Raw genomic sequence first — 115,343 nt, forward strand, 5'->3', positions numbered from 1 at the left:
CGGAGCGGTGGGATTCGAACTCACGACCCTCTGCTCCCAAAGCAGATGCGCTACCAGGCTGCGCTACGCTCCGACTAAGCATCTATTGTAACCCGATTTTTGAGCGCGTTTGGAGAAATCAGAACTGATCTTCTCGTCGCGCTGCACAAGCTGGGTGTCAGGCCGTGCGATTTGCGCCACAGGCCCCAGCCGCGCTGCGGCAACGCAGCCCGGCTGCTGGCCGGTGGCGACAGCCGCTTAGCCTGCTGCCTTGGCGCTGGCCGCGCCGTTCGCAGCCAGTGGCGCGCTGTCCCAGCTGCCGCCCAGTGCGCGAATCAGCGCAATGGTGGCCGTGTACTGGGCGGTGCGCACCTGCAGCGCCTGGCGGCGGTTGCGCAGCTCGTTGCGGCGGGCGTCGAGCAGCTCCAGCTGGCTGACCAGGCCGTTGCGGTAGCGCACATCGGAGAGGTGGGTGGCACGCTCGGCCGATTGCACGGCCTGGCCCAGCACGCTGGCCTGGCCTTGCAGCAGGCGCAGGCTGCTCAACTGGTCTTCCACCTCGCGAAAGGCGCCCAGCACCTGGCCGCGTTGGGCGGCCACTGCGGCCTCCAGCCTGGCTTTAGCGCCCTCTTCCTGCGCCTCGCGCTGGCCGCCGTCAAACAGCGGCAGCGACAGCAGTGCGCCCAGGCCCCAGGAGCGGGCCGACCATTTGAACAGGTCGCCCAGGTCGGGCGAGGCAAAGCCGCCATTGCCCGTCAAGGTGATCGCCGGAAACCAGGCCGCTTGCGCCACGCCCACGCGGGCCTGGGCTGCCAGCACACTGGCTTGCGCGGCCGACACATCTGGCCGGCGGGCCAGCACGGTGCCGGGCACACCCGCCGGGATCACCGGCAAGCGCACCTCGCCCTGGGCGGCGGGCAGCGTAAAGCCAGTCGCAACTTCGCCGACCAGCACCGCCAGCGCATTGCTCAAGGTCGCCTGCTGGCGTTGCAAGGCCAGCGCCTCCGATTCGGTCGCCGACACCTCGCTTTGCATGCGCACCACGTCCAGCTCGGCGGCATCGCCCGCGTCAAAGCGGCGCTGGATCAAGCGCAAGGTGTCGCGGTAGGCGGACAGGCTTTGCTGAACCAGCTGCTGCTCGGTTTGCAGCGCGCGCAGCTGCAGATAGGTCTGCGCCACATCGGACTGCACCATCAGCCGCGTGCTTTGCAGCAAGGCAGCGCGCGCTTCGGCATCGAGCTGCGCGGCCTGGCTGGCCTGCGACAGACGGCCAAACAGATCGACCTCGTAGGACAGGTTGAGCCCGGCCGTCACCAGGGTTGCCGGCTGCAGGCCGTTGCTGGTGTTGGCACCGGCCTGGCGCGCCGCGCCGCCGCCTACGCCTACTTGTGGCATGCGCTGGGCATCGGCCGAGCGCAGCAGCGCCCGGGCCTCTGCCAAGCGGGCTGCGGCCGTTTGCACATCGGTGTTGGCGTCCGCTGCGCGCTCGACCAGCTGGGTGAGTTCGGCATCGCCAAAGGCCAGCCACCAGGCGCCCCGGGGCTGGGCCTCGGCCGGGGCGGCCGTGGTCCAGGAGGCCTGGTCCTGCGGCGTGCTGAAGGCGGCGGGCACCGGCACGCCAGCGTTTTGCACAGCAGGCGGCAGCGCGGTGGCGCAACCGGCCAGCAGCAGGGCCGCTGCCAGCGGCGTGAGCAGTTTCAAGCGCAGCGGGGCCAGCGCGCGGCGCAGGCTTTGGCCCACCGGGCCACGCCCGGCGTTGGCATGGGTAAACATGGTCATTTTTTGCATGTTGTTCTTCTCTTATTCGTCATGTCCGCGCGCCGCGGCCAAGATGGGTTGGCCCGAGCCTGCGCCATGCACGGGGGCTGGCACGGGCGCCGTGATCGGGGCCACATGGGCGCCGTGTTGCTTGAGCGGGCGGTTGCCTGCCAGCTTGCGCAGCAGCACATAGAACACGGGGGTCAGGAAGAGACCAAAGGCGGTCACACCAATCATCCCGGCAAACACCGCCACACCCATGGCGCTGCGCATCTCGGCGCCGGCACCCTTGGACAGCACCAGGGGCAGCACACCCATGATGAAGGCCATCGAGGTCATCAGGATGGGACGCAGACGCAGGCGGCTGGCCTCGATCGCGGCCTGGATGGGAGAGCGTCCGGCAAATTCGAGTTCACGGGCAAACTCCACAATCAAGATCGCGTTCTTCGCCGATAGCCCCACCAGCACCACTAAGCCGATCTGGGTGAACACGTTGTTGTCGCCATGCGAGAGCCAGACACCCGTCATCGCAGCGAGCAGGCCCATCGGCACGATCAGCACAATCGCCAAAGGCAGGGTCAGGCTTTCATACTGCGCGGCCAGCACCAGGAAGACCAGCAGTATCGCCAGCGGGAAGACCAGCGCCGCCGAGTTGCCCGCCAGGATTTCCTGGTAGGTCAGCTCTGTCCATTCAAAGCCAATGCCCTGCGGCAAGGTCTCGCGAGCAATGCGCTCCACCGCTTCGCGCGCCTGGCCCGACGAGAAACCGGGGGCTGGGCCGCCATTGACGTCGGCCGACAGGAAGCCGTTGTAGCGCATCGCACGCTCGGGGCCAAAGCTGGGTTCGAGCTTCATCAGCGCGGACAGCGGCACCATCTCGCCGGTGGTCGAGCGCACCTTCAACGCGCCCACATCTTCGGCACGGGCACGGAAGCCCGCATCCGCCTGCACCCGCACACTGTAGGTGCGGCCGAACTTGTTGAAGTCATTGGCGTACAGGCTACCCAGGTAGATCTGCAGCGTCTCGAAAATATCGGTCACCGGCACACCCAGCTGGCGCGCCTTGGTGCGGTCGATATCAGCATAGAGCTGCGGCACATTGACCTGCCAGCTCGAGAAGATGCCGGTCAGTTCCGGCGTCTGGTAGGCCTTGGCCATGAAGGCCTTGACCGCGCCGTCCATCGCTTCGTAGCCGAGCGAGGCCCGGTCTTCGATCTGCAGCTTGAAGCCGCCCGTGGTGCCCAGGCCCGACACCGGTGGTGGCGGGAACATGGCGATAAAGGCGTCCTGGATCTGGCCAAAGGCCTGGTTCAGCTGGCCCGCCACGGCGCCACCGCTTTGGTCGGCGCGGGTGCGCTCGGCAAAGGGCTTGAGCGAGACAAACACGATGCCGGAGTTCGAGCTGTTGGTGAAACCATTGATCGACAGACCGGGGAAGGCGATGGCATCCTGCACATTGGGGTTTTCTTTGACGATATCGCCCATGCGCTTGATCACGTCTTCGGTGCGGTCCAGGGTTGCGCCATCGGGCAGCTGGGCAAAACCGACCAGGTACTGCTTGTCCTGCGCCGGCACAAAGCCGCCGGGAACCATATGGAACAGGCCCCAGGTGGCACCGACCAGCGCCAGGTAGACCACAAACATGCCAGCCTTGTGGCCGATCACGCGGCGCACGCCGCCACTGTAGGCTTCCGAGCCCCGGTGGAACACGGCATTGAAGCGGCGGAAGAAGCCACCGAGCACCCGGTCCATGCCACGGGTGAGCGCATCCTTGGGCTCGTCATGGCCCTTGAGCAGCAAGGCAGCCAGCGCGGGCGACAGGGTCAGCGAGTTGATGGCCGAGATCACCGTGGAGATGGCAATCGTCACCGCAAACTGCTTGTAGAACTGGCCGGTGAGGCCACTGATAAAGGCCAGTGGCACAAACACCGCGACCAGCACCAGCGCAATCGCAATGATGGGGCCCGAGACTTCGCGCATCGCCTGGTAGGTGGCTTCGCGCGGGCTTAGCCCCGCTTCAATGTTGCGCTCCACGTTCTCGACCACGACGATCGCATCATCGACGACGATACCGATGGCCAGCACCAATCCAAACAGGCTGAGCGCATTGATCGAGAAGCCCAGCAGGTGCAACACCGCAAACGTACCCACCACCGACACCGGCACGGCCAGCAGCGGAATGATGGACGCGCGCCAGGTCTGCAGGAACACAATCACGACGACCACGACCAGCGCGATGGCTTCGAGCAGGGTGTGGATCACCGAGTCGATGGAGGCGCGCACAAACTGGGTCGGGTCATAGGCAATGCGGAATTCCACGCCTTCAGGCATGTTCTTTTGCAGCTCGGCCATGGTGTTGCGCACGTTTTCCGAGATCTCCAGCGCATTGGAGCCCGGGGCCTGGAAAACGCCCATACCGACGGCCGGTTCGTTGTTCAGCAGCGAGCGCAGCGAATAATCTGCCGCGCCCAACTCCAGGCGGGCAATGTCGCGCAGGCGCGTCACCGCACCGTCCGAGCCGGTCTTGACGATGATGTCGCCAAACTCTTCAGTGCTGGACAGGCGCCCCTGGGCATTGATCGACAGCTGGGTGTCCACGCCAGGCAGACCGGGCGATGCACCGACGACGCCGGCAGCGGCTTGCACGTTCTGGCCGCGGATGGCAGCCACCACATCACTGGCCGACAGGCCACGTTGGGCCACCTTTTGCGGGTCCAGCCAGGCGCGCATCGAGTAATCGCCGCCGCCAAAGATCTGCACCTGGCCGACGCCCTGGATGCGCGCGAGGCGGTCCTTGACGTTGAGCACGGCGTAGTTGCGCAGGTAGTCGATGTCATAGCGACCATTGGGCGAGACCATGTGCACGACCATGGTGATGTCGGGCGAACTCTTGACTGTCGTCACGCCCAGGCGCCGCACTTCTTCGGGCAGGCGCGGCTCGGCTTGCGAGACGCGGTTCTGCACCAGCTGCTGGGCCTTGTCCGGGTCGGTGCCCAGCTTGAAGGTCACGGTCAGGGTCATCACACCATCGGTGGTGGCCTGGCTGCCCATGTAGAGCATGCCTTCGACACCGTTGATGGATTCTTCGAGGGGCGTGGCCACGGTTTCGGCGATCACCTTGGGGTTGGCGCCGGGGTACTGGGCGCGCACCACCACCGAGGGCGGCACCACCTCGGGGTACTCCGAGATGGGCAAGGCCCGCATGGCAATCAGCCCTGCCAGAAAGATCAGCAGCGACAGCACACCCGCAAAGATCGGGCGGTCGATGAAAAATCGGGATAAATTCATACGCTTGGCTTTTTTGTTATCGGTTTAGGCGGCGGGCTTGGAGCCATCGTTGGCTGCCTGCTGCGCATCGCCCTTGAGCTCGGGTTTGAGCTCGGACTTGCTGGACATGGGCACATCCTGCGGCGCCACCACGGCGCCGGGCCGCACGCGCTGCAGGCCGTTGACCACAATGCGCTCGCCGGCCTTGAGGCCCGAGGTCACCAGGCGCAGGCCTTCAAACGGCGCGCCCAGCTGCACTTCGCGGTACTCGGCCTTGTTGCCCTCGCCCACCACCAGTACAAACTTCTTGCTCTGGTCCGTGCCCACGGCGCGCTCATTGATCAGCAGCGCCTGCTGGCTGTGGGGCTGGCCCATGCGCACGCGGGCAAACTGGCCGGCCATCAGCGCGCCATCGGCGTTGTCAAACACCGCACGTACCCGCACGGTGCCGCTGCGCGCATCGACCTGGTTGTCAATCAGTTGCAGGTGGCCGTTGTAGGGCGTAGCGCCGCTGGTGCCCACCCCCATCTGCACGGGAATGCTCTCGATCAGCGCACGCGCGCTCTTGCCCTGGCGCAGGCCTTGCAGCGCATTGGTCACGATCTGCTCGTCGGCATCAAAGCTGGCGTACATGGGGTTGACGGAGACCAAGGTCGTCAGCACTGGCGCGCCGGCACCGGCGCTGACCAGGTTGCCCACGGTCACATCGATGCGGCCCACCTTGCCGGCCACGGGCGCGCGCACCTGGGTGTAGCCCAGGTTGAGCTTGGCCGTCTGCAGTGCGGCCTGGGCGGCGCGCAGGTTGGCGTCTGCTTCGCGGCGGGCGTTGGTGCGCTCGTCCAGTTCCTTTTGCGCAATGGCGCGCTCTTCCCACAGACGGGCAGCACGCTCGGCTTCGCTTTGCGAATAGCCCATGCGCGCCTTGGCGGCCACCACCTGGGCTTCGGCACGGTCAACTTCGGCGGCATAAGGGGCCGGGTCCACCGTGAAAAGCAGATCACCCGCCTTGACCAGGGCGCCTTCCTTGAAGTGCACCGCCTGCAGCGCGCCGGCCACACGGGGGCGCACATCGACGCGCTGCACGGCTTCGAGCCGGCCGGAGAATTCGTCCCACAGCTGCACGTCCTGCTGCAGCACCTGGGCGACGGATACGGGCATGGCGGGCGGCGCTGCGGCCTCGGCCGGTGCGCTGGCGTGCGAGCTTTGCAGGCCCAGCGCGGTGCCGCCTGCTGCCACCACGGCAGCTGCCAGACCGATGGCCGTCCACCAGCGGCGTTGAGGAGAAGTCGAAGTTTTGTTGTTGCTCATGGCCAAGTCCTGATGTGTGCGTGAATCGTTTTTGAGGTTTCTTGCGGCAACGGCATGCCCCTGCGGCTACAAAAGCCGACAGAAAATCCTTGCCCATCCGGCAATGCGTTGCGAGAAAGCGTTTTTAAAGGGTGGTGAAGGCGCAGCCGCCCGCCGCCGCTCCCCGGGCTTTACCGGAGAGTGGCGCAGCTCTTGCCTTGCGCTTCGTTCAGGGGATCAGGCTTGCGCCCGACATCGGGATGTCTCGAAGAAAAGTGCCAGTTGTTCCAGCACTGCCCCGGCACAGGGACAGGGCTCGGGAGCACGGGGCTCGAGCAATGCATCGGGCCACTGTTGCGCGACCTTGAATACATGCTGCTGCACCAGATGACCGGCTGCCTGCAGGCGGCTGGCATAAGCCAGTGCCTCGTCATGCATCGGGTCTTCATCGCCCACCATGATGAGCGTTGCCGGCAGCCCAGCCAGGCGCTGTGCCATCGCAGGCACGGCGTAGGGATGGATGCCGTCATAGGTGCAGCCCAGGAACTTGCTCCAGCCCTCAGCCCATTTGCATTCCGTCGCATCGCCATTGGCAGCGCGAAGCGATGCCGTGCCGGCGCAGGGATTGAGCATGGGTGAGAGCAGGATCTGCCCTGCCAGCGGCGGATGGCGTTGATCACGCGCCATCAGACACACGCCGGCAGCCAGGTTGGCGCCCGCCTCCTCACCAGCCACATACATCGGCGCACCTTTGCCGGCAAGGCGTGTGCGATGTTTGTAGCTCCACTGGAGCATTTCATATCCGATCTCCAATGGACGCGGAAATGGATGCTCAGGTGAGAGCGGGTACGCCACCGACACCACACGGGCACCTGCTGAGGCCAGCAGACCCGCTACGGTGCAGCCACTGTCGAGATCGCCTTCAACAAAAGCGCCGCCATGAAAATGCAGCACCAAGGGCGAAGGCTCGCCCGACTTGCCTTTGCTACCGTACAGGCGCACGGCCACGGACTCGCCCGACGCCGTCGGAGCGACGGTGTCGATGAAGTCAGGAGCCGGTGAACGGGTTTTTACGGTGGTGTCAGACATAAGCTAGCCCGGTGGAAAGTAGGCATGGGGTAAATGTAGTTGCGTTGCTGCAACCGATCAATCCGCAAATTATGGCCGCACTATTTCCAAATCAGGAACAATGGCATGATCTTTGGCGTGTGAGAATCCACCTACTTTGGCGCGCGCGTGCGCGACAGTGCAAGCACAGTGCAAGGAGAGGCAGATGGATCAGATACAGGCAATGCGGGTGTTCGCGCGGGTCGTGGAGTCGGGCACATTCACGCTCGCAGCCACCTCGCTGCAGCTGCCCAAGGCCAGTGTGACCAAGCATGTGCAGGCGCTGGAAGACCGGCTGCGGGTGAAACTGCTCAACCGCACCACCCGCCGCGTGACTGTCACCACCGACGGCGCTGCCTACTACGACCGTGCGGTGCGGCTGCTGAGCGATTTCGATGAGCTCGAAGCCAGCATGAGCCAGGTGCGCGCCACGCCGCGCGGCCGCCTGCGTGTCGATGTCGGCACCTCCATCGCCCGGATGCTGATCATTCCGCAGTTGGCGTCCTTCCAGGCGCGCTACCCCGATATCCAGATCGACCTGGGCGTGACCGACCGCACCGTGGACCTGATTGCCGACAATGTGGACTGCGTGATCCGGGGCGGCGAGCTGAGCGACCAGTCGCTGGTGGCGCGCCGCGTGGGCAACCTGGAGTTCTTGACCATGGCCTCGCCCGCCTACCTGCAGCGCCACGGCACGCCCCAGCATCCGCGCGATCTGGAAAACGGCCACAACAGTGTGATCTTCTTCTCGCCAGTGGCCCAGCGCCGCTACCCGCTGGAGTTCCAGCACAATGGCGAGATCATCGAGATCGCCAATCCCTCGACCCTGGCCGTCAACGAGGCCAATGCCTATACCACCAGCTTGCTCACCGGCCAGGGCGTGGGCCAGATCACCAGCTACCAAGCGCGCGAGTTCCTGAAGAACGGTGAGCTGGTGCAGATCCTGCCGGAATGGACCCAGCCCCTGCTGCCGGTCTATGTGGTCTACCCGCCCAACTCCCATTTGAGTGCCAAGGTGCGGGCCTTTGTCGATTGGGTGGTGGAGATTTTTGCGGCCGATCCGCTGCTGCAGTGCAAATAGCGCACTGCGCTCAATGGTCTGGATCGCTGCCGGGTGGAGGCACCCGGAGCGTATGCACCCGGTGCGCCGCACAGGCTTCGCTGCCTTCGATATGGCTTTTGAGCACCGGCACCAGGCTGTCTTCATCCAGATGGCCGTACCAGACGCCTTCGGGATAGACAATCATCAGCGGCCCCTGGTTGCAGGGGTACTGGCAGCTGGTCTGCAGCAGCTGCAGCTGCTGCTTGAGGTGCGCACTGGCCTGCACCGCCTGGCTGAGCCGGGGCCACAGCGCTGCAGCCCCTTTGGCCACGCAGCGCGGCCCCATGCACCACAGCACATGGCGCTGGTGGGCGGGCACCGTGCTCCAGGCCACGGGGTCGGTTTGCCAGCCCTCTTCGCCCTCCTCGGCCACCACATCAGGCTGTGCCGTGGCCAGCGCCAGGTGGTTCAGCAAGGCGGGCACCAGGCCATCCCACTGCAGCAGCGGCTGCGCAAATACCAGCAGGGGCCGGGCATGCTCAGGCTGGCTGGCCAGCCAGCGCCTGGCGACCTTTTGCAGCCAGCGCCGCAGCGCGGGCTCATCGGGCACCATAGTCGGCTGGATGACGATGGTCTGCTGCGCCAGATCGGCGGGCGCAAGCGCGGCGCGCAGGCTGTTCAGCGCCTCGGGCAAGGCTGGCTGGTTGCGGTCCACAAAGGCCAGCTGCATGGGCAGGCCCGGGTCTGCCTGCTGGCAGGCCTGCAGCAAGGCCTGCAATTCGTTCTTGGCGGCAGACCCCAGGCCGCCCCGGCCCAGCAGCAACAAGGCATCGGGTTTTTTAGCCATGGGGTCTGTCCATCCAGTAGCTTACGCGCGGCTTGTCCAGGCGCGGATGGCGGTCCACCAGGGAATCGACCTGGAACACGCGCGCAATGGTCTGCGGCGTCAGCACCTGCTCGGGCCTGCCTTCTGCCTCGATCGCGCCGGCTTGCATCACATAGAGGCGGTCGCAGAACTGCGCGGCCAGGTTCAGGTCATGCACCACGATCAGCACGGTGCAGCCCGAGGCACGCACCAGGCTGAGCAGCTCCAGCTGGAACTGGATATCCAGGTGGTTGGTGGGCTCGTCCAGAAACAAAAGCTGGGGCTGCTGGGCCAGCGCACGGGCCAGCAGCACCCTTTGGCGCTCGCCGCCCGAGAGCGATGACAGCGGATGGTCAGCCAGGTTGCTGGCCCGCACCTGCGCCAGGCAGGCGCTGACGATGGCCTTGTCCTCGGCGCTGTCGCGCGCCCAGCGCGACTGGTGCGGAAAGCGGCCCATCATCACCAGCTCCTGCACCGTGCAGTCAAAGCCCAGGCCAGACTCCTGGCCCAGCACGGCCGCCTGCTGCGCAAACTGCCGGGCGCTCATCTGCCAGATGTCGCGGCCTTGCAGCTGTATGTGGCCACCAGCCTGGGGCTGCAGCACGCGGTAGAGCATGCGCATCAAGGTCGATTTGCCGCAGCCATTGGGGCCCACCAGGCCGACACATTCGCCCTGCGCTACCTGCAGGCTGGCCTGGCGCACGATCTGCGTGGCCTGGGCGCCGTGGCCGGCGGTCCAGGACAGGTTGCTGGCCGTCAGCATCATGCGCTGCCTCCCGGCATCGCACTGGTGCGGCGCCACAGCATCCAGATAAAGAAGGGCCCGCCTATCAGCGAGGTGATGACGCCCACCGGCAGCTCGCTGGGCGAAAACCAGGTGCGCGCGGTCAGATCGACCAGCACCAGAAAGCTCGCCCCCATCAAGGCGCTGACGGGCAGCACGCGGCGGTGGTCACTGCCCACCAGCATGCGCGTGATATGGGGAATGACCAAGCCGACAAAGCCGATGGCACCGCTCACCGCCACCATGGTGCCCGTCAGCAAGGACACCACCACGAACAATTGCAGGCGCAGGCTGGCGGTGTTTAGCCCCAAGGTGGCAGCGCCCTCGTCGCCGATCAGCAAGGCGTTGAGCTGGCGGGCGCAGAGCAGCAACCACAGCAGGCCCAGGCCCAGCACGGCAGCGGGCAGGCCCAGGGCGCTCCACTGGGTGGCGGCCAGGCTGCCCAAAGTCCAGGTCAGCAAGGCATTGGCCAGCTCGCGCTGGCCTGCCGTCAAGGTGATCAGGCTGGTGACCCCCATCAGCATGTAGCCAATGGCCACGCCGCTCAGGATCAGCCGGGTCGCATGCAGGCGCCCTTGCTGCTGGGCCAGCGCATAGACCAGGGCCGTGGCCAGCAGTGCGCCGATAAAGGCGCCTGCGGTGATCGCGTAGATGCCGGCCATCGCCAGACTGCCATAGGCCAGCACCGAGACGGCGCCCACTGATGCGCCAGAGGACACACCCAACATATAAGGATCGGCCAGCGGGTTGCGCACCATCGCCTGCATCACCACGCCGACTACGGCCAAGCCGGCGCCCACCAGCGCTGCCAGCAGCACCCGGGGCATGCGAACCATCCAGACAATCTGGTAGTGCTGCAGGCTGATGCCACCCTGCCCTGCATCGGCCTGCCAGCCGCCGCCCAGCAATTGCTGGCTGACGACGGACCACACCGTTGACGCGTGCAGCGATGCCGAGCCCCAGGTGACGGCAGCCAGGCCGCTGGCCAGCAGCAAAACCATCAGCAGCAACAGGCACAGCGCCAAAGACCAGGGCTTGCGCCGCTGGCGTTCATGCTGGCCGTCGCAGCCGGGCGCATGGCTCACTGTTTGGACTCCGCCGCAGGCAGCCAGGGAACCGGATCTACGGTGATGTGGCGATCCGGGTGCAAGGCAGCAGCCAGGCGCTGCGCCACATTCACGTTGCGCGGCCCTGGCGTGGCCTCGGCATAGCTGATAACGAAAAAGCGCTGCTCGCGGATGGCCGACACCCCTGCCAGCTCCGGCTTGGCGCGCAGAAAATCGATCTTGCCCTGGGCGCTGGGCCGGCCGTAGTCGATGATGATGATCCACTCGGGGTCGCGGGTGATCACATCCTCCCAGTTGCCCTTGGGCCAGTTGCTGGCGATGTCGGCAAAGATATTGCTGCCGCCGGCCGCATCGATCATGGCCTGGGGCATGCCAAAGCCGCCCACGGTCGTGGGGATCTTCTCGCCACTGTCAAAAACAAAGACGCGTGGTTGCTGGGTGTTGCCTTGCATCTGTGCGGCCAGCTGGTCGATCGAGGCCTGCAGCTTGGCGATCTGCGGCTGCGCCTGGGGCTCGATGTCAAAGATACGCGCCACATTGCGCAGGTCCTCCAAGGTATCGCCCAGCGCCACACGCTCGCGCTTTTGCACGTGGATGCAGGACTCGGACAGCACATAGCTGGCTACGCCATGCTGGGCCAGCAGCTCGGGCGTGACCCCGCCGGGGCGAAAGCCATAGCTCCAGCCGCCAAACACAAAGTCGGCGCGGGCCTCCAGCATGTTTTCCAGGTTCATGTCCTGCGACGACAGCTTGGGCACCTGGGCCAGCTGGGCCATCAGCTCGGGGCTGATTTCCTTGCGCGACGGTATGCCCGAGTAGCCGACCAGCCGGGGCCCCAGGCCCAGAAACAGGAACATCTCGGTGATGTTCACATCGTGCGTGATGGCGCGCTGCGGCACGCGGTCATAGCGCTGGGGCTGGCCGCAGACATCAATCACGAGCGGCACAGCCCGCAGGCCGGCGGCTTGGGCATCGCCTGCTGGCACTGCTGCCGCCGCGCCGGCCATCGGTAAGGCCGCTGCCTGACTCGGGCGGCTGGGCGGCTGCTGGCCTGACGGCTGGTCACAGCCGGCCAGCACCAGGGCGGCGGCCGCCGCCAGGGCACGCAGGGTGTGCCGGAAAGCGCTAGCGCTCATGCCTCTCCCTTGCTTAGAAACGCAGATGGGCCATCAGCTCAAAGCTGCGGGCGTTGCCCATCAGCCATTGCGAGCCGTAGGACGATGCAGCATAGCGCTTGTTGGTCAGGTTACGGCCAATGAGGTTCAAGGTGGTGCTGCGGTTGAGGTTCCAGCCCAGCACCGCATCGGCCACCGTGTAGGCGGGCAGCTGCGCGGTATTGGCATTGCTCGTGTAGCGGCTGGCAACATGGCGCAGGCCCAGCGATGCACGCCAGTCACCCGTTTGGTAATGGGCCCAGGCATTGGCCGTGTAGCGCGGTACATTGGCCGGCTGGTTGCCGGCGCGGTCAATGGCAGTGGCGCCTTCGAGCAGCTCGTCGAACTGGGCATCCGCATAGCCCAGGTTACCCTCAAAGCGCCAGGCCTTGGTGGCCCGCCAGCTGCCTGCCAGCTCGATCCCCTTGGAGGACTGCTTGCCGCCCTGGATCGACAGCGCTGGGCGGTCCGGATCGCGGGTGATGATGTCTTTCTTGCGGATATCAAAGACCGCCAGGGTCCATTCGCCCTGGCCATTGGGCAGCTGCTGCTTGATGCCCACTTCCACCTGGCGGCCTTTGCTCAATGTAAAGCCGGTTTGCGACTGGGTCAGCGACAGCAGGCTGTTGACGGGGTCATGGCCGGTGCTGACCTGGGCATAGAGGCTGGTGTTCTGGTCCAGCTTGTGCGTGAGGCCCAGGCGCCAGGAGGTGCCGCCCAAGGTCTTGTCAAAGCGGGCCTGGCTCAGCAGGTCCATGCGGTCAAAGTCATACAGGTCACGGCGCAGGCCGGCCATCAGCAGCCACTGCTCGCCCAGCTTCCAGGCGTCTTCCAGGTAAAAGGCGTTTTGGCGGATGCGCGAGGTCATGCGCGGCTTGTAAGGGTCCGGGCTGTCCCAGTAGCCACTGGTGCCACCAGTCAGCGGCACATCGGATTCACCGGTATAGGGTGAGCTGTTGAGCGCAGTGAACTTGGCCTGCGACACATCCCAGCCCATCGCAATCTCATGCTGGCCGGGCTTGAAAACGGCGCCCAGGCGGTTGCCGCTTTGCTCCAAATCGTGGCCGATCTCCAGGTAGTCGTAGCGGTGGACCATGCGCGTGCTGGCATCGTAGTCATAGCCTTCGATGTTCTTCCAGTGGCGGTCGGCCTTCATATGGTAGGTCTCGTTGCGCAGCACCAGTGCCTCGCTCACATTCCACTCGGCCTTCAATTTGTAGCGCTGGTCCTTGTAGTGGATGTCGCTGTCAAGAAAGTTGAAATTGCGGTCGCGCAGCGCCGCCACCGGCTTGCCATCGACCACCGGGGTGCCAAAGTAGCGCTCGGGCCTTTGGTCGCTGACATCGGCCGTCAGGTCCAGGCGCAGATCGCTGCTCGCCTGCCAGCGGATGGCGCTCATGATCTTCTTGCTGTCGCTGTTGCCCAGTTGGCGCTCGCCATCGCTGCGGTCACCATAAACATCCAGGCGGTAGCTCAGGCTGTCGCTCAGCGCGCCGGTGCTGCCCAGGCCTGCACGGGCCGTGCCGTGGGAGCCGGCGCCCAGCAAGACTTCGGACGAGCTAGTGCGGCTGGGTTCCTTGCGCACCGCGTTTACCGTGGCGCCCATCGTGCCGCTGCCGTACATCAGCGATGCGGGGCCACGCAGCACATCAAAGCGCTCATAGCCCCAGCTGGAATTGGGATAGGCCACGGTGCCGGCTGCAACCCCCAGGCTCAGCCCGTCTTCGGCCACGCCGACCGAGTTCACACCGGTAAAGCCCCGGCTGGAGAACGACAGCCCGCCATTGCCAGGGGTGCCATTGGCGCTCAGGCCCACGCTGCGGCCCACGGCATCGACCACCTCGTAGTCGGCACGCTCTTGCACCTGCACGGCCGAGACCGAGCTGACACTGGCGGGCAGGTCCTGCAGCGGCACGGCCAGCTTGCTGGCCGAGGTCGAAGGCAGCTGGAGCGCATTGGGCTCGCTGCGCTGGTCGCTCACCAGCACTTCGGGCAGTGAGGCTTCTTGGGCATGGGCCACTGCGATGCCCAAGGCGGGCAGGCACAGAACACAGGAGCTGCCAACGAGGCGCAGGGAGGAAGAGAGCCGCTGGGCAGCCAGGAGCCGGTTTTTCGGAAAAGGAACTGCAGTCATTTGAACAAAAGGCGCTAACTGCCTGATGCGGGGGCTGCACTGCACGCGGTCACCCCCAGGACGGGGTCGCGCGAAGAACCGCCGTCCACACCCCGCAGACAGTTGAGAGAGCACATGCTGGCCAAAGGCACAGCGCGCACTGCGACTAGGAACAGGCCGGTCTCCGGGCTTACAGGCGGTGCAGCGCAGGCGCTGACCCGGTAGCCGGTCTTCCCAGGGTGCGGGCGTCTTGTTGCCTGGCAGGCGTGGACACTCTTTCAACCCCAGTGACTGGGCCCGCGTGGGAGCGGGCCGCATCGGCTACGTTTCCTGTCTACCGTTGCGGGGGCAGCCAAGGCTTGGGGGAGCGCACTCCCGACCTTGTTCCCGTTTCACTTGTGCAATACAAGCACCTGTAGATAGGCTTTTTTCAAAGCGCAGCCAGTGTACCAGCCGCGGGCCCTGGCAGCGCCTTTTCGTCCAGACCGGTGTCAGCTGGGCGATACAGCGCATGCCCCAGTGGCTGTATCAGCCCTGCGGCAGCCGCGTCGCATAGCCGATAAAGTCAGTGCTGCGCAGCTGGCCCAGCAGCCACTGCCGAAAGCTCGCCTGGATCGGGCGCTCTCCCCCGCCCCGGCGGGTGTAGAGGTGGAACTTGGGCGTTCTGTCCATCGGCAGCTGGCGCAGCAGCTCGGCCCCAAAGGGAGCCAGCAGCTTGCCGCTGTGGATATAGCTGAGCGCATCGACATAGGACAGCAGGCCCACGCCCTGCCCGCTGAGCACCGCTTGCAGCATCGCATCGTGCGTGTGCAGCAGCATGGGGCTGACATGCTTGCCGCCAGGATCCAGGCCCAGCATCGCATAAATGTCCTGCCACAGGCTGTTGTGCGTCAGCGGCGATATCAGCCGGTGGTGCGGCAAATCCTGCGCGCTCTCCACCGGGTGCTGGGCCAGCAGCTGGGGTGTGGCGACGATGACCTTGAGGTCTTCGAGCAGCGGCGTTTCATCGAGATGGTCCACACCGCCGTAGCCCCAGACAATGGCTGCGTCCAGATCACTGCTATCGAAGGACGGCAGCTCCACACCGATGGAGATGCGCAGGTCGAGCTCCGGGTAATCCTTGGTGAACGAGGGCAGCGAGCGGATCAGGTACTGGGTTGCAAAATACGGGCTGACCTGGATATGGAACTGCGCATCCTTGTGGTGGGAACGCACTGCTTCCAGCCCCTGGCTCAGTGCATCAAGCCCCTGCTCCACATAGTGGTGCAAGGTCTGCGCCTCGGCGCTGGCCGCCAGGCCCCGCGCGCCGCGCTCGAACAGCTGCACATCCAGCGCACTTTCCAGCTGCTTGAGTTGCTGGCTGGCGGCCTGCGGCGTCAGGCACAGCTCATCGGCCGCCTTGCGGATGGAGCCATGGCGGTAGACGGACTCGAACACGCGCAGTGGCTGCAGGGGCGGTAGCTTGTATTTCATGGAGGGGCGCCGGGCAGGAGGGAGGAACGCCCGGGCTGCCGATGATTATAGGTCGCAGCCCGGCGCCCAGCGGGTCTGCATGCCAGCGCTCTTGCCCGCTGCGCCCTGCTCCGCTGGTGCATAAAAAAACGCATCCAGAAGGGATGCGTTCGGGCTGGCGCAGCGCTCAGCAGCGCATGGCCTTACTGCACCGGATCACCATGCATCGGCAGACCGGTGCGGTCCCGGCTGCTGACCAGCGCCACGAGGCCGATGATTGCCGCGCCGATCAGGTAGTAGGCGGGCACGACCGGGTTGCCGGTCTGGGCAATCAGCCAGGAGTTGATCATCGGCGCGGTGCCGGCAAACATCGCCACGGCCACGTTGTAGCTCAGCGCCATGCCCTTGAAGCGCACGCTGGTGTGGAACATCGAAGGAATGATCGAGTAGATGCTGCCCAGCAGCATGGCCAGACAGAAGTTCAGCACCATCAAGGACGAGATCTTGGCGGCGGTGCTGCCTTCGAGCAGCAGGTGAAAGCAAGGCACGGCCAGTACCGCAATCGCCAGGCTCGCAGCGATCATCATCGTCTTGCGGCTGAATTTGTCGGCCAGCAGGCCCATGATGGGGATCATCACCACCAAAAAGAGCTGCGGGCCCAGCGAGAGCTTGAGGCCGGTGGCCACATCGACATGCAGGGCGCTGACAAAGTAGGTCGGAATATAGGTGACGACGGTGAACAAGGTGACATTGGTCACGATGATGATGCCGGCCGACTGGAACAGCTCCTTCTTGTGGGTGGCGAACAGCACCTTCCAGCTCGCCTGGGCCAGTGCGTCATGCTGCTGCTTCATGGCCATGAAGGTGGGGGTCTCTTCCAGGTACTTGCGGATGTAGAGGCCAATAGCGCCCAGCGGCAGCGCAATCAGAAACGGAATGCGCCAGGCCCAGTCCAGGATCTGGTCGGCGCTGAAAAACACCGTCAGGATGGCCGAGACCGAGGCGCCGAAGAAAAAGCCCGCCATGCAGCCCACCTCCACCCAGCTGGTGAGCAAGGTACGGTTGCGGTCGCGGCAGTACTCGGCCACAAAGATGGCCGCGCCACTGGCCTCGCCCCCGGCCGACAGCCCCTGCATCAGGCGCAGCACGATCAGCAGCAGCGGCGCGGCAATGCCGATGCTCGCATAGCCGGGCAGCACGCCGATCAAAAAGGTGGAGATCGCCATCATGATGATGGTGATGGTCAGCACCCGCTTTCTGCCGTACTTGTCGCCCAGCGAGCCAAAGAAGATGCCGCCAATGGGGCGGGCAAAAAAGGCAATCGCAAAGGCCGCCCAGGAGGCGGTGATCTGCATGGTGGGCGAGCTGGTGGCAAAGAACACCTTGCCCAGCACTGCTGCCAGGTAGCCGTAGACCGAGAACTCGAACCACTCGACAAAGCTGCCCACCACCGAGGCCAGCACCACGCGGTTGAGCTCCTTGGACTGCACCGCGCGCGGCGCCACCGCCGCTTGGGGGGACGACCAGTCCGAAAGGCTTGCACTTGGGGCGGCAAAGCCATCTGCCATGGGATTGTGTGTGCGCATCGAGCTACCTTGAAGTCCTGCAGTGAGAGAAAAAGTGGGGAACGGGCCAGCGGCTGGGCCGCTGGCCATCGTCATGCGATCAGACCGGCGTCAGCCGCTTGGCATGGGCGTAGTCCGCCTCTGCCTGCTCGGCGCTGATGTAACCGTAGTCCACATCGCGCTGCACCAAGGCTGGCGGGCGCTGGGCCGCATCGCCGTTGCCGCCGCCGCCGGGCAAGTCCAGAATCAAACGGCGCCCGGCCGGGATCTGCTGCTTGCCCTTGCCGCGCAAGGCGGTGCCGTCGTCCAGCGACACCTTGCCCAGCGCGCCGCTTTGGCCGCCGTTGTGGCCGCGCGCTGCAAAATGCACGCGGTCGAACATGGCGTTCAGGTCAAACTCAAAGCCTTCTGCCGAGCCCACCTCGATGCGCTGGCCCAGGCCGCCCCGCCAGCGGCCGGCACCCCCCGAGTTGGGGCGCAGCTCCTTGCGCCAGATGATGATGGGGCCGATGCTCTCGGTCACCTCGACCGACATGGCCTGCACGCCGCTGGGGAAGGCGGTGGCGCTCAGGCCATCGCTCGAGGGGCGCGCGCCGGTGCCGCCGGTGTTGAACATCAGGATCTCGTGCTGCTGGTTGCGCGTCGCCTGGGTGATGCCCTTGAAGCGCATCTGCAGGTTCCACAGCGAGCTGGCCCCTTCGGCCGGAATCTCACCCTGGCATATGGGCTGCAACGCGCCCAGCACCACATCGGGGATCAGATGGCCGATGACATGGCGCACCGAGACCGGGCGCGGGCGGTGGGCATTGAGGATGCAGTCCTCCGGCGCGCTGATCTCAAAGGGCTCCAGCGAGCCCCAGTTGTTGGGGATCTCCGGCGCAATCGCGCATTTGAGCGCGTAGGAGGCATAGGCCTTGGTGTAGGTCAGCGGCACATTGATGCCGTAGCGGCTGGGGTCCGAGGTGCCGGCAAAGTCGGCGCGCAGCTTGTCGGCCGCAATCGCCACCGCCACCACCAGCTCGATGGGCTTTTCATAGCCATCGACGGTCATCGCATAGCGCTGGGTGCCATCGGGCAAGGCGGCGATGCGCTCGCGGGTGGCGCGCTGGCTGTTGGCAAAGATAAAGCCGGCCAGGTCTTCCAGGTCATGGAGCTCGAACTCGTCGAGCATGCCCTTCAAGCGGCGCATGCCGGTGGCATTGCAGACGGCCAGCGAATGGAAGTCGCCAATCACCTGGTCGCGCTCACGCACGTTGTTGCGCAGGATCTCGATCAGGTCCTCATTGAGTGCGCCGGCGCGAAAGAACTTCATCGGCGGAATGCACAGGCCCTCCTCGTAGACATCGCTGCCATCGGGGCCAAAGCCGCGCCCGCCGATGTCCACCACATGGGCGGTGGCGGCAAAGTAGCCGATATGGTCGCTGTAGCCATCGCGGCCATAGAAGACGGGGGTGACGACGGTGATGTCGTGCAGGTGGCCGGTGCCCAGCCAGGGGTCGTTGGTCACCAGCACATCGCCATCTTGCAAGGTGCTGCGCTCAAAGCGCTTGGCGAAATGCGCGACCGACTCGGCCATCGAGTTCACATGGCCGGGGGTGCCGGTCACGGCCTGGGCCATCATGCGGCCCTGCTTGTCGAACACGCCGGCCGACAAATCGCCCGCCTCCCGCACGCTGGTACAAAAGGCGGTGCGGATCAAGGTGACCGCCTGCTCTTCGACCACCGAGATAAGGCGGTTCCACATGATTTGGTAATGAACGTCTGTATTGTTTGCCATGATCACACTCCGCTGTCCATGCGCTCGACCAGCATGCAGTCATCTGCCTGCAGCACCACCTTGAAGCCCGGGCTCACATAGGTCGAGGTTTCCTTCTCCACAATCACCACCGGGCCGGGCACGGCCTGGCCCCGGGGCAGGCCCAGGCGCTCATAGATATCGCAGGCATAGAACTGGCCCTGTTTGCCGTCAAACACCTCGCGGCGGTCCAGCACCGTGCCGGCACCCTTTTGGGGCGTGCCGCCCTGCTGCAGTTCGGCCTTGGCCGGCGGCAAGGTCTTGGAACGCAAGGACAGTGCCCAACTCACCACCTCGATATCGAGCCCGTCGATCGCGTGGCCAAACAAGGCCACATAGTTCTGCACAAAGGCCGCGTTGAGCGCGGGCACGCTGTCCGGCCCAAAGTGCTGCACAGGCACCGACACAGGGATCTCCCAGCCCTGGCCGCAGTAGCGCATAAAGGCACGCAGCTCCTTGACGGTCTCGCCGTCGTAGCCGGTGTCTTGCAAAAAGGCGCTCACCTCGACCTCCATCTCGCGCAGCATGGCATTGACGGCTTCGCCATCGAACTGGCTCATGCGCATCACCGAGCTGCGCAGCGACTCATAGGCAAAGGGGGCGCGCAAAAAGCCGATGGCCGAGCCCACGCCGGCGCCCGTCGGGATCAGCAGGCGATGGATGCCCAGCTTTTCACAGAGCCGCACCGCATGCAACGGCGCTGCGCCACCGTAGGCGATCATCGTGTAGGCCTCCAGGTCCTGGCCGGACTCCACGGCATGCATGCGCGCGGCATTGGCCATGTTCTCGTCCACCACTTCGGCCACGGCGTAGGCCGCACGCACCGCGTCCAGGCCTTGCGCCTGGCCGACATGGGTGGCCATGGCGTCTTGCGCGGCAGGCATGTTCAGCCGCATGCTGCCGCCGGCAAAGCGTGCCGGGTCCAGCTTGTGCAGCAGCAAGTCGGCATCGGTCACCGTGGGGCGCGTGCCGCCCCGGCCGTAGCTGGCCGGGCCGGGCTCGGAGCCCGCGCTCTCCGGCCCCACACGCACCTGGCGCATGTCGTCCACATGGGCGATGGAGCCACCACCCGCGCCGATCTCGATCATCTCGATGACGGGGATGGAGATCGGCATGCCGCTACCCTTTTTGAAGCGGTAGCTGCGCGCCACTTCAAACACGCGCGCCGTCTTGGGCACATGCTGGTCGATGAGGCAGATCTTGGCGGTGGTGCCGCCCATGTCAAAAGACACCACCTTGTCCTGGTCGTACTTGGCCGCAAAATCGCTGGCGTAGATGGCGCCACCGGCCGGGCCGGATTCGAGCAGGCGCACCGGGAACTCGGCCGCATTGGCCAGCGACATCAGCCCACCGCCCGAGTGGATCAGGTAGAGCGGGCAGTGCATGCCCTCTTCCACCAAGGCCTGGGCCAGGCGCTGCAGGTAGGAGGACATCAGCGGCTTCACATAGGCATTGGCGCAGACGGTGTTGAAGCGCTCGAACTCGCGGATCTGCGGCGAGACCTCGCTGGAGATGGACACCGACAGCTGGGGCAGCGCCTCTACAATCAGCGCGCGCACCCGCTTTTCATGGACCGGGTTCTTGTAGCTGTGCATCAGGCCCACGGCCACGCTGTCGTACGCACCCTCGCGCAGCTGGGCAATCACGTCCTGCACCTCTGCCTCATCGAGCGGCTGCAGCTCCTGGCCCTTGGCATCGAGCCGGCCTTGCACGGTATAGCGGTGGTTGCGGGCAATCAGCGGCGCGGGCAGCTGGATGGCCAGGTCGTACTGCTCAAAACGGCCCTCGTTGCGCATCTCGATCACATCGCGAAAACCTTCGCTGGTGATGAAGGCGGTCCTGGCGCCGCGCCGCTCAATCAGCGAGTTGGTGGCCAGGGTCGTGCCGTGGATCACCGTGCCGATCTGCGCTGGCGCAATGCCTGCCTGGGCTGCCGCCTGTTTGAGGCCGGTGACGATGGCGCGCTCGGGTTTTTCATAGTCCGTCAGGACCTTCTCGCTGAACAGGACGCCGTCGACCTCGAGCGCGATATCTGTGAAAGTGCCGCCGATGTCTGCCCCGGCGCGTATGACTTGGCTTGTTGCCATCTGGTATCTCCGAATCATGCAAGCTGTGTGGATCAGAAGCTCTGACCTGGCAGCGATGATCAAGTGATCGCCCAGTCGGCGCAAACAAGAAATTCGAGGGCGGGCACAAGCTGTGCTTCGCGGGTAAAAACCATTACGCGCTAACCCGGTGGCGCTGCGCGGCGACAGTGCAAAAATTCGTTGATTTTGGTGGCCCATGCACCAGCACTGCCCAGTGCTGCACCATGCGGCGGCGGCTTGCACCCATCAGGGCGGACAGGTGCTGTAAAACCGCCAAGAGATGCTTGTGTAAAGCTTGGAAGGACAGCAAAAAATGCGAGGCTAAAGGCGCGATGGATCGCCTTCAGGCACCGGATTCAGCCACAAAAAAAGCCCCAAGCAAAGCTTGGGGCCTGTGCACAGAGCGGCAGCAAATTACAAATCCAGGGCCAGCTGGCTCTTGTCATCGGCGCTGGTTTCCACTTGCCGCAGGCTGCATTCCACCTTGATGGGGGTCTTGACCACGCAGCAGCAGGGAACCACCTCATTGGGCCCGACAAAGGCCAGCGGCTCCTGGGTGTAGACGACTTCGCCTTCCACCAAGGTGAGGCGGCAGCTGCCGCAATAGCCACCACGGCACTGGTACTCCACATCGTGGCCCGTGCGCTCCAGCGCTTCGAGCAGGGTCTCCCCTGGCAGCACGCGTATGAGGGTGTCCGTGGTGCTGACGGTGGTCACAACTCGATTCCGCTCAGGTCATCGAGCGAGACTTCGGCGTTGATCTGGCCCACCAGGTAGGAGCTCAGCTCCACCTCTTGCGGGGCCACCTGCACGGTGTCGGACGACAGCCAGGTGTTGATCCAGGGGATCGGGTTGCTCTTGGCGTTGTCAAACGCGGGCTTGAGCCCGATCGCGGCCATGCGGATATTGGTGATGTACTCCACATACTGGCTCAGGATGTCCTTGTTGAGGCCAATCATCGAGCCGTCGCGGAACAGGTACTCGGCCCACTGCTTTTCCTGCATCGCCGCCGTCTTGAACATCTCAAAGCATTCCTGCTCGGTCTCCTTGGCGATCTTGGCAAAGTCCTGATCGTCCTGGCCCGAGCGCATGATGTTGAGCAAGTGCTGGGTACCGGTCAGGTGCAGCGCTTCATCACGGGCAATCAGGCGGATGATCTTGGCATTGCCCTCCATCAGCTTGCGCTCGGCAAACGCGAAGGAGCAGGCAAAGCTCACATAAAAGCGGATGGCCTCCAGAATGTTCACATTCATCAGGCACAGGTACATCTTCTTCTTGAGCTGGTACACATCGATCTGGTGCACCACGCCATTGATCGTGTGGCTGCCTGCGCCCAGCTGGGCGTGCAGCATCGCATCACGGATCAGGTCATCATAGTAGGACGAGATATCGCCCGCACGCAGCTTGATGCTCTCGTTGCGCATGATGTCGTCAAAGATCACCGAAGGATCGTTGACGATGTTGCGCAGGATGTGCGTGTAGGAGCGCGAGTGGATGGTCTCGGAGAACGCCCAGGTCTCGATCCAGGTCTCCAGCTCGGGCAGCGACACCAATGGCAGGAAGGCCATGTTGGGGCTGCGGCCCTGGATGGAGTCCAAGAGCGTCTGGTACTTCAGGTTGCTGATGAAGATGTGTTTTTCATGGTCGGGCAGGTTCTGGTAGTCAATCCGGTCCTGCGTGATGTCCACTTCCTCAGGGCGCCAGAAAAACGAGAGCTGCTTTTCGATCAGCTTCTCGAAGATCGGGTACTTCTGCTGGTCGTAGCGGGCGACATTGACCGAATTGCCAAAGAACATCGGTTCCTTGAGCTGGTCATTGTCGACCTTGGAGAAGGTGCTGTATGCCATCGCCTTCTCTCCGCTTAGATCTTGCAGGCGCCGCTGGCGCAGTCGTCTTCTGCCGCTGCGCCCTGCATGTCTTCGGCACCGTCACGGGTGTTGTGGTAGTACAGGGTCTTGACACCAAACTTGTAGGCCTGCAGCAGGTCCTTGAGCAGTTGCTGCATCGGCACCTTGCCATCGGCAAAGCGCTGGGGGTCGTAGTTGGTGTTGGCCGAGATGGACTGGTCGACGAACTTCTGCATCAGGCCTACGAGCTTCAAGTAGCCATCGTTGTTGGGCATTTGCCAGAGCAGCTCGTACTGGCCCTTCAGGCGATCGATCTCCGGCACCACCTGGCGCAGGATGCCGTCCTTGGACTGCTTGACCGAGACAAAGCCGCGTGGAGGCTCGATGCCATTGGTCGCGTTGGCGATCTGGCTGGAGGTCTCGGATGGCATCAGCGCCGTCAAGGTCGAGTTGCGCAGGCCGTGGGTCTTGATCTCGGCGCGCAGGGTTTCCCAGTCGAGGTGCAGGGGCTCATCGGTCAGCGCGTCGATGTCCTTCTTGTAGGTGTCGATCGGCAGGATGCCCGCTGCGTAGTTGGTCTCGGCAAAAGCGGTGCAAGGGCCGAACTCGCGCGACAGCTGCACCGAGGCCTTGAGCAGGTAGTACTGGATGGCTTCGAAGGTGCGGTGGGTCAGGCCATTGGCCGAACCGTCGGAGTAGCGCACGCCGTTCTTGGCCAGGTAGTAGGCGTAGTTGATCACGCCCACGCCCAGCGAGCGGCGCTTTTCGGTCGCAATGCGGGCAGCGGCAACCGGGTAGTCCTGGTAGTCCAGCAGCGCATCGAGTGCGCGCACGATCAGGTCGGCCAGCTCTTCGAGCTCGTCGGTCGATTCGAGCGCGCCCAGGTTGAAGGCGGACAAGGTGCACAGCGCAATTTCGCCGTTCTCGTCCTTGATGTCTTCGAGCGGGCTGGTGGGCAGCAGGATTTCCATGCACAGGTTCGACTGGCGCACGGGAGCCACGGCCGGGTTGAACGGGCTGTGGGTGTTGCAATGGTCCACGTTCTGGATGTAGATACGGCCGGTGCTGGCGCGCTCTTGCATCATCAGCGAGAACAGCTCCACCGCTGGCAGGGTGCGCTTGCGGATGGATTCGTCGGCCTCGTACTTGACGTACAGCTCTTCGAACTTGTTCTGGTCGGCAAAGAAGGCCTCGTACAGACCGGGCACATCATGGGGCGAGAACAGGCTGATGCTCTGGCCCTTGATCAGGCGCTGGTAGAGCATGCGGTTGATCTGGATACCGTAGTCCAGATGGCGGATGCGGTTTTCCTCGACGCCACGGTTGTTCTTGAGCACCAGCAGCGACTCGGCTTCCAGGTGCCACAGCGGGTAGAACAAGGTGGCGGCACCACCGCGCACGCCACCTTGTGAACAAGACTTGACGGCCGACTGGAACATCTTGAAGAAAGGCAGGCAGCCGGTGTGCTGCGCCTCGCCGCCACGGATCTCGCTGCCCAGCGCGCGGATGCGGCCACCGTTGATACCGATACCGGCGCGCTGCGAGACGTACTTCACAATCGCGCTGGTGGTGGCGTTGATGCTGTCGAGGCTGTCATCACACTCGATCAGCACGCAGGAGCTGAACTGGCGCAGCGGTGTGCGCACGCCCGACATGATGGGCGTGGGTAGCGAAATCTTGAAGCGCGAGACGGCGTCATAGAAGCGCTTGATGTACTGCAGACGGCGGTCGGCCGGGTACTTGGCAAACAGGCTCATCGCCACCAGCACGTAGAGGATCTGCGGGCTTTCGTAGATGCGCTTGGTCACCCGGTTTTGCACCAGGTACTTGCCTTCGAGCTGCTTGACGGCTGCGTAGGAGAAGTCCATATCGCGCCAGTGGTCGATGAAAGCATTGATCTCGTCGTACTCTTCGCGGCTGTAGTCGGCCAGCAGGTGCGGGTCGTACTTCTTGAGCTCGGTGAGCTTTTGCACATGGTCGTACAGGTGCGGCGGCTCGAACTGGCCAAAGGCGATCTTGCGCAGGTGGAAGATCGCCAGGCGCGCTGCCACGTACTGGTAGTCGGGTGCGTCTTCGGAGATCAGGTCGGCCGCAGACTTGATGATGGTTTCATGGATCGCATCGGTGCGGATGCCGTCATAAAACTGGATATGCGACTGCAGCTCGATCTGTGAGACCGACACATTGCTCAGGCCTTTGGCCGCCCAGTCAATCACCCGGTGGATTTTGTCGAGGTCGATAGGCTCAACGCGACCGTCACGCTTGGTGACTCTCATAGTGCTTGTCTGGTTCATTTGCGATGTTTCTAATGGGATAAAAAACGCAGGACCACGGGCGCAAGACGCGGCAGTCCCGCGCCAAAACGCGCCAGGCATGGCTGGCGCGTTTTGGCTGGCGCGAGACCAGCATCAATAAACCTGTGGGGGAAGCGGTGGACACTACATATGGTGTCTATGGGCTTGAGTGTACGCTACCTGTAGCGTTCTTGGCAGCAGAAAATCAGGCCCGATTTCTGCTAGGCACTGGCTGTTTCAGCGAAGAATGCAGCAAAATCAACGCGCAGGGAGCTGGTAAATATATGTATCCGGGTGGGCACATTCCCGGTGATGAAGAGGGGCATCATTCCCCCATGTTGATGGCGATCACCATCTGGTTGATTGCCTGGCCCATCAAGCCATGGACCAAGCTGAATGGCGGGCGGTACTTCGCCCTTTTGCAGCACCGCCCAAACGAAAAACCTGCTGCACTTGCGTGCAACAGGTTTCGATAAGGATGGTCGGAGCGGTGGGATTCGAACTCACGACCCTCTGCTCCCAAAGCAGATGCGCTACCAGGCTGCGCTACGCTCCGACTAAGCCGCTATTGTATATCGAGCCGGAACCACTTCCGGCGAAAAATGATTACTTTGACAACTTTTCATCTGCCGGGGCGGTTGGCGAGACCGCCGCCCTGCCCGCTGCGCAGCAAAAACGGGAGGGCCGCGCCAAGCGCCGTGCATGAAGCAGAATGTGAAAGATGGTTGCCGGCACTCCATCAGAATAAACCGCGCCATATCGCAAATTGCCAAGCATTGCCAAAACAAAAAACCTGCTGCATTTGCATGCAACAGGTTTTTAAATGGAATGGTCGGAGCGGCGGGATTCGAACTCGCGACCCTCTGCTCCCAAAGCAGATGCGCTACCAGGCTGCGCTACGCTCCGACTAAGCCGTTATTGTAACCAGGGTTTGGGCAGCTGCATTTCGTATTTGACGATTTTTTTACAGCGGCCTCCACCCATGCGGTTAGCGTTGTTGGGTCGGTGCCGGGCCGCGGCCAGGCAGGTGACGGAAAGTGATGCGGCCCTTGCTCAGATCGTAGGGCGACATCTCCAGCGACACCTTGTCACCGGCCAGAATGCGAATGTGGTGCTTGCGCATTTTGCCGCCTGTGTAAGCGATCAGCTCGTGGCCGTTGTCCAGCTTCACGCGAAAGCGCGAATCGGGCAGCACTTCGGTCACGGAGCCTTGCATCTCAATCAGTTCTTCTTTAGCCATATAAGTCGACGAATCCTTGTCTAGTGGTGCATGTGCGAAACCGGTTCGCCATGCTGTTCTCAGTGCCACCAACAAGCGGTGGCTCTCTCCATGGTTCGGGAGGGCCTTGCCAACTCTCGCCACCCAAGGGGCAAGGGCCTGCAAGGCAACCAAGCGGATATCTGCCAGCCCGACAACGGGGCGCAACAGCCAGCATCCCACACAATATTGACGGCGCAGCTGCCAGGGCAGCCAGCGCCTCCAAGCTATAAAAGCTTGCAAAGCTCTCTATTGTACTATGTTGCTGCCAATTCCGCTGTAGCTTGTCTCGTATAAACGCCGCCGGTGATCCGCAGGCCCGCATGGCTGTGCTGGCAGCAGCAGCGCCGGCGCATCGTTTAGCATGGCGCATGCATGCGCGGCTGGCTCCAGGCCGTGCCACCCGATGGCTCCCCCCCTTCACCGACAAACACCATGAACGCTGCATCCCCCCGCTACTGGCTGATGAAAAACGAGCCGGACGAATATGCGATCGACCATGCGCTCAGCGCCCCTGATGCCACCATTGCCTGGGATGGAGTGCGCAATTACCAGGCGCGCAACTTCATGCGCGATGACATGCAGGTGGGTGACGGTGTGCTGTACTGGCATTCGAGCTGCGCCGAGCCCGGTATTTACGGCATCGCCCGCATTGCAGGCCGGCTGCGGCCCGATACCAGCCAGTTTGACCCGCAGTCCAAATACTATGACCCCAAGTCCAAGCCGGAGGCCCCGCGCTGGTTGATGCTGGATGTGCAAGCCCTGCGCAAGATCAAGCCCATCTCGGTGGCTGCACTGCGCCAGTACCCCGAGCTGCAAGACATGCGCGTGCTGCAAAAAGGCAATCGCTTGTCGATCACGCCGGTGGATGAGGTGCATTGGCGCTTTATCATGGACCTGGTCAAGGCACAGGGCTAACGACGGCTGAAGGCGGCAGGACGGCCGCCCTGCCCCCGTTGGCGGCAAGCGCTGTTGCATAATACAAAACCCGTGAGCTGCCCATGCAATAAGCACCGGCAGCTATTTTTTTGATATCACTTCTGCGCCCAGGAATCCCCATGGCTTTTGCTGACAACCTCCAGTCCCTGCCCTCCATCGACCATATCGCCGAGCTGCAACTGATCGCTGCCGATGGCCAGGTGGCGGCCACCATTCCCAATGCACCGGGCAAAGCCGGTTCGGTCAAGGTCTACAACGCGCTGGCAGCCAAGCATGGCGGCATCAATGTGGCAGCGGCCGAAGAAGGCCTCACGATCTTTGCCGAGCACACGGACGACGCCAAGGCCCGCCCCGGCGCGCACCCCAATATCGACCGCCTGCTGGAGGTGATCACCTCCGGCAAGGGCTATACCGTCAAGATCGTCTCGGCCTGAGGCACCTGGGCCGCTTGCAGCGCCGGCGCAGCTGCTGACTGGGCGGCATAGGCGGCCACAAAGCGCTGCAGCATCTGCTCGGGCACGGGCGTGTCGCTCAGCTGCTCCAGCATCGCCGCCGGGTCAAAACCCTCAGATTGCAGCACTTGCGCGCGCAGCTCGATGCAGGCGGCAGCCACCGCCGGACTGAACTCCGGATGGAACTGGGTGGACACCGCATGGGGCCCATAGCGCACGATCTGGTGCGGATCATGGGCCGAGCGGGCCAGCACCCGGGCGCCGGGCGGCAGCTCCAGCACCGTCTGCATATGGGTCAGGTTGGCTTTGAAGTGCGGGCCAGAGCCGGCGAGCAAGGCCTCGTGCTCTGCGCCGGGCAGCAGCGCAATATCCAGGCAACCCATCTCGCGGCCTTGCGGGTGGTAATCCACCCGGCCACCCAGCGCATGGGCCATCAGCTGGTGGCCGTAACAAATGCCAAAGAGCGGCATCTCCCACGCCATCGCCTCCCGTATCCATTGGGCGGTCGCCTCGCTCCAGGGCAGCAGGTCCGTCACCATCGCCCAGGAGCCGGTGATGATCGCAGCACTGTGTGCATCATGCGGCGGCAAGGGTTCGCCCTCGAACACCCGCACCACCTTGAAGGCAGGTCCGGCAGCGAGAACGGCGGAGAACCACAGCGGCAAATCGCCGACCTGGGCACGGATGTCGTCGGGCGGTGTGCCGACCTGGATGAGCAGCAGAGTTTTTTCAGACACGGGTGAAGGCAAAAAGAATGGCTGGCCCATGCACTGTAATGCAGGCCAGCCCCGGATGGCCTTCAAGCCGGTGGATTGAATGGGCGGTTTTGCTTCAGTATCGGAAGCGCAAGGTCGACTGGCGCACCACCTCAGGGAGCTGCTGGGCCTGCGCATAGGCTTCGCGCAGGCGGCTCGCATCGTTGACGCCTTCGTTGACGGTCTTGCGCAACTGCTGCAAGGCCTCCTTGCTGTTCTCCGGCACATAGGACTGGATGCGCTGCAAGGTGAGTAAGATATGCTCGCGCAGCCCAAAGGATTCGCTGGTCGCCGGGTCCACATAGGCGCCTTCGAGGCCAAAACGGCAGGCCTGGAAGCGGTTGTAGGTGTAGACCAGGTAATCGTCCTCGCTGGGCTCGAACGGCTCGTCGGCCAGAAACCAGGCCCCCAGCGCCTGCACATAGGCGGCCAGTGCCACGGCCCGCTCGATGGACAGCGGCGTGTCAAACACCCGCACCTCCACCGTGCCGAACTCCGGCTTGGGCCGGATATCCCAGTAGAAGTCCTTCATGCTGTGGATCACGCCGGTGGCGGTCATCTTGTCGTAGTAGCGCTCAAAGTCCTCCCAGTGCAGCGCAAACGGCGCCCGGCCCGAGAGCGGAAACGCAAACACCGAATTGAGGCGCGCCGAATCAAAGGCCGTGTCCTGCCCCTGCACAAAGGGGCTGGAGGCCGACAGCGCAATAAAGTGCGGGATATAGCGCGAGAGCCGGTGCAGCATCATCAAGGCCGCATCGGCCCCGGGGCAGCCCACATGCACATGCTGGCCAAAGATGGTGAACTGCTTGGTGAGGTAGCCGTAGAGCGCGGTGATCTCCTTGAAGCGCGGCTTGTTGTAGATGCGCTGCTGGTGCCACTGCTGAAACGGGTGCGTGCCGCCGCCGGCCAGCGCAATATTGAGTTTGTCTGCGGCCTTGACCAGCGCGTCGCGCGTGACGCTCAGCTGCTGGTACGCATCCTGGGCGTCGGTGCAGATGCCGGTCGATATCTCGATCATGCTGGTAGTGACCTCGGGCACGATGGAGCCGGGCACCTGCGCGTTTTTCAGCAGGGCCAGCATATCGGGGGCATAGGGCGTCAGGTCATAGTGGTTGGTGTTGACCAGCTGCAGCTCCAGCTCGACACCGAGCGTCAAGGCCTCGGACTGGTGGAAGGCTTCAAGCGTCATGGCGTTTCTCCTTGCTGGTGAGGGCAGACAGGCCGATGCCGCGGTGCGCCTCGCCACTGCGCCACAAAGCGAGCGAGGCCAGCAGCACGCCGATCACCTCGCACAGCACAATCATTGGCAGCGCGATGGACGACACGCTCACTGCCACTTCGGGGTTGATGGATGCCCATTGCGCCACCTGGGCCGAGGCCAGCAGCAAGGCGAGACCTGAGCTGGGCGACTGCGCGCAGGCCACCGGCCACTGGCGCAACCAGCCAATGCCGGTGCCCGCACCCAAGAGCAGCACGCCGCCCATCTTGCCCACCAGTCGCGCCAGGCTGACGGCAGCGACCAGGCTGATCAGCGCCGCGCTGGGTGCAATCTGGCCGGCCATGCTGGCGACCAGCACAAACATCAGCAAGTTGAGCATGGTGTTGCCGGCCATAAAGGCCGAGGGCCAGACCATGGGCTTGGGGCTCAGGTTGCGCAGCATCACCCCGGCCAGCACAAAGCCCAGCGCGGCCGACCCGCCCAGGCGCTCGGCCATCAGGCTGGCTGCCACCAAGACCGCAATCATGTAAAGCGCGGTGGAATCGCTGCGCGAGGATTGCCAGCGCAGCACCGGCCACAGCGCGGCGGTGGTCAGCAGTGCCCACAGCAGGGTCAAACCCAGGCTCCACAGCAGATGGCCCATGCCGGCTGCCGTCAGCACCAGGCCCGATTGGGCATCGGTGCCGGCGACGGGCGACCAGGCCACGGTGACCACGAGGCCCAGCACCAGCGCATACATGCAGCCCAAGGTGGCCATCAGCAAGCTGCGGTCGGTCACGGCGCCGCTGGAGCGCAGATCGGCCGAGATGCGCAGCAGCACCGATGGCGAGGCGGCCATGGCCACCACGCCCACCCCTAGCGACACGGCCCAGCCCATGCCCAGCAGTTGCAAGGTGGCGGTGACCAGCACCAGCGCAGCCAGCGATTCGACCAGGCTTTGCAGCAGCAAAAATGGCTGTCGCACCAGCCATTTGAGCGAGATTTGCGAGGCCGCAATCAGCATGCTGGTGCCCACTGCGGTGTGCAGCAGCACCTGGGTGTTGCCCTGCAGCGGCCAGGGCAGATCGCCAAAGCCCAGCCAGCCAGCGAGCAGGCCCACCACCGTATAGCCCAGCATGCGCGGAAAACCACTGAGTCTGAAAACCATGTGCCCGGCCAGCGCTGCCGCCGCGACCAGCACGCACCAACTCATCAAGGGGCCCACACTGTGTTCAAGCCAGCCGCCAATCTGCGGCAGCGGCATGGAAGATGCTGCTTGGGGTGGCATATCTGCACCCTCCTCCAAAAAAGTGTGTCCAGCGCGCAGGCCGCCTGGCACAAAGCTATAGATGGTCTGGCAGTGCCGCTCTGTGGGGGACCAGCTTTGACAGCCAGTTCAGGACGCGCATTGCGAGACGGGGGATGCAGCCGCACGGTGCCCAGGCACCTTGTTGCAGTTATGCATCAGATCGTTAACCAATCTCAACAACTCTACTGGATGATCTGCCGATTGCCACCACAGCATGCCTGCGCTGGGCACAAAAAGCCTGCAGTCCTACAATGCAGGCCGCCTGAGCTGCTCTTTTTACCAGGCTGGTGCGCCAAGCACCCAGCCCCGCATTGGCGCCCAAGCGTGCTATTTGGAACGTAGCATGCGGTGGGTACAAAAGATGCCAGCATTCCATCGGTCAGCTGCACTGGCAAGCCCGGTGCCTGCACCTGCCCCAGCACCGCCAGGCCGTGCGCACCTATATCCGACTGCGCCGTGATGCCACCGGCCGCTCGCCCCAACCAGTTGCAGCCGTAACCGTATGATCGCGGCTCTGATGCGGCCAGCCACAAGCTCCCAGCGCCTGCCCGCTACCCACCGGTAGCGCCGCGTTCACCGCCCTTTTGCTGCCCCGGACCGCTATCCCCTGCCCGGCCAGCACCGCCGCGGCCACGCATCAACCACTCCCTGCTTTTTGGCCCCTGTGCAACCGGCTTTGTCCCTCTGCGCAGTCTGGGGCCCGTTTTTGGTCTGGATATTTCCGTGCTTGCCTTGTTGACCCGTCTTTTCCCCGTCTGGGCGGCTGTGATGGCGTTGATCGCCTACAGCGCGCCTTCGGCTTTCCTGGGCTTCAAGCCCCACATCGCCCAGCTGCTGATGCTGATCATGTTTGCGATGGGCGTGACCCTGCGCGTGGCCGATTTCAGCCGCGTGCTGCAGCGCCCTGCCCCGATTGCAGCCGGCCTCTTCTTGCACTACCTCATCATGCCCCTGGCCGCCTGGTTGATTGCCAAGGCGCTGAACATGCCGCCCGAGCTGACGGCGGGCATGGTGCTGGTGGGCAGCGTCGCCAGCGGTACCTCGTCGAATGTGATGATTTTTCTGTCCAAGGGCGATGTGGCGCTGTCGGTCACGATCAGTGCGCTGTCGACCCTGGTGGGGATTGTGGCCACGCCGCTGCTCGCGCGCCTCTACATCTCGGCGTCGATCGATGTGCCGGTCAGCGCCCTCCTGATGGAGATTGCGCAGATCGTGCTGCTGCCCATTGGCCTGGGCCTGCTGCTGAACCATTTCTGGCATGTGCAGATCAAGCGCGTCGAGCGCCTGCTGCCGTTGGTGTCGATGGTGGCGATCTTATTGGTGCTGTCCACCGTGGTGGCCTTGAGCCGTGACCGCATTGCCACCGTCGGCGGCGTCGTGGTGGCGGGCGTCATTGCGCACAACCTGATCGGCTACCTGGGTGGCTACTGGGGTGGTCGCCTGCTGGGCTTTGACAAATCGGTCTGCCGCACCCTGGCGATTGAGGTGGGCATGCAGAACTCGGGCCTGGCAGCTAGCCTGGGCGCCAAGTTCTTCAGCCCCATGGCCGCGCTGCCGGGTGCCATTTTCTCGGTCTGGCACAACATATCGGGCTCGCTGCTGGCCGGTTACTGGTCCAGCCGCCCCACGGGCACGGCCAATGACCATGTGCGCCGAGAAGACGTCTCGCTGCACTGATCTTGCAGATCCGCAGGCCTGATCAGGCGCGCTCAGCGGCTGGCTGCGCCGCCAGCATCAGCCCGGTGCGGCTGCGCGCACCTGTGACCAGGCCGCTGATCAGCTGCGTCTCGGGCAGGTTCTTCCAGTAGCGGCGCGGCATCTCGCGCAGCATGGCCTGCTCCTTGAGGCGCGCCGGGTTGAAGGTCGATTGGTAATAGGCCAACCACAGCGCTTCGCCCGCATCGGGGCCCGGTGCCTGGGCTTGCGTGGCGCCAGGCCCCCATTGCAGGCATTCCTGGTCCCAGAGCACGCTGCAGTCCGGCGTCAGAATCGCCCAGCGCATATTGCTAAAGCGCTCCCTGAAAAAGCCCGAGGCGGCGCGCACGATGTGGTGCTCGGGCTCGAACCAGGCCACATGCAGCGGCGCGCCCTTCTCGTCCTGCGCGGGCCGAAAGCGAACAAAGGCATGCATCTTGTGGATCTCGCGCCCCACCGCACGGGCCAGGCGCTCAATCTCGCGCCAATCGGCATCCAGCGCATCGCCCGCCAGGCTGGGCATGGCCTGCAGCCGCCACAGCCAGCGGTAGCACAGCATAAAGCGTCCCGGGTTGCGGTGGCAGCAGGCATGGCGCAGCACGGCCAGCTGGGGTTTGCGGATATGCACCGGCTGGCCGGGTGCGATGGCCAAACGGTCCAGCGCATCGGGGGTGATAACGCGGGCTGGGGCATCGGTACTAGCATCGGCAGCAGTATGGGCTGCCCCAGCATCGGCTGCCGCAGCATCGGCTGCCGCAGCATGGGCTGCCCCAGCATCCGCAAACAAATCACCATCCTCGGCCTGGGTGGCCAACGTATCCGACCAGCGCCAGTGCACCAGCTCGGGCGCTGCGCCCAGGGCCAGCAATACCCGCGCCGCTTGGCGGAAGCCGGCAAAGTCATCCGGTGCGTCCAACATCACCGTCAAGCTGTCGTTCTCTGCCTGCATGCCTGGCCTCCTCAAAACAGGGCTATCTGCGCCGCAGCCGCCAACTGCATGCCGCTGTGCCTGCGCTGCACGGCGCCCTGCCCCATCTGGGCCAGCAGCTGTTGGCGCAAGCTCGGGCTGTCGAGCATGGCCAGCGGCGGGTGGTAGTCGTCGAGCTCGACAAAAGGCAGCACCTTGCTGGTGGCCACACGCAGCTGCTGCAGATCGGCCAGCCGCAGCCGGCGCACCCGGCGGGCGGCCAGCAGACGTTCGACACTGCCGACGCCCAAGCCCGGCACCCGCAGCAGCCAGGACTTGGCCGCACGGTTCAAATCCACGGGGAAATGCTGGCGCTGCGACAGCGCCCAGGCGAGCTTGGGGTCTAGCTCCAGATCGAGCATGCCGCCGGCCGCTGGTGCGGTAATTTCTGCCGGGCTAAAGCCGTAGAAGCGCATCAGCCAATCGGCCTGGTAGAGCCGGTGCTCGCGGATCAGTGGCGGTGCCTGCAGTGGCAGATCGGACGAGGCATCGGGGATGGGGCTGAAGGCCGAGTAGTAGACCCGGCGCAGGCGCTGGCCGGTGTAGAGCGCGCTGCTGGTGAGCAAGATGGTCGCATCATTGGCGCTGTCGGCGCCGACAATCATCTGCGTGCTTTGGCCCGCCGGCGCATAGCTGGGCGCAGCCGCGCGGGCCGCCTGGCGCTGGCGGGGCAGCGATACCAGCTTGCTGCCCTGCTGGTCTTGCGTCTGCTGCCGAGCGACCTCGATATGTTCTGCCACCTGGTGCATGGCCGAGGCAATGCCAACGGCATCCTTCTCGGGCGCCAATTGCTGCAGGCCCTGCTGCGTGGGCAGCTCGATATTGATGCTGAGCCGGTCCGCATAGCGGCCCGCCATGGCCAGCAACTCAGGGGCAGCATCCGGAATCGTCTTGAGGTGGATATAGCCGCGAAAATCATGGTCCTCGCGCAGGCTGCGGGCCACCTCCACCAGCTGCTCCATCGTGTAGTCCGACGACTGGATGATGCCGCTCGACAAAAACAGGCCCTCTATACAGTTGCGGCGGTAAAAGTCCAGGGTTAGCGCCACCACCTCGGCCGCGCTAAAGCGGGCGCGTTGCACATTGGAGCTTTTGCGGTTGATGCAGTAGCGGCAGTCGTAGATGCAGAAGTTCGTCAGCAGAATCTTGAGCAGCGAGACGCAGCGGCCATCGGGCGTATAGCTGTGGCAGATGCCCATGCCCTCAGTCGAGCCCATCCCCTTGCCGCCCAGGGAGTTGCGGGGCTTGCTGCCGCTCGATGCGCAGCTGGCATCGTATTTGGCGGCATCGGCCAGGATCTGAAGTTTGGCGAGGGTTTGCATAGATACTGTGTATATATACAGTATTCTAGCAAAACCCCCACAGCTTCGCCAGTGCGGGCGCGATCCCGCTTGGGGAAGCGCCCCTCTGGGACGTCTGGAGGCGTGGGCCGGTTAAAGGTAGATTCTTGCAAATACTGTATATAAATACAGTTATCTCCAAAACCAATACCGTCTCAGCGCCATTTGGCCATCAACGCTGGATCAAGCCTGCGGCCCCAGCTTGGCCAGCACGGCCTTTTCCTTGACGGTGGACTCGGCGGCAAACTTCTTGTAATCGGCGCTGTTCATGTAGATCGGCAGCATCTCAAAGCGCTGCAGCATGGCCTGGTAGCTTTCCATCTCCATCGCTTGCTTGAAGGCTTTGTGCAAGGCGGCTTGCACATCAGCCGGCATGCCCTTGGGGCCCACCAGGCCAAAGGGCGAGTACTGCGTGGTTGGCAGGCCCAGCTCGATCAAGGTGGGGGTGTTGGGCAAGGTGGGCAGGCGCTTTTCGGTCCAGACGTTCAAGGCGACCATGCGACCCTGGTCCACATAGGGGATGACGGCGCTGGTGTCTGCCGCGACCATCACCTCGCCCGCCATCGTGGCGCGCATCAGCTCGGACGAGCCCTTGTAGGGCACATGCACAACATCCAGGCCCAGCTGCTGCGCAATGATGGCCGAGGTGACATGGGGGGAGGTGTAGGTGCCGGTATTGCCCAAGGTCAGCTTGCCCGGGTTGGCCTTGGCCCAGGCCACCACATCCTGCCAGCTCTTGAGGCCGGACTGGGTGCTGGCCACCATGCAGAACGCATAGCCGGTGACATTGATGATGTAGCTCAGGTCTTCGACCGGGTTCCATTTGAGGCCGGTGGTAAAGGGCAGGCGCATCACGCTCATCGGCAGCTGGGCGATGGTGTAGCCATCCGCTGCCGTGTTCTGCAGCTGGGTTGCGGGCAGCGAGCCAGCAGCGCCAGGGCGGTTCTCCACCACAATCGGCTGGCCCAGCACCTTGGCGGCGTTCTCGGCCAGTTGGCGCATCGTCAGATCGGTCGGCCCACCGGCCGGAAAAGCCACTACCAGCTTGATCGCCCGGGTGGGAAAGGTCTTGCTGGCATGGGCCAGCGATGCGCCCGCCCCCATCCATGCACCGGCTGCCGTGGCAGCCCCCGCTTGCAGCATGCTTCTGCGCGTCAACACCATATCTTTGTCTCCATTTCGGTCTATAGGCGACAAAGAGTGTAGAAAAGCGCCGCCAGGCGCCGCGACGCCTGGGCGACATGGTCGGTGGCGCGTAAGGACTCTGGCTGCGATCCCCGTTGGTGGCCCTATTCCACCGTCGCGCCCGACTGCTTGACCGCCTTGCCCCATTCGACAATTTCGCTGGCCACAAAGCGGTCCATCTCCGGGCCGCTGGTCGGTGCAGGCTCGGAGCCCCGGTCGCGGATGAACTTCTGCATCTCGGGGCTGCTGAGGATGGCCACCGTCTCTTGGTTCAGCTTGTCGACAATGGCTTTGGGCGTGCCCTTGGGAGCCATCAGGCCCAGCCAGCCCACGGCCTCAAAGCCCTTGAACTCCGGCAGGCCCGATTCAGCAATCGTGGGCACCTGGGGCAGCTGGCTGGAGCGTGTGGCAGACGTCACGCCCAGCGGCACGGCCTTGCCGGCCTGGATATTGGCCAATGCGGCGGTGACCGAATCGACCATCAGCGGCACCTGGTTGCCCAGAAAATCCGCCTGGGCCGGGCCGCTGCCTTTGTAGGGAATATGTTCGATCTGCAGCGCCGCGCGGGCCTTGACCATCTCCGCGCTCAAATGCTGGGTGCCGCCAATGCCGGCGCTGGCATAGCTCAGCTTGCCCGGCTCTGCGCGGGCCTTGGCGACCAGGTCGTTCATGCTTTTGATGCCACTGGCCGGGTTGGCCAGAAAGACCAGGGGCACCTTGGCGATCAAGCTGATGCCGACCAGGTCCACTCGGGGATCGAAGTTCACCTTTTTGTACAGGGTCTGGTTCACCGCCATCGCGCTGCCCGCGACCAGCAAGGTGTAGCCGTCGGCCGCGCTGCGCGCCACCTGCTCGGAGCCGATATTGCTGCCCGCGCCGGCTTTGTTCTCTACCACCAGCGGCTGGCCGAGCTTCTGCCCCAGCTTGTCGGCCAGCGCTCGGGCAAAGATATCGGTGGCCTGGCCGGGCGGAAACGGCACGATCAGCTTGATGGGCTTGTCCGGATAGGCGGCAAGGGCCGGGCTGGCTGCAACGGCCAAACTAGCGGCCATCGCCAATGCGGCAGCAGAAGTGAGCGCGTGGGGGGTCATGGGGTGGGTCTCCTGATGGGCTGCAGCGGCATTGGCGAGAAGTGCCGACGCGCTGCGCGAGCTTTGTTTAGCCGGGATCTTCGCCCATCCAGAGGCGAATGGGCAGCCTGGACTGTCTCCAAGACAACTGCCAGTGGCTCTGCCAGAAGTGACATCATTGATCAGTTCTGATCAAAGCACTGCCCGGGCGGCTATCATCGGCGCTGCTATTTTTACCCCCGCATGCCATGTTTTTCGGAATCAGCCACCTTGTCCTTCCCTGCAGCGATCTGGAAAAGGCCACGCATCTCTGGCGCGATGTGATCGGCTTTGCCGCTGCGCGCAGCGGCGAGGGCTATGTGGATATCGACACCGGCAGCGCCCTGCTGCGGCTGCTGCAGGTGCCCAAGGTGGAGTCGCAGACAAGCCTGCGCCTGCAGGTGGCCGATGTGGCCCAGGCCTACCAAGCCCTGTTGGCGGCAGGCAGCAGCTCTCGCTATGCGCCGATGCGCACCCCCGAGCTGGAAGAAATGGCCTGTGTGAGCGATGCCGATGGCCATGCCATCGTGCTCTGGCGCGCCTTGACCGAAGACGAATGGGGCTTTGTGCCCGAGCTGCCCAAGCAAGGCGAATGGACCGCCGATGCCGAGGACCTGCTGCAACGCCTGCTCGCCCATGTGCCGGCGTTCTTTCGCATGCTGGCCCGGCGCAAGACCACCCGCGTCATCGAGCAACTGGCGCAAGAGGCGCGCAGCCCCGTCACCCGCGATTGGGTCATCAAAGGCTATATCACCGCATCGGCCAAGGTCACACGCTTTCGCCTGGTGGAGCCGCTGCGCGCTGAAGGTATCGACCTGGATGACTACCGGGCGGAGTTTGACTACGAATGAGGGCTAGGCTGCGCCTTGCTTGCGATACGCATGGGCGCCTGGCACTCAGTTCAAGCTGCACTCAGTCGTTGGACGGTCTCAGCGCAGCGCTGCTCGATCAAACTGCACACCAGCTCGACAACTGCATGCCGGGAAAAACCATGCTGTGGGGCGCTCTGTAGTTGCCGCGCCGCAGCAGGCAGGCTTTGCGCAAGCGCGAGGATGCGCTTTTTGGTCGCAGCCTTGGCCAAGCCCGCGTCCTCTGCGAATTGCTCCCAATGGCGGCTGCGCAGCTCACCAAATCGGTACTTGCCACCCAACTTCATGGCCATCTTGTCCGTCAGCGCGGGGTAAACCGCTGTCGACAACAGATCGTACAAAGGTGCGAGCACGGTGGCATTGCGCCCCGCCTGTTGGCCATAGAGCAGCGAAAAGTTCTTGGCATGCGCATCATGGTTGCCGATCAGCGCATTGAAAATGACAGCGTCCAGCATGCGCAGCACCTGTGGGGCATTCGGTCGCGTCACCCCACGCAACAGCCCAAAGCACTGGGCCAGATCCGGGCCGCCTTCGTTTTGGTACTTCAACTCAGGCACGACGCCCAGTGCCTGGCAAAAGTCTTCCTGGTGCAGACGAACACGCTGCCCACTTTCCTCGGTTTTGCGGTCATAACGTTCTACAAGCAGAAAGCGATGTCCCAAAACGCTATGGATGCGTGTCTGCGCTGGCCGCAGCCCCATCGCCTGAGCCAGCAGCATGCAAAAGCCTTCATTGGCGACGCTGTTCTCAACCGCATGGATGGCAGGTTTCAAGATATGGCTGCTCGGCGTGCCGTTACGTGGCAGACCGATGCGTGGTTGCGCTTGGTGCATATCATCCACCACCACCGGAAGCTTGTCCTGCGCCCCTGCCAGTGACAGCCGCAGCCCATCCGCACCCGCCAACATGGGACGGCGTGGCAACTCTTCCAAGATGGCCGCAAGCTGGTTGTCGGTCTGCCAGTCCACATCATCCCCGCCAACAGTCAAGGGCAATTCCTGGCCAGGGTCCAGAAAGCTGACCGCGCCCGCGCACTCGCCGCCGATGTGGTCGAGCAAAGCGAAGTCGTTTTGCCTGGAGATATGAAAATGCTGCGCAATCAGGCGACGCATCTGCCCTTCTGGCAGCAAGCCGGCAAAGAAAGGCCGTGATTCGATGTCATCAAAGGCTGCATCTCGCAAGGGCAGTGACTGCGACAGAGCGATGGCATCCGGCTGTGCCAACCAAGTTGGAGCGTAGGTGAAGCACAGTCTGCCATGGCGCAGCGACAGCTCGCCTGCCAATTGCCCCAGCAGCCAGACATTCAGCTCATGGGCCACGGTGGCCTCCTTGGCTGATGGCATGTACCTGTCGGCGCTGGTCATCACTACCACCCTCTGGCAAGCCCGAGAGCTGCAACTGGCCGCCTAGCGCGTCGACCACACGGAGCACATTTTCAAGACGCACTGTTGGCTTGCCAGACTCCAAGTCAACAATGAACCGCGTGCCTACTCCCGCAGCCAGCGCCAATGCTTGCTGGGTAAGCCCCAGCTGCTTGCGCGCCAGGCGCAGCGCAGTGGCCAGTTGTTCTGCATTTTGGATAGAGTACATGCCGTATTGGCTTAAAAATTCCCGATCGGGAAATTATCACCCTTTTGCGGCCAAAAATCCAGCTTTATTCCTGATCGGGAATATTTAAGACCTCAAGAACCCAAAATACCGCCAAAAAACCCGATCGGGATTTTTTGCTTCAGCCCGTCTGACGAATATCCCCAACATCGGCAGGAACCAAAGACCCGAATGGGTACCAGCGTGGCTAAGTCGTGCATTCAAAATGTCAACTTAAAAATAACTTCAACTTGCTGTTTTTATTAAGAAATTTCAACAAATTTCTGCAGCTATTGCCAACTTAACTGCCAACTTCCAGGCATCTTCAAAAGTAGGCAAGGTTGCCGCTCCCATAAAAAAAGACAGCCCGTAGGCTGTCTTTTGCAGAGTAGATCAAGACCGGCTGGTCTTACTTGCGCGCTGGCGGCACATCGGTGCAGGTGCCATGGGCCACTTCCGCAGCCATGCCAATGCTCTCGCCCAAGGTGGGGTGCGGGTGGATGGTCTTGCCGATGTCCACGGTGTCTGCACCCATCTCGATGGCCAGTGCGATCTCGCCGATCATGTCGCCGGCGTGCGTGCCGACCATGCCGCCGCCGAGGATCTTGCCGTGGCCATGGGCTTCGGGCGAGTCGTCGAACAGCAGCTTGGTAAAGCCTTCGTCGCGGCCATTGGCAATGGCGCGGCCCGAAGCAGCCCAGGGGAACAGGCCCTTCTTGACCTTGATGCCTTGGGCCTTGGCCTGGTCTTCGGTGAGACCCACCCATGCCACTTCGGGATCGGTGTAGGCCACCGATGGGATCACGCGGGCATTGAAAGCGGCAGCGGCCAGCTCCTTGTTGCCTTGCAGCTCACCAGCGATCACTTCAGCGGCCACATGCGCTTCGTGCACGGCCTTGTGTGCCAGCATGGGCTGGCCCACGATGTCGCCGATCGCGAAGATGTTGGGCACATTGGTGCGCATCTGGATATCGACATTGATAAAGCCACGGTCCGTCACGGACACGCCTGCAGCCTCTGCGCCGATCTTCTTGCCATTGGGCGTGCGGCCCACGGCTTGCAGCACCAGGTCGTAGACCTGGGGTTCGGGCACGGTCACGCCGTCCTTGGCAGGCTCGAACGAGACCTTGATGCCTTCGGGCGTCGCTTCGGCAGCCACGGTCTTGGTGTTGACCATGATGTTGTCAAAGCGCGGCGCGTTCATCTTTTGCCAGACCTTGACCAGATCGCGGTCAGCGCCTTGCATCAGGCCATCCATCATCTCGACCACATCCAGGCGTGCGCCCAGCGTGCTGTAGACGGTGCCCATTTCCAGGCCGATGATGCCGCCGCCCAGGATCAGCATGCGCTTGGGCACCGCCTTCAGGTCGAGTGCGCCGGTGGAATCGACCACGCGCTCGTCCTTGGGCATGAAGGGCAGATGCACCGCCTGCGAGCCCGCAGCGATGATGGCCTTCTTGAACTGCACGACCTTCTTGGCGCCGGTCTGGTCCTGGCCGTCGCCCGAGGTTTCCTGCACTTCGATGTGGTTGGCGCTGACGAAATTGCCATAGCCGCGCACGATCGTGACCTTGCGCATCTTGGCCATCTGGCCCAGACCGCCGGTCAGCTTGCCGATGACCTTTTCCTTGTGGGCGCGCAGCTGGTCGATATTGACCTCGGGCGCGGCGAACTTGACGCCGGCGACTTCCAGGTGCTTGACCTCGTCCATCACGGCCGCCACATGCAGCAGTGCCTTCGATGGGATGCAACCCACGTTCAGGCAGACGCCGCCCAGGGTCTTGTAGCGCTCGATGAGCACCACCTTGAGGCCCAGGTCAGCCGCGCGGAAGGCCGCAGAGTAGCCGCCTGGGCCGCCGCCCAGCACGACCACGTCACAGTCTTCATCGACCTGGCCGCTGTAGTTGCTGGCCACCGGTGCCGGCGCTGCAGCTTGCGCTGCCGGAGCAGCCACCGCTGCTGCAGGGGCCGGAGCGGGCGACGAGGCTGCAGGTGCAGCAGCAGCTGCGGGGGCAGCGGCTGCGCCTTCTGCGGCTTCCAGCGACAGAATCACCGAGCCTTCAGCGACCTTGTCACCGATCTTGATCTTGAGCTCCTTGACCACGCCAGCATGGCTCGACGGGATCTCCATCGAGGCCTTGTCCGATTCGACGGTGATCAGCGACTGGTCCTTGGCGACGGTGTCGCCAGGCTGCACCAGCAGCTCGATCACGCCCACTTCAGCGAAATCACCAATGTCGGGGACTTTGATATCTACGATTGCCATAGTGTGCGTCTCCGATTACAGGATGATGCGGCGGTAGTCCGCCAGCACCTGGCCCAGGTAGGCATTGAAGCGAGCGGCCGAGGCGCCATCGATGACGCGGTGGTCGTACGACAGGCTCAGTGGCAGCATCAGACGTGGCACAAACTGTTTGCCGTCCCAGACCGGCTTGATCGCCGATTTGGACAGGCCCAGGATGGCCACTTCGGGGGCATTCACGATAGGCGTGAAGTGCGTGCCACCAATGCCGCCCAGCGACGAGATGGAGATGCAGCCGCCTTGCATGTCGGCCGCGCCCAGCTTGCCGTCGCGTGCCTTCTTGGCCAGCTCGCCCATTTCTGCGCTGATCTGGATGATGCCCTTCTTGTCGGCATCCTTGAGCACCGGCACCACCAGGCCATTGGGCGTGTCTGCCGCAAAGCCGATGTTGAAGTACTGCTTGTAGACCAGGGTGTCGCCATCGAGGCTGGTGTTGAACTCAGGGAACTTCTTGAGTGCAGAGACCAGGGCCTTGATCACAAAGGCCAGCATGGTGACCTTGACGCCGCTCTTCTCGTTTTCCTTGTTCGTGGAGACGCGGAAGGCTTCGAGCTCGGTGATGTCGGCCTCGTCATTGTTGGTGACGTGCGGGATCATCACCCAGTTGCGGTGCAGGTTGGCGCCCGAGATCTTCTTGATGCGCGAGAGGTCCTTGCGCTCGACAGTGCCGAACTTGCTGAAATCAACCTTGGGCCATGGCAGCAGATCCAGACCTGCGCCAGAGCCGCCACCAGCGGGCGCCTTGGCTGCCTGTGCCTTCGTCTGCACGGCGCCTGCCATCACCTGCTTGGTGAAGGCTTGCACGTCATCGGCGGTGATACGGCCCTTGTTGCCCGAGCCCTTGACCTCGTCCAGCGGCACGCCCAGCTCACGCGCAAACTTGCGCACCGATGGCGATGCATAAGGCATGGCGCCCGAAGGCGGCACGGTGGGGTTGTGGGCCGGAACGGCTGCAGCTGGCGCAGCGGCGGCAGGTGCTGCTGTAGGGGCCGGTGCGCTGGCGGCTGGGGCTGGCGCAGCAGCAGCGGGTGCTTGCGCGGCGGGTGCGGACGCTGGTGCAGCAGCGGCGCTGCCTTCCAGAATGGCGACCAGATCGCCGACATTGATGGTGTCGCCAATCTTGACCTTGAGCTCCTTGACCACGCCAGCGGCGGGCGATGGGATTTCCATCGATGCCTTGTCGGACTCGACGGTGAACAGCGACTGCTCTTCGGTGACGGTATCGCCCACCTTGACCAGCAGCTCGATCACGGCCACGTCCTTGAAGTCACCGATATCGGGGACCTTCACTTCGACCGGGCCCGAGGCCGCAGGCGCTGCAGCTGCAGCAGCCTGGGGTGCAGGCGTAGGAGCAGCCGCAGGAGCGGGTGCCGCAGCGGCGGGGGCTGGTGCCGGCGCTGCAGGCGCGGCAGCAGCGGCATCGGCCGCTTCGAGCTTGATGATGACCGAGCCTTCGGCCACCTTGTCGCCAATCTTGACGACGATTTCCTTGACCACGCCAGCGTGGCTGGACGGAATCTCCATCGAGGCCTTGTCGGACTCAACGGTGATCAGCGACTGGTCCTTGGCGACGGTGTCACCGGGCTTGACGAGCAACTCGATCACGCCCACTTCTGCGAAGTCGCCAATATCGGGGACTTGAATGTCAATCAATGCCATTGTGGTGTCTCCTGGTGCAATTTAGGCGTACAGCGGGTTGATCTTGTCGGCGTTGATGCCGTACTTGGCAATCGCATCGGCGACCTTTTGCGCGGGCAGCTTGCCGTCTTCGGCCAGCGCCTTCAAGGCGGCAACCACGATGTAGTGGCGGTCGATCTCGAAGTGCTCGCGCAGCTTGCGGCGGAAGTCCGAGCGGCCAAAGCCGTCCGTGCCCAGCACCTTGTAGGTGCGGCCAGCAGGGATGAAGGGACGAATCTGCTCGGCGTAGGACTTCATGTAATCGGTCGAGGCGATCACCGGGCCGGTGCTGTTACCCAGCTCGGCGGTCACAAACGGCACCTTGGCGGTTTCCAGCGGGTGCAGCAGGTTCCAGCGGTCTGCGTCCTGGCCGTCGCGGGTCAGTTCGTTGAACGATGGGCAGCTCCAGACGTCGGCAGTCACGCCCCAGTCGGCAGCCAGCAGCTCTTGCGCAAAGAAGGATTCGCGCAGGATGGTGCCCGAGCCCAGCAGTTGCACGCGCAGGTCACCGGCGCCACCGGCCTTGCACAGGTACATGCCCTTGAGGATCTTTTCCTCGGTGCCGGGCGTGAGGCCTGGCATCGCATAGTTTTCGTTCAGCAGGGTCAGGTAGTAGAAGATGTTTTCCTGGTTCTGCACCATGCGGCGCAGGCCTTCGTGCATGATCACCGCCACTTCGTGCGAGAAGGTCGGGTCGTAGCTGATGCAGTTGGGGATCGTGCCCGCCAGGATGTGGCTGTGGCCGTCTTCGTGCTGCAGACCTTCGCCGTTCAAGGTGGTACGGCCCGAGGTGCCGCCCAGCAAGAAGCCGCGCGCCTGCAGGTCGCCTGCGGCCCAGGCCAGATCGCCAATGCGCTGGAATCCGAACATCGAGTAGTAGATGTAGAACGGAATCATGATGCGGTTGCTATGGCTGTAGCTGGTTGCCGCTGCAATCCAGCTGGACATGCCGCCCGCTTCGTTGATGCCTTCCTGCAGGATCTGACCCTTGGTGTCTTCCTTGTAGTACATCACCTGGTCTTTGTCGACCGGGGTGTACTGCTGGCCATGCGGGTTGTAGATACCGATCTGGCGGAACAGGCCTTCCATACCAAAGGTACGGGCCTCGTCCACCAGGATGGGCACCACGCGGGGGCCGATTTCCTTGTCGCGCAGCAGCTGGGTCAAGAAGCGCACATAGGCCTGCGTGGTCGAGATCTCACGGCCTTCTGGCGTGGCTTCGAGCACGGCCTTGAAGGTGTCCAGCGGAGGCACGGTGAACTGCTCGTCGGCCTTTTCGCGGCGCTTGGGCAGGTAGCCACCCAAGGCCTTGCGGCGCTCGTGCAGGTACTTCATCTCCGGGGTGTCGTCGGCTGGCTTGTAGAAAGGCAGGTCGGCGATCTGGCTGTCGGGGATAGGGATATTGAAACGGTCGCGGAAGGCCTTGATGTCCTCATCGGCCAGCTTCTTGGTCTGGTGAACGTTGTTCTTGCCCTCACCGACCTTGCCCATGCCAAAGCCCTTGACGGTCTTGACCAGCAAGACGGTGGGCTGACCCTGGTGGTTTTGCGCAGCGTGGAAAGCGGCATAGACCTTTTGCGAATCGTGGCCACCGCGCTGCAGGTTCCAGATCTCGTCGTCGCTCATGTGCTCGACCATCTTCAGGGTGCGAGGATCGCGGCCGAAGAAGTTCTTGCGCACATAGGCACCATCGTTGGCCTTGAAAGCCTGGTAGTCGCCGTCGTTGCATTCCATCATGATCTTGCGCAGCGCGCCGTCATGGTCCTTGGCCAGCAAGGCATCCCAGCCCTTGCCCCAGATCAGCTTGATCACGTTCCAGCCGGAACCACGGAACTCGCCTTCGAGTTCCTGGATGATCTTGCCGTTGCCGCGCACCGGGCCGTCCAGGCGCTGCAGGTTGCAGTTGATCACGAAGATCAGGTTGTCGAGGTTTTCACGCGCGGCCAGGCCGATCGCGCCCAAGGATTCGACTTCGTCCATTTCGCCGTCGCCGCAGAACACCCAGACCTTGCGGTTTTCGGTGTTGGCAATGCCGCGGGCGTGCAGGTACTTCAAAAAGCGCGCCTGGTAGATCGCCATGATGGGGCCCAGGCCCATGGACACGGTGGGGAACTGCCAGAAATCGGGCATCAGCTTGGGGTGGGGGTAGCTCGACAGACCCTTGCCATCCACTTCCTGGCGGAAGTTGAGCAGTTGCTCTTCGCTGATACGGCCTTCGAGGTAGGCGCGGGCATAGATGCCGGGCGATACGTGGCCTTGGATGTAGAGGCAGTCACCGCCGTGGTTGTCGCTCTCGGCATGCCAGAAATGGTTGAAGCCGGCACCAAACATGCTGGCCAGCGACGCGAAGGAGCCGATGTGGCCACCCAGGTCGCCACCTTCTGGCGGGTGAATGCGGTTGGCCTTGACCACCATGGCCATGGCGTTCCAGCGCATGTAGGCGCGCAGGCGTTGTTCGATCTCGAGGTTGCCGGGGCTGCGCGCTTCCTGCTCGGTCTCGATGGTGTTGACGTAACCGGTCTTGGCGGAGAAAGGCAGATCAACGCTGTTCTGGCGCGCGTGCTCGAGCAATTGCTCGATCAGCGAGTGGGCGTAATCTGCGCCTTCACGGTCGATCACAGCGGACAGCGCGTCCATCCATTCTCGGGTTTCTTGGTCGTCGGTGCGGGTGGGGCCGTTGACGGCTTTTTGTTCGGATGGTTCGGACATGCTCGCGTCTCCTTCAAGTGATCTGCTATGAATGACTGTGCCAGAGTTTCTCACATTTTTTGAAGATTTCAAATAGCGGTCTTCATTTTCATATTATGGGAAATTGCTGCAAACGCACAATGCATGGGCGCTACAGAAGGACACATCGGGGACAAGATCAGCGATTTGTCCAGCATCAGGGTATGGCCGCCCCGCCCTGGTCTACACTCAGCCACCATGAATTCGACCGAGCGCCCCGCCACCCCGCCCCCGAACAGCCGACCCCGTTTGGTGCAGATGTGGCAGACTTGGTGGCGCGGACTGTCACCTTCGAGACAAGACCGCTATGCGGCCATTGCGCCGTTGGTGGCCGTGGTGATGTTTTTCATCGCCATCGTGGCCGCTTTTTGGTACCTGCGCAGCGAAGAGCTTGAGCGTGAACGCGAGGCCATGCGCCGCGATGTGGAATATGCCCAGCAGCGCATCCGGCTGCGCCTATCGGAGCGCCAGGAGCAGCTGATGCGCCTGGCCCGCGACGTGGGCAACCAGGACGTCGACAAGAACGGCTTCAATGACCGGGCCGACACCTTGATCAGCCAGTACGCCGAGCTGCAGGCGCTGACCTGGATTGATACCGGCCGCCAGGTGCGTGCCACCCAGTTTGGCCCGAGCGTCGCGGCCGAGAACCTGCTCACCCTGGACGAAGTGATCCAGAAAAAGGAGCTGCTCGAGCTCTTTGAGATGGCGCGCGACCTGCAGCAACCGGTCTTCTCGCAGCCTTTGGCCACCAGCGAGACGGCGCCCATGCTGCTGCTGGAGGTGCCCATCAGCCAGAAGGGCCGCTTTGGCGGCGTGCTGCTGGCCGAGTTCTCGATCGACAACCTGCTGCGCTACGGCACACCCACCGAGATCCTGGCCCGCTATGCGGTGACCTTGCAGGACGGCAAGGGCACGACGCTGGCCGGCACACCGCTGACCCCGCGTGTCGCGGCCCAGCGGCTGCTGCCCTGGCGCGCAGCGCCCAATGAATTCGAGATGCCGGTCGCGCCCGTAGGCAACAGTCTGAAGCTGCGTGCCCAGGGCTACCACACCTCGCTCGGCCTGGTCAGCAACGGCCTGTTCTGGCTGGTCTGTGTGCTGAGCTTTATGACCGCCTGGCTGCTGGTGGCGACCTGGCGCCACACCCGCAAGCGCATACGCGCGCAAGAAGCGCTGCAGGGCGAGACCAATTTCCGCCGGGCGATGGAAAACAGTGTGCTCACGGGCATGCGTGCGCTCGATCTGCAAGGCCGTATCTCCTATGTGAACGCCGCCTTTTGCCAGATGACCGGCTGGAGCGAAGAAGAGCTGGTGGGCAAGCTCCCGCCCTACCCTTATTGGCCCGAGGGCGACCAGAGCACCTACCACGACATGCTGATCGACGAGATGAGCGGCAAGGTGTTTCCCGGTGGTTTCCAGATGCGGGTCAAGCGCAAGAACGGCACGATGTTCGAGGCGCGGCTCTATGTCTCGCCGCTGATCGACGGCCACGGCCGCCAGACCGGCTGGATGACCTCGATGACCGACATCACCGAGCCCAACCGCATCCGCGAGCAACTCTCGGCGTCCTATGAGCGCTTCACCATCGTGCTCGAGGCGCTGGACGCCTCGGTGTCGGTCGCGCCGCTGGGCAGTGCCGAGCTGCTGTTTGCCAACAAGCTCTACCGCCAATGGTTTGGCTCGCAAACGGTGGGCCATCTGCAACTGGTGGCCCAGGCCGGTGTGCTGCCCAGCAACAGCAATGCCAGCACCAGCATGGACGACGAAGACGGGCTGATGGGCCTGCCCAGTGACGAGATCACCACTGCCGTCAGCGGCAATGCCGAGATCTATATCGCCGAGCTGGGCAAATGGTTGGAAGTGCGCTCGCGCTACCTCAACTGGGTGGACGGGCGCCTGGCACAGATGGTGATTGCCACTGACATCACGCCACGCCGCCAGGCTGAGGAGCAATCGGCCCGCCAGGCGGAGAAGGCCGCCACCGTGAGCCGCCTGGTGACCATGGGCGAGATGGCGTCCAGCGTGGCGCACGAGCTAAACCAGCCGCTCTCAGCGATCAGCAACTACTGCTCGGGCATGATCACCCGCGTCAAGAACGGGAGCCTGAGCGAAGAAGCGCTGCTCGGGGCCCTGGAGAAAACCGCGCACCAGGCGCAACGCGCCGGCCAGGTGATCCACCGCATCCGCTCCTTTGTCAAACGCAGCGAGCCCAACCGGGCACTGGCCGATGTCAGCGACATCGTCAGCGAAGCGGTGGAGCTGGGCTCGATCGAGCTCAAGCGCCACAATGTGCGGCTTTCGCACCACGTTGCCGCACGCCTGCCCAAGGTCAAGGTCGACAGCATCTTGATCGAGCAGGTGCTCATCAACCTGATGAAGAACGGCGCCGAATCCATTGCCAACGCCGAGCGCCCGGCCCACCAGCGCATGGTGGAACTGCGCGTCGTGCCTCGCAAGATCGACGCCACGGATGTGATAGAGTTTTCCGTTCAAGATACGGGGCGCGGCCTGTCACCTGAAGCACTGGAGCGCCTGTTCCAGGCCTTCTTCTCTACCAAGAGCGAAGGCATGGGAATCGGTCTCAATCTCTGCCGCAGCATTGTCGAATCTCACCATGGCCGGATGCAGGCCGAGAACCTCTACAATGGTCCGGAGGTGACAGGTTGTAATTTCAGCTTTTGGATTCCGGTGGCCAGCCCCGCGGAGTCGGCTGAATAGCCAGCGCTATACCCATACTGATAGAAGGAATTGTGCATGAGCTTGATCCCCAAAAAGGGCACGGTCTACGTAGTCGATGACGATGAGGCGGTGCGTGACTCGCTTCAATGGTTGCTGGAGGGCAAGGATTACCGGGTGCGCTGCTTTGATTCGGCCGAATCCTTCTTGGCACGCTACGATGCCCGCGAGGTCGCCTGCCTGATTGTCGATATCCGCATGGGTGGCATGAGTGGTCTGGAACTGCAGGACCGCCTGATCGAGAACAAGTCGCCGCTGCCCATCGTCTTCATCACCGGCCACGGCGACGTGCCGATGGCCGTGGACACGATGAAAAAAGGCGCCATGGATTTCATCCAGAAGCCTTTTGACGAAGCCCAGCTCGATGCCTTGGTCGAGCGCATGCTCGACCAGGCGCGCGATGCCTTCGCTGGCCACCAGCAAGCGGCCAGCCGCGATGCACTGCTGGCCAAGCTCACCGGACGCGAGTCGCAGGTGCTCGAGCGCATTGTGGCCGGCCGCCTGAACAAGCAGATCGCTGATGACCTGGGCATCAGCATCAAGACCGTCGAGGCGCACCGCGCCAACATCATGGAAAAGCTGGGCGCCAATACCGTCGCTGATCTGCTCAAGATTGCGCTGGGCTCGAATGCAGCGGCCAAGGCAACGTGATAAATTAGCGGCCTTCGCGCCCTAGGGACAACGTTCCAACAACGCTTCTCCAAGCGCAATGCGCCGGTACCGGCTTCGGTACGGCGCATTTTTCAATTCCGCGCGCCATGCTGGGGGCTCGCCCGGCTGCTGGACCACGCGCAACCCTTTTTGGATGACCACATGACTGCTCAATTGATCGATGGCAAGGCCCTCTCCCAGCAACTGCGTGCCGATGTCAAGGCGCGAGCCGACCAGCTCAAGGCCAAGGGCATCGTTCCGGGTCTGGCCGTGATCCTGGTCGGTGACAACCAGGCCAGCCAGGTCTATGTGCGCAACAAGGTCAAGTCCTGCGAAGAGTGCGGCTTCCATTCGGTGCTGGAGAAGTACGACGCAAGCATGACCGAGGCCGAGTTGCTGGCCCGGGTCGAGGCGCTCAACAACGACCCGAGCATCCACGGCATCCTGGTGCAGCTGCCGCTGCCCAAGCACATCGACGACCACAAGGTCATCGAAGCCATCTCGCCCACGAAGGACGTGGACGGCTTCCATGTGGCCAGCGCCGGCGCGCTGATGGTGGGCGAAGTCGGCTTCAAGGCCTGCACGCCCTACGGCTGCATGAAGATGCTCGAATCGATCGGCATGAAGGACCTGCGCGGAAAGCACGCGGTGGTGATCGGCCGCTCGAACATCGTGGGCAAGCCCATGGCGATGATGCTGCTGGCGGCCAACGCCACCGTCACCATCACCCACAGCGGCACGGCCGACCTGGCTGCGATGACGCGCCAGGCCGACATCATTGTGGCAGCGGTGGGCAAGCTCAATGTGCTGACCGCCGACATGGTCAAGCCCGGCGCCGTGGTGATCGATGTGGGGATGAACCGCAATGCCGAAGGCAAGCTCTGCGGCGATGTGGATTTTGAGGGCGTCAAGGAAGTCGCCGGCTACATCACCCCCGTGCCCGGCGGCGTGGGCCCGATGACCATCACCATGCTGATGGTCAATACGCTGGAGTCGGCCGAGCGCGCCTGATCTCCGCAAAATCGCCTCAATTCCGAGGCGATTTATCGCTGCGGTAAAACTATGAAAACGATAGCTGTTGGCATCCGCCTTGCCGGTGCCAGCAGCTTTTTTTTGTGCTTAAATGACAGGCAATGATCTCCGGATCGTGATTACGTTCCAAGTGCCAACATGGCATTGATTGCAGGGCGCCAGGCCCCATATACAGCACCATGACCAATCCATTGCTCGACTTCAGCGGCCTGCCCCGCTTTGACCAGGTCCAACCTGAACATATCGCCCCCGCCATCGACCAGCTTCTGGCCGACAGTGAAGCGGCCCTCAAGACGGTCACGGCGCCCGAGTTCCCGGCGCAATGGAACGAAATCGCCAAGGTGCTCGATGTCAGCACTGAAAAGCTCGGCCGGGCCTGGGGCATGGTCGGCCACCTCAACTCGGTGGCCGACACGCCTGCGCTGCGCGCCGCCTACAACGCCGAGATGCCCAAGGTCACCGCCTTCTGGACGCAGCTGGGCGCCGACGAGGCGCTGTATGCCAAATACAAGGCCATTGACCCGGCCAGCCTGAACAGCGAACAAAAGCAGGCCTGGGACAACGCGATGCGCAACTTTGTGCTCGGCGGCGCCGAGCTGCAAGGCCAGGCGCGGGAGACCTATGCGCAGCTGCAAGAAAAAAGCGCCATCGCCTGCCAGAAGTACAGCGAAAACGCGATGGATGCCACCGACCAGTTTGCCTACTACGCAGAGCTCGATGAGTTGGCTGGCGTGCCGCAGGACGTCATCCAGGCCGCCCGCGCTGCGGCCGAGGCCGAAGGCAAGCCCGGCTACAAGCTGACCTTGAAGATCCCCAGCTACCTGCCGGTGATGCAGTTTGCCAAGAGCAGCTCCTTGCGCGAGAAGCTCTACCGCGCCTACACCACGCGGGCCAGCGAGTTTGGCGATACCAAGCTCGACAACACGCCCTTGATGGTCGAGATTTTGAAGATGCGCGAGCAAGAAGCGCATCTGCTGGGCTACCCCAGCTTTGGCGAGTTGTCGGTGGCGCCCAAGATGGCCCAGTCCTCCGCCCAGGTGCTCGAATTTTTGCAGGAGCTCGCCAGCAAGGCCAAGCCCTATGGCCAAAAGGATGTGCAAGACCTGCGCGACTATGCCCGCACCGAGTTGGGCCTGGACAACCCGCAGGCCTGGGACTGGGGCTACATTGGCGAGCACCTCAAAGAGGCGCGCTACGCCTTCAGCGAGCAGGAGCTCAAGCAGTATTTCCCGGCGCCCAAGGTGCTGGCTGGGCTCTTCCGCATTGTCGAGACCTTGTTTGGTGTGCAGATCAAGGGCGACCTCGCTCCGGTCTGGAACCAGGACGTGGCCTTCTACCGCATCGAGCGCGACGGCGTGCTGGTCGGCCAGTTCTACCTCGATCCGCCTGCCCGCAACGGCAAGCGCGGCGGCGCCTGGATGGACGATGTGCGCACCCGCTGGCTGCGCCCGGACAACGGCGAGCTGCAAACCCCGATCGCGCACCTGGTCTGCAATTTTGCCGCCGGCGTCGATGGCAAGCCACCGCTGCTGACCCATGACGACGTGATCACCCTCTTCCACGAAACCGGCCACGGCCTGCACCATATGCTCACCCAGGTCAACGAGCGTGATGTCTCCGGCATCGGTGGTGTGGAATGGGATGCGGTCGAGCTGCCCAGCCAGTTCATGGAGAACTTCTGCTGGGAATGGGAAGTGCTGCGCCATATGACGGCCCATGTCGACACCGGCGAGCCTCTGCCCCGCGCGCTCTACGACAAGATGATTGCGGCCAAGAACTTCCAATCGGGCATGCAGACCTTGCGCCAGATCGAGTTCTCGCTGTTTGACATGCGCATCCACACCGAGCTGTCGGGCAATGGCATCGATGCAGACGCCATCTATGGCGTGATGCGCGATGTGCGCCGCCAGGTGGCCGTGCTCGACCAGCCAGACTTCAACCGCATGCCCAACACCTTCACCCACATCTTTGCGGGTGGCTATGCAGCCGGTTACTACAGCTACAAATGGGCGGAGGTGCTGTCGGCCGACGCCTTTGCCAGCTTTGAAGAAGCAGCGCAAAAGCGCGGCAGCAGCGATGTGGTGGACCGCGAGGTGGGCCAGCGCTACCTGCATGCGATTTTGGAAGCCGGTGGCAGCCGCCCAGCGATGGAATCGTTCAAGGCCTTCCGGGGCCGAGAGCCCCAGCTCGATGCGCTGCTGCGCCACCAGGGCATGGCCGAGCCGCTGACGGCCTGAGCGGGTCCGTCTGCCGGCCGCCCCCTGCCAGTCACTCCTGCAGTGCCCGGCAGACCGCAGCCCACAGCCTGTTGGGGTACTGCGCAGGCATAATGGCGCTACAACAGCTATAGAGAGGGATAGGCATGAAGACAAAGGCTTTGGGCAGCATGCTCGTCGGCACCGCAATCGCTTGCGCTGCAGGCTGGGCAAGCGCACAAACGGTGTACCGCATTGTGGGCCCCGATGGCCGGGTCACGTTCTCGGACCGCGCGCCCACGTCCGACACACCGAGCCAATCGGTATCGACGGGTGCTGTCACCGAGCCTGCGGGTACCCGGATCAATGACCTGCCGCTGGAAGTCAAACAAGCGGCCACCAAGTACCCGCTGACCTTCTACACCAGCAAGGACTGCGGTGCCTGTGATGTGGCCCGCCGCTACCTGCAGACCCGGGGCGTGCCTTTTGCAGAAAAGACGGTGACCTCCAATGCCGAAATCCAGGCGCTGCGCAAGCTCAACCCCGATGGCACCATTCCCTTCGCCACACTGGGAAGCCAGCATCTGAGTGGCTTTAATGAAAACGACTGGAGCGCTTATCTGGACGCAGCCGGCTACCCAGCCCAGTCCAAGCTGCCCTCCAGCTACCGCCCAGCCCCCGCGCAGCCTTTGATTCCCAAGGTGATTGCCCCGGCCGCTCCTGCTGCCGCGCAACCGGCAGACGGCAGTGCCGAGCCAGCGCCCGGTAACCAGAGCGTCGAGCCCGATCGCGTCACGCCCAGCAACCCGACCGGGATTGTGTTCTAAGCAAACGCCATCCTTACAAAAAATGGCCCGACCCGGCATTCGCTGGATCGGGCCATTGCTTTAAGGCGTGGGGGGCTTGGCGGTTTTAGAACTCCAGCGTTTCCACGCCTTGCTCGGTGCCCAGCAGGCAGACAGCAGCTTTCTGGTGCGCAAATACGCCGACGGTGATGACGCCTGGCCACTGGTTCACTTCCGACTCAAAGGCGGCAGGGTCGGCAATCGCCAGACCGGTGACATCGAGGATGTGCTGGCCGTTGTCGGTGACCAGGGGCTGGCCATCCTTGAGGCGGATGGTCGCATGGCCGCCCTTGGCAGCAAAGCGGCGGGCGATCTGGGCCGCAGCCATGGGGATGACTTCCACCGGCAGCGGGAAAGCGCCCAAGGTCTGCACCTGCTTGGAGGCGTCCGCAATGCAGATAAAGCGGTCGGCGAGCGCCGCCACGATCTTCTCGCGCGTCAAGGCCGCGCCGCCGCCCTTGACCATGAAACCCTGGTGGTCGATTTCATCGGCGCCATCGATATAGACCGCGAGGCGCTCGACCTCGTTGGCATCCAGCACCTGGATGCCCAGCGCGCGCAGGCGCTCGGTGCTGGCCACGGAGCTGGAGACAGCGCCCGGGATCTGGTCCTTGATGGTGGCCAGTGCATCAATGAACTTGTTCACGGTGGAGCCGGTGCCCACGCCTACGATTTCTCCGGCAACCACATACTGCAGGGCTGCGCGGCCAACCTCGGCCTTTAATTCGTCTTGTGTCATGGTAGTGCGATCAGATCAGCGAAAATACAGATAACGCCTTGATTATCCCATCCCATGTCCCTGATCCCCTATTCCCTCTCCCGCGCCGTTCTGTTTGGCATGCAGCCCGAAGCTGCCCACGACTTCACGATGGACATGCTGGCCAAGGGCCAGAACACGCCGCTGGCCTGCGCCTGGCGCCAAAGCCGGGTGAGCGACCCCATCACCTTGGCGGGGCTGCAGTTCCCCAACCGGGTGGGCATGGCAGCGGGCCTGGACAAGAACGCCCGTGCCATCGATGGCCTGGGCGCCATGGGCTTCGGCTTTGTCGAGGTGGGCACGGTCACGCCGCTGGCGCAGCCCGGCAACCCCAAGCCGCGCATGTTCCGCATCCCTGAGCGCGACGCGCTGATCAACCGCCTGGGCTTCAACAACGAAGGCCTGGCAGCCTTTGTGGCCAATGTGAAAAAGGCGCAGTTTCGCAAGCAGGCATCGCCTTTGCTGCTGGGCCTCAATATTGGCAAGAACGCGGCCACGCCGATCGAAAACGCCACCAGCGACTACCTGCTGTGCCTCGATGCGGTCTACCCCCATGCCGACTACATCACGGTCAACATCAGCTCGCCCAATACCAAGAACCTGCGCGCACTGCAAAGCGATGAGGCGCTCGATGCACTGCTGAGCGCACTGGTGCAGCGCCGCGAGCAGCTGGCACGCGAGCATGGCAAGCACAAGCCGGTGTTCTTGAAGATTGCCCCCGATCTGAGCGAAGAGCAGGTCATCGTGATTGCCAACAGCCTCAAAGCCCATGGCATGGATGGCGTGATTGCCACCAATACCACCATCAGCCGCGATGCGGTGCAAGGCCTGCAGCATGCAGAAGAAACCGGTGGCCTCTCGGGCCGGCCGGTGTTCGAGGCCAGCAATGCCGTGGTGCGCCAGTTGCGCGCGGCTCTGGGCCCGCAGTTCCCGATCATTGGTGTGGGCGGCATCCTGAGCGGAGCCGACGCGGTCGAGAAGATCAAGGCCGGCGCCGATGTGGTGCAGATCTACACGGGCCTGATCTACCGGGGCCCCGGCCTCGTCACCGAGATTGCGCAGGCGCTGAAAGCGCAAGGCGGCCGGCGCTGATCCCGTCATCGCAACCCGCACCAGGCCAGCATGCGCTGGCCTTTTTTGTGCTCACCTGCTGCGCCGATGCGTCCGAGCGTCTCGCTCAAGCCGCAGTTTTCAAGCTCGCCAGGCCCAGCTTGGCCAGCAGCTTGGCGTCGCTATCTGCCTCCGGGTTGCCGGTGACCAGCAGCTTGTCACCATAGAAAATCGAATTGGCGCCCGCCATAAAGCACAGCGTCTGCATCGCCTCGCCCAGTTGCTGGCGGCCGGCGGACAGGCGGATGCGGGCCCGTGGCATCACAATGCGCGCAACTGCAACCACGCGCACAAAATCCAGCGGGTCCACCGGTTCGCTATCGGCCAGCGGCGTGCCGGGCACGCGCACCAGGCTGTTGATGGGCACGGACTCCGGGTAAGGCTGCATATTGGCCAGCTGGGCCAGCAGCGCGGCACGGTCCACCGGCGTCTCGCCCATGCCGACAATACCGCCGCAGCATACGCTGATGCCTGCAGCGCGGACATGGGCCAGCGTATCAAGCCGCTCCTGGTACTGCCGCGTGCTGACCACATCGCGGTAGTAGTCCGGCCCGGTATCCAGGTTGTGGTTGTAGTAATCCAGCCCAGCATCGCGCAGCGCCTGCGCCTGGTGGGGTGCCAACATGCCCAAGGTTGCGCAGCTCTCCAGGCCCAGCGCCTTCACCGCCGCGATCATCGCGCTGACCTGGGCGATATCCCTGTCCTTGGGTGCACGCCAGGCTGCACCCATGCAAAAGCGGCTGGCACCCGCCGCCTTGGCCGCTTGCGCCGCGCGCACCACCTCCGCCACATCCATCAGCTTGTCGGCCTTGACCCCCGTGTCATAGGCCGCTGACTGCGGACAATAACCGCAGTTTTCCGGGCATCCCCCTGTTTTGACGGAAAGCAAGGTGGCCAGCTCGATATCACCGGCTGGCCAGTGCGCATGGTGGACCGTTTGCGCGTGGAACATCAAGGCCATAAAGGGCATCTCCAACAGGGCTTGCACTTGAGCCACCGGCCAGGGCTCTTTGGCTGCCGGCTGGGTTGCGGCAGCTCTGGGATGCCAATGCACCGCTGACAGGGCGGCATCCGGGGTATGGGGGCTGGACATGGGAAATCTCCTCAATCGCTACCCGTTGCGGTATGCCTGGGTATGGCAGTTATTGTGTCCATTACCAGGCCGCATCGGCCCCTTGCGTCACCGGCTCTTCCGGCCCTGCCTGGCAGTTTTGCTACGCCGTCAATTTAAGGCGCTGTTGCAGGTGCATTGCAGGCATGAAGAAGACAGATTGCTGCAATGTCTGCCAATATGCAGCCAACCACCTGCTTTATGCATTGACTGGAAGGCTCCGCCGCGGTAACAAGGCATGCAGATAGCTGCAGATAAGGTGCCAGGAACGCGGGCAGATGCCCATCTGGGCCATGGCCGTCCAGCTTTGGCCCCGCTCGCCAAATACCACTGGCAGAATTTGGGAGTTTATTGACACAGGCGCCGTGTTTTAGTCCCAGTGCCTTTAAGGGTCTTTGCAAAAATCGTGCATAAAAAAGCCGCAACGGCGTGCGGCGGTTGTGGGGCTCAGCGCAGTGTCTCAGGCAGCCGCACCTTCTGGTGCCGCTGGCAGCTCTTCAAAGAACACCAGGTGGTTGCCAAAGGGATCGGCAATGCGCATCTCCAGCATGCCCCAGGGCATGCGCTCCAGCCCGGGCTTGGCATGGCGGTAGTTTTTGGCCAGCAAGCTTTGCTGGAAGGCCTGCAGCTGCGGCCAGGCAATGCGCACCGTACTGCCGGGGCAGGCATCACCATGGTGTTCGCTCAGATGCAGCAAGCAGGCCAGGCCCGCAGCGCTGCGCAGGCTCAGCTGCTGGTAGAGCGGAAAGTCGTCACCAAAGCGGTGGGTCCAGTCCTGTGCAAAGCCCAGAAACTCCTGGTAGAACTCTGCAGCCCGCTGGGCGTCGAAGCTGCGCAGCACCGGGATGACACAGGCTTGAAAAGTGGGGGTATCCGCCATGCTGAAGACCGCCTCAACCCAGCGCCGCAATCACATCGGCGGGTGCCTGCACCAGCTCGATCAGCACGCCCTCGCCGGCGATGGGGAACTCGTCATTGCTCTTGGGATGCAAAAAGCAGATGTCATGGCCTGCAGCGCCGGGACGAATGCCGCCTGGCGCAAAACGCACGCCCTGGGCGGTGAGCCATGCCACGGCCTGGGGCAGGTCGTCGATCCACAGACCAATGTGGTTGAGGGGCGTGGCGTGTACGGCAGGCTTTTTGTCGATGTCCAGCGGCTGCATGATGTCTACTTCGACGGCGAAGGCCCCTTGGCCCATCGCCAGGATATCCTCATCGACATTCTCGCGCTCGCTGCGAAAGCTGCCCGTTTGTGCCAGGCCCAGCATGTCGACCCAGAGTTTTTTCATGCGCTCCTTATCGGTACCGCCTATCGCTACTTGCTGGATTCCCAAAACCTTGAACGGACGCTGTGCTGACATGCTGTGTGGCTCCTTGTATAGATGGTGAGGCTTGTGCCGCAGCAGCCATTGTGCCAAGGCTTGGCCGCCATCGCGGTAGAGCGTGCGACGCAAAGAATGCCATGATGGTGCTTGCGCATCTCTGCGAAATGGTCAACATTGCTTACATATTGCCGTCTCCCCCACCCGTGAAAAATTCCCCGTATTTACCCCAAATAACTACAGTTTAAAGGACTCAATCATCAAATAGCATATTACTATGCTTGAATGATTTTTTTGGGACCGTCTTTGTCTCACCGTCCTCGCACCGCGCCCACCATGTTTGCTGACCTGCCCTGCCCGCCCTCCAGATCGCGTCTCCAGCCGGAAGCGGGGTTGGCCTATCTCGGATCCCTAGCGGGGCAGCCATGCCGCGTCTGACTCCGCCGATGCCGACAACGGTGCATAGCGACGCCAAGCCTGTGCGAGGCTATGCCCTGCCCAAGGGCAAGCGCAGCTTGCTGCTGAGCATCTGGCCCTTTGTGGCGTTGGCGATCGTGCAGACCGTGCTGGCCATTTCCAGCCTGCATATTCTGGGGGCGATGCGGGCATTCAGCTCTGGCGAGAGCCAGTGGAGCAAGGGCCAGAAAGATGCTACCTATGCCTTGGCACGCTATGCGGTGAGCGGTGACCCTGCCGCCTATGAGCAGTTCCACCAAGGCCTGCATATCCCCATGAGCGACATGCAGGCGCGCCTGATGCTCGAAGATCGTGGCTATGCGGCCAGGCCCCAGGCGGCCCTGCTGCTGCTGCAAGGCCACAATGAGCCCGAAGAGATCAATGCCCTGATCTGGCTGACGGTGTATTTCAAGCACACCGCATCCATCGGCCAGTTGCTGGGCCGCTGGCAAGACGCCGATGAGCCTTTGCAGGAGCTGCAGAATCTGGCGGGCGATATCTATGCCAGCATGCAGTTAGCTCCCCCTACCCCAGAGCAAAAGCAAAGCTGGCTGGCCCAGATCAATGCACTGCAGATACAGCTGTCCGAGGCCGAGCGGGCCTTCAACAAGGTGTTGGGCGATACATCGCGGGCCATGAACAAATGGCTGTGGTCCATCAACATCGGCATTGCGCTGGCCATGCTGGGCCTGCTGATGGGCCATACCTGGCGCCTGCAGCGCAAAACAGCCCGCGCCGAAGATGCGCTGGATCTCGTCAGGGAGCGCGCCTCCACCACGCTGGCCGCCATTGGCGAGGCGGTCATCACCACCGATGCAGCCGGGCATGTGATGTACATGAACCGTGCGGCCGAAGAGCTGCTGGGGATGAGCCTGGAGCAACTGGTGACCAGCGAACTGGTGCAGCACATGCATGCACCTCCGGCTGTTATGGCGAACCAAAGAGACGGCGACAGGGGCGCCAGCATTGCGCTGGTGCAAACAGCCATCGCCGATGCCCTGCAAGGGCGCGAGCACCCGCGCGAGACGATTTTCCGGCTCTGTGATGCGCAGCACCATATGCGCGAGGTCAAACTCGCGTTCACGCCGATCGGGGACGACACTGGCACGACCGAAGCAGTCTTTGTGCTGCACGATGTGAGCCAGGAGCAAAGCTATATCCGCGAGCTGGCCTGGCAGGCCACCCATGACCAGCTGACCGGCCTGGTCAACCGCTATGAGTTTGAGCGCCTGCTGGGCGTGTTCCTGGAGCAGACCAAACAGGCTGGGGCAGCGCCGGGCGACCATGCCATCATGTACCTGGACCTGGACCAGTTCAAGGTCATCAACGACACCGCAGGCCACATTGCAGGTGACGCCATGCTGCGCGCGATGAGCGCCATGCTGCAGCGCTGCCTGCGCGCCGGGGACACGCTGGCCCGTGTCGGTGGTGACGAATTTGCCATTTTGCTCAAGCACTGCTCCTTTGATGACGCCAAGCGCATTGCCGAGCAGATCCGCGATGCCGCGCAGAATGTGCGCATCCAGTGGGGTGAGCGCAGTCTGAGTGCGGGCATCAGCATTGGCCTGGTCAAGCTCGCAGCACCCCTGGCGTCGGTCGAGGAAGTGCTGCGCGTAGCTGACATGGCCAGCTACGGCGCCAAGCAGCGCGGCCGCAACAATGTCTATGCCTATGACCCGGGTGTGGACCAGGAAATTGCCCGCTATGTCGGAGAGATGGAATGGGTCGAACGCATCAAGGCAGCGCTGGAAGGTGGGCATTTCTGCCTGTATGCACAAACCATTGAAGCGCTGAGCACCTCCGCAGACGATATCGCAGGGGGCGGCCTGCACATCGAGGTGCAAATACGCATGCGCCTGCCCGACGGCAACATCATCAGTCCCGTGCTGTTCATTCCAGCAGCCGAGCGCTATGGGCTGATGCCGATGGTGGACCGCTGGGTGGTCAAGCAAACCCTGCAGACCCTGGCCCGCCTGCAAAAAGCCGCGCACCGCCCAGCGATCTCCTGCTGCGCAATCAACCTCTCAGGCACCTCGCTGGGTGATGAGCGCCTGCTGGACTTTTTGCAAGAGCAGATTGCCCTTTATGGCGTGGACCCGCGCACGCTGTGCTTTGAGATCACCGAGACTGCTGCCATCACGCATCTGCCCAACGCCATCCGCTTGGTCAAGGCCTTGAAGGCCATTGGGTGCCGCTTCTCGATGGATGACTTTGGCGCTGGCGTCTCGTCCTTTGGTTCGCTCAAGAACCTGCCCGTGGACTTTCTCAAGATCGATGGCGCCATCGTCGCCGACATGCTCAATGAGCCTGCACACCGCGCGATGGTGGACGCCATCAACCACCTGGGCCATGCGCTGGGCATGAAGACCATTGCCGAGTTCGCATCCTCGCCCGAGATTGTCGACACCCTGCGCGGCATGGGCATCGACTACGCGCAGGGCTATGCAGTAGGACGGCCCCAGCCCTTCTCCGACACTACCGAGGCACTGCCCACGGACCGCGAGCACTAGCCGAGGCAGCCCTGGCTGCATTCCGCCCACCGTTGCTGACACGGCAGCACCTGGTCAGTGGCGGACTGCAATGACGTGTTGCAGGCAGTCACGAAATGCGCATTTTGCAGCGAGCGCTGTGCTGCACAGGCCAGCGCTTGGGCACCGCCTTTTGAGGGACAGGCGACGGCCTGTTTCCCCCTTGCGCGGGGGAAGCCTGCGCCGGATTGCGAACAATCTTGATTCGATGGACCAGTATGCGTTTTGCCGCAACTTATGATGTACATTAATATAATTAATTAATTTCTTACTTTTAATCGTGTTAGTCAATCTGAAAGGATGGCCGCGCTGGAGCTTGCGCTGGGCCGGTACCATGGCGCTGTGCTGCGCCTTCGGCTTGGGCCAGGCCGCACCGCTGGCCTATGTGGTCAACCGCGATGACAGCAATGTCTCGGTGGTCGATGTCGCGAGCAAGCGCAGCATCACCACCATCCCCGCCGGCATGGCCATGCCCCAGGAGATTGCCATCAGCCCGGACGGCTGCCTGGCCTATCTCTCTAGCGTCTGGTCCGCCACCATTGCGGTACTCGATCTGAACAAGCAGCAGTTGCTCACAGGCATTGCTTTGAACCATGTCAGCAACGATGTGGTTTTCAGCCCTTCCGGGGCACTGGCCTATGTCGACACCACCACGCCTGGCGGCGGCGCGATTGCCGTCATTGATACCGCCACCCACCAACTCATGCGCATGTTTCCCGTCAGCCCCCAAAACACCCGCGGCATGGCCGTCCATCCCGATGGTTCACGCCTGTATTCGCTCGAACAACACCGCGACCCCGATGTCGGCAAAGTGGCGGTGATCGACCCCAGCAGCGGCACGGTGCTCGAGCGCATCAGCGTCGGCGCCGATGCCAGCGATATCAAGGTACACCCGGCAGGCAACCTGGCCTATGTGGTCAACCGCGCGTCAGACGAAGCCCGTGGCCGTGTCACCGTAATCAATACGCGAACCCACAGCGTCGTCGCCACGGTCGCTGTCGGCCAGCATCCCAGTCGCATCGCCTTCCACCCCGCAGGCACCCAGGCGTATGTCACCAACAGCGGCGACGGCACCGTGTCGGTCATCGACACCGCCAGCCACTCGGTGGCCGCTGTGATCGAGGTGGACCAAACACCCCAGCATGTCGTCTTCCATCCGGCCGGGACGCATGCCTATGTGAGCAATCCGCAGCGCAATAGCCTGTCCATCATCGATACCGCCACCCAGGAAGTGCATGGCGCCGTGACGGTAGGCAGTGCCCCTTGGGGGGTTGCGCTGGCCGCTGGCGCGCACAAGGCTGCCACCAAGCAGGATGCCAGTGGCCTGGAAGCGGGCAGCGTCGTGGCAGGCAAACCCATTCCGATCAGCGGCGTCTGGGCCGGCTTGCTGCTGTTGGTTGCGGGCATTACGGCACTGCACCGCCATGGGCAGAAGCTGATGGGCTAACCCCCCGCTGCCAAAGCCCCTGCTTTGGCCGCCCCGTGGGGCAAGGGTTGTGCAGACCATCGCTCCTGCACGCTGGCCGGTGGCTGCCTCCCCAACCCGCCAAAAACAAAGGCGCCAAGCCTTCGCTTGGCGCCTTTGCGGCGATCTGGGTGCAACAACACCGCAGTCTTAGCGGCTGCCCTTGCGCGCGGGGCCCGTCTTTTTGGCCAAGCCAGGCTTGCCCGCGCCGGCGCGCACACCCGCCCGTGGCGGCAATCCGCTGTGCTGGGTCAGCAGCTGACCGGGCTTGGGCTGCGCACTGCGAAAGCGCACATCGCCCTTGGGCTCTTGCTGCTCCTGCGGGCGGCGCGGTGCCAGCGCTACAGCCTTGCCATCCTTGTTGGTGGTATAGCCCAGGCCACTACCGCTTTTGGAGCTGGTGCTGTTTTTCTTACGCGCGCTTTGGTAGCTGCCATCGACCAGCGGCTGGAAGGTCGGGATCAGGTGCTGCTTGCCATTGCCGATCAGGTCCGAGCGCCCCATGGTCTTGAGCGCTTCGCGCAGCAGCGGCCAGTTGTTGGGGTCGTGGTAGCGCAAGAACGCCTTGTGCAGACGGCGGCGCTTTTCACCGCGAACGATGTCGACGCGCTCCTCGGCCTCGTCGCGCATCTGGCGGCGCACCTTGGTGAGCGTATTGCGGCCGCTGTGGTACATCGCGGTGGCCGTAGCCATCGGGCTGGGGTAGAAGGTCTGCACCTGGTCGGCGCGGAAGCCATTCTTCTTGAGCCAGATCGCCAGGTTCATCATGTCCTCATCGCTGGTGCCCGGGTGGGCGGCAATGAAGTAGGGAATCAGAAACTGCTTCTTGCCCGCCTCTTCGCTGAACTTTTCAAACAGCTGCTTGAAGCGGTCATAGCTGCCAATGCCCGGCTTCATCATCTTGTTCAGCGGCCCGGCCTCGGTGTGCTCGGGGGCGATCTTCAGGTAGCCGCCCACATGGTGCTGTACCAGCTCCTTGATGTACTCGGGCGACTTGACCGCCAGGTCATAGCGCAGGCCCGAGCCGATCAGGATCTTCTTGATGCCAGGGAGCTTGCGCGCGCGGCGGTAGATCTTGATCAGCGGACCGTGGTCGGTGTGCAGGTTCGGGCAGATGCCGGGGAACACGCAGCTGGGCTTGCGGCAGGCCGCCTCGATCTGCGGGCTCTTGCAGCCCAGGCGGTACATATTGGCCGTGGGGCCGCCCAGGTCGGAGATGGTGCCGGTAAAGCCCTTGACCTTGTCGCGGATGTCTTCGAGCTCCTGGATGATGGAATCTTCCGAGCGGCTCTGGATGATGCGGCCTTCGTGCTCGGTGATCGAACAGAAGGTGCAGCCACCAAAGCAGCCGCGCATGATGTTGACCGAGGTGCGGATCATCTCCCAGGCAGGGATCTTGGTCGTGCCTTCATGGCTGCCGCTCTCGTCGGCATAGGCCGGGTGCGGGCTGCGCGCATACGGCAGGCCAAACACCCAGTCCATTTCGGCGGTAGTGAGCGGAATGGGCGGCGGATTCATCCACACATCACGGGCCGTGGCTCCTTCACCATGGGCCTGCACCAGCGCGCGGGCGTTGCCGGGGTTGGTCTCCAGGTGCAGCACGCGGTTGGCATGGGCGTAGAGAATCGGGTCGCTCTTGACCTCTTCAAAACTGGGCAGGCGCAGCACGGTGCGGTCGCGCGCCGGCATCTTGGACTTGTGGCGCAGCGAGAGGTTGGGCACAAACTGCAGCGGCTGCACATTCGACAGCGTGGGCGCGCTGGTGCTGGCAGCGCCTGCTGCCGTGCCACAGGCCGCTGCGGCGGGCGCGGCCGTGGACGCATCAGCGCCCTGCTTTTCCGCATCTTCCTTCGCGCAGCTCTGGCCCTGGGCTTCGGCCTGCTCGCTGGTCGTCATGTAGGGGTTGATATGGGGCTCGACCTCACCGGGCTCGTCGACCGTGGTGGAGTCCACCTCGAACCAGCCCTCTTCCGATGCGCGGCGGAAAAACGAGGTGCCGCGCACATCGGTGATGTTCTCGACCGGCTCACGCGCGGCAATGCGGTGGGCCACTTCGACCAGCGCGCGCTCGGCATTGCCGTAGAGCAGAATGTCGCACTTGCTGTCCACCACAATCGAGCGGCGGACCTTGTCGCTCCAGTAGTCGTAATGCGCAATGCGGCGCAGCGAGCCTTCGATGCCGCCCAGCACAATCGGTACATCCTTGTAGGCTTCGCGGCAGCGCTGGCTGTAGACGATGGCCGCACGGTCCGGGCGCTTGCCACCCACATCGCCTGGCGTGTAGGCGTCGTCGGAGCGGATCTTGCGGTCAGCCGTATAACGGTTGATCATCGAATCCATATTGCCCGCTGTCACGCCCCAGAACAGGTTGGGCTTGCCCAGCGCCTTGAAGGCCTCGGCGCTTTGCCAATCGGGCTGCGCAATGATGCCCACGCGAAAGCCCTGGGCCTCCAGCACACGGCCAATGACGGCCATGCCAAAGCTGGGGTGGTCCACATAGGCGTCACCGGTGACCAGGATGATGTCGCAGCTGTCCCAGCCCAGCTGGTCCATCTCGGCACGGCTCATCGGCAGAAATGGCGCAGCACCAAAGCGCTTGGCCCAGTACGGCTTGTAGCTGGTCAGCGGCTTGGCAGCACGTTCAAAAAAAGAAACATCAATCGGGGCAGACATGGGCAACAACAGTCGTGGAGTAATGCACGCGGGGCTCGGCGCCAGGGTGGCGGGGTCCGATATTCTAAAAAAATAGCCCGTAGCGCGCACTTGTACGGGTATTGATGCTATGTATTTGGAAGCATCTGCGGGGGCAAGGCCCCAGTTCAGACCAGGGCGGTCAAGGCATTGCAGCGCGGCGCCAGGCTTGGATAATCACCGGCCCCTGGCTGGCTAGGGCTATGGCCACCAGCAGAGGGTATTAAAACCGCATTTTTTGCGCTGCATCAAACAGCCCGCCATTGTCGCATGGCTGGGCATGGCACCGCAAATAAAAAAAGGCAGCCTAGGCTGCCTATGGCGCTCATGCGATGCGGGTTCTGTCTGTTAACCGGTACCCCATCCTGGCGCGCTTACTCAGCGCCTTACCACTCACCGCCTTCGCGCACGCGCTGGGCCAGGTCCACATAGCTGCCATCGTCATTGGCACTGGGGGTCGTTGGCAGGGCTGCCAATACTTCAGTCACATAGGCGGGCGTCTCCAAACCTGCACGTCCGAACCCATGGTTGTTCAAGGAATCCAAATTGGTTTGCAGTTGGTGTTGCATGGTCGCTCCCGGGTAATGTGTCAGTCGGTGGTATGAAATGGTTCTTGGAAAAATCGGGGTAGACTCGCGCCTGGCTGCGCCTGAGGTCTCCGCTGCGGCAAGCCACTCCATCACTGGAGCGCTCCCGTCATTGAAACAATGATATGTGTCTAACGCATGACATCTAGGCGACGTTGACGCATGACAGTGTAAGCAAACGTCTTCTCCACGCAACGCATGCCCTACACCCTGGCCCAGCCCGTTCACAGCGAATTGCTCATCAAGAAAAGCCGCTTCATCGGCTGCGTTCAGCCCGTGCAGGATCGCTCACAAGCGCTGGTCATTGTGCAAAGCCTGCGCGAGCAGCACCCCGGTGCCAACCATGTGTGCTGGGCGCTGATGGCGGGCGGGCAGTCAGCCGCGGTCGATGATGGCGAGCCCAGCGGCACTGCTGGCCGCCCGATGCTCGATGTGCTGCGCCACCAGCAGATCGAAGGCGCCTTGGCGACCGTGGTGCGTTATTTTGGCGGCGTCAAGCTGGGCGCCGGCGGTCTGGTGCGGGCCTACACCGACGCCATTGCCCAGGCGATGGTGAAAGCAGAAAAAGTCGAGCGCCAGGCAATGGCCCGCCTGCAATGCCGCCTGCCCTATGCGCTCGAAGGCGGCATGCGGCGCGAGGTTGCCAGCGCCAACGCGCAGTTACTGCAGGTGAGCCACGGCGATGATGTGCTTGCCGAGATCGAGTTGGTCGCCTCGCAGGCGCCTGACTTTGTCGCCAGGATGAATGAGCTCGGCCAGGGCCGCCTGACCTGGATCGACGAGTCCGCTTGAATCCGGGTTGGCGGAGCTAGCACCGCGTGTGCGCTCGCTTCCATGTAAAAGAGTAATTCAATCCTGCTGCCAGGGATGCACACGCTTTTCAGTGCCGTTATCATCAAACGCGACCGGGATGCGCTAACGGGTAGCGCATGGAAATAGCGAGAACAACTATGGCCATTCATTTATGGGATTACGCACCTGACGCGCTGGAAGTATCGATGAGCGAGCTGCTGGTGGCCACGGCCGAAGGCGCCGATGACCTGATCGACCAGAACGTCAAAGAGGTGCTGCACGGCCTGCGCGAGCATCTGAAAATGGACGTGATCTTTGTCTCCGAGATCCGCAATGGCCAGCGCACCTTCAAGCATGTAGACCACAGCGCCGACAAGGCCTTGATCGAGACCGGTGGCGGCTCCTCACTGGAGCAGTCCTTCTGCCAATGCGTGCTCGACGGCCGCCTGCCGCCACTGGTGCATGATGCGGCAGAGCACATCGAGTCGGCCAAACTCCCTGCCACCCCTTTCCGCGTTGGCGCCCACCTGAGCACCCCCATCATCCTCGCCGATGGCCAGATCTACGGCACCCTGTGCTGCTTCAGCACCGAGCCCGATCCGACGCTGCGCGATACCGATCTGCAAAAACTCGCCGTCGTTGCCAAGCACACGGCTCGCCGCATCGATGTGCGCCGCGAGACTGAGCGCGACGCCGAACTGGAGAAATGGAAGCTGCAGCCGCTCGATGAGAAAAAGCAGGCCTGGGCTTTCCCTGGCAAGAAGGGAAACTGAGTCACACAACCTGACTGTAGCCAATGCGGCAGCAGCACAGCGGGTGTTGCGATTTCTATGGATACAATGTCAGCAAACGCGGGTGTCGTTCAGTGGTAGGACTCTTGCTTCCCAAGCAAATAATGTGGGTTCGATTCCCATCACCCGCTCCAGACAAAACAAAACGCGCCTTATGAGGCGCGTTTTTCATGGGTAGCTGCTGTGGCGATCAGTGGGTGTGCAAACCACCATTGACCGAGAACTCGGCACCCGTCGCATAGCCGCCATCTTCCGATGCCAGCCAGGCGATGATTGCCGCGATCTCGGTGGGCTCGCCCAGGCGCTTCATCGGGATGGTGCCAACGATTTTCTCCAGCACATCGGGGCGGATGGCCTTGACCATGTCGGTGCCGATATAGCCGGGGCTCACGGTGTTCACGGTCACGCCCTTGCCGGCCAGCTCCTGGGCCAGGGCCATCGAGAAGCCGTGCATGCCTGCCTTGGCAGCGGAGTAGTTGGTCTGGCCCGCCTGGCCCTTGGCGCCGTTGACCGAGCTGATGTTGACGATGCGGCCCCAGCCCTTTTCCACCATGTCGGCGACGACCTGCTTGGTCACATTGAACATGGAGTTGAGGTTGGTTTCGATCACCGCCTGCCAGTCATCGGGCGTCATCTTGATGAACATGCGGTCGCGGGTAATGCCGGCATTGTTCACCAGCACATCGATGCTGCCGTGCTCCGCCTTGGTCTTGGCAAAGGCTTCGACGGTGGATTCCCAGTTGCCGACATTGCCCACCGAAGCGTGGAACTCATAGCCCAGCGCCTTTTGCTCGCCCAGCCATTTTTGGAAATCGCGCGTGGGCCCGCAGCCCGCAATCACCTTGAATCCATCTTTGTGCAAACGCTGGCAAATGGCCGTCCCAATGCCTCCCATACCGCCGGTTACGTAGGCCACTTTTTGACTCATTCACATCTCCTTGGTTTTGCTTGAAATGCCTGTGCACTACCACTGTAACCAAGAAACGAGGTATGCAAACGCTCGTTTACGCCAAGCGAACAATTTCTTGCAGTAGCCCTTAATTTCGGCGATTTTGACCGGCTATTGCAACAAAAACGCGCCTGATTAACGCGCGGTTTTGATCGTTTTCGCGCCGCATCCTCGCAAACCCTATCACGAAGCAGACAGCCATAGTCAGGTATTTTTATGACAGTCCAATGGCCCTCAATGACGGAACAAGCACCAGCCTTGCCAAGCCCTCAGCCCTGTCTTGCGCGGCGACGGGCGCACATCAAAAAACCGCCCCGAGAGGCGGTTGCGATGCAAGCGATGCGGGGGAAGAACGGCTTAGAGACGCTCGACCGCCAGCGCCACGCCCATGCCGCCGCCAATGCACAGGCCGGCGATGCCGCGCTTGGAGCCACGGCGCTTCATCTCGTGCAGCAGGGTCACCAAGATGCGCGCACCGGATGCGCCGATCGGGTGGCCGATCGCAATGGCGCCGCCGTTCACATTGACCTTGCTGGTGTCCAGACCCAGCTCCTGGTTCACCGCGCAGGCCTGGGCCGCAAAGGCTTCATTGAGCTCGAACAGATCGACCTCCTCGGCCTTCCAGCCGGTCTTGGCCAGCACCTTGCGCACGGCATGCATGGGGCCCATGCCCATGATCTTGGGGTCCAGGCCCACGGTGGCAAAGCCGGCGATGCGTGCCAGTGGCTCGGCACCCAGCTCCTTGGCCTTCTTGCCGCTGGCAATCACCAGCGCGGCAGCGCCATCGTTGAGGCCCGAGGCATTCCCGGCCGTCACCGAGCCGCTCTTGTCAAAAGCGGGCTTCAGGCTCGCCAGCGCTTCGCCATTGGTCTTGCGGTTGATGTACTCATCGGCCTTGAAGGCCACCGGGTCACCCTTGCGCTGCGGGATTTGCACGGTGACGATTTCTTCGTCGAACTTGCCGGCGTCCTGCGCAGCCGCTGCCTTTTGCTGGCTGGCCAGTGCAAAGGCATCCTGCTTGTCACGGTCGATATGGAATTCCTTGGCCACGTTCTCGGCGGTGATGCCCATGTGGTACTGGTTGTACACATCCCAGAGGCCGTCGACGATCATCGTGTCGGTCATCTTCCAGTCGCCCATGCGCTGGCCGTCGCGCGAGCCGTTGAGCACGTGGGGCGAGAGGCTCATGTTTTCCTGGCCACCGGCCACGACAATCTCTGCATCGCCTTGGCCAACCGCCTGCGCTGCCAGCATCACCGCCTTGAGGCCCGAGCCGCAGACGGCGTTGATGGTCAGCGCCGGGGTCTTCTTGTCCACGCCGGCCTTGATCATCGCCTGGCGTGCGGGATTTTGGCCCACGCCAGCGGCCAGCACCTGGCCCATGATGACTTCATCGACCTGGTCGGCACCCACCTTGGCACGGGCCAGTGCTTCCTGAATGACGGTGGCACCCAGGTCAGTCGCAGGCACCTTGGCCAGCGAGCCGCCAAACTTGCCAACTGCCGTACGCACGGCGGAGATGATGACGATGTCTTCCATGATTCTTCCTTTTCAAAATGGGCACGGATGCCGTTGTCTCAGACGGCCCTGCGCTGCAGATTATTGCACCGCAGCATGGGGTTGGCGACCCTGCAATTGCAACCAGACCGCTATGGTTTCCAGGTCAGGCCTTGGCTTGCACATAGCTGCCGGGGGCGGGCTCCAGCTCCCGGTAGTCGGTGCGCGCGCGGCCATAGCTTTTGGGCGCTGCCACCTTTTTGCCTGCATGCTGGGCCAGCCACTGGCTCCAGTCCGTCCACCAGCTGCCGGGCAGCTCATCGGCGCCGTCCATCCAGGCATCGATGTCGGCGGGCAACTGGCCATCCTCGCGCAGCCAATGGCTGCGCTTGTTCTTGGCGGGCGGGTTGATGACGCCGGCAATATGGCCCGAAGCACCCATGACAAAGCGCTTGTCGCCCCCCAGCACCTGGGTGGATGCGTAGGCCGCGCCAATGGGCACGATATGGTCCTCACGCGAGCCGTAGATGTAGATCGGCATGTCGATCTTGCCGACGTCGAGCTTTTCACCGCAGACGCTGAGCGCGCCGGGCTGCACCAGCTTGTTTTCCAGGTAGAAGTTGCGCAGGTACCAGGCGTAATAAGGCCCAGGCAGGTTGGTGCAATCGCTGTTCCAGTACAGCAGGTCGAAAGGCGGCGGCGTCTCGCCCTTGAGGTAGTTGCCGACCACGTAGTTCCACACCAGATCGACCGGGCGCAGAAAACTGAAGGTGGAGGCCAGCTCCTGGCCGGGCATCAGGCCGTTCTGGCCCATGGTCAGCTCGCGGAACTTGACGAAGTTCTCGTCGATGAAGACATCGAGAATGCCGGTGTCCTGGAAATCCACCAAGGTGGTGAGCAAGGTGGCACTGGCCACCGAGTCATCGCCGCGTGCCGCCAGCACCGCCAGCGCGTTGACCAGCATGGTGCCGCCCACGCAAAAGCCCAGCGCGTTGATCTGGGGCTTGCCGGAGATGGCCTTGACCACCTCAATCGCTTCCAGTACGGCGCTGCCGATGTAGTCGTCCCAGCCCTTGTCGCCCAGGCTGGCATCCGGGTTGCGCCAACTGACGACAAAGGTACGGTGGCCCTGGGCCACGCTGTAGCGGATCAGCGAGTTGTCGGGCTGCAGATCGAGGATGTAGTACTTGTTGATGCAAGGGGGCACAAACAGCATCGGCCGCTCATAGACCTGGGTGGTCAGCGGCTTGTATTCGATGAGCTGGAACAGCGCGTTCTGGAAGACTACCGCGCCTTCGCTGGTGGCCACATTGCGGCCCACTTCGAACAGCGACTCATCGGTCATCGAGACATGGCCCTGGCGCATATCGGCCAGCATGTTCTGCAGGCCCTGGGCAATGCTCTGGCCCTGGGTGTCGAGTGCCTTTTGCTGCGCTTCGGCATTGAAGGCCAGGAAGTTGCTGGGCGCCGTCGCTGCCAGCCACTGCTCCACGCCAAAGCGGACACGCGCGCGGGTTTTCTCATCGCCTTGCACCGCATCGACCATATCCATCATGGTCTTGGCATGCAGCGCATAGCTGGCGGCGGTGAACGTGGAGACCGGGTTTTGCTGCCAGGCGTCGCCGGCAAAGCGGCGGTCCTTGGGCAGGGCCACCTCGCCCTTGGCGCCTTCGGTCCACAGCGCCAAGGCCGCTTGCGCGTACTGCGCCTGGATGGCCTGCAGCTTGGCCATGTCAAAACTGACGGGGGGCGTGCCCGCTGGCAGCGCCCCCAGACCGGCGGTAAAGCCCTGGGGTGCGCCTACCGCATTGAAGGGAGATGCCATGGTCTGCATGGACTGCATGCGCTCCATCCATTGCTGGGTCATCTGGCTGAGTTGCTGGAACTGGTCGCTGCCCAGTCCCCAATACGGTTGCTGCGTCATCGTCGTCTCCCTGAACAGGCTCCATGCCGGGCATGGGCTTGTGTGCATCTTAGGCGCAAAAAATGGCAGCCGTGTGCTGGTGGGCAGCAAGTTCGGGTAAATTCCAGGGCATGTACCTGATAGCGATAGCCTGGCTGTATGTGGTGGTGTTGATGGCGGTGGTCGAGGCCGCCAGCCCCCAGGGCAGCCTGCTGGGCGCCTTTTTCACCTTGCTGCTTTATGGCGCGCTGCCGCTGGGTTTGCTGCTGTTCATCGCCGGCACCCCTGCGCGGCGCCGCATGCGCCACCGGGCCGAAGCCGAGGCGCAACAGGCCCCTGCCCCACCGCCGCCGCCCGATGCTTCTTAAAGCCGCTTAGTGCGCTGAATGCCGCAGCCGCAGGCTGCTGAACACACCCGACATCGCGGCAAAGCCGGCTGCCAGATACAGCGCCACCGTCGTGCCATGGCCGCTGGCCACCGGCCACAAGGTGAAGATGATGGCCACCAGCACCGCACCCAGCGATTGCCCGGTCAGCCGCGCCGTGCCCAGCATGCCGCTGGCAGCGCCTGCGCGGGCCAGCGGTGCCGAGGTCACGATGGTGTGGTTGTTGGGCGACTGGAACAGCCCAAAGCCCAGGCCGCACAAGGCCATGCGCCAGCCGATGTTGAGGTCGCTCGGGTCGACTGGCAGCAGCGCCAGGCTCAAAAGGCCCAGCGCCAAAATCGCCATGCCGATGCCGCCGAGCAGACCGTCTTCTACCCGGCCAATCAGCCGCCCCGCCAGCGGAGCCACCAGCACAATCGCCACCGACCAGGCCGTCATCAGCATGCCGGCCGCAAAATGGCTGCGCTGCAGCGCGTCCAGCAGCAAGAATGGCAGCGCGATAAAGGACAGCATCTGCGCCGCAAAGGCGCCAATCGATGCCCCCATGGACAGCGCAAAAACAGGAATGCGCAGCAAGTCCAGCGGCAGCAAAGGCAGGCTGAGTTTGCGTTGGCGCAGCACATACCAGGCGCCCAGCAGCAGGCCCAAGCCCAGCATCAGCCAGCCTGAGGCGGACGAGCCGCCCGACTCCATGCCATGTCGTGCGCCGATACGCTCGGCCCCCAGAAACACCAGCGAGAACATCGCAAAATTCAGCGCCACATCAATGGGCGTCAACTTGGCATGCGGTGCATCCAGCAGCTGCTGCGGGTTGCGCGGCAAGGCCTTGCGGCCCAGCCACAAGGTCAGAATGCCCAGCGGCACATTGATCGCAAACAGCCAGGGCCAGCTGGCCACCGACAGAATCAATGCCGCCACACCAGGGCCGGCCACCGACGAAATCGCGACCACCAGCGAGTTGAGTGCCATGCCCTTGCCCAGCTTGGCCGCCGGGTAGGTCAAGCGCACCAGTGCAGCATTGACGGCCATCACCCCGGCCGCGCCCATGCCCTGCAGGCCGCGCGCTGCAATCAGCAGCCACAGCGACTGGGCCAGCATGGCCACGGCCGATGCCAGCGTAAAACACACGAGCCCCACCAGGTAGACCTTGCGGTAGCCAATGCGCTCGCCCAGCGCGGCCAAGGGCAGCAGCAGGCCCAAGGTGCCCAGCTGGTAGGCATTGATGACCCAGATCGCCTCGGCAGGCGACGCCTGCAGCTCCTTGGCCACCGTGGGCAGCGCCAGGTTCATGATACTGCCATCGAGCACGGCCACGATCAGGCCCAGCACGATGACCAGCATCGCCAGGCGCCGCTCGGGCATGGGCAGACCCTCGCTCAGCGAGGCCGGTTGCATGCGCGCCTCAGCCATGGCAGATCACCGGCATGTGTGGATGGGCAGTTTTCATACGGCGACGCTTTCCACCGCCTGGGGCTTGCCCGGGTAGAGCATGGTCAGGTGGGGAATGCCGTCTTCCAGATAGGGCTCCGAGACAACGTCGAATCCGCAGCCTTCGTAGAATTTTTGCAAATAGGCCTGCGCGCCAATGCGAATGGTGGTGCCTGGCCACAGACGGTCGGTTTCGGCCATCGCGTGGCGCATCAGCTCCCAGCCAGCCCCCGTGCCGCGCATCGCCTGCATGACGGCCACGCGGCCAATCGACGGCTCTGCATAGGCCAGGCCTGGCGGCAGCACCCGCACATAGGCCTGCAGCCTGCCTTGCGCATCACGCCCCAGCAGGTGCCAGGCATCCTGGTCTTTGTAGTCCAGGTCCTGGAAGGCAACCTGCTCGGCAATAAAGACCTGGCAGCGCACATGCAGCAGGTCATACAGCTGCTGCAGATTGAGCGCCGCAAAGGGCTGGAAGGACCAGCTCAGCTGGTCCAGCGTTGAAGAAGGCTTTGGCATGTTCTGTCCATCTATCGGGGGCCTGGGGACAGCGGCCACAGGCCCAGTTGCGCTCTAGCGCCGCATTGCGCACGCGCGGAAATCAGTCGGTCTTGATCTGCTTTTTGGCGGCCTGCAAGGACTGCACCACCTCGGGCATCACGTACTTGAACGTGCCCGTTGCATGGCTGCACAAGGCGCCCTGCTCGTCATACAGCCAGGCCTCGCAAAAGGCCATGCGGCTGCTGCGCGAGAGCAGCTTGCCCCTGGCCACCAAGGCGCCTTTGGCCGGCGCCATAAAGCTGGTTTTCATCTCAATCGTCACCGCGCCACTGCCGGGGATGGCACTGCGCGCCGCATGGGCCATGGTCACGTCGAGCAAGGTCATCGATGCACCGCCATGGGTGACTTCGTAGCTGTTGAGATGCTCGGGCCGGGCCCGGTAATGCAGCTCCGCCTCGCCGTTTTCCCAGCGGTGCAAGCTAAAGCCCAGGTGGCTGACAAAGGGGATTTCAACTTCAAAGGGCAGCACAGCACAGGCTCCAGCAACAGGCAAGCGTGGAGCATACCGCCTTTGGGCGCTTCCCTGGGGCAAACCCTGACATACAAGCGACAGCCAGTCGGGCAATACGCTGGCCTGCGCCATTTACGCAGGTTCTTACAGCGTGGTGATGGCCACGCCACCGTGCAAACGCTGCTGCACCACGGTCGCCATGCCGGCAGGCGCCTGGGCCAGCAAGGCGGGCCAGGCGCTCTGCGCCTGCCGCACCATGTCCTTGAGCAGGCTGATATGGCGCGGCACGCGCAGCAGACCGGCGGCCTTCAGGAGGGTCGCCACATCGTCCCAGCTGAGCGCCCGCATGCTGCTGTCAATGGCCTTGTTGACGGCGTACTGTTGCGGGGCCGAACCCTCAAAGAAGGCGGCGACGCAGACACAGTCGTAGACGGGAGCCAGGCGCGGCTGGCGCCCATCGGGGTAGACCAGCGCCCAGTTCTTCAGGTGCGCATCGGTATTGCCCATCAGGATGGCGGCCACTGTGCGGGCCAAAAACTCGCGGGTATCGGCAACGGGCTGGGGGCTCAGGCGATCGAGCACGCGCAGCATCGTCGGCCAGTCCTGCTGCAGGCCCTTGCCGTACTTGTGGCGCGGCGCATAGCCCAGGGCCTGGTTGAACTCCTCCATGTGCACACGGGTGCCGTCTGGCAGGTGGTCAAAGCGCTGCACGGCCAAGATCTCGTCAAACGGCAGGTGCTCGGGCAGATCGGCCTGTGCGCGGCTGATGATCTGTGCATCGGCCGTTGTCAGCCCCAAGGCCTGGCACAGCTGGTAGCAGCTGTACTCATTGGCCACCAGGTCAGGGTGCTGGGTGCTGGGCAGCTTCAGGATCACGCTGCCCGCCGCGCCCCGGCGGCGTACGGTATAGCGCCGGCCATCCTGCACGGCACTGAACTTGGTGACGATGCCTGGCAGCGACGCGGCATCGGCCACCGGAAACTCGACAAAACCGGGTTCGAGCACATCGAGGCCTTGCGAGGTGTGCCAGTGGCGCACCACGTCGGGAATGGCTTCATCGCGCGGCACGGGCTCCACTTCCAGCGCACCCATCAGGTCATGGCCGGCAGCGGCCAGCAGCTCAAACTCGTCATCGGGCGAGCAGCCCCGCTCTGCGGCCAGGCGCTGGCGGTTATGGCCCTCGGGCAGCAGGTTCTGAAAGTAGACCGGCCAGCGCCCATCGGTACGCACCAGCCGAGCGTCGCGCGCGGCATGCAGGATGCGCTGGGTGTCCGCCTCCGTCGCGCCCTGGTAGCTGAGCGAGAGCACAGGCCGCTCCGGATCTGCGATATAGCTCTCCTCGAACGAGACGCGCAGGATATCGCCGTACTGCGACAGGTAGCCAATCGCACGCCGCCCACCGCCCATGCTGCCGGGCAGGTGCATATAGAGACGCAGGTAGCGGATGGAGGTGCTCATTCAGTGCCTCGCTTGCGCCTAGCTTGCCTCAGGGCTTGCGGCCCGCCAGGCTGTCTACTACCGAAGGGGGGGCTTCCGCACCGGTCGGCTGGCCCAAAAACTTGCCGCCCGACTGGATAAAGGCCTGCAGCGCGGGCAGCAAATCAGCGGGCACCGCCACCAGCTGCATGCCCAGCACCCGGGCCATTTCGGCCACGGTCGAGTAGCGCGGGTCCACATCGCCGGTTTCGGTGCGCTGCACCGCCATGCGCGAGAGCCCTGCCTGTTCGGCCAGTTGGGCCTGGGTCAATTGCTGGGCTTTGCGGGCTGCCACCAAGGTGGCCATCAAAGAGGTAGTCATGCTGCATATTCTACTCTTTTTTGATGAAATGAGTAGATTAAATAACACAGTCAGATGCAAAAAGATTCCAAAAGTACTCATTTCAATAAAAATGAGTACTTTAGTGGCAAAGCTTGGGCGATAGCAGAGCGTTTAGGCCACCCAGATGCAGGCGGCAAAGCGCCCGGTGCCACCGCCGGGCGAGCCGTCTCGCCGGTGCGAGAAAAACCGCTCTTGGTTGGCCACGGTGCACCAATCCTGGCTGCCGTCATTGCCAAACAACGCCCCAAGGCCCAAGCGCTGCAAGCGGTGGCGGGCGAGGCCGCTCAGGTTGGCAAAAAACTTGCCCGGCTTACCGGGTACAAACAGCGGCGCGCAATCCGGGTCCGGGTCCACAAAGGCGGCCTGCACCTCGGCACCCACCTCAAACGCAGGCTGGCTGATGCAAGGACCCAGCCAGGCCATGGTTTGCGCGGCAATCTGGGCATCGCTCAGGCCGGCCTGGCCCGCCTGCCGGCGCACGCGATCGGCATAGGCGGCAAAGCAGCTCTCCAGCACCCCTACCCCGTCCTGCCCCAGCAAGCCCCGCCAACCGGCGTGGGCGGCGCCTACCACCGGCAGCTGCTGGTGGCAGAACAACACGGGCAGGCAATCGGCCGCCATCACGGTGCAGCCCAGCCCGGGTACATCGCTGACGCTGGCATCGGCCGGTTGCTCAGCGCCGCCGCCCTCGCGCAGCACCTGCACCTGGCGGCCGTGCACCTGGCGCACAAATACCGGCTGGCGGGGGCGGGCCTGGTCGGCACCGTAGCCGGCCTGCTGCTCCAGCGCCTGCATGGCCTGGGCGAGCAGCAGCCGGTTGCTTTGCACATGGCCAGGCACATCGCCCACGTTAAAGCTCAGGTTGGTGGTGCCAAACAGGCCTTCGCTGGCACCGCCGCCGCGCGTCGTGCAGAGCGCAAACACGCCCGGCGGCGTAGGCCACTGGGGCAGCAGCCAGTCAGCGGGAAAGGGGTTGGACGCAACATCACTCATGGCTGGGCATCCGGGCAGGCGGCAGGCTGGGCTTTTTGCACCGCATCGGTCGCAAAGGCCGCCTCATAGGCGGCCATCGTCAGTGGCAGGCCTTCAAGATGGACCTTGAAGCGCTGGGCATTGAAGACTTGCGGCACCAGCGCGCAATCCGCCATCGTCAGGCTATCGCCCCAGCAAAAACGCGATGGTGCCAGGCCTTGCGCCTGGCGCTCGGCCGCCAGCAGCACCAGCTGGCGCTCAAAGGCCTCCAACCCGGTGCGGCACCAGTGCTGGTACCACTGGGTTTTTTCAGCATCACTGTGGCCCAGCTCACCGGTCAGGTAGGCCAGCACGCGCAGGTTGTTGATCGGGTGGATCTCGCAGGCCACTTGCAGGGCCAGCGCGCGGACGCGGGCACGGGCCAAGGCATTGCCCGGCAGCATGGAGGGCGTCTGCGGGTAGGCCTCGTCCAGCCACTCGATCACGGCCAGCGACTGGTTCAGCCACAGGCCGTCATCGGTCTCCAACGCGGGCACCAGCGCATCGCCCACATGACTGGCAAAGGCGGGTTCGCGGTGCTCGGCCTTGACCAGGTGCACCGGCAGGTAGTCATAGGCCAGGCCCTTGGCCTGCATCGCAATGCGCACCCGGTAGGACGCGGACGAGCGGAAATAGTTGTGCAGCTTCATGGCGACCGAGCATAACGCAGGGCGGTGCAACTGCGGGTGGGCCAGTCACCCGCATGACAGCTGCAGCTCCCTGGCATGCCAAGACCAGCAAGGGCTGTGCCTGGGAGCCTGCAGGCTGCTTTGTTTTGCCGCATAATTTTTGGCACCGCTTCAACCGGGCGGTTTTCTCCCGCCTCCAACCAAAGTCCAGCATGAGCCAATACGTCATCCCTCCAGCCTCGCCAACCGGCGTACCTGTTCAAGGCAGCGACCAGCTGTTCCCCGTGCGCCGCGTCTACTGCGTGGGCCGTAACTACGAAGATCATGCCAAGGAAATGGGCTTTACCGGCCGCGAGGCGCCCTTCTTCTTCATGAAGCCCGCCGATGCCGTGGTGCCCGTGGCCACAGGTAGCACCGGCCAGATCGCCTACCCAACGCTCACCAGCAACCTGCACCACGAGATCGAGCTGGTGGTGGCCATTGGCAAGGGCGGCAAGAACATTGCTGCAGCAGACGCCGCCGCGCACATCTGGGGCTATGGCGTGGGCCTGGACATGACCCGCCGCGACCTGCAAAACGAGATGAAAAAGCAAGGCCGCCCCTGGGAAATCGGCAAGGCCTTTGAAGGCAGCGCGCCCATTGCAGCGCTGGTGCCCGCCGCCCAGGCCGGTGATGTCAACAACGCCGAGATCTGGCTCAAGGTCAATGGCGCCGAACGCCAGCACAGCAATGTGCAAAAGCTGATCTGGAACATTGCCGAGACCATTGAAGTGATCTCGCAAGCCTGGGAGCTGCAAGCCGGTGACCTGATCTTCACCGGCACCCCTGAAGGCGTGGCCGCTGTCGTCAAGGGCGATGTGCTCGAAGGCGGTGTGACGGGCCTGCCCTCGTTGAAGATCGAACTGGTGTAAGGCCAGGACAACGCGCCACCCACTGCGGTGGCGCTTTTTTTCGCCCCTGGCCGCGAGCAGCGCGGCCTTGACGCACAATAGACCGCATGACCTCACGCGCCCCCGTTGATTTTTGCCGCCGCTGCGGCACCCAGGTTGAGCACCGCCTGCCCGATGACGGCGACACCAAGATCCGCGCGATCTGCCCCGCCTGCCATACCGTGCACTACGAGAACCCGCTGAACGTGGTGGGTACCGTCCCCTATATGGGCGACAAGGTGCTGCTGTGCCTGCGCAATATCGAGCCGCGCAAAGGCTACTGGACCTTGCCGGCCGGCTTTATGGAGCTCGATGAGACCACCGGCCAGGGCGCCGAGCGCGAGACCGATGAGGAAGCCGGCGCCGACATCACGATGGGCCCGCTGTTCTCGCTCGTCAATGTGCCGCATGTCGGCCAGGTACACCTGTTCTACCTGGCCCAGCTGCAGAGCACCGAATTCAAGCCCGGCTGGGAAACCATCGAGGCGCGCCTCTTCAGCGAGGCCGAGATCCCCTGGGACCAGATCGCCTTTCGCACCGTCAAGGTCACCTTGCAGCGCTATTTTGAAGACCGCAAGCGCGGCGCATTCGGCATCCATGTGATCGATCTGGAGACGCCCGCCGGCCCCTTGGTTCCCCCCAAGGCCGCCCAAGCCTCCACCCCATCGACCACTTCCTGACCAGCGTGCCACCCATGACTTCTACCTTCACCCGCACCTCCTCAGCCCGCCGCCGCCTGCTGGGCAGCTTGGTACTGCCCGCCGTGGCGGCCAGCAGCGCCTGGCTGCCAGGCCTCGCCCATGCCGCCAAACTGCAGGACATGGCGCTGGCCCTGGTCGAGAAATACAAGCTTGGCCACAGCCTGCCCCAGGTGGGTTTGCAGATTGCGGCCAAATCGCCCGAGTACCAGGCCTTGATCGACAAGATGGGCCAGCAGCAAGCGGGCCAGGCGATGATTGCGGCCACGCGCTCGGTCGCAGCCGACTACCAAAAGCGCTGGGACACGCAGCTGGCTGCCGCCTACGCACAGAATTTCAACGAGGCCCAGCTGCAGTCCTTGCTCGACCAAGGCCCACAATCGCCGCATGCGCAACTGATGCAGAGCAAGCAGACCGACATCAACCGCATGATGCAGCAATCGAGCTCGGGCCTGCTGCGCGAGATGATGACCAAGGCCTACGCCAAGGCGCAGCAACCAGCCGCCGCGCCCAGCCCGGCTGCCAAAAAGACCAAGCCCTGAGTCGCTGAGCGGCCCCCCTGCGCAGGGCGTGGTGCGGCAACGCCAGCCCACATGACAATGCCGTATCCGCTATACAGCGGGTACGGCATTTTTGATGGACTGGTTATTTAGCGGCTGTCGCGCTTGGCCTGTGCCGCCCGGGTTTTGGATTGGCCGCTGGCCTTAATTTTCTTGTTCACCGGCTGGGCCTTGATGGGGTTGCCCCGGCTGGCCGCTGCCGGCTGGCGCGTAGGCACCGCGCCGCGCGCAGCCGCTGCAGCATTGCCGCCAACCTGGGCGCTGGCAGCAGCCGTTTTGCGTGCTTTGGCGGGCGCTGCTGCCGCCTTCTTCGCAGGGGCCTTGGTGGACTTGGCCGCTGGTTTTTTGACCGCAGCTGGCTTCTTGGCTGCGGGCACCTTCACGGCCGTCTTGGCTGCTTTGCGCGGCGCGGCGGCCGACGTTTTGCTTGCAGACTTGGTAGCCAGCTTCTTCGCCGCGCCCTTCACTGCTGGCTTGGCTGCGGTCTTGCTTGCTGTCTTCGTTGCTGTTTTGCTTGCAGTCTTCTTCGCCGCCTTCGCAGGGGCGGCTGCAGGCTTGGCGGCTGCGCCTGCCGCGCCCTTGAGGGCCGTCGCCTGCAGCTTGGCAAGCCGCTCTTCAAAGCGGCCCAGCAGGTCCTGTATCACATCGGCTTTGAGCTCGGTGCGGTTGTTCTCATTGCCCGCAGGCCGGCGCGCAGCGGCCGATCCCTTCTGGGTTTTGACCGTCTGGCGTTGGTAGAGATCGCGGTACTTGGCGCGCAAGGTACGGCTGCGGGTGATCTTGCTGCTGAGCTGGCGCTCGGTCAGATCCTTGATCGCATTGGCACGGCTGGCTTGGAACAGCTCCAACTCAGGCTTGGTCAGCAAGGTCTGAACTTGTCTCAGGGTATAGCTCACGGCATCTCCTCTGCATAAAAAAAGCAGGGCCGCCGGATCGCAGCCACTGGTATTTTTCATCGTATTGACATCTGGCGCATGCCGATGTCAGAGAAAGCCCCTATCCCTATCGCCCCACCGCCTGCTATGTGCTGCTGTGCAGCGTGGCGAGGCGCACCATGTGCGCCAGATCAAGGCGCGCCGTTTTGCAAGAGCCGCAGCATCGCAGCTTCATCGAGCACAGCCACGCCCAGCTCCTGGGCCTTGGCCAGTTTGCTGCCCGCGTCCGCGCCGGCCACCAGGTAATGGGTCTTCTTGCTGACTGAGCCGGAGACCTTGGCGCCTGCCGCTTCCAGCAGGTCCTTGGCTTCATCGCGGCCCATGGTGGGCAAGGTGCCGGTCAGCACCACGGTCATGCCAGCCAGAATCTGCGCGGGCTTTTCGGCAGGCACTGCCTCGTCCCAGTGCACGCCCGCAGCGCGCAGCTGCTCGACCACTTCGCGGTTGTGCGGCTGCGCAAAAAAGGTGTGCAGGCTGTTGGCCACCACCGGTCCCACGTCGTTCACCTGCAGCAGGTCTTCTACCGAGGCATCCATGATCGCGTCGAGCACACCAAAGTGCTTGGCCAGATCCTTGGCGGTGGATTCGCCCACATGGCGAATGCCCAGGCCAAACACAAAGCGGGCCAGCGTGGTTTTCTTGGAAGACTCGAGCGCCGCCAGCACATTCTGTGCGGACTTCTCTGCCATGCGCTCGAGGCCCGACAAGGTCGCAATACCCAGCTTGTAGAGGTCGGGCAGGCTGCGGATCACGCCGCTGTCGACCAGCTGGTCCACCAGCTTGTCACCCAGGCCTTCGATGTCCATCGCACGGCGGTGCGCATAGTGCAGGATGGCCTCCTTGCGCTGGGCCACGCAGAACAGGCCACCAGTGCAGCGGTGGTTGGCCTCGCCTTTTTCACGCACCACATCGCTGCCGCAGACCGGGCATTGGCTAGGCATCGAGAAGTTGGGCACATACTGCGGCCGCGCACCAGGCACCCGTCCTGCCACCTCGGGGATCACATCGCCCGCGCGGCGCACGATGACATCGTCCCCCACCCGCACGCCCTTTTTGCGGATGTCGAACACATTGGACAGGGTGGCGTTGGTGACAGTAACGCCACCGACAAACACCGGCGCCAGACGCGCCACCGGCGTCAGCTTGCCGGTGCGGCCCACCTGCACCTCAATGCCTTCGAGCCGCGTCACCATCTCCTGGGCTGGGTACTTGTGGGCCACGGCCCAGCGTGGCTCGCGGCTGACAAAGCCCAGCTCCAGCTGCAGCGCGCGGCTGTTGACCTTGTAGACCACGCCATCAATCTCATAACCCAGGTTGGCCCGCTCGGCACCCATACGCTGGTGAAAGGCCACCAGCTCATGGGCGCCCTTGGCCACGCAGACCTGCGGCGCCACCGGAAAGCCCCAGGCGCGCAGCTGCATCAGCATTGCGTAGTGGCTGTCCCACTGCATGCCGCCTTGGGCCAGCGGCGTCACCTCACCCAGGCCATAGGCAAAAAAGGACAGCGGGCGCTGGGCCGTAATGTTGGAGTCAAGCTGACGCACTGCGCCAGCTGCCGCATTGCGCGGGTTGACAAAGGTCTTGCCGCCAGCAGCTTCCTGCTTGCGGTTGAGCGCATCAAAATCATCGCGGCGCATATAGACTTCGCCGCGCACTTCCAGCACGGGTGGCACGGCGGCATCCTGGCGCAGCTGCAGCGGTATCTGGCGGATGGTGCGGATATTGTGGGTGACGTCCTCGCCCACTTCGCCATCGCCGCGCGTGGTGGCCTGCACCAGGCGCCCGCCCTCGTAGCGCAGGTTCATCGCTAGGCCGTCGAATTTGGGCTCGGCGACATACTCGACCGGCGGGTCACTGGGATCGAGGCCCAGCTCCTTGCGGATGCGCGTATCAAAGGCCTGCGCGCCGCTGGCTTCGTTGTCGGTCTCGGTGCGGATGCTGAGCATCGGCACCGCATGGCGCACGGGGGTCAGGCCCTCCAGAATGGCGCCGATCACGCGCTGGGTCGGCGAGTCCGGGCTCAGCAACTCAGGATGGGCTTTCTCCAGTGCTTCGAGCCGCTGGTAGACGCGGTCGTACTCGCCATCGGGCACCGTGGGCGCATCCTGCACATAGTACTCATGCGCCCATTGCTCCAGCTGCGCGCGCAAGGCCTGCACCTCGGCGGCGGCATCCTGCGGAGCATCGCCAGCGGGCGACGCGAAAAGATCAATATTCTCAGCCATGCGGCTTGACTCCGAAAATCTGGCAAAGCGCGGGGCTCTGCGTAGTCTGATGCCTGCGACTATACGGCCAAAGCCGCCGCTGCACTGCCTAATCAGCGGCAGCCAGAACGCAAAAAAGGCTGCACAGGCAGCCTTTGGCAAAACGCTGGCGGCTTAGCTGAACAAACGCCTGGCGGCCAGCGAGCCCGCTGCCAGATCGCGCTGCTCGAGCTGGTCGTACAGGTTCTCCAAATCCTGGGCGATGGGGTCCACCACCATGATCGGCAGGGGCGTGCCATTTTGGTCGCAGATGACACCGTCCATCTCGGCGCACAGCGCCTCGGCAGCGGTGCGCATCTTGTCGAAAGGCTTTTCGCTGCGCGCCACATGCGGCACATCCAGGCTCAGCAGCACATCGCGCAAGGCGCTGGCTTCCGGGTCGTCGGCCAGTGCCGCCTGCGCGTCATAGGTCAGCGCCAATATGGCAGGCATCTGCTCGATGCCCGAAGGCATCACCATGCGGCCAGGGCCAGCGGGCACAAAGCCATGCTTGGCGGCCACCTGGGCCACATAGCCGGGGCTCCAGGAGGCGCGCTTGGCGCGCAGCATAAAGGCCAGCTGCGCATCATGCTCGCTGGCAAAGGCGTCGAGCTCGCGGGCGCGGGCCACTTCCTGCAGCATGTCGGGCGTGTCCTGCGCCGCGCCAATGCTGTCGGCGAACTGCTGGACCTTGGTGACGAACTCGGAAAACTCGATCTCGTTCATCGGGCCATGGCGGTTGGCCAGCTGCACACCGGCCTGAAAACCGGTGTAGCGGGCGCCGGCGCGTGGCAGCTCCCAGGTCTGGCTGGTCTCGTTCAGGCCTTCGATGTTGAAAGCCTTGTTGCCGGCGCGAAAGCTGCTGGGCATGGCCGCAATGGCCGCATTGCCCGAGACGATGCCGTCAGTGTGGATGGTCGCGATCGCATCGGTAAGCGGGTCGAGAATCTGCTGGCGGTCGCCCAGGTAGGTACCGGGGTTGCCGCTGCGCGCCACCGCGCCTGCGCCAAAGGCATCAGCGCTGTGGCCGCTCAAGCGGGGCCCCTGGCCGCCCAGTTGGGCATCGAGCACCGGGTCGCCGGTGGCTGACGATGCCGCGCGGCCATCAAAGCCGGGCTCGTAGCGCAGCTCGGAGTCGCCGCTCTGGCCGGGCTCCTCGGGCCGGGGTTTTTTGGGCTCGTTGCGGCGTGCCGACCAGGTGTTGTAGGCGATGTACAAAACCAGAATGACACCAAAGGTGATCACCAACGCCAGTTGAAAATTACTCATACGACTTCGTTTTTAAAAATCTTTCACGCCGAATCGGCCATCGACAAGGCAGATTCCATATCCACGGCCACAATGCGCGAGACGCCCTGCTCCTGCATTGTCACACCAATCAGCTGCTGGGCGATCTCCATCGCGATCTTGTTGTGGCTGATGAAGAGGAACTGCGTGCTGCGGCTCATCGAGGCCACCAGCTTGGCATAGCGCTCGGTATTGGCATCGTCGAGCGGCGCGTCCACCTCATCGAGCAGACAGAACGGCGCCGGGTTCAGCTGGAAGATCGCAAACACCAGCGCAATCGCGGTCAGCGCCTTCTCGCCGCCCGACAGCAGATGGATGGTCTGGTTCTTCTTGCCCGGCGGCTGGGCCATCACCTGCACGCCCGAGTCCAGAATCTCGTCGCCGGTGATGATCAGCTTGGCCTGGCCGCCGCCAAAGAGCTCGGGGAACATGCGGCCAAAATGGCTGTTGACGGTGTCAAAGGTGCCCGAGAGCAGCTGCCGGGTTTCGGCATCGATCTTCTTGATCGCGTCTTCCAGGGTCGTCATGGCCTGGGTCAGGTCGTCCATCTGCGAGTCGAGGAAGGTCTTGCGCTCGCGAGCGTGGTTGAGCTCGTCGAGCGCGGCCAGATTGACGGCGCCCAGCGCTTCAATCTCGCGGTGCAGGCGGTCGATTTCGCCCTGCAGACCGGTCAGGCGCACCTGGCCGTCCTTGACCGAGGCGGCGATGACCTCCAGATCGGCCTGGGCTTCCTGCAGCAAGGTCGTGTACTGCTCCAGGCCCAGTTGCGCGGCCTGCTCCTTGAGCTTGAACTCGGTGATGCGGTCGCGCAGCGGCTGCAGCTCGCGCTCAAACTGCTGGCGGCGCTCATCGCTGCTGCGCAGCCGGGCGGTCAGGTCGTCGTACTCGCTGCGGCGCGCAGCCAGGTCCTTCTCGCGCTCCATCTTCAGGTTCAGCGCATCTTGCAGGCCGCCTTGCGCCGCCGCGTCGTTCAGGCGCTTTTGCTCCTCTTGCGCGCGCAGCTGTTCATCGCCCAGGGCCTTGGCTTGCTGCAACGCCGTTTCCATCGTGCGGTTGAGCTCGGCGCGGCGCGCTTCCATGCTGCGCTGGCCAAACACCGCTTCTTGCGACTGGCGCTCCAGGGCCCGCAGCTGTTCGCGCGCGCTGGCCAGCTTGCGCTCGGACTCATACACGGTCTCATCGAGCTGGGCATGGCGCTCCTGGCTGTCGGCCAGCTGCATGTCCAGCTCTTCAAAGCGGGCCTCGGCCGCAATCCGGCGCTCCTGGATCTCTTCGAGCTGCTGCACCACTTCGCCCAGGTCGGTGTCGATCTGGGCGGTGCGGGCGCGGGCCTGCTCGGCCAGCTGGGTCAGGCGCAAGGTCTCGACCTGCAGCTCATGGGCGCGGTTGCGGGTTTGCGCAGCCTCGGCGCGCACGGCCACCAGGCGCTGCGAGGCATCGGCATAGGCGCTCTCGGCACGCACCAGCGCATTGCGCGCCTCTTCGCCAATCAGCGATTGGGCGCGCAACTCCTTTTCCAGATGTTCGATTTCCTGGGCCCGGGCCAGCATGCCCGACTGCTCGGAGTCCTGCGCATAAAAGCTCACGCTGTGCAGGCTCACCGAATGGCCGGTCGGCACAAAAATGGTTTCACCAGCCTGCAGGCGGCTGCGCTGGGCCAGCGCCTCGTCCAGGCTCGGGCAGGTGTAGCAGCCGCAGAGCCAGTCGACCAGCACGGCGCGCAGGCCGGCATCATGGACACGCAGCAAATCGGACAGCTGCGCGAGTTTGCCAGCAGGAGCTGCGGCCGGTGCTTGGGGCACGCTGTAGAAAGCCAGGCGGGCGGGTGGCGCATCCTGGGCACCTGCGCCCAAAAAGCCGCGCACCATGTCGAGGCGGCTGACTTCCAGCGCGGCCAGGCGCTCGCGCAGTGCCGCTTCAAGGGCGTTTTCCCAACCGGGTTCGACCTGGATGCGGCTCCACAGGCCCTGCAAGCCATCGAGCCCATGCTTGGCCAGCCAGGGCTGCAGCTTGCCATCGGTCTTGACCTTTTCCTGCAAGGCCTTGAGGGCCTCGAGCCGCGCCGACAGATCGGCCTGCTTGGCGCCTTCCAGGTTGACCTGCTGCTGCTTGCTGCGCCGCGCTTCATCGAGCTGGGGCACGCTGTCTTGCAGCTCCAGCAGGCGCCCCTCGGCAATCTCGGCGGCCTCGGCCGCTTCCTCGTTTTGCTGCTGCAGGTTGAGCAGGCGGGTCTCGTCGGGCGCGGCCATCGCATTGCGGTCGCTGCGCAATCGTTCGCTGCGCACTTCCAGGCCACGGCTTTGTTCGTTCAGGCTGCGCTGCTCAGCGGCCAGCACCTGGATCTGCTGCTGCACCTGGGTGACGGAGCTGCGCTGCTCGTTGGCGCGCTGCTGGGCCAGGCGCAGCGCCTCTTCCATATCGGGCAGCTGCAGGTTTTGCTCTTCAAGCTGGGCGGCCAGCATCTCGGCGCGCTCCTCGGCATCCATGCCCTGGCCGGCCAGGTTCTCCAGCTCGGCCTCGGATTCGTCCTTGCGAATGGTCCACTGCGCAATCTGCTCGGCCAGTTGCACCAGGCGGTTCTCCACGCGCTGGCGGCCTTCGACCACATAGCGGATCTCCGCTTCGAGCCGGCCCACTTCGGCCGTGGCCTCGTAGAGCTTGCCCTGCGCCTGGTTGACGATGTCGCCTGCAGCATAGTGCGACTGGCGGATGGTCTCCAGATCCGCCTCGACATGGCGCAGATCGGCCAGGCGCGACTCCAGGTCATTGACGGCCTTGAGGCCATCGATGCGCACCTTCTCCTGCTCCTGCTCGGCATCACTGCGTTTCAGGAACCACAGCTGGTGCTGCTTCAAGGTGGCGCTGGCATTGAGCGCGTTGTACTTGGCCGCGACCTCGGCCTGCTTTTCCAGCTTGTCGAGGTTCGCGTTCAGCTCACGCAGAATGTCTTCGACCCGGGTCAGGTTCTCACGCGTGTCGTTGAGGCGGTTTTCGGTCTCGCGGCGGCGCTCCTTGTACTTGGAGACGCCTGCTGCCTCTTCCAGGAACAGGCGCAGCTCTTCGGGGCGCGACTCGATGATGCGGCTGATGGTGCCCTGGCCGATGATGGCGTAGGCACGTGGGCCCAGGCCCGTGCCCAGAAACACGTCCTGCACATCGCGCCGGCGCACCGGCATGTTGTTGATGAAGTAGCTGCTGCTGCCGTCGCGCGTGAGCACGCGCTTGACCGCTATTTCGGTGTACTGGCTCCACTGGCCGCCGGCGCGGTGGTCGCTGTTGTCGAACACCAGCTCCACGCTGGAGCGGCTGGCGGGCTTGCGGTGCGTGGTGCCGTTGAAGATCACATCCTGCATGGACTCGCCACGCAGCTCGCTCGCCTTGGACTCGCCCAGCACCCAGCGCACCGCATCCATGATGTTGGACTTGCCGCAGCCATTGGGGCCGACCACGCCCACCAGTTGCCCTGGCAGCATGAAATTGGTGGGCTCCGCAAACGATTTGAAGCCAGCAAGCTTGATGGAATTGAGGCGCACAGTGCTCGTTTTCTCTTGGATGGGCGGCGATCACCTGCCTGGCGCTGTCGCAAGCGGGCCGGGCCACGCAAGGTGGAACTGGCCCGGCATGGCCGGCTGGTGCCCGAGGGCCCAGGGATCTCTTCTGATGAAGCAAGCGGTAGAACTCAGGCCGACATAATAACCGGCCCTCCTGGCCCACCAGGGACAAAAGCGCCTGCTGCTGCGGTTTTGCGCCCTGGGCAGGGTCAAATAATGTTGCGCCGCCGCTGCGCTGCGCCCTGCGGGGCCAGACTTGCGGTATAGACACAGCGCCACGCAGGGAAAGCCGCAAGGCAGACAATGGCTACATGGATTCAAGCATGTCTACGCGCCCGGCGGCTACTGCTGCCACCGCATCCACCCCGAGCGAAGCAGCCCCTGCCCTGCAGCCCGGCGCCCAGTGGCACAACGGTTTTGCCAGCCTGCCGCCGGTCTTCTACACCCGCCTGCAACCCACGCCGATGCCGCAGCTGGCCATGCATGCGCGCAATGCGGCACTGGCCCAGGACATGGGGCTGCGCCCCGAATGGCTGGCCAGCAGCGAGGCCACCCAGGTGCTGGGCGGCAATGCGCTGCTACCGGGCTTGGATGCGCTGGCCAGTGTTTACAGCGGCCACCAGTTTGGCCACTGGGCAGGCCAGTTGGGCGACGGCCGGGCCATTTTGCTGGGCGAAATCCGATCGGCGACTGCCCCCGAGGGCCTGGAGCTGCAGCTCAAAGGCGCAGGCAAGACGCCCTATTCCCGCATGGGCGATGGGCGCGCGGTGCTGCGCTCGTCCATCCGCGAATACCTGTGCAGCGAGGCGATGCACGGCCTGGGCGTGCCCACCACGCGTGCGCTGTCGCTGGTCACCTCCCCGCAGCCCATCTACCGCGAGACGGTGGAGACCGCTGCCGTTGTCGCCCGCGTGGCGCCCAGCTTTGTGCGCTTTGGCCATTTTGAGCATTTCGCGGCCCGCGATGACCAGGACAGCCTGCGCAAGCTGGCGGACTATGTGGCCGAGCGCTACATGCCAGCTGTTGCCCAACACGCCAGCGGCAGCACCGCGCGTTATGCCGCGCTGCTGGCCGAGGTGGCCGAGCGCACTGCGCGCATGCTTGCGCTGTGGCAGGCCCATGGCTTTTGCCATGGCGTGATGAACACCGACAACATGAGCATTCTGGGCCTGACGATCGACTACGGCCCCTTCCAGTTTCTGGACCACTACGACGCCAACCATATCTGCAACCACAGCGATACCGGTGGCCGCTACGCCTTTGCCCGCCAGCCGCAGGTGGCCTACTGGAACCTGTTTTGCCTGGGCCAGGCGCTGCTGCCCTTGATCGACGACGAGGCCACCACCCTGGCCGCGTTGGAGCGCTACAAAACCGCGCTGGAGCCTGCGATGCAGCGCGCACTGGGCGCCAAGCTGGGCCTCGATCCCGCGCGCAGCACCGCGCCTGAAGCGGTGGCCGCTGTCGTCAACCCCTTGCTCGCCCTGATGCAGCAGCACCGCACCGACTACAGCCTGTTCTGGCGTGCGCTGTCGCAAGCGGTGGCCGATGACAGCCTGCCGGCGCTGGCCCCATGGTTCAATGGCGATGCAGCCTTTGAGACCTGGCGCGAGCAGTACCAGGCGTTGCTGCAGCCTGGCGATGCAGCAGCCACCGCTGCGCGCATGTTTGCCGCCAACCCGCGCTATGTGCTGCGCAACCACCTGGGCCAGCAAGCCATCACCGCCGCCCAGCAGGGCGACTGGGCACCGTTTGCCCGCTTGCAAACCGTGCTGGCAACACCATATGCAGAGCATCCCGGCTGCGAAGACCTGGCCGCCCTCCCGCCCGACTGGGCGCAACATATTGAAATCAGCTGTTCATCATGAGCTTTCCCGTCCAAAAATCGGATGCCCAATGGCAGGCCGAACTCGCATCCAAGCAAGCCGAATCGGTGGCCTACCAGGTCACCCGGCATGCCGCCACCGAACGCCCTTTTACCGGCAAGTACGAGGCCCATTGGGCCGATGGCAGCTACCACTGCATCTGCTGCGGCGCCAAACTGTTTGACAGCGACACCAAGTTTGACGCGGGCTGCGGCTGGCCGAGCTTCTCCGAAGCCATTCCCGGCGCGATCCAGGAAAACGTGGACCGCAGCCATGGCATGGTGCGGGTAGAGACCGTCTGCGCCCAGTGCGGCGCCCATCTGGGCCATGTGTTCCCGGACGGCCCCCAGCCCACCGGCCTGCGCTACTGCATGAACTCGGCTGCGCTGGACTTTGAAAAGCAGGACTAAGAACCTGTTCTAAGCCAGGCTTGCCCCTGCCATGACAGGCCGGGGGCAAGCGCGGCGCGGAACTTTGGCTGCCGCCTGCGCTCTGACACCCCGGCAAGCCGAGGCGAGCACTTCAGCCCGGCTTAAGCTGGCCGCAAAATAGCTCGCGTATCATTGGCCGCTTGCCTGCAGACGCGCTATTCAACCAAACACAAGCACCCAAAGCCCTGCTCTCTTGTCCGCACCGCGCTCCGGCTTTTGAGCCATGCCGTGCACAGCCCGCATCGCCTGATATGAAATTTTTGATTGATTTTTTCCCCATCCTGCTGTTTTTCGCAGCGTTCAAGGTCTGGGGCGTGTTTGTGGCCACCGGGGTGGCCATTGTGGCGACCATTGCGCAAATCGCCTACCTGCGCTTCAAGGTCGGCAAGGTGGAACCCATGCAATGGATCAGCCTGGGCGTGATCGTGGTGTTTGGCGGCGCGACCCTGCTTTTCCACGACGAGTCTTTCATCAAGTGGAAGCCCACCGTGCTGTACTGGGTGATGGCGGCCGTGCTGCTGGGCGGCCAGTGGTTCTTCAACAAGAACCTGATGCAAAAGCTGATGTCGGCGCAAGTGCAGCTGCCCCAGCCCGTCTGGAACACGGTCAATTACAGCTGGGCGATCTTTTTTACCCTCATGGGCATCGTCAATATCTGGGTCGCCTACCAGTTTGATCTGGACACCTGGGTCACTTTCAAGATGTTCGGCGGCCTGGGCCTGATGCTGGTCTTTGTGCTGGGCCAGGCCATGTACCTGAGCCGCCACATCCAGCACAACCCGGAAGACCAACCCTGATCTGCGGCCTGAGCCTGCTGCCTCTCAGTCAGGCTCCCCGCCAGACCGCGCTACTCCCCTTTTCTCTATGCAAGCCCAGGACATTACCGCCACCGCCATTGAAGCGGTGCTGCGCGACAAACTCTCGCCCACCCAGTTGGAAGTGATCGACGAAAGCGGTCTGCACGCCGGCCATGTGGGCGCCAATGGCAGCGGATTTGGCACCCATTTCCGGCTGCGCATCGCTTCACCCTTATTTACTGGCACATCACGCATAGCCCAGCATCGGCTTGTGTATGATGCGCTCCAAGCATTCATTGACGCGGGTTTACATGCCCTTGCCATTGAAGTCCTGCATACACCAAAACAATGAAATCACTGGTGTATATTTCCTTCATAGATAAACAATTTGGATTTCGCATGAAAAAACAGCTCTTGTCCGGTCTGGTTGCAGCTGCCCTGCTTGGTTCAGCCGCGCTGCCTGCAGTGGCCCAAAACATTGGCATCGTCAATGGCAAGCCAGTGCCCTCGTCCCTGCTGCAGACCTTCAAGGAACAAATGGAGCGCAGCGGTCGCCCGGTGAGCGCCGAGCAAGAAGGCCAGATCAAGGAAGCCATCATTGAGCGCGAAATCTATGCCCAGGCTGCCAAGGCCCAAGGCCTGGACGCCACCGAGTCCTTCAAGGGCCAGGTCGAGCTGGCGCGCCAAGGCATCCTGACCCAGGAGCTGTTTGCCGCCTATGAAAAGGCGCACCCCATCTCTGACGCGGCTGCCAAGGCCGAGTACGACAAGTTCGTCGCGACCAACCAAGGCAAGGAATACCACGCCTTCCACATCCTGGTGGACAGCGAAGACAAGGCCAAGGCCCTGATCGCCCAAATCAAGAAGGGTGCCAAGTTCGAAGACCTGGCCAAGAAGGAGTCCAAGGATCCAGGATCGGGCCAGCGCGGTGGCGATCTGGACTGGGGCAATGCTGCCAACTACGTGCCTGAGTTCTCCGAAGCGATGACCAAGCTGAAGAAGGGCCAGATGACCGACACCCCGGTCAAGACCCAGTTCGGCTACCACATCATCCGTGTGGACGATGTGCGCGAAGCGCAACTGCCCAAGTTTGACGAAGTCAAGCCCCAGATCGAGCAGCAACTGCGCCAGCAACAAATCCAGAAGTACCAGCAAGAGCTGCGTGAAAAGGCCAAGGTCGAGTAATTCTCGCCACCTCGCTTGTACTTGCAACCCCTGCCCCGTGCAGGGGTTGTGCTTTGTGGGCGCTGCAGCCCACCACTGTGCGGCGCTACACTCGGATGGCTCTGGCTGGCCCCTGAAGGTCGGCCTCTTCCTTGCGGCAGCCCTGCGCTGCCGCTGCCTTTACAAGAAAGAAAACCCCATGCGTCTTTTGCACACCATGCTGCGCGTTGGCAATCTCCAGCGCTCCATCGATTTCTACACCCAGGTGCTGGGCATGCGCCTGCTGCGCACCTCGGAAAACCCCGAGTACAAGTATTCGCTCGCCTTTGTCGGCTACGAAGACGGCAACCCTGGCCAGGCCGAGATCGAGCTGACCTACAACTGGGGCACCGAGAGCTATGACCTGGGCACCGCCTACGGCCATATCGCCCTGGGCGTGCCTGATGCTTACGCTGCCTGCGAAAAGATCAAGGCCAATGGCGGCAATGTCACCCGCGAAGCCGGCCCGGTAAAGGGCGGCACCACGGTGATCGCTTTTGTGACCGATCCTGATGGCTATAAGATTGAACTTATCCAACGCGCCGAAAGCAGCGCCGGCGGCGGTCTGCGTTAATACCGGCCTGGGCGTCTGTCAGTAACGCCCGCTACGTCCTAAAAGCCAGGCACCTGCCGGGCTTTTTTGCATTCGAAGCGCGATCGGGCCGATCAGCGGCTATGGCCGTTGTGCTGCTTGTTCTTGTACATGTCCAGATCGGCATGCTTGAGCAGGCTTTGCGGATCGGCCCCATCGATCGGATAAATCGCCTGGCCAATGGAGGCGCCCAGATGAACGACCTCGCCCTCAGGCAAGCCCTTGAGCGACTGCAACGCAGGGGCGAGAACCTCCAGGATCTTGGCTTTCACCACCTGGATCTGCTCATCGCTGTGGATGCCTTGGAGCACCGCAACAAACTCGTCCCCGCCCAGGCGAATCAGCACATCATTGCTGCGCAGCACTTCCTTGAGGCGCTGCACCACCTCGATCAGGGCCAAATCGCCGTTTTCATGGCCCCATCGGTCGTTGAGCGGCTTGAACTGGTTGAGGTCGATAAAGAGAATGGCAAATACCGCCTGCTTGGGCGCGTTCGGCCGGGTCAAGGTCTCCAGAATATGGTTCAGCGCGCTGCGGTTGGCAGCGCCGGTCAGCGCATCGGTAAACAAGCGATGCCGCATATGGTGGACATTGCTGGCCAGCTCGCCAATCTCGTCATTGCGCTCGACGCCGATGGGCACATCGATCTCGCCCTGCCCCACGCGGCGTACCGCATAGGTGAGCGAGCGCATGTCCTTGGCCAGGCCGCCAAAGATGCGCAAACCCAGTGCCAGAGCAATACCCAGGGCCAGCAGACCCAAGGCCACCACCAGCACCACATGGGCACGGATGCCGGCCAGCATCTGCTGGTGCGGCACGGCCACCACGGCCAGCCAGTTCAGGCCCGCCTCATCGGTCACGCGGCGGTAGGCCACCTCGATCGCATGGTTCTTGGCATCAAAGATCAGCGCCGTGCGTGCCACCTCGTTGGACTGCGAAAACTCGTGCACCAGCTGCCGGTACACCACCTTGAGCAAGGGGTTGCCGGCGCTGGCGGCGTTGACCCGGCTGGGCGGCTGCTCGCCGTTCAAGCGGATATTGTCCATGCGCGTGCCGGCAATCAAGTCGCCATTGGGCTCCATGATGAAAGCCTCGGCACCCTCTGACAAATGCAGGCCATCGACAAAAAGCCGCAGCTCGTTCAGAAAGACATCGGTCGCCACCACACCCGTGGGCTGGCCATCCGCACCAAACACCCGGCGCGCCCGCGTCATCACCAGGTCCTTGGCATTGAAGTCGATATAGACCGGTGTCCAGATATGGCCGACAACGCCCTGCGCCAGCCGGTACCAGGGACGCGTGCGCGGATCAAACAGATTGGATTCCTTGGACAGGAAGATCGGCTCGGCCTGGATGCCTGGCAGCAGGTAGATGCTGCGCACATCCTGCGCGTTCAGCTTGATGCGCAGTTCCGCCTGGGTTTCATTGCTGCGCAGCAGGCCGATGCCTTGCCCATGGCGGTTGCCGTAGAAGACATAGTCGCCCTGGCGCTGCGTCAGCGATGTGGCAGCCCACAGGCGGGTGCGCAGCGCCGGCATGTCGTCCTCGATGCGTTCGGGGGCCTGCAGGCCCGCCGGAAAGCTCGCCTCGATGATGGAGCGCGAGCTGAAGATGTGCCGGTCCACCGCCTGGCTGATGCGCTCGGCCATCTCCACCATCAGCTGCTGCGACAGCATCGATACCGTCTTGCTGCCCGTCCAGTACCACAGCACGCCGAGCACCCCGGTCAGCAATGCAATCAGCATCACAAAGGGCAAAATCAGGGTGATCGTCAGCGACGAGGCTTTACGGACGGGCATAACCAGGCATGGAGAAGGCTTTGATGGCGCGTTGGGCAGGTATTGGTATAGATACTGTCAGTTAATTCTTACTTTAACCGTTTTTATGAATTACATAGCGCGATAGACCTGTGTAATAACTCAACTTGACAGCGCGATGTTGCCACGGCAACCCCAAGCCATCGCTGGAATTTTTTCTGCAGCCCAGGCAACAGATCCAGCGATTACCCTCTGATTGGTCAAAGGATAGTTGCTCTGGAGATTCTTTTTTTAGGAGGAGAATAGCGCCTGGGAGAAAAGCAGCCGATACCCTCTCCGGACCGCCCCAGTATAACCAACCAAATACATTTAATTACATTAATCCGGCATAAATCAATCCTGCATCGGCGGAAATGATCCATCATTGAGTTACAAATTAGCTATAAGCTGATAGAATCAGTGAATAACAAAATGCGATTTAGCATGATTTGTATCCACTCCTGTCCGCACCGGCGCAGGCTTGGGGCATAGCCACTCCCTGCGAAACGGGACGCGGGCCTCAGTCTTGACGCCAACGACAGACGTTGCCGCTTTGTTTATAGATTGATGATCCCATGGCTACTGAACTGCTTCTGAACAAAAGGCTCTCTCGCAGAACCCTCAACAGCTTGGGGCGACATGCGATCACCACGGTGGATCAGGTGGTTGAAGCGTATCCCGAGCGCTTGCTCAAGCTCAATGGTGTGGGGATGACAGTGCTGCGCGATATCGAGCGGACGCTGTTCCCCGGGCAGCAGTTCCAGCCGCATTCGGGCCGCTACAAGGCCTGGACGGAAGACGCAGCCAACCAGCCGCATGCTGAGCAGGCGCAGTCCAAGGACTAAAGGCGCGCCCCCGGGCACCGCCCTGCTCCTCTGCCCAATCTCCTGCATTTAGCGGCCACCATACAGGCCAGCACTGCATGTCTGCTGGCATGTACTCGCAAGGCCTGTGCCCGGCCCCGTGGCATAAACACCATGCCCGGCGCTGCGCACTAGCGCCCAGGTGCAGCGCTGCGGCGCATTGCATGGAGCAACCGCAGCAGCATGGCCTATGGATCGATGTTCATCCCGCTGATGGGGATGCGGTATGGAACGCAGCCAGCAGGCGGCATGGATGGCCGCCTGGAATTGCTCTGATGACTGTGGTATCAGGCCTTGCGTGGCAAGGCTGCGGCCTCGCGGGCCAGCAAGGTGATGTGTTCCCAGTCACCGCGCTCCAGGGTGTCGGTGGGCACCAGCCAGGAGCCACCGACACAGACGACATTCTTCAGCGCCAGAAACTCTGCCGCATTGGCCGTCGTGATACCACCGGTGGGGCAAAAGCGCACTTCGGCGAAGGGACCCTGCCAGGCTTTGAGCATGTTGATACCACCGGCTTGCAGCGCGGGGAAGAACTTCAGCTCATTGAAGCCGTCTTGCTGCGCCTGCATGATTTCGCTGCTGGTGGCCACACCGGGCAGCAGCGGCAAACGGGCTTCGCGGCAGGCTTCGCCCACGCTGCTGGTGTAGCCAGGGCTGACCGCAAAGCGGGCCCCTGCCGCCGCTGCGGCACGCGCATCGGCGGCATTGCGCACGGTACCCGCACCCACGATCGCCTCCGGCACGGACTTGGCAATCGCTTCGATGGCGGCCAGGCCCTGGGGCGTGCGCAAGGTCACTTCCAGCACCCGGATACCGCCAGCGACCAGGGCCTTGGCCATGGACACGGCGTGGTTGACGTCGCGCAGCACGATCACCGGGATCACCGGTGCGTCTTGCATGATCGATAAGGCGGTCAGTTGCTCAGCCATGTGCAGGCTCCTTCTTCTGCGCTCAGCGCATTGCGCCGGAATCCGGCAAACAGTTCTCGGCCCAGCCCGCGGCCATTGGCGCGCAACTGCTCGGCCGGTATCGTGGCCAGTGGGCGTGCCTCCCAAACTGCGGCATCCACTTCGGCCTGCATGATACCGGTTTCAGCATCCAGCAGCACCATATCGCCGCTCTCAATTTTGGCCAGGGGGCCACCGGCCAGTGCTTCAGGCGACACATGGATCGCAGCGGGCACCTTGCCCGAGGCACCGCTCATGCGGCCATCGGTCACCAGCGCCACCTGGTAGCCCTTGCCTTGCAGCACGGCCAAGGGTGGCGTGAGCTTGTGCAGCTCGGGCATGCCGTTGGCCTGCGGGCCCTGCCAGCGCACCACGCAGACCACGCCGTTGTGCCCATTGGTCTGGCAGGCCTGCTCCAGCGCGCCCGATTTGAAGGCCTCCTGCAGCGCATCCTGCGAATCAAACACCCAGGCCGGCGCGCGCAGCACATGGCGATCGAGCGGCACGGCACTGACCTTGATCACGCTGCGGCCGAGGTTGCCGGTCAGCAGCTTAAGGCCACCGGTAGGGCTGAAAGGCGCGCTCACCGGGCGCAGCACGCTGTCGTCACCCGATTGGGTGGCCGCCTGCCAGACCAGCTGGCCCGCCTCCACGCGCGGCACCGTGGCGTAACCTGCCAGGCCTTCGGGGCGCACGGTCAGCACATCCCCATGCATCAGGCCTGCAGCCAGCAGCTGGCCAATCACATAGCCCGGGCCGCCTGCCGCCTGGAACTGGTTCACGTCCGCTGCCCCATTGGGGTAGACGCGCGCCAGCAAGGGCACGACCGAGGACAACTGCTCAAAATCATTCCAGTCGATGACGATACCCGCAGCACGCGCCACCGCCACCCAGTGGATCAGGTGGTTGGTCGAGCCACCTGTGGCCAGCAGCGCCACCATCGCGTTGACAATGCAGCGCTCGTCGACCACGCGGCCAATGGGCGCAAAGCGCTTGCCAGCGGTGATGCCCAGCACGGTACGCATGGCCTCGCGGGTCAGCAGCTCACGCGCGCCATCTCCCGGGTTGATAAAGGCATTGCCTGGCACATGCAGGCCCATGGCTTCGAGCAGCATCTGGTTGCTGTTGGCCGTGCCGTAGAAGGTGCAGGTGCCCGCATCATGGTAGGCGGCCATCTCAGCTTCGAGCAGCTTTTCGCGGCCGACCAGGCCTTGGGCGGCCAGCTCGCGCACCTTGGCCTTGTCGTTGTTGGACAGGCCCGAGGTCATCGGCCCGGCGGGCACAAACACCATCGGCAGATGGCCAAAATGCAGCGCGCCAATCAAGAGGCCCGGCACGATCTTGTCGCAGACGCCCAGCATCAGCGCCGCATCAAAGGTGTCATGGGTCAGCGCCACCGCCGTGCCCATCGCAATCGCATCGCGGCTGAACAGGCTCAGCTCCATGCCCGGCATGCCCTGGGTCACGCCATCGCACATCGCAGGCACGCCACCCGCCACCTGCGCGGTCGCGCCATGCTTGCGCGCCTCGTCCTTCAGGATATCGGGGTAGCGCTGCAGCGGCGCATGGGCCGAGAGCACATCGTTATAGGCCGTGACAATACCCACGTTCGGGCCCTTGACCTCGACAATGCGCAGCTTGTCATTGACCGGCACGCCGGCCACCGCATGCGCCACATTGGCGCAGCCCATCGAGCGCATCTGCGGCGGGCGCTGGGCCATGGCGTCAACCTGGGCCAGATAGTCGCTGCGCGTGGCAGCGCTCTTGGCGCGGATGCGGTCAGTGACCGCTTGAAGAACCGGGTGGATCTGCATCATGGGAGTCCTTTGCATCATGGGAAGGCCGTAGCTTCCCCTTTATTTATGTAATTTTTATAGCACAGCAGCCGCATGCAGCGCTGGCACTATGCTTTGTCAGCGCTCAAGGCTGCTGAGCATCCAGCCACTGCTGCACCTGCTGGGCAATGCGGTCCAGCGGGGTATCGGCATCCACGGTCAGCACCTGGGGCTCATCGCGCGGGTCTTCCAAGGTGGCAAACTGGTTGGCCACCAACTCGGGCGAGAAAAAATGCCCCGCACGCTGCTGCACCCGCGCCAGCGCCGTGTCGTAGCTGAGATCCAGAAACACAAAGCCGAGCCGGCTTTGGGAGGCGCGCAACAGCTCGCGGTACTGGCGCTTGAGCGCCGAGCAGGTCAGCACCACCCCCTGGCCATCATTCGCTTCGGCCAGCAACTGCGCCAGGCGTTGCAGCCAGCCAGCGCGGTCGGCATCGGTCAGTGCAATGCCCGCCTGCATCTTGGCCACACTTTCGGCCGCATGGTAGCTGTCGCCTTCGACCAGGCGCCAACCCAGGTGCAGCGCAATGGCTTCACCGGCGCTGGATTTGCCGCATCCCGACACCCCCATCACCACCAACGCTACAGGACGCCGACGCGAAGAATCACTAGAGGACATGGTCATTGGGTTAGCGCTATCCAATACAGGTAAAAAATAAGCGCTGCCCTTAGACAACGTAGTTTGAGCAAGCCGATTCAAACCATCAGTCTTGTTCTCGCCACGCCTGCAGGCACCGCCTTCCTTCCCAAGCATGTTGGGATAGCGCTATCATACCGGATATTGCTTGCTGAACCGACCGGAGATGCGCTTGCCCCTGCCCCCTTCCCCGCCTTTGCCCGCGCCGGCTGCCGAGCCCAACAGCCGCCGCTCGCGTGCCAGCGGGCGTGTCACCTTGCAGGATGTGGCCGATGCCGCAGGGGTCAGCCCCATGACGGTATCCCGCGCGCTGCGCGGCGAGCGCCGGGTGGCCGCTGCGCTGGCCGACAAGGTGCGCGAGGTGGCTTTGCGCCTGGGCTATGTGCCCGACCCGGCCGCGCGTGCGCTGGCCTCGCAGAAAAGCAACCAGGTACTGGTCATCGTGCCGCTGCTCAGCAACACCTTGTTTGTCGACCTGATCGAAGCGGCCCACAAGGTGCTGTTTGCCGCCGGCTACCACCTGCTCATTGGGGTGTCGCACTACAGCGCAGCCGAGGAAGAGCAGCTGCTGCGCGCCTACCTGCCGATGCGGCCTGCGGGTCTGATGCTGACTGGTTATGAGCGCAGCGCCGGCAGCGCCCAGCTGCTGGCAGCCAGTGGCACAGCCTGCGTGCATTTGATGGAGCTGCATCCCGACAGCGCAGCGGCCCGGCTGCACAGCGTGGGCTTTTCGCAGCTGGATGCCGGGGCGGCGATGACGGAACACCTGCTGGCCCAGGGCTACCGCCGTATCGCCTTTTGCGGCGCCCAGCTCGATGCCCGCGTCATGCAGCGCCTGCAGGGCTACCGCCAGGCCTTGCAGCAGGCGGGCCTGGCCGATCCGGGTCTGGAGATTCTGAGCCCCGAGCGCTCGTCACTGGCCCTAGGCGCGCAGCTGCTCGATCAGGTGCTGCAGCTCGGCGGTGGCGTGGATGCCGTATTTTTCTGCAACGATGACCTGGCCCAGGGCGCGCTGCTGGCCGCCAACCGCCTGGGCCTGGCCGTGCCCACACAAATCGCAATTGCCGGTTTCAACGACCTGCCCGGCAGCGCGCAGATGGTGCCGCCGCTAACCACCATCCACACACCCCGTAGCGCCATTGGCGCCGAGGCCGCCACCATGCTGCTGCAGCTGCTGCAAGACCAGCCGGTGGCACAGAACCGGCTGGATCTGGGCTACCACCTGGTGCGGCGCGCCAGCACCTAAGGGCTTAAACCTCTACCACTCGCCCAGAGCCCAGCTGCTGGCGACTGCAAAATACTCGCGCAGCCAGACGTTGAACCGGGTCAGCAGCGGTGTCGGCGCTGCCACGCCAATGGGCTGGCTAAAGCCCTGGCTGCGGGCAATCTGCAGCGCGCGCCAGAGGTGAAAATCACTGCTGACAATCGCAATGGGCTGCGCCAGATCCACCCCGCGCTGCTGCAGCATCGGGCCGGTCCATTCCAGGTTCAGCACGGTGCTGGTACTGCGCTCTTCGACCACCATCGTGGCGGGGTCCAGCCCGTGGCTCTGCGCCAGGTAGCGCGCCATGATGGCGCCCTCGCTCTCGTCCTGCCCAAAGTCCACCCCACCGGTCACTGCCAGCACCGCCTGGGGCTGCAAGGCCACGAGCTGCGCAGCGGTATCGAGCCGCATCGCCAGCGCCGGGCGCGGCTTGCCGTCTTGCGTTCCGCTGCCCAGCACCACAATCGCGGCCACCTGCGGCGTGGTCGCGGGCATCTGCCCCAGGCCGGCAATGCGCTGCCAGAGCCAGCCCACGCTGGCGACCCACAAGGCCAGACCCAGCCAGGCGGCACGCCACACAGCGCGGCGCCAAGGCGCTGCGGCGCGCCAGGCCTGCACCACCGGCCAGCGCCAAACCAGATAGCCTCCCGCCAGGCCCAGCCCTACCGGCACCAGCACCCCCAGGTGCAAGTGCCCGGCCGCCAAGGGCACGGTACCCAGCCCCAGCAGCACCAGCGCGGCCAAGGCCAACAAAGCTCGTTGCATTCCCATCCTCTCGTACACGCTTCGCTCCTGCACAAAAAAACCCGCTGCGGGGCAGCGGGTCTGCGACATCGCCAAGCAGTCAGATCATTCAAATTCCAGAATGATATCGTCCACCGCCAGCGAATTGCCCTTGGCAGCGCTCACCTTGCTGACCACGCCGTCTTGCGTGGCAAACAGGATGTTCTCCATCTTCATCGCTTCGATGACGGCCAGCTTCTCGCCCGCCTGCACCTTCTGGCCGGGCTGCACCGCCACATCGACCAGCAGACCGGGCATGGGCGAGAGCAGGAACTTGGACAGATCCGGTGGTGCCTTATAGGGCATCAGCTGGTAGAGCTCGGCGCCGCGCTGTGACAGCACCAGGATATCGCGCTGCGTGCCATTGTGGATCACGCGCAAGGCCAGCGGGTTCTTGGCCGTGCCGCGTTCGATCTGTGCGGTAAAGGGCTGGCCGTTGCAAGTGCCGTGGGTGACGACATCGCGCAGCACCGCTTCACTGCTGAACTGGTAGATCTTGTCACCAATGCTGACCTTGCAGACGCGGGCTTCGTCGTCAAAATCGGTCACCTCGGCCGAGACAAAGCTGTGCTGGCCTTCCGCGCCCAGCACCACCGCCGTGTAGCTGTGGCCCACGCGCAGCTGGTGGCCCAGCATCTGGCCGCTGATGGTGGATGCACGCGCGCGGTAGCGGCGGTTGCGGAACATCGCCAGTGCCACCAGAAAATCCGTGTCCTCATGGGGCACATCCTCTGCATGGAAGCCATGGCCATAGTGCTCGGCGATAAAGCCGGTGTTGAACTGGCCGGAGACAAATTGAGGGTGGGCCAGCAGCGCTGCCTGGAAAGGAATATTCGAGCTGATGCCGCGGATCGCAAAACCGTTGAGCGCCTCGCGCATCTTGGCAATCGCCTCGTTGCGGTCCTTGCCATGCACGATCAGCTTGGCAATCATCGAGTCGTAGAACATGGGGATCTCGCCGCCCTCGTACACACCGGTATCAACGCGCACACCCTGCAAATGGGCGGTGTCGGCCTGCCACATGGTCTGCTTGGGCGGCTCAAAGCGCACCAGGCGGCCGGTGGATGGCAGAAAATTGCGGAACGGGTCTTCGGCATTGATGCGGCATTCAATGGCCCAGCCATCGCGCTTCACATCAGCCTGGCTGAAGGACAGCTTCTCGCCCGCGGCCACGCGGATCATCTGCTCGACCAGATCGAGGCCGGTGATGCACTCGGTCACCGGGTGCTCGACCTGCAGGCGGGTGTTCATTTCCAGAAAGTAGAAGTCCTGGTCCTTGCCGACGACAAACTCCACCGTGCCGGCGCTCTGGTACTGCACGGCCTTGGCCAGCGCCACGGCCTGCTCGCCCATGGCCTTGCGCGTGGCATCGCTGATGAAGGGCGATGGCGCCTCTTCGATCACCTTCTGGTGGCGGCGCTGGATCGAGCATTCGCGCTCGTTGAGGTAGACCACATTGCCGTGGCTGTCGCCCAGGATCTGGATCTCGATATGGCGCGGCTCCTGCACGAACTTTTCGATAAAGATCCGGTCATCGCCAAAGCTGTTGCGTGCCTCGTTCTGGCAGGCGGTAAAGCCCTCGAGCGCCTCCTTGTCGTTGTAGGCCACGCGCAGGCCCTTGCCGCCGCCACCGGCCGATGCCTTGATCATCACCGGGTAGCCAATGCCCTGGGCAATGCCAACCGCTTTTTCCGCGTTCTCGATGGCATCGTTGTAGCCGGGGATGGTGTTCACCTTGGCTTCGTTCGCGAGCTTCTTGGAGGCGATCTTGTCGCCCATCGCAGCAATCGAATGCGCCTTGGGGCCGATAAAGGCAATGCCCTCATCTTCGCAGCGCTTGGCAAAGGCCTCGTTCTCCGACAGGAAACCATAGCCCGGATGGATGGCCTGCGCGCCGGTCTTGCGCGCCGCATCGATGATGCGGTCGGCCAGCAGGTAGGACTCGCGGCTGGGGGCTGCACCAATATGCACGGCCTCATCGGCCAGCTTCACATGGCGCGCTTCCTTGTCCGCATCGGAGTAGACCGCAACGGTCTGGATGCCCATGGTTCGGGCCGTGGCGATCACGCGGCATGCAATCTCGCCGCGATTGGCAATCAGGATTTTGCTGAACATGGTTGTCGTCTCTTGGTTGAATCTTTCGGTTGGCCACCATGCTGCCGTGCTTACGGCAGCGCCTTGTCATGCGCCCATTGCCCGCCGGGCATGAGCAAATAGTCTTCGCAATCGATCTCGCTGCAGCGCACACTGCCCAGCAATTGCAGCATCACCTGGTCCTGCGTGCGCACATCGGTCGAGCGCCCCTGCACTTTCACCGCCAGCAGGCGGCTGTCCTTGCCCCAGCGGGCAATCTCAGGGCCTTCGACCACGGCTGCCGTGCTGTCCCAGCCTTCGCGGTGCGCGGTGCGCACCGTTGCCAGCCGGCGCGAGAGGGTGCGCTCGGGCCGCACGCCCACCAGCACCACCTGGCCGCGCAAGCCCGCCAGGTTTTTGTCCAAGGTCGGCAGGTCCACCACGCGCCGGGCCTGGTACTGGCGCACCATCGCCTGCAGCCGCTGGGCATTGGCGCTGTATTCGCGCTGCTGCTCGGGCTGGCCGGCATTGTGCTGCTGCTGCGCCGCTGCGTTGTTGCTGTACTGCTGGAACAGCAGCTCGCGCCCCTGCAGCGAGGCCGTGGCCCGCACCACCGGCGCGGGCAGATGGCCGTCGGCATCGGCCGCCAGCTCAAAGCCCTGGTAGAGCATCAGCCGCACCAGGTTCTGCGCCGCAGCCGGGCAGGCACGCTGCCAATGCTGCAAGGCCGCCTGCAGCCATTGCCGCGCCACCTGCTCGGAGCCCAGTGGTGAATGGATGTCCACCAGCACATGCAGCGCCATCGGTGCGCAGGCATCGGCCGGCGTATTGCCATCCAATGCCGCTTGCACCCAGAGGCGCCCGCCCTTGCCTTCGCTGTCGGCCAAGGGGCCCAGATCGAGCAGCACCTGGCTGTCGGCCAAGGGCCTGGCAGCGCGCACGGCCGGGCGGCTGAGGAAAATGCCCCGGTCAAAGCGGCCCTGCCAGACAATGGGCGCCGCCCCAGCATCGCTGCGCGGCAGCCACTGCGCCCGGCCCTCGCCCTGGGCCAGGCCGTTTTCACAGCCACCCTGGTACGAGAACACGTATTGCCAGGACTGGGCCAGCGGCGCACCGCTGCGGGCGACGCAGCTGCTGCCCGGCGCTGCCGGCATGCCCGGCTGGGTTTGCGCGCCAGCAGCCACCCCCATGCAGGCCATGGCTGCGCACAGCAGGCGCTGCGCCAGCCAGCGCTGCGCCAGCAGGTGCTGCGCCCGCCGTCTTGCGGCCATGCGAAGTGGGACAAAGGTGGAGCGCATCCAGGCCTGCAGCGTTTAGAGCGGAATATTGCCGTGCTTGCGCCAGGGGTTCTCAAGCTGCTTGTTCTTGAGCATCTCCAGGCTGCGGCAGATGCGCTTGCGCGTCTCGTGCGGCAGGATCACATCGTCGATAAAGCCCCGCGCGCCAGCAACAAAGGGGTTGGCAAAACGGGTCTTGTATTCGGCCTCGCGCTTGGAGAGCTTGTCCGGGTCGTTCTTGTCTTCGCGGAAGATGATCTCGACAGCGCCCTTGGCGCCCATCACCGCGATTTCTGCCTGCGGCCAGGCCAGGTTCACATCGCCGCGCAGGTGCTTGGAAGCCATCACGTCATAGGCACCGCCGTAGGCCTTGCGGGTGATGACGGTGATTTTTGGCACCGTGCATTCCGCGTACGCATAGAGCAGCTTGGCGCCATGCTTGATGATGCCGCCGTACTCCTGGCTGGTGCCGGGCATGAAACCGGGCACATCGACAAAGGTGACCACGGGGATGTTGAAGGCATCGCAAAAGCGCACAAAGCGGGCGGCCTTGATGGAGCTCTTGATATCCAGGCACCCGGCCAGCACCAGCGGCTGGTTGGCCACAATGCCGACGGTCTGGCCGGCCATGCGCGCAAAGCCGATCAGGATGTTCTTCGCGTACTCGGGCTGCAGTTCAAAGAAATCGCCGTCATCCACGGTCTTGATGATCAGCTCCTTCATGTCGTAGGGCTTGTTCGGGTTCTCGGGCACCAGGGTGTCGAGCGACATATCAGCGCGGCTGACCGGGTCGGTGGTCGCACGCACCGGCGCCTTTTCGCGGTTGTTGAGCGGCAGGTAGTTGTAGAGGCGGCGCAGCATCATCAGCGCCTCGACATCGTTGTCAAAGGCCATGTCGGCCACGCCACTCTTGCTGGTGTGGGTGACGGCGCCGCCCAGCTCTTCGGCCGTGACCTGCTCATGGGTCACGGTCTTGACCACCTCAGGGCCGGTGACGAACATGTAGCTCGAATCCTTGACCATGAAGATAAAGTCGGTCATCGCCGGCGAATAGACCGCGCCACCGGCGCAAGGGCCCATGATCATCGAGATCTGCGGCACCACGCCCGAGGCCAGCACATTCTTCTGGAACACATCGGCGTAGCCGCCCAGCGACGCCACGCCTTCCTGGATACGGGCGCCGCCCGAATCGTTGAGGCCGATGACCGGTGCGCCCACCTTCATCGCCTGGTCCATCACCTTGCAGATCTTCTCGGCATGGGTCTCGGACAGCGCGCCGCCGAACACGGTGAAATCCTGGCTGAAGACAAAGACCAGGCGGCCATTGATCATGCCGTAACCGGTAACCACACCGTCGCCCGGGATCTTGGTCTCTTCCATGCCAAAGTCGGTGCAGCGGTGCTCGACAAACATGTCCCACTCTTCGAAGGTGCCGTCGTCGAGCAGCAGCTCGATGCGCTCGCGCGCCGTGAGCTTGCCCTTCTTGTGCTGCGCATCGATGCGCTTTTGCCCGCCGCCCAGGCGGGCGAGTTCACGCTTTTTCTCCAGTTGTTCCAAGATATCTTGCATGTTCCATCCTTGAAGCTTGCTAGGTTGTCTCTCTGTCTTGATCGGGGCTCGCCGCCCGGCTCAATCCGCTTTGTGAATCATCGCCGCACTGCTTTGCGCCTGCAGCAGGTTTCTGGCCGCTGTCGATGCCGCCAACTGGCCCGAAGCGACTTGCTGCTGCACAGCAGGCAGCATATCGCGCACGGCAGGGTGGCTGCGAAACGCCAGCTTGAGCCCATGGTCAATGCGCTCCCACATCCAGGCGAGCGACTGCTTCTCGCGCCGCTGTGCCAGGCAGCCGTTGCTGGTCTGCATCTGCCGGTAGCTGCTGACCGCGTCCCAAAAGGCCTCCACGCCATGGCCCAGCAGCGCGCTGATCTGTATCACCCGGGGCTGCCAGAGCGCGCCGCGCGCTGCATGGTCATGGCTGCCATGCATGCCCAGCAGGCGCAGGCTGGAGGTGATCTGCGCCTGCGCACGGGTGGCCGCATTCGGGTCGATGTCGGCCTTGTTGATGACCACCAGGTCAGCCAGCTCCATCACGCCTTTTTTGATGGCCTGCAGGTCATCGCCGGCATTGGGCAGCTGCAGCACGCAGAACATATCGGTCATGCCATGCACCGCTATCTCGCTCTGGCCCACGCCGACGGTCTCGACCATCACCACGTCGTAGCCCGCCGCTTCGCAGACCAGCACCGCCTCGCGCGTCTTCTCAGCCACACCGCCCAGGGTGCCGCTCGACGGGCTGGGCCGGATATAGGCTTCGCTGCGCATCGACAGCTGCTCCATGCGTGTCTTGTCGCCCAGGATGGAGCCGCCCGACACGGTGGACGACGGGTCAATCGCCAGCACCGCCACGCGCAAGCCCTTGCCGATCAAATACAGGCCCAGGGTTTCAATAAAGGTGGACTTGCCCACGCCGGGCACACCGCTGATGCCGAGGCGAAAAGACTTGCCGGTATGCGGCAGCAGCGCCGTCAGCAGCGCATCGCCCAGCGCGCGGTGGTCGGCGCGGGTCGACTCCAGCAAGGTGATGGCCTTGGCCATCGCGCGCCGCTGCAGAGCAGGGTTGTCCCCTTGCGTAATGGCGGCAACGCGCTCGGCAACATCGCTACTCATGCCGCCGCCTTGTCAAAACACTGCCGCAGCGCCCCTGCCACAGGGGCGCTTGCCGTCATCATTTGTATCGCCAACTCCATATCCACTACCTCTACGCCGGGGTCCACTGGTACAACAGGTCAATCGGATCGCCGCCCGTCTGCACAAAGCCATGGCGCTCATAAAACCGGATCGCATCGCTCTGGTTCAGCACCTCCAGCCATACCGCCCGGCCTTCGCGGCGCGCCTGGTTCTGCACCTGCTGCATGGCCCAGTCGCCAATGCGGCGGTTGTGCCAGGCCGGCAGCAGATAGAGATGCTGGAGCTTGAGCGGGCCATCTTCATAGGGCACTACCGTCAGCAGCCCGACGCGCTGCGGGCCTGCGCCTTCGTCCACACAGATATGCCGCATGTACTGCGGCGCAAACTGGCGTTCAAAACGCTTGCGGGCATGGTCCAGGTTGAAGATGCCCAGCCGCTCCAGGCTCGGGCGCATCGCGGCCACGCGCAGCGCAAACAGCGCTTCAAAATCACTGTCGGCAACCGGGGCAAAGGAGAGATTCATGCTTTCTCCAAGCCTTTCTTCATCTTTTGGTGTAGCAAGTAGCCACCATAACCCAGTGCAACCCACACGCCCAGCCCGACGACAACCTGGCCCCAAGCTGGCAAAGTGAGCACCCGGTACAACAAGTACAGATACAGAATGCCAAGGACAGGCTCCACGAACATCATGACAAGAGCCTTCACATAGTCTTGCCAGAAAGGCGCTTGTTTGCCCTTGCCCATACCGATTTAGACAGCAACCGCTTTCTTGATCTGCTCGAGCACATCCTTGGCGCTGGCCGGGATCGGGGTGCCCGGGCCATAGACGCCTTTGACGCCTGCGTTGTAGAGGTAGTCGTAATCCTGCGCCGGGATCACGCCGCCGACAAAGACGATGATGTCGTCGGCGCCCTGCTTTTTGAGCTCTTCGATGATGGCGGGCACCAAGGTCTTGTGGCCGGCGGCCAGGGTGGAGACACCGACGGCATGCACATCGTTCTCGATGGCTTGGCGCGCGCATTCCTCGGGGGTCTGAAAGAGCGGTCCCATGTCCACGTCATAGCCCAGGTCGGCAAAGGCGGTCGCCACCACCTTGGCGCCCCGGTCATGGCCGTCCTGGCCGAGCTTGGCAATCATCACGCGCGGACGCCGGCCTTGGGCTTCGGCAAAGGCTGCGATCTCGTCCTTGAGCTTGTCCCAGCCTTCGGCCGAGTCATAGGCGGCGGCGTAGACACCGGTCACCTTTTGCGTATCGGCGCGGTGGCGGCCAAAGGATTTCTCCAGCGCATCAGAGACTTCGCCGACGGTGGCACGCAGCCGCACCGCCTGGATGGCCAGGTCCAGCAGGTTGCCCTCGCCCGACTCGGCAGCGGCGCTGAGCGCCTGCAGGGCCTTGCCCACGGCAGCGGCATCGCGCGTGGCCTTGATCTGGTTCAAGCGCGCAATCTGGCTGTCGCGCACCTTGACGTTGTCCACTTCGAGGATGTCGACCGGGTCTTCCTTGGCCAGCTTGTACTTGTTGACGCCGACAATCACTTCCTTGCCCGAGTCGATGCGCGCCTGCTTCTCCGCCGCAGCCGCCTCGATCTTGAGCTTGGCCCAGCCGCTGTCCACGGCCTGGGTCATGCCGCCCATCGCGTCGACCTCTTCGATGATCTTCCAGGCGGCATCGGCCATGTCCTGGGTCAGCTTTTCCATCATGTAGCTGCCGGCCCAGGGGTCGATCACATTAGTGATATGGGTCTCTTCCTGGATGATGAGCTGGGTGTTGCGCGCAATGCGGGCGCTGAACTCGGTGGGCAGCGCGATCGCTTCGTCCAGCGCATTGGTGTGCAGCGATTGCGTGCCACCAAACACGGCCGCCATGGCCTCGATGGTGGTGCGCACCACATTGTTGTAGGGGTCCTGCTCGGTCAGGCTCCAGCCACTGGTCTGGCTGTGGGTGCGCAGCATCAGGCTCTTGGGGTTCTTGGCCTCAAAGCCGGTCATGATGCGGCACCACAGCAGGCGGGCGGCACGCATCTTGGCGATTTCCAGGTAGAAGTTCATGCCCACCGCCCAGAAAAAGGACAGGCGCCCGGCAAAGGCGTCCACATCCATGCCCTTGGCGATGGCGGTTTTCACATATTCCTTGCCGTCGGCCAGGGTGAAGGCCAGCTCCAGCGCCTGGTTGGCGCCGGCTTCCTGCATGTGGTAGCCGCTGATCGAGATCGAGTTGAACTTGGGCATGTTCTGGCTCGTGTACTCGATGATGTCGCCGATGATGCGCATGCTCGGCTTGGGCGGGTAGATGTAGGTGTTGCGCACCATGAACTCTTTGAGAATGTCGTTCTGGATCGTGCCCGAGAGCTGGTCCTGCGCCACGCCCTGCTCTTCGGCGGCCACCACATAGCCGGCCAGCACCGGCAGCACCGCGCCATTCATCGTCATCGATACGGAAACCTTGTCCAGCGGAATGCTGTTGAAGAGGACCTTCATGTCTTCGACCGAGTCGATTGCCACACCGGCCTTGCCGACGTCACCGGTCACGCGCGGGTGGTCGCTGTCATAGCCCCGGTGCGTGGCCAGGTCAAACGCGACCGACACGCCTTGACCGCCCGCGGCCAGCGCCTTGCGGTAGAAGGCATTGGATTCTTCGGCGGTCGAAAAACCGGCGTACTGGCGAATGGTCCAGGGCCGCACCGCGTACATCGTGGCCTGCGGGCCGCGCAGGTACGGTGCAAAACCCGGCAAGGTATCGGCAAACGGCAGGTCAGCGGTATCGGCGGCGGTATAGAGGGGCTTGACCGTGATTCCATCGGGCGTCAGCCAATCGAGGCTGCCGACATCGCCCCCGGGGGCGGATTTGCTGGCGGCCTTGTCCCAGGCGGCGCGGTCGGCCTTGGGAAACTCGGATGCAGTGTTGTGCTTCGCGGAATCAGTCATGTCTCAAGCTCGGGATACGTTATAGACAGTGCATATTGGCCTACCCACGGCCGCCAGGCAAGTGTACATTATTCATAATTATGAATGCAGAATTTTGAATTTCAGTCGCCTTCTGTACAATGGCGCCACCGATGAGCCTTCCCACTTTTGCGCCGCGTGCGCTGTACCAGGACGTTGCCGAGCTACTGCGGCAACGTATTTTTGCGCACCAACTGCCCCCTGGCAGCTGGATCGATGAGTTGAAGATTGCCGAAGAAATAGGCATCAGCCGCACGCCTTTGCGCGAGGCCTTGAAGGTGCTGGCCACCGAGGGCCTGGTCACGATGAAGCTGCGCCGTGGCGCCTATGTGACTGAGGTGTCGCAAAAAGACCTGCTCCAGGTCTACCACCTGCTGGCCTTGCTCGAGAGCGATGCCTCCGCCGAGCTGGCCAGCAAAGCCAGCGCCGAACAGATTGCCGAGCTACAAGGCCTGCATGACGCGCTGGAAGCCGCTGTCGATGAGCGCGATGCCTTTTTTATTGCCAATGAGCGCTTTCATATGCGCGTGCTGGAGATGCTGGACAACAAATGGCTCAGCCAGATGGTGGCCGACCTGCGCAAGGTGATGAAGCTCAACCGCCACAACTCCCTGTTCAAATCCGGCCGCATCGAGGAATCGCTGCAGGAGCACCGCGCGCTGATGCGGGCGCTGGCCGCGCAGGACAGCAGCGCGGCACGCGCCTGCGTCATGCTGCACTTCAAGAACGGCTTGGCAGCTGCGTCCTAGTCTTGATAACGCAGCGCTGCCCTGGCTGCCTCAGCCCTTGAGAAAATGCGCAGCGCCCTGTGCTGCCCGCACGCCGCTCGACAAGGCCGCCGTCAGCAGATAGCCGCCCGTCGGCGCTTCCCAGTCCAGCATTTCCCCCGCGCAAAACAGCCCGGGCCGGGCATGGCACATCAGGTCATGCGAGAGCGCAGTAAAGGCCACGCCACCCGCAGTGCTGATGGCCTCATCGATGGGGCGCGTCGCGACCACGGTGATGGGCGCGGCCTTGATGGTGCGGGCCAGCAGCTCGGCATTCTGCATGCCCTCCTTGCCCAGCACTTCAAACAGCAACGCAGCCTTGATGCCATCCAGACTTAGCCGGCTCTTGAGGTGGCTGGCCAGGCTGCGCGAGCCGCGCGGGTGGCGCACTTCGGCCAGCACGCGCTCGGCGCTGTGGTCAGGCAGCAGATCAACAAGGAAGGTGGCGCTGCCCTGGGCCGTGATGGCATCGCGCAGCAGCGCAGACACGGCATAGACCAGGCTGCCTTCGACGCCGCTGTCCGTCGCGACAAACTCGCCACGGCGTGCAAAGCCCGCCTCGCTGCCGTCATCAAAACGGATCGCCACTGATTTGAAAGGCTGGCCGGCAAACTTGCTGGCGAAAAACGGCGACCAGCCGGGTGCCGTCTCGCCATCGGCGGCCGGCAGCATGCGCACATCAAAGCCGCAGTTGGCCGGTGCAAGCGGGGCAGTATCCACCCCCACCTGCGCAAGCAGCGGCACCCAGGCGCCGTCCGAGCCCAGCCGCGCCCAGCTGCCGCCGCCCAGCGCCAACACGGTGGCACGCGCTTGCACGGCGGTCTCGCCATCGGGGGCGGCAAAGCGCAGTGCGCCGGCCGCGTCCCAGCCCAGCCAGCGGTGGCGCATGGCAAAACGCACGCCAGCGGCCCGCATGGCCACCAGCCAGGCGCGCAACAAGGGAGCGGCCTTCATGTCCTTGGGAAACACCCGGCCCGAGGTGCCAACAAAGGTCTCGACGCCCAGATCCTGGGCCCAGGCCTGCACCTCCGCCGCGCCAAAATACTGCAGCCAGGACGCGACGACGGCCTGTTGGCGCCCGTAGCGCCCGACAAACGGCGCCATCGGCTCGGAATGGGTCAGGTTGAGGCCGCCGCGCCCAGCGAGCAAAAACTTGCGCCCTACCGAAGGCATCGCGTCATAGACCGTCACCTGCAAACCGGCCTGCGCCAGGCGATGTGCTGCCATCAGACCAGCCGGGCCGCCGCCAATGACTGCGACATCCACTGTGGCAGGCGAAGAAGAGGAGTGGCTGGGCAAGGTCATGGCAAAAACAAAGCAAAAGAGAACAAGGGGGCGAACCATACACCAAGTCCGGCCCCTGGCAGACAAGGATGGCTACTTTTCGCCAACTGCTGATGCAGCGCATACCCGCAACAGCACATCGGAAGGCGGCCTCTAGTACCATTCCGCTATGGATCGTCCCGTCATTTCCCTGGTTGACCTGCGTCGTTATGACGCCAGTCTGGCCATGCCCACGCCAGCCGGTGCCTCGTTGTCGCACGGCGGTGCGGTGCGTGACCAGCGCCAACGGCCGCTGCGGGATCTGCGCATCAGCGTGACGGACCGCTGCAACTTCCGCTGCAGCTACTGCATGCCCAAGGATGTGTTCGACAAGGACCACCAGTACCTGCCGCACCGCGATTTGCTCAGTTTTGAGGAAATCACCCGCACCGCGCGCCTGTTTGCCCAGCTGGGCGTCGGCAAGCTGCGCATCACCGGTGGCGAGCCGCTGCTGCGCAAGAACCTGGAAGCGCTGATCGCCCAGCTGGCTGAGCTCGAGACGCTCAACGGCACGCCGATGGACCTGACCTTGACGACCAATGGCTCCATTCTGGCACGCAAGGCACGTGCCCTCAAAGACGCCGGGCTCAAGCGCCTGACGGTCAGCCTCGACAGCCTGAGCGACCCGCTGTTCCGCCAGATGAACGACATGGATTTCCCGGTCGCCACCGTGCTGGAAGGCATTGAGACTGCGCAGGCCGTGGGCTTTAGCAATATCAAGGTGAATATGGTCGTCAAGCGCGGCGTCAATGACCATGAGGTCGTCGCGATGGCCCGGCACTTTCGCGGCAGCGGCGTGACCCTGCGCTTTATCGAATTCATGGATGTGGGCGCCACCAACGGCTGGCGGCTCGAAGAGGTGCTGCCCTCGGACGCCGTACTGGAGCGCCTGCAGTCCGCCTTTGCGCTCACCCCGCTGTCAGCGACTGCGCCTGGGGAGACTGCCGTGCGCTGGGGCTATGTCGGCGCCAACGGCCAGCATGACCCAAGCCTCGGCGAGATTGGCCTGATCAGCAGTGTCACCCACGCCTTTTGCCAGGACTGCAACCGCGCGCGGCTCTCGACCGAAGGCAAGCTGTTCCTGTGCCTGTTTGCCAGCGAAGGCTGGGACCTGCGTGCGATGCTGCGCAATGGCGCCAGCGACAGCGATTTGCGCGAGGCCATTGCCCAGGTCTGGGGCCAGCGCAGCGACAACTACAGCGAGCAGCGCAGCCAGCACCCGGAGATCGCGCTGCAGCGCCAGCGGGTCGAGATGAGCTATATCGGCGGCTGATAAAGGCCTTGCCCGCTTCTGATGGCTGCCACAATCAGAGGGTCTGAAACCCTGCTGCCTTTGCCGACCATGCCCTCTTCCGCACCCGCCATTCACCCTGAACATATCACCGGCCTGGTACTGGCGGGCGGCCAGGGCACGCGCATGGGCGGTGTTGACAAAGGCCTGCAACTGCTGGGCGGCCAGGCGCTGGCATGGCACTGCGCCCAAAGGCTGCAGCCGCAGGTGGGGCCAGTGCTCATCAATGCCAATCGCCATCTGGATGCCTACCGCGCGCTGGGCTACCCGGTGGTGGCAGATCTAAGCTTGCCGGACACCGAAGACTATGCGGGCCCGCTGGCAGGTTTTGCCGCCGGCTTGGCGGCCTGCCAAACGCCCTGGCTGTTGACGGTGGCCTGCGATACGCCGCACTTCCCGCAAGACCTGGCCCAGCGCCTGGCGCAGGCAGCGGCCGCTCAGGACTGCCCCATTGCAATGGCCTGCACCCCGCCTGAGGAGCCCGGCAGTGATCGCCCGGTTTTGCAGCCTACCTTCTGCCTGATCCATGCCGGCCTGGCGGATAGCGTGCGGCAATTTGTGGCCAGCGGCGGGCGCAAACTGCGGCAGTGGGCAGCGCAGCATGGCCATTGCCTGGTGGAGTTTGACGATGCCCAGGCCTTTTACAACGCCAATACGCCCGACGAGCTGGCCCGGCTGCAGGACATGACACCGCCGCACAAGTGACTGGCGCTGACGGACGCGGGCTGAGCCGGTGCTATAACGGATCAGATCAGCATTCCCACCTTGGAGCCGCCTTTTGACCTACTCGGCACAGCACCTCAGCCAGGAGCCCCAGCGCTCCGACATCGATACCCAGCCCGGTTTGACTGTTCTGGAATTTGGCACACCCTGGTGCCCGCATTGCCTGGGCGCACAAGGCCTCATCGAGCAGGCGCTGGGCCCGCGCGCCGATATCCAACATCTGAAAGTAGAAGATGGCCCTGGCAAGCCCTTGGGCCGCAGCTACCGCATCAAGCTATGGCCGACCCTGGTGATGCTGCGCGATGGCCAGGAAGTGGCCCGTGTGGTGCGACCGACCGATGCGGCCAGCATCAACACTGCGCTAGCAGCGCTGCAAACGCCATAAGTTGAAATTTATTGAAGCTGGCTCGGCGCATCCATGCCGGGCCTGCCATGCCTGCCTAGACCGGCGTGACCGAAAACGCCGTGCTGGGCGCCGTGGGGTCTTCGGGCGATACGCCAAAGTACATC

Annotated in this window: 95 protein-coding genes, 4 tRNA genes and 1 riboswitch (1 of these 100 running past the window's edge); of the genes, 33 read left to right on the plus strand and 66 right to left on the minus strand. The window is 63.5% G+C overall.

Annotated features, from left to right (window positions below):
* The 5 genes from WH367_RS07770 to WH367_RS07790 all read right to left on the minus strand — a co-directional run bounded on the left by WH367_RS07770 (position 1) and on the right by WH367_RS07790 (position 7,380).
* A tRNA-Pro gene (locus WH367_RS07770) sits at positions 1-73 on the minus strand.
* 164 nt (positions 74-237) lie between these two features.
* Complete coding sequence (locus WH367_RS07775) at positions 238-1,758, minus strand: efflux transporter outer membrane subunit (RefSeq protein ID WP_445228091.1); 1,521 nt, start codon at positions 1,756-1,758, stop codon at positions 238-240.
* 21 nt (positions 1,759-1,779) lie between these two features.
* Positions 1,780-5,025 (minus strand): efflux RND transporter permease subunit, encoded by a 3,246-nt coding sequence (locus WH367_RS07780; protein ID WP_339535283.1) that lies wholly within the window; start codon positions 5,023-5,025, stop codon positions 1,780-1,782.
* Positions 5,026-5,049: 24 nt separating this feature from the next.
* Entirely contained in the window at positions 5,050-6,312 is a 1,263-nt protein-coding gene (locus WH367_RS07785; RefSeq protein ID WP_339535285.1) for an efflux RND transporter periplasmic adaptor subunit, read from the minus strand.
* A gap of 216 nt (positions 6,313-6,528) precedes the next feature.
* Entirely contained in the window at positions 6,529-7,380 is an 852-nt protein-coding gene (locus tag WH367_RS07790; protein WP_021028037.1) for an alpha/beta hydrolase, read from the minus strand.
* A gap of 184 nt (positions 7,381-7,564) precedes the next feature.
* Here WH367_RS07790 and WH367_RS07795 point away from each other — a divergent pair, with 184 nt between their 5' ends.
* Positions 7,565-8,479, plus strand: coding sequence for a LysR family transcriptional regulator (locus WH367_RS07795; RefSeq protein ID WP_339535287.1), 915 nt, complete (start codon positions 7,565-7,567; stop codon positions 8,477-8,479).
* 10 nt (positions 8,480-8,489) lie between these two features.
* On the opposite strand, the gene WH367_RS07800 is transcribed toward WH367_RS07795, so the two are convergent.
* From WH367_RS07800 to nrdA, 12 genes are all read right to left on the minus strand, one after another.
* Entirely contained in the window at positions 8,490-9,287 is a 798-nt protein-coding gene (locus tag WH367_RS07800) for a (2Fe-2S) ferredoxin domain-containing protein (protein ID WP_339535289.1), read from the minus strand.
* Entirely contained in the window at positions 9,280-10,071 is a 792-nt protein-coding gene (locus WH367_RS07805) for an ABC transporter ATP-binding protein (RefSeq protein WP_339535290.1), read from the minus strand. Before WH367_RS07805 ends, WH367_RS07800 begins: the two co-directional genes overlap by 8 nt.
* Positions 10,068-11,174 (minus strand): FecCD family ABC transporter permease, encoded by a 1,107-nt coding sequence (locus tag WH367_RS07810; RefSeq protein WP_339535292.1) that lies wholly within the window; start codon positions 11,172-11,174, stop codon positions 10,068-10,070. Before WH367_RS07810 ends, WH367_RS07805 begins: the two co-directional genes overlap by 4 nt.
* Positions 11,171-12,292 (minus strand): ABC transporter substrate-binding protein, encoded by a 1,122-nt coding sequence (locus WH367_RS07815; RefSeq protein WP_339535294.1) that lies wholly within the window; start codon positions 12,290-12,292, stop codon positions 11,171-11,173. Before WH367_RS07815 ends, WH367_RS07810 begins: the two co-directional genes overlap by 4 nt.
* Before the next feature lie 13 nt (positions 12,293-12,305).
* Positions 12,306-14,444, minus strand: a complete 2,139-nt coding sequence (locus WH367_RS07820; RefSeq protein WP_339535296.1) for a TonB-dependent receptor — start codon at positions 14,442-14,444, stop codon at positions 12,306-12,308.
* Positions 14,445-14,581: 137 nt separating this feature from the next.
* Positions 14,582-14,855: riboswitch (cobalamin riboswitch) on the minus strand.
* Positions 14,856-14,951: 96 nt separating this feature from the next.
* Positions 14,952-15,896 (minus strand): LysR substrate-binding domain-containing protein, encoded by a 945-nt coding sequence (locus tag WH367_RS07825; RefSeq protein WP_339535297.1) that lies wholly within the window; start codon positions 15,894-15,896, stop codon positions 14,952-14,954.
* A 182-nt stretch (positions 15,897-16,078) separates the two neighbouring features.
* Positions 16,079-17,461 carry an MFS transporter gene (locus WH367_RS07830; protein WP_339535299.1) on the minus strand — a complete coding sequence of 461 codons (1,383 nt, stop codon included), beginning with the start codon at positions 17,459-17,461 and terminating at the stop codon, positions 16,079-16,081.
* Positions 17,462-17,540: 79 nt separating this feature from the next.
* Positions 17,541-19,217 carry a hydantoinase B/oxoprolinase family protein gene (locus tag WH367_RS07835; RefSeq protein ID WP_339535300.1) on the minus strand — a complete coding sequence of 559 codons (1,677 nt, stop codon included), beginning with the start codon at positions 19,215-19,217 and terminating at the stop codon, positions 17,541-17,543.
* A gap of 2 nt (positions 19,218-19,219) precedes the next feature.
* Entirely contained in the window at positions 19,220-21,322 is a 2,103-nt protein-coding gene (locus WH367_RS07840; RefSeq protein WP_339535302.1) for a hydantoinase/oxoprolinase family protein, read from the minus strand.
* A gap of 414 nt (positions 21,323-21,736) precedes the next feature.
* Complete coding sequence (gene yfaE, locus WH367_RS07845) at positions 21,737-22,039, minus strand: class I ribonucleotide reductase maintenance protein YfaE (protein WP_312988550.1); 303 nt, start codon at positions 22,037-22,039, stop codon at positions 21,737-21,739.
* Positions 22,036-23,169 (minus strand): class Ia ribonucleoside-diphosphate reductase subunit beta, encoded by a 1,134-nt coding sequence (nrdB, locus tag WH367_RS07850; RefSeq protein ID WP_339535304.1) that lies wholly within the window; start codon positions 23,167-23,169, stop codon positions 22,036-22,038. The genes yfaE and nrdB overlap by 4 nt, the downstream gene beginning before the upstream one ends.
* Positions 23,170-23,183: 14 nt before the next feature.
* Positions 23,184-25,445 carry a class 1a ribonucleoside-diphosphate reductase subunit alpha gene (gene nrdA, locus WH367_RS07855; RefSeq protein ID WP_445228087.1) on the minus strand — a complete coding sequence of 754 codons (2,262 nt, stop codon included), beginning with the start codon at positions 25,443-25,445 and terminating at the stop codon, positions 23,184-23,186.
* Positions 25,446-25,654: 209 nt separating this feature from the next.
* Between nrdA and WH367_RS07860 the strand changes: the two genes are divergently transcribed.
* Positions 25,655-25,939, plus strand: a complete 285-nt coding sequence (locus tag WH367_RS07860; protein WP_339535307.1) for a hypothetical protein — start codon at positions 25,655-25,657, stop codon at positions 25,937-25,939.
* 3 nt (positions 25,940-25,942) lie between these two features.
* Here the strand turns inward: WH367_RS07860 and WH367_RS07865 are convergent.
* The 3 genes from WH367_RS07865 to infA all read right to left on the minus strand — a co-directional run bounded on the left by WH367_RS07865 (position 25,943) and on the right by infA (position 26,703).
* A tRNA-Pro gene (locus tag WH367_RS07865) sits at positions 25,943-26,019 on the minus strand.
* A 273-nt stretch (positions 26,020-26,292) separates the two neighbouring features.
* Positions 26,293-26,369, minus strand: a tRNA-Pro gene (locus tag WH367_RS07870).
* A gap of 82 nt (positions 26,370-26,451) precedes the next feature.
* Positions 26,452-26,703 carry a translation initiation factor IF-1 gene (gene infA, locus WH367_RS07875; protein ID WP_021028051.1) on the minus strand — a complete coding sequence of 84 codons (252 nt, stop codon included), beginning with the start codon at positions 26,701-26,703 and terminating at the stop codon, positions 26,452-26,454.
* Positions 26,704-27,156: 453 nt separating this feature from the next.
* On the opposite strand from infA, the gene WH367_RS07880 reads away from it, so the two are divergent.
* A complete protein-coding gene (locus WH367_RS07880; RefSeq protein WP_339535308.1) occupies positions 27,157-27,639 on the plus strand; it encodes an EVE domain-containing protein in 483 nt (160 codons plus the stop codon).
* Positions 27,640-27,779: 140 nt separating this feature from the next.
* The gene (locus tag WH367_RS07885; protein ID WP_339535309.1) at positions 27,780-28,094 is read left to right on the plus strand and encodes a DUF2322 family protein; all 315 of its coding nucleotides are present in this window, start codon (positions 27,780-27,782) and stop codon (positions 28,092-28,094) included.
* Here WH367_RS07885 and WH367_RS07890 read toward each other — a convergent pair.
* The 3 genes from WH367_RS07890 to WH367_RS07900 all read right to left on the minus strand — a co-directional run bounded on the left by WH367_RS07890 (position 28,067) and on the right by WH367_RS07900 (position 31,329).
* Positions 28,067-28,849 (minus strand): glutamine amidotransferase, encoded by a 783-nt coding sequence (locus WH367_RS07890; RefSeq protein ID WP_339535310.1) that lies wholly within the window; start codon positions 28,847-28,849, stop codon positions 28,067-28,069. The two genes, WH367_RS07885 and WH367_RS07890, sit on opposite strands and share 28 nt — an antisense overlap.
* A 94-nt stretch (positions 28,850-28,943) precedes the next feature.
* Positions 28,944-30,056, minus strand: coding sequence for a YbdK family carboxylate-amine ligase (locus WH367_RS07895; RefSeq protein WP_339535311.1), 1,113 nt, complete (start codon positions 30,054-30,056; stop codon positions 28,944-28,946).
* The gene (locus WH367_RS07900) at positions 30,046-31,329 is read right to left on the minus strand and encodes a cation:proton antiporter domain-containing protein (RefSeq protein WP_339535313.1); all 1,284 of its coding nucleotides are present in this window, start codon (positions 31,327-31,329) and stop codon (positions 30,046-30,048) included. The genes WH367_RS07895 and WH367_RS07900 overlap by 11 nt, the downstream gene beginning before the upstream one ends.
* A 768-nt stretch (positions 31,330-32,097) precedes the next feature.
* On the opposite strand from WH367_RS07900, the gene panS reads away from it, so the two are divergent.
* A complete protein-coding gene (gene panS / locus WH367_RS07905; protein WP_339535314.1) occupies positions 32,098-33,051 on the plus strand; it encodes a ketopantoate/pantoate/pantothenate transporter PanS in 954 nt (317 codons plus the stop codon).
* Between the two features lie 22 nt (positions 33,052-33,073).
* Here the strand turns inward: panS and WH367_RS07910 are convergent, their stop codons facing one another.
* The 4 genes from WH367_RS07910 to WH367_RS07925 all read right to left on the minus strand — a co-directional run bounded on the left by WH367_RS07910 (position 33,074) and on the right by WH367_RS07925 (position 37,613).
* The gene (locus tag WH367_RS07910; RefSeq protein ID WP_339535316.1) at positions 33,074-34,018 is read right to left on the minus strand and encodes a TIGR03915 family putative DNA repair protein; all 945 of its coding nucleotides are present in this window, start codon (positions 34,016-34,018) and stop codon (positions 33,074-33,076) included.
* 11 nt (positions 34,019-34,029) lie between these two features.
* Positions 34,030-35,358 carry a putative DNA modification/repair radical SAM protein gene (locus tag WH367_RS07915; protein ID WP_339535318.1) on the minus strand — a complete coding sequence of 443 codons (1,329 nt, stop codon included), beginning with the start codon at positions 35,356-35,358 and terminating at the stop codon, positions 34,030-34,032.
* A 201-nt stretch (positions 35,359-35,559) separates the two neighbouring features.
* The gene (locus WH367_RS07920; protein ID WP_339535320.1) at positions 35,560-36,540 is read right to left on the minus strand and encodes a tripartite tricarboxylate transporter substrate binding protein; all 981 of its coding nucleotides are present in this window, start codon (positions 36,538-36,540) and stop codon (positions 35,560-35,562) included.
* 125 nt (positions 36,541-36,665) lie between these two features.
* Positions 36,666-37,613: a tripartite tricarboxylate transporter substrate binding protein gene (locus tag WH367_RS07925; RefSeq protein WP_339535424.1), complete on the minus strand. Its 948-nt coding sequence runs from the start codon at positions 37,611-37,613 to the stop codon at positions 36,666-36,668.
* A 266-nt stretch (positions 37,614-37,879) separates the two neighbouring features.
* Here WH367_RS07925 and WH367_RS07930 point away from each other — a divergent pair, with 266 nt between their 5' ends.
* Positions 37,880-38,521 carry a DUF2621 family protein gene (locus tag WH367_RS07930; protein ID WP_021028062.1) on the plus strand — a complete coding sequence of 214 codons (642 nt, stop codon included), beginning with the start codon at positions 37,880-37,882 and terminating at the stop codon, positions 38,519-38,521.
* A gap of 50 nt (positions 38,522-38,571) precedes the next feature.
* Here the strand turns inward: WH367_RS07930 and WH367_RS07935 are convergent, their stop codons facing one another.
* From WH367_RS07935 to aceE, 5 genes are all read right to left on the minus strand, one after another.
* Complete coding sequence (locus WH367_RS07935) at positions 38,572-39,903, minus strand: type II toxin-antitoxin system HipA family toxin (protein WP_339535322.1); 1,332 nt, start codon at positions 39,901-39,903, stop codon at positions 38,572-38,574.
* Positions 39,848-40,129, minus strand: a complete 282-nt coding sequence (locus tag WH367_RS07940) for a helix-turn-helix transcriptional regulator (protein WP_339535323.1) — start codon at positions 40,127-40,129, stop codon at positions 39,848-39,850. The genes WH367_RS07935 and WH367_RS07940 overlap by 56 nt, the downstream gene beginning before the upstream one ends.
* Before the next feature lie 406 nt (positions 40,130-40,535).
* Positions 40,536-42,392 (minus strand): dihydrolipoyl dehydrogenase, encoded by a 1,857-nt coding sequence (lpdA, locus tag WH367_RS07945; RefSeq protein WP_339535324.1) that lies wholly within the window; start codon positions 42,390-42,392, stop codon positions 40,536-40,538.
* 15 nt (positions 42,393-42,407) lie between these two features.
* Positions 42,408-44,087 (minus strand): dihydrolipoyllysine-residue acetyltransferase, encoded by a 1,680-nt coding sequence (aceF, locus tag WH367_RS07950; RefSeq protein ID WP_339535326.1) that lies wholly within the window; start codon positions 44,085-44,087, stop codon positions 42,408-42,410.
* A 21-nt stretch (positions 44,088-44,108) separates the two neighbouring features.
* Positions 44,109-46,814 carry a pyruvate dehydrogenase (acetyl-transferring), homodimeric type gene (aceE, locus tag WH367_RS07955; RefSeq protein ID WP_339535328.1) on the minus strand — a complete coding sequence of 902 codons (2,706 nt, stop codon included), beginning with the start codon at positions 46,812-46,814 and terminating at the stop codon, positions 44,109-44,111.
* Positions 46,815-47,030: 216 nt separating this feature from the next.
* Here aceE and WH367_RS07960 point away from each other — a divergent pair, with 216 nt between their 5' ends.
* The 5 genes from WH367_RS07960 to WH367_RS07980 all read left to right on the plus strand — a co-directional run bounded on the left by WH367_RS07960 (position 47,031) and on the right by WH367_RS07980 (position 54,273).
* A complete protein-coding gene (locus tag WH367_RS07960; protein WP_052330143.1) occupies positions 47,031-49,550 on the plus strand; it encodes a PAS domain S-box protein in 2,520 nt (839 codons plus the stop codon).
* A 36-nt stretch (positions 49,551-49,586) separates the two neighbouring features.
* On the plus strand, positions 49,587-50,219 hold the full coding sequence (locus WH367_RS07965) for a response regulator transcription factor (protein ID WP_021028067.1): 633 nt from the start codon (positions 49,587-49,589) through the stop codon (positions 50,217-50,219).
* A 162-nt stretch (positions 50,220-50,381) separates the two neighbouring features.
* Positions 50,382-51,230 (plus strand): bifunctional methylenetetrahydrofolate dehydrogenase/methenyltetrahydrofolate cyclohydrolase FolD, encoded by an 849-nt coding sequence (folD, locus tag WH367_RS07970; protein ID WP_339535330.1) that lies wholly within the window; start codon positions 50,382-50,384, stop codon positions 51,228-51,230.
* A 200-nt stretch (positions 51,231-51,430) separates the two neighbouring features.
* On the plus strand, positions 51,431-53,488 hold the full coding sequence (locus WH367_RS07975) for a M3 family metallopeptidase (protein WP_339535332.1): 2,058 nt from the start codon (positions 51,431-51,433) through the stop codon (positions 53,486-53,488).
* A gap of 125 nt (positions 53,489-53,613) precedes the next feature.
* On the plus strand, positions 53,614-54,273 hold the full coding sequence (locus tag WH367_RS07980) for a glutaredoxin domain-containing protein (RefSeq protein WP_339535334.1): 660 nt from the start codon (positions 53,614-53,616) through the stop codon (positions 54,271-54,273).
* Between the two features lie 85 nt (positions 54,274-54,358).
* On the opposite strand, the gene rpiA is transcribed toward WH367_RS07980, so the two are convergent.
* Complete coding sequence (gene rpiA / locus WH367_RS07985) at positions 54,359-55,030, minus strand: ribose-5-phosphate isomerase RpiA (RefSeq protein ID WP_339535336.1); 672 nt, start codon at positions 55,028-55,030, stop codon at positions 54,359-54,361.
* A gap of 54 nt (positions 55,031-55,084) precedes the next feature.
* On the opposite strand from rpiA, the gene WH367_RS07990 reads away from it, so the two are divergent.
* Entirely contained in the window at positions 55,085-56,140 is a 1,056-nt protein-coding gene (locus tag WH367_RS07990; protein WP_339535338.1) for a quinone-dependent dihydroorotate dehydrogenase, read from the plus strand.
* A gap of 85 nt (positions 56,141-56,225) precedes the next feature.
* Here the strand turns inward: WH367_RS07990 and bioB are convergent, their stop codons facing one another.
* The 3 genes from bioB to WH367_RS08005 form a co-directional block, all read right to left on the minus strand.
* Positions 56,226-57,251: a biotin synthase BioB gene (gene bioB / locus WH367_RS07995; protein WP_339535340.1), complete on the minus strand. Its 1,026-nt coding sequence runs from the start codon at positions 57,249-57,251 to the stop codon at positions 56,226-56,228.
* Positions 57,252-57,729: 478 nt separating this feature from the next.
* Positions 57,730-58,149: a glyoxalase superfamily protein gene (locus WH367_RS08000; protein WP_339535342.1), complete on the minus strand. Its 420-nt coding sequence runs from the start codon at positions 58,147-58,149 to the stop codon at positions 57,730-57,732.
* A 13-nt stretch (positions 58,150-58,162) separates the two neighbouring features.
* Positions 58,163-58,630 carry a VOC family protein gene (locus tag WH367_RS08005; RefSeq protein ID WP_027011159.1) on the minus strand — a complete coding sequence of 156 codons (468 nt, stop codon included), beginning with the start codon at positions 58,628-58,630 and terminating at the stop codon, positions 58,163-58,165.
* A 386-nt stretch (positions 58,631-59,016) separates the two neighbouring features.
* On the opposite strand from WH367_RS08005, the gene WH367_RS08010 reads away from it, so the two are divergent.
* Positions 59,017-61,557, plus strand: coding sequence for an EAL domain-containing protein (locus tag WH367_RS08010; protein WP_339535344.1), 2,541 nt, complete (start codon positions 59,017-59,019; stop codon positions 61,555-61,557).
* Between the two features lie 334 nt (positions 61,558-61,891).
* Positions 61,892-63,022, plus strand: a complete 1,131-nt coding sequence (locus WH367_RS08015; RefSeq protein WP_339535346.1) for a YncE family protein — start codon at positions 61,892-61,894, stop codon at positions 63,020-63,022.
* Between the two features lie 168 nt (positions 63,023-63,190).
* Here the strand turns inward: WH367_RS08015 and WH367_RS08020 are convergent, their stop codons facing one another.
* Positions 63,191-65,713, minus strand: coding sequence for a YgiQ family radical SAM protein (locus WH367_RS08020; RefSeq protein WP_339535348.1), 2,523 nt, complete (start codon positions 65,711-65,713; stop codon positions 63,191-63,193).
* Positions 65,714-66,117: 404 nt separating this feature from the next.
* On the minus strand, positions 66,118-66,300 hold the full coding sequence (locus WH367_RS08025; RefSeq protein ID WP_021028080.1) for a hypothetical protein: 183 nt from the start codon (positions 66,298-66,300) through the stop codon (positions 66,118-66,120).
* 216 nt (positions 66,301-66,516) lie between these two features.
* Between WH367_RS08025 and WH367_RS08030 the strand changes: the two genes are divergently transcribed.
* From WH367_RS08030 to WH367_RS08040, 3 genes are all read left to right on the plus strand, one after another.
* Positions 66,517-67,110, plus strand: a complete 594-nt coding sequence (locus WH367_RS08030) for an IMPACT family protein (RefSeq protein WP_339535350.1) — start codon at positions 66,517-66,519, stop codon at positions 67,108-67,110.
* Positions 67,111-67,268: 158 nt separating this feature from the next.
* The gene (locus WH367_RS08035) at positions 67,269-67,883 is read left to right on the plus strand and encodes a GAF domain-containing protein (RefSeq protein WP_021028082.1); all 615 of its coding nucleotides are present in this window, start codon (positions 67,269-67,271) and stop codon (positions 67,881-67,883) included.
* 78 nt (positions 67,884-67,961) lie between these two features.
* A tRNA-Gly gene (locus WH367_RS08040) sits at positions 67,962-68,035 on the plus strand.
* 56 nt (positions 68,036-68,091) lie between these two features.
* Here the strand turns inward: WH367_RS08040 and phbB are convergent.
* From phbB to WH367_RS08055, 3 genes are all read right to left on the minus strand, one after another.
* On the minus strand, positions 68,092-68,829 hold the full coding sequence (phbB, locus tag WH367_RS08045; RefSeq protein WP_021028090.1) for an acetoacetyl-CoA reductase: 738 nt from the start codon (positions 68,827-68,829) through the stop codon (positions 68,092-68,094).
* A gap of 378 nt (positions 68,830-69,207) precedes the next feature.
* A complete protein-coding gene (locus WH367_RS08050) occupies positions 69,208-70,389 on the minus strand; it encodes an acetyl-CoA C-acetyltransferase (RefSeq protein WP_339535352.1) in 1,182 nt (393 codons plus the stop codon).
* 124 nt (positions 70,390-70,513) lie between these two features.
* Entirely contained in the window at positions 70,514-72,271 is a 1,758-nt protein-coding gene (locus WH367_RS08055; RefSeq protein ID WP_339535354.1) for a PHA/PHB synthase family protein, read from the minus strand.
* Between the two features lie 62 nt (positions 72,272-72,333).
* Between WH367_RS08055 and WH367_RS08060 the strand changes: the two genes are divergently transcribed.
* Positions 72,334-72,618: a hypothetical protein gene (locus WH367_RS08060; RefSeq protein ID WP_339535356.1), complete on the plus strand. Its 285-nt coding sequence runs from the start codon at positions 72,334-72,336 to the stop codon at positions 72,616-72,618.
* A 6-nt stretch (positions 72,619-72,624) separates the two neighbouring features.
* Here WH367_RS08060 and WH367_RS08065 read toward each other — a convergent pair whose 3' ends face one another.
* The 7 genes from WH367_RS08065 to maiA form a co-directional block, all read right to left on the minus strand.
* Positions 72,625-74,046: an MFS transporter gene (locus tag WH367_RS08065; RefSeq protein ID WP_021028094.1), complete on the minus strand. Its 1,422-nt coding sequence runs from the start codon at positions 74,044-74,046 to the stop codon at positions 72,625-72,627.
* Positions 74,047-74,079: 33 nt separating this feature from the next.
* Positions 74,080-74,583 carry a GNAT family N-acetyltransferase gene (locus WH367_RS08070; protein WP_339535358.1) on the minus strand — a complete coding sequence of 168 codons (504 nt, stop codon included), beginning with the start codon at positions 74,581-74,583 and terminating at the stop codon, positions 74,080-74,082.
* 82 nt (positions 74,584-74,665) lie between these two features.
* Positions 74,666-75,094, minus strand: coding sequence for a PaaI family thioesterase (locus tag WH367_RS08075; protein ID WP_339535359.1), 429 nt, complete (start codon positions 75,092-75,094; stop codon positions 74,666-74,668).
* 126 nt (positions 75,095-75,220) lie between these two features.
* Entirely contained in the window at positions 75,221-76,534 is a 1,314-nt protein-coding gene (locus tag WH367_RS08080; protein ID WP_339535361.1) for a type II toxin-antitoxin system HipA family toxin, read from the minus strand.
* Between the two features lie 28 nt (positions 76,535-76,562).
* Positions 76,563-76,874 (minus strand): helix-turn-helix transcriptional regulator, encoded by a 312-nt coding sequence (locus WH367_RS08085; RefSeq protein WP_027011164.1) that lies wholly within the window; start codon positions 76,872-76,874, stop codon positions 76,563-76,565.
* Positions 76,875-77,006: 132 nt separating this feature from the next.
* On the minus strand, positions 77,007-77,888 hold the full coding sequence (locus WH367_RS08090) for a polyphenol oxidase family protein (RefSeq protein ID WP_339535362.1): 882 nt from the start codon (positions 77,886-77,888) through the stop codon (positions 77,007-77,009).
* Positions 77,885-78,556: a maleylacetoacetate isomerase gene (gene maiA / locus WH367_RS08095; RefSeq protein WP_339535363.1), complete on the minus strand. Its 672-nt coding sequence runs from the start codon at positions 78,554-78,556 to the stop codon at positions 77,885-77,887. Before maiA ends, WH367_RS08090 begins: the two co-directional genes overlap by 4 nt.
* A 191-nt stretch (positions 78,557-78,747) precedes the next feature.
* On the opposite strand from maiA, the gene WH367_RS08100 reads away from it, so the two are divergent.
* From WH367_RS08100 to WH367_RS08110, 3 genes are all read left to right on the plus strand, one after another.
* Complete coding sequence (locus WH367_RS08100; RefSeq protein WP_027011165.1) at positions 78,748-79,446, plus strand: fumarylacetoacetate hydrolase family protein; 699 nt, start codon at positions 78,748-78,750, stop codon at positions 79,444-79,446.
* 86 nt (positions 79,447-79,532) lie between these two features.
* Positions 79,533-80,144, plus strand: a complete 612-nt coding sequence (locus WH367_RS08105; RefSeq protein ID WP_339518169.1) for an NUDIX hydrolase — start codon at positions 79,533-79,535, stop codon at positions 80,142-80,144.
* A gap of 14 nt (positions 80,145-80,158) precedes the next feature.
* The gene (locus tag WH367_RS08110) at positions 80,159-80,704 is read left to right on the plus strand and encodes a hypothetical protein (RefSeq protein ID WP_339535364.1); all 546 of its coding nucleotides are present in this window, start codon (positions 80,159-80,161) and stop codon (positions 80,702-80,704) included.
* Between the two features lie 107 nt (positions 80,705-80,811).
* On the opposite strand, the gene WH367_RS08115 is transcribed toward WH367_RS08110, so the two are convergent.
* From WH367_RS08115 to smc, 4 genes are all read right to left on the minus strand, one after another.
* A complete protein-coding gene (locus WH367_RS08115) occupies positions 80,812-81,618 on the minus strand; it encodes a hypothetical protein (protein WP_339535366.1) in 807 nt (268 codons plus the stop codon).
* Between the two features lie 170 nt (positions 81,619-81,788).
* Positions 81,789-83,882 (minus strand): NAD-dependent DNA ligase LigA, encoded by a 2,094-nt coding sequence (gene ligA / locus WH367_RS08120; protein ID WP_339535368.1) that lies wholly within the window; start codon positions 83,880-83,882, stop codon positions 81,789-81,791.
* Between the two features lie 153 nt (positions 83,883-84,035).
* A complete protein-coding gene (locus WH367_RS08125) occupies positions 84,036-85,169 on the minus strand; it encodes a cell division protein ZipA C-terminal FtsZ-binding domain-containing protein (protein ID WP_312989989.1) in 1,134 nt (377 codons plus the stop codon).
* A gap of 23 nt (positions 85,170-85,192) precedes the next feature.
* Positions 85,193-88,720, minus strand: a complete 3,528-nt coding sequence (gene smc / locus WH367_RS08130) for a chromosome segregation protein SMC (protein WP_339535369.1) — start codon at positions 88,718-88,720, stop codon at positions 85,193-85,195.
* 341 nt (positions 88,721-89,061) lie between these two features.
* Here smc and WH367_RS08135 point away from each other — a divergent pair, with 341 nt between their 5' ends.
* The 6 genes from WH367_RS08135 to gloA all read left to right on the plus strand — a co-directional run bounded on the left by WH367_RS08135 (position 89,062) and on the right by gloA (position 93,605).
* The gene (locus tag WH367_RS08135; RefSeq protein WP_339535371.1) at positions 89,062-90,603 is read left to right on the plus strand and encodes a protein adenylyltransferase SelO; all 1,542 of its coding nucleotides are present in this window, start codon (positions 89,062-89,064) and stop codon (positions 90,601-90,603) included.
* The gene (gene msrB, locus WH367_RS08140; protein WP_021028109.1) at positions 90,600-91,010 is read left to right on the plus strand and encodes a peptide-methionine (R)-S-oxide reductase MsrB; all 411 of its coding nucleotides are present in this window, start codon (positions 90,600-90,602) and stop codon (positions 91,008-91,010) included. Before WH367_RS08135 ends, msrB begins: the two co-directional genes overlap by 4 nt.
* A 272-nt stretch (positions 91,011-91,282) precedes the next feature.
* Entirely contained in the window at positions 91,283-91,828 is a 546-nt protein-coding gene (locus tag WH367_RS08145; protein WP_182341477.1) for a septation protein A, read from the plus strand.
* Positions 91,829-91,895: 67 nt separating this feature from the next.
* Positions 91,896-92,180: a BolA family protein gene (locus tag WH367_RS08150; protein WP_021028111.1), complete on the plus strand. Its 285-nt coding sequence runs from the start codon at positions 91,896-91,898 to the stop codon at positions 92,178-92,180.
* 47 nt (positions 92,181-92,227) lie between these two features.
* Complete coding sequence (locus WH367_RS08155; protein WP_021028112.1) at positions 92,228-93,013, plus strand: peptidylprolyl isomerase; 786 nt, start codon at positions 92,228-92,230, stop codon at positions 93,011-93,013.
* A 178-nt stretch (positions 93,014-93,191) separates the two neighbouring features.
* A complete protein-coding gene (gene gloA / locus WH367_RS08160; RefSeq protein WP_339518178.1) occupies positions 93,192-93,605 on the plus strand; it encodes a lactoylglutathione lyase in 414 nt (137 codons plus the stop codon).
* A gap of 92 nt (positions 93,606-93,697) precedes the next feature.
* Here the strand turns inward: gloA and WH367_RS08165 are convergent, their stop codons facing one another.
* Entirely contained in the window at positions 93,698-95,422 is a 1,725-nt protein-coding gene (locus tag WH367_RS08165) for a diguanylate cyclase domain-containing protein (protein WP_339535373.1), read from the minus strand.
* A gap of 572 nt (positions 95,423-95,994) precedes the next feature.
* Here WH367_RS08165 and WH367_RS08170 point away from each other — a divergent pair.
* Positions 95,995-96,264, plus strand: a complete 270-nt coding sequence (locus WH367_RS08170) for a DNA-directed RNA polymerase subunit alpha C-terminal domain-containing protein (protein ID WP_021028115.1) — start codon at positions 95,995-95,997, stop codon at positions 96,262-96,264.
* 305 nt (positions 96,265-96,569) lie between these two features.
* On the opposite strand, the gene eda is transcribed toward WH367_RS08170, so the two are convergent.
* From eda to WH367_RS08185, 3 genes are all read right to left on the minus strand, one after another.
* Positions 96,570-97,211 carry a bifunctional 4-hydroxy-2-oxoglutarate aldolase/2-dehydro-3-deoxy-phosphogluconate aldolase gene (eda, locus tag WH367_RS08175; RefSeq protein WP_339535374.1) on the minus strand — a complete coding sequence of 214 codons (642 nt, stop codon included), beginning with the start codon at positions 97,209-97,211 and terminating at the stop codon, positions 96,570-96,572.
* On the minus strand, positions 97,196-99,043 hold the full coding sequence (gene edd, locus WH367_RS08180; protein ID WP_339535425.1) for a phosphogluconate dehydratase: 1,848 nt from the start codon (positions 99,041-99,043) through the stop codon (positions 97,196-97,198). Before edd ends, eda begins: the two co-directional genes overlap by 16 nt.
* Before the next feature lie 106 nt (positions 99,044-99,149).
* Positions 99,150-99,683 carry a gluconokinase gene (locus tag WH367_RS08185; RefSeq protein WP_339518184.1) on the minus strand — a complete coding sequence of 178 codons (534 nt, stop codon included), beginning with the start codon at positions 99,681-99,683 and terminating at the stop codon, positions 99,150-99,152.
* Positions 99,684-99,867: 184 nt separating this feature from the next.
* Here WH367_RS08185 and WH367_RS08190 point away from each other — a divergent pair, with 184 nt between their 5' ends.
* The gene (locus WH367_RS08190) at positions 99,868-100,947 is read left to right on the plus strand and encodes a LacI family DNA-binding transcriptional regulator (RefSeq protein ID WP_445228088.1); all 1,080 of its coding nucleotides are present in this window, start codon (positions 99,868-99,870) and stop codon (positions 100,945-100,947) included.
* A gap of 12 nt (positions 100,948-100,959) precedes the next feature.
* Here WH367_RS08190 and WH367_RS08195 read toward each other — a convergent pair whose 3' ends face one another.
* From WH367_RS08195 to scpA, 8 genes are all read right to left on the minus strand, one after another.
* Complete coding sequence (locus WH367_RS08195; protein WP_339535375.1) at positions 100,960-101,730, minus strand: YdcF family protein; 771 nt, start codon at positions 101,728-101,730, stop codon at positions 100,960-100,962.
* A gap of 84 nt (positions 101,731-101,814) precedes the next feature.
* Positions 101,815-103,863, minus strand: coding sequence for an acetyl/propionyl/methylcrotonyl-CoA carboxylase subunit alpha (locus WH367_RS08200; protein WP_339535377.1), 2,049 nt, complete (start codon positions 103,861-103,863; stop codon positions 101,815-101,817).
* 50 nt (positions 103,864-103,913) lie between these two features.
* Complete coding sequence (locus tag WH367_RS08205; RefSeq protein ID WP_339535379.1) at positions 103,914-105,119, minus strand: hypothetical protein; 1,206 nt, start codon at positions 105,117-105,119, stop codon at positions 103,914-103,916.
* A gap of 15 nt (positions 105,120-105,134) precedes the next feature.
* Positions 105,135-106,667: an acyl-CoA carboxylase subunit beta gene (locus tag WH367_RS08210; protein ID WP_021026063.1), complete on the minus strand. Its 1,533-nt coding sequence runs from the start codon at positions 106,665-106,667 to the stop codon at positions 105,135-105,137.
* A gap of 60 nt (positions 106,668-106,727) precedes the next feature.
* Positions 106,728-107,765 (minus strand): methylmalonyl Co-A mutase-associated GTPase MeaB, encoded by a 1,038-nt coding sequence (meaB, locus tag WH367_RS08215; RefSeq protein WP_339535381.1) that lies wholly within the window; start codon positions 107,763-107,765, stop codon positions 106,728-106,730.
* A gap of 91 nt (positions 107,766-107,856) precedes the next feature.
* On the minus strand, positions 107,857-108,309 hold the full coding sequence (locus tag WH367_RS08220; protein WP_339535383.1) for a GNAT family N-acetyltransferase: 453 nt from the start codon (positions 108,307-108,309) through the stop codon (positions 107,857-107,859).
* The gene (locus WH367_RS08225; protein ID WP_021026059.1) at positions 108,306-108,530 is read right to left on the minus strand and encodes a hypothetical protein; all 225 of its coding nucleotides are present in this window, start codon (positions 108,528-108,530) and stop codon (positions 108,306-108,308) included. Before WH367_RS08225 ends, WH367_RS08220 begins: the two co-directional genes overlap by 4 nt.
* Before the next feature lie 6 nt (positions 108,531-108,536).
* Positions 108,537-110,711, minus strand: a complete 2,175-nt coding sequence (gene scpA / locus WH367_RS08230) for a methylmalonyl-CoA mutase (protein WP_339535386.1) — start codon at positions 110,709-110,711, stop codon at positions 108,537-108,539.
* Between the two features lie 131 nt (positions 110,712-110,842).
* Here scpA and WH367_RS08235 point away from each other — a divergent pair, with 131 nt between their 5' ends.
* Entirely contained in the window at positions 110,843-111,478 is a 636-nt protein-coding gene (locus tag WH367_RS08235) for a GntR family transcriptional regulator (protein WP_339535388.1), read from the plus strand.
* 30 nt (positions 111,479-111,508) lie between these two features.
* Here WH367_RS08235 and WH367_RS08240 read toward each other — a convergent pair whose 3' ends face one another.
* Positions 111,509-112,801, minus strand: a complete 1,293-nt coding sequence (locus WH367_RS08240) for a TIGR03862 family flavoprotein (protein ID WP_339518199.1) — start codon at positions 112,799-112,801, stop codon at positions 111,509-111,511.
* 205 nt (positions 112,802-113,006) lie between these two features.
* On the opposite strand from WH367_RS08240, the gene moaA reads away from it, so the two are divergent.
* The 3 genes from moaA (at position 113,007) to WH367_RS08255 (ending at position 115,218) form a co-directional block, all read left to right on the plus strand.
* On the plus strand, positions 113,007-114,092 hold the full coding sequence (gene moaA / locus WH367_RS08245) for a GTP 3',8-cyclase MoaA (RefSeq protein ID WP_445228092.1): 1,086 nt from the start codon (positions 113,007-113,009) through the stop codon (positions 114,090-114,092).
* Between the two features lie 69 nt (positions 114,093-114,161).
* Positions 114,162-114,815, plus strand: coding sequence for a molybdenum cofactor guanylyltransferase MobA (gene mobA / locus WH367_RS08250; RefSeq protein WP_339535392.1), 654 nt, complete (start codon positions 114,162-114,164; stop codon positions 114,813-114,815).
* A gap of 73 nt (positions 114,816-114,888) precedes the next feature.
* Complete coding sequence (locus tag WH367_RS08255; RefSeq protein WP_133856107.1) at positions 114,889-115,218, plus strand: thioredoxin family protein; 330 nt, start codon at positions 114,889-114,891, stop codon at positions 115,216-115,218.
* Positions 115,219-115,273: 55 nt separating this feature from the next.
* Here WH367_RS08255 and WH367_RS08260 read toward each other — a convergent pair whose 3' ends face one another.
* Positions 115,274-115,343, minus strand: partial view of an adenylate/guanylate cyclase domain-containing protein gene (locus WH367_RS08260; protein WP_021026052.1) — the final stretch only. It continues 836 nt past the right edge of the window; the window shows 70 of its 906 coding nt (coding positions 837-906); the start codon falls outside the window, past its right edge; the stop codon is at positions 115,274-115,276.

Source organism: Comamonas sp. MYb21, assembly GCF_037479395.1.
GTDB lineage: Bacteria > Pseudomonadota > Gammaproteobacteria > Burkholderiales > Burkholderiaceae_C > Comamonas.

Bases quoted from the DNA above. Each gene is read 5' to 3' on its own strand.
- WH367_RS07775 (WP_445228091.1), bottom strand. From the start codon at position 1,758: ATGACCATGTTTACCCATGCCAACGCCGGGCGTGGCCCGGTGGGCCAA.
- WH367_RS07780 (WP_339535283.1), bottom strand. From the start codon at position 5,025: ATGAATTTATCCCGATTTTTCATCGACCGCCCGATCTTTGCGGGTGTG.
- WH367_RS07785 (WP_339535285.1), bottom strand. From the start codon at position 6,312: ATGAGCAACAACAAAACTTCGACTTCTCCTCAACGCCGCTGGTGGACG.
- WH367_RS07790 (WP_021028037.1), bottom strand. From the start codon at position 7,380: ATGTCTGACACCACCGTAAAAACCCGTTCACCGGCTCCTGACTTCATC.
- WH367_RS07795 (WP_339535287.1), top strand. From the start codon at position 7,565: ATGGATCAGATACAGGCAATGCGGGTGTTCGCGCGGGTCGTGGAGTCG.
- WH367_RS07800 (WP_339535289.1), bottom strand. From the start codon at position 9,287: ATGGCTAAAAAACCCGATGCCTTGTTGCTGCTGGGCCGGGGCGGCCTG.
- WH367_RS07805 (WP_339535290.1), bottom strand. From the start codon at position 10,071: ATGATGCTGACGGCCAGCAACCTGTCCTGGACCGCCGGCCACGGCGCC.
- WH367_RS07815 (WP_339535294.1), bottom strand. From the start codon at position 12,292: ATGAGCGCTAGCGCTTTCCGGCACACCCTGCGTGCCCTGGCGGCGGCC.
- WH367_RS07820 (WP_339535296.1), bottom strand. From the start codon at position 14,444: ATGACTGCAGTTCCTTTTCCGAAAAACCGGCTCCTGGCTGCCCAGCGG.
- WH367_RS07825 (WP_339535297.1), bottom strand. From the start codon at position 15,896: ATGAAATACAAGCTACCGCCCCTGCAGCCACTGCGCGTGTTCGAGTCC.
- WH367_RS07830 (WP_339535299.1), bottom strand. From the start codon at position 17,461: ATGCGCACACACAATCCCATGGCAGATGGCTTTGCCGCCCCAAGTGCA.
- WH367_RS07835 (WP_339535300.1), bottom strand. From the start codon at position 19,217: ATGGCAAACAATACAGACGTTCATTACCAAATCATGTGGAACCGCCTT.
- WH367_RS07840 (WP_339535302.1), bottom strand. From the start codon at position 21,322: ATGGCAACAAGCCAAGTCATACGCGCCGGGGCAGACATCGGCGGCACT.
- nrdB (WP_339535304.1), bottom strand. From the start codon at position 23,169: ATGGCATACAGCACCTTCTCCAAGGTCGACAATGACCAGCTCAAGGAA.
- nrdA (WP_445228087.1), bottom strand. From the start codon at position 25,445: ATGAGAGTCACCAAGCGTGACGGTCGCGTTGAGCCTATCGACCTCGAC.
- infA (WP_021028051.1), bottom strand. From the start codon at position 26,703: ATGGCTAAAGAAGAACTGATTGAGATGCAAGGCTCCGTGACCGAAGTG.
- WH367_RS07880 (WP_339535308.1), top strand. From the start codon at position 27,157: ATGAACGCTGCATCCCCCCGCTACTGGCTGATGAAAAACGAGCCGGAC.
- WH367_RS07885 (WP_339535309.1), top strand. From the start codon at position 27,780: ATGGCTTTTGCTGACAACCTCCAGTCCCTGCCCTCCATCGACCATATC.
- WH367_RS07895 (WP_339535311.1), bottom strand. From the start codon at position 30,056: ATGACGCTTGAAGCCTTCCACCAGTCCGAGGCCTTGACGCTCGGTGTC.
- WH367_RS07900 (WP_339535313.1), bottom strand. From the start codon at position 31,329: ATGCCGCTGCCGCAGATTGGCGGCTGGCTTGAACACAGTGTGGGCCCC.
- WH367_RS07910 (WP_339535316.1), bottom strand. From the start codon at position 34,018: ATGCAGGCAGAGAACGACAGCTTGACGGTGATGTTGGACGCACCGGAT.
- WH367_RS07915 (WP_339535318.1), bottom strand. From the start codon at position 35,358: ATGCAAACCCTCGCCAAACTTCAGATCCTGGCCGATGCCGCCAAATAC.
- WH367_RS07920 (WP_339535320.1), bottom strand. From the start codon at position 36,540: ATGGTGTTGACGCGCAGAAGCATGCTGCAAGCGGGGGCTGCCACGGCA.
- WH367_RS07925 (WP_339535424.1), bottom strand. From the start codon at position 37,613: ATGGCCGCTAGTTTGGCCGTTGCAGCCAGCCCGGCCCTTGCCGCCTAT.
- WH367_RS07930 (WP_021028062.1), top strand. From the start codon at position 37,880: ATGTTTTTCGGAATCAGCCACCTTGTCCTTCCCTGCAGCGATCTGGAA.
- WH367_RS07935 (WP_339535322.1), bottom strand. From the start codon at position 39,903: ATGACCAGCGCCGACAGGTACATGCCATCAGCCAAGGAGGCCACCGTG.
- WH367_RS07940 (WP_339535323.1), bottom strand. From the start codon at position 40,129: ATGTACTCTATCCAAAATGCAGAACAACTGGCCACTGCGCTGCGCCTG.
- lpdA (WP_339535324.1), bottom strand. From the start codon at position 42,392: ATGGCAATCGTAGATATCAAAGTCCCCGACATTGGTGATTTCGCTGAA.
- aceF (WP_339535326.1), bottom strand. From the start codon at position 44,087: ATGGCATTGATTGACATTCAAGTCCCCGATATTGGCGACTTCGCAGAA.
- aceE (WP_339535328.1), bottom strand. From the start codon at position 46,814: ATGTCCGAACCATCCGAACAAAAAGCCGTCAACGGCCCCACCCGCACC.
- WH367_RS07960 (WP_052330143.1), top strand. From the start codon at position 47,031: ATGAATTCGACCGAGCGCCCCGCCACCCCGCCCCCGAACAGCCGACCC.
- WH367_RS07965 (WP_021028067.1), top strand. From the start codon at position 49,587: ATGAGCTTGATCCCCAAAAAGGGCACGGTCTACGTAGTCGATGACGAT.
- folD (WP_339535330.1), top strand. From the start codon at position 50,382: ATGACTGCTCAATTGATCGATGGCAAGGCCCTCTCCCAGCAACTGCGT.
- WH367_RS07975 (WP_339535332.1), top strand. From the start codon at position 51,431: ATGACCAATCCATTGCTCGACTTCAGCGGCCTGCCCCGCTTTGACCAG.
- WH367_RS07980 (WP_339535334.1), top strand. From the start codon at position 53,614: ATGAAGACAAAGGCTTTGGGCAGCATGCTCGTCGGCACCGCAATCGCT.
- rpiA (WP_339535336.1), bottom strand. From the start codon at position 55,030: ATGACACAAGACGAATTAAAGGCCGAGGTTGGCCGCGCAGCCCTGCAG.
- WH367_RS07990 (WP_339535338.1), top strand. From the start codon at position 55,085: ATGTCCCTGATCCCCTATTCCCTCTCCCGCGCCGTTCTGTTTGGCATG.
- bioB (WP_339535340.1), bottom strand. From the start codon at position 57,251: ATGTCCAGCCCCCATACCCCGGATGCCGCCCTGTCAGCGGTGCATTGG.
- WH367_RS08000 (WP_339535342.1), bottom strand. From the start codon at position 58,149: ATGGCGGATACCCCCACTTTTCAAGCCTGTGTCATCCCGGTGCTGCGC.
- WH367_RS08005 (WP_027011159.1), bottom strand. From the start codon at position 58,630: ATGTCAGCACAGCGTCCGTTCAAGGTTTTGGGAATCCAGCAAGTAGCG.
- WH367_RS08010 (WP_339535344.1), top strand. From the start codon at position 59,017: ATGCCGCGTCTGACTCCGCCGATGCCGACAACGGTGCATAGCGACGCC.
- WH367_RS08020 (WP_339535348.1), bottom strand. From the start codon at position 65,713: ATGTCTGCCCCGATTGATGTTTCTTTTTTTGAACGTGCTGCCAAGCCG.
- WH367_RS08025 (WP_021028080.1), bottom strand. From the start codon at position 66,300: ATGCAACACCAACTGCAAACCAATTTGGATTCCTTGAACAACCATGGG.
- WH367_RS08030 (WP_339535350.1), top strand. From the start codon at position 66,517: ATGCCCTACACCCTGGCCCAGCCCGTTCACAGCGAATTGCTCATCAAG.
- WH367_RS08035 (WP_021028082.1), top strand. From the start codon at position 67,269: ATGGCCATTCATTTATGGGATTACGCACCTGACGCGCTGGAAGTATCG.
- phbB (WP_021028090.1), bottom strand. From the start codon at position 68,829: ATGAGTCAAAAAGTGGCCTACGTAACCGGCGGTATGGGAGGCATTGGG.
- WH367_RS08050 (WP_339535352.1), bottom strand. From the start codon at position 70,389: ATGGAAGACATCGTCATCATCTCCGCCGTGCGTACGGCAGTTGGCAAG.
- WH367_RS08055 (WP_339535354.1), bottom strand. From the start codon at position 72,271: ATGACGCAGCAACCGTATTGGGGACTGGGCAGCGACCAGTTCCAGCAA.
- WH367_RS08060 (WP_339535356.1), top strand. From the start codon at position 72,334: ATGGCAGCCGTGTGCTGGTGGGCAGCAAGTTCGGGTAAATTCCAGGGC.
- WH367_RS08065 (WP_021028094.1), bottom strand. From the start codon at position 74,046: ATGGCTGAGGCGCGCATGCAACCGGCCTCGCTGAGCGAGGGTCTGCCC.
- WH367_RS08070 (WP_339535358.1), bottom strand. From the start codon at position 74,583: ATGCCAAAGCCTTCTTCAACGCTGGACCAGCTGAGCTGGTCCTTCCAG.
- WH367_RS08080 (WP_339535361.1), bottom strand. From the start codon at position 76,534: ATGAGCACCTCCATCCGCTACCTGCGTCTCTATATGCACCTGCCCGGC.
- WH367_RS08085 (WP_027011164.1), bottom strand. From the start codon at position 76,874: ATGACTACCTCTTTGATGGCCACCTTGGTGGCAGCCCGCAAAGCCCAG.
- WH367_RS08090 (WP_339535362.1), bottom strand. From the start codon at position 77,888: ATGAGTGATGTTGCGTCCAACCCCTTTCCCGCTGACTGGCTGCTGCCC.
- maiA (WP_339535363.1), bottom strand. From the start codon at position 78,556: ATGAAGCTGCACAACTATTTCCGCTCGTCCGCGTCCTACCGGGTGCGC.
- WH367_RS08100 (WP_027011165.1), top strand. From the start codon at position 78,748: ATGAGCCAATACGTCATCCCTCCAGCCTCGCCAACCGGCGTACCTGTT.
- WH367_RS08105 (WP_339518169.1), top strand. From the start codon at position 79,533: ATGACCTCACGCGCCCCCGTTGATTTTTGCCGCCGCTGCGGCACCCAG.
- WH367_RS08110 (WP_339535364.1), top strand. From the start codon at position 80,159: ATGACTTCTACCTTCACCCGCACCTCCTCAGCCCGCCGCCGCCTGCTG.
- ligA (WP_339535368.1), bottom strand. From the start codon at position 83,882: ATGGCTGAGAATATTGATCTTTTCGCGTCGCCCGCTGGCGATGCTCCG.
- WH367_RS08125 (WP_312989989.1), bottom strand. From the start codon at position 85,169: ATGAGTAATTTTCAACTGGCGTTGGTGATCACCTTTGGTGTCATTCTG.
- WH367_RS08135 (WP_339535371.1), top strand. From the start codon at position 89,062: ATGTCTACGCGCCCGGCGGCTACTGCTGCCACCGCATCCACCCCGAGC.
- msrB (WP_021028109.1), top strand. From the start codon at position 90,600: ATGAGCTTTCCCGTCCAAAAATCGGATGCCCAATGGCAGGCCGAACTC.
- WH367_RS08145 (WP_182341477.1), top strand. From the start codon at position 91,283: ATGAAATTTTTGATTGATTTTTTCCCCATCCTGCTGTTTTTCGCAGCG.
- WH367_RS08150 (WP_021028111.1), top strand. From the start codon at position 91,896: ATGCAAGCCCAGGACATTACCGCCACCGCCATTGAAGCGGTGCTGCGC.
- WH367_RS08155 (WP_021028112.1), top strand. From the start codon at position 92,228: ATGAAAAAACAGCTCTTGTCCGGTCTGGTTGCAGCTGCCCTGCTTGGT.
- gloA (WP_339518178.1), top strand. From the start codon at position 93,192: ATGCGTCTTTTGCACACCATGCTGCGCGTTGGCAATCTCCAGCGCTCC.
- WH367_RS08165 (WP_339535373.1), bottom strand. From the start codon at position 95,422: ATGCCCGTCCGTAAAGCCTCGTCGCTGACGATCACCCTGATTTTGCCC.
- WH367_RS08170 (WP_021028115.1), top strand. From the start codon at position 95,995: ATGGCTACTGAACTGCTTCTGAACAAAAGGCTCTCTCGCAGAACCCTC.
- eda (WP_339535374.1), bottom strand. From the start codon at position 97,211: ATGGCTGAGCAACTGACCGCCTTATCGATCATGCAAGACGCACCGGTG.
- edd (WP_339535425.1), bottom strand. From the start codon at position 99,043: ATGCAGATCCACCCGGTTCTTCAAGCGGTCACTGACCGCATCCGCGCC.
- WH367_RS08185 (WP_339518184.1), bottom strand. From the start codon at position 99,683: ATGTCCTCTAGTGATTCTTCGCGTCGGCGTCCTGTAGCGTTGGTGGTG.
- WH367_RS08190 (WP_445228088.1), top strand. From the start codon at position 99,868: ATGCGCTTGCCCCTGCCCCCTTCCCCGCCTTTGCCCGCGCCGGCTGCC.
- WH367_RS08195 (WP_339535375.1), bottom strand. From the start codon at position 101,730: ATGCAACGAGCTTTGTTGGCCTTGGCCGCGCTGGTGCTGCTGGGGCTG.
- WH367_RS08200 (WP_339535377.1), bottom strand. From the start codon at position 103,863: ATGTTCAGCAAAATCCTGATTGCCAATCGCGGCGAGATTGCATGCCGC.
- WH367_RS08205 (WP_339535379.1), bottom strand. From the start codon at position 105,119: ATGCGCTCCACCTTTGTCCCACTTCGCATGGCCGCAAGACGGCGGGCG.
- WH367_RS08210 (WP_021026063.1), bottom strand. From the start codon at position 106,667: ATGCAAGATATCTTGGAACAACTGGAGAAAAAGCGTGAACTCGCCCGC.
- meaB (WP_339535381.1), bottom strand. From the start codon at position 107,765: ATGAGTAGCGATGTTGCCGAGCGCGTTGCCGCCATTACGCAAGGGGAC.
- WH367_RS08220 (WP_339535383.1), bottom strand. From the start codon at position 108,309: ATGAATCTCTCCTTTGCCCCGGTTGCCGACAGTGATTTTGAAGCGCTG.
- WH367_RS08225 (WP_021026059.1), bottom strand. From the start codon at position 108,530: ATGGGCAAGGGCAAACAAGCGCCTTTCTGGCAAGACTATGTGAAGGCT.
- scpA (WP_339535386.1), bottom strand. From the start codon at position 110,711: ATGACTGATTCCGCGAAGCACAACACTGCATCCGAGTTTCCCAAGGCC.
- WH367_RS08235 (WP_339535388.1), top strand. From the start codon at position 110,843: ATGAGCCTTCCCACTTTTGCGCCGCGTGCGCTGTACCAGGACGTTGCC.
- WH367_RS08240 (WP_339518199.1), bottom strand. From the start codon at position 112,801: ATGACCTTGCCCAGCCACTCCTCTTCTTCGCCTGCCACAGTGGATGTC.
- moaA (WP_445228092.1), top strand. From the start codon at position 113,007: ATGCCCACGCCAGCCGGTGCCTCGTTGTCGCACGGCGGTGCGGTGCGT.
- mobA (WP_339535392.1), top strand. From the start codon at position 114,162: ATGCCCTCTTCCGCACCCGCCATTCACCCTGAACATATCACCGGCCTG.